This window comes from Citrobacter sp. wls619 (assembly GCF_005281345.1).
Classification (GTDB): Bacteria; Pseudomonadota; Gammaproteobacteria; order Enterobacterales; family Enterobacteriaceae; genus Citrobacter.
On sequence record NZ_SZXJ01000035.1, the window covers coordinates 230686 to 344274 of the forward strand.

The window sequence follows — 113589 nt, forward strand, 5'->3', positions numbered from 1 at the left end:
ACGACACAGTAAAGCAACTATCCACTGATCGGTGAGGTTGACCACTAAATCATAATGATTGCCACGTAGTACCTTGATCAGCGCTAAGAAATTTTTTGCCTTCTCAAAAGCAGAGCTCTTTTTATTTTTTATCCCATACAAAGCATGGATATCGGGGTTTTCAGATAAAATAGGAATGGTATCTTCGTAGAGTAAAACATCAATATCAGCATCAGGATAATTTTTTTTAAGCGTGCTGATGACCGGTGTGGTTAGCAACATATCGCCGTGAAAGCGCATTTTTATTACCAGGATCTTTTTCACACTCTACCCTTTCAGGTTATTGTTAATTTTCAAATCACGCTACCGCCCCAGGCTCAACAGCTACCTGTGCACTGCAGAACACATCATCTTATTTTATCGCTTATATTGTACCACTATTCACTTGACAATTCGATATCTATGAAAATTTTCTATGTGAATTAGAGAACAAATAAATATTTACAGTATATGAGACTATCTATCATGTTATGAATATTGAGCCTATATTCTCAACTACGTCACATAGGCTCATTTTAATCTTAATTCGTTACCCTGCCGACTCATTTTTATCATACAACATCAGGATAGCTATGCTGTATAATAAAAAGACATTTATGAACATCTTTTCAAATAAACAATATACCAGAATATAGCCAACAAGAGAGCACAGTAATGAAATGCTAAAAATATCTTTTTGGCTTCTGGCTCGGATATATATGTCTTTAAATGTAATGAAAAAAGCCGCAGTAAACAAGAAGAGACCAATTACCCCAACATTATAAAGAATTATAATAAAGAATGGTTCATCTATATTATAGCCATTGTTCCGTTCAGAATATACCCCGTCATTTTTCGGCGCATTATGGTCCTCTAAATACTGATTGTATGTAGAATTTCCATATCCAATACCAAAGACGGCATTGTTGATATTTTCCATTACTAACGGGAAACGGTCTAAGATAATTTCATCACGACTGGATGTGACGTTATTCATTTGCAGCGTTTGATCGACTTTCATTTTTACCTGACCCACTGTGTTGTAGGCCCCGATAAGCAAAACAACCATTATAACTAGCAAGCCAAAGGCAGCAGCCATAAATCTCTTGATGGTTTTACCCACCAGAAATGAAATCAGGAAAATCTCTACAACAACTGCTAAGATCCCTGCCCGACTCCCGGTGTATGATAAAAAGACAAATGCAAGTGCGGAAATAATATATAATACTGTTTTCAGGAAGTGATTATTGAATAAGATCGCCCCTGTTAATACAAAAGGAAATAGCATAACAACATAGAATGCGAAACCATAGCGAAGCTGTAGATACAATTCCTGCGGGTTATTTTTTATAATTCTTAAAATCGGCACCACTAAGATAATATAGGATAGAGTAAGTATCGCACCAATGACAAAGACCTGTCTCAGTGAGGTTGTATGCTTACTGAATGCGCCAAAAAACAACATCATCACTAACGGGTAACGCCAGTCTTTTATCAATATGATAAAAGCATCAAGAGACTTATCTTCGTAGGTGAAAAATACTATACAGAAAACACACCATAACGTGAAGAGTAACAATAATTTTCTCTTCTGCATGAGATCGAGCACAATGTTTTTAATATCTATTTTATTGGCTTTAATATAGTAAATAGATAAAACTACAGCGAGCACAGAGGTCATATTTAGCACCCCTTGATTATCTATCGTAAATAACCCAAAAATCATTAAAACCAATACAACTTTGCTTAAAATCAAGATATTACCGTTTTGACTGTATCTTACTTGATTCATAAAATTCAAATCTCACTTCTTCAAATTGCCTTGTTAATCAACGACAAACACTCGCTCGCACGATTTATGGGGCATATCTTATTATATAACATCGTAAAAATCCCCCATTAATTTTAGTCTCTTCCTCTCACCGTGTACCTTCATTCAAATCACAGAAAGATTCTCACATAACATAATGATTAATAAAGCAAATTTAGTCATAAAGTATCTCTTTCCTTCCTTTACAGTTTGTTCTATTCTATGCCGACAGGAGAGCCATTTTGTCTTACATAAACACACGTGCACTCTGAAAGAATCAAAAGGAAAAAGATGTGAAAGAAAATATAATAAAATATATTAAGAATGCACATATTGAAAATGACGATAAAAAAAGTACATGTGTCAATATTACCTATGGCGCTGACAGACCTTTTCTTTACGGTACGGGCGTTTCAATAACATCGGTACTTTTAAATAATCGTGATCTGAATTTCCATTTCCATATTTTCACTAATTATCTTGATGAACATCAACTTCATCTTTTTTCTGTCCTGGCAAGCCAATACAACACCCGTATTACGTTTTATGTACTGGATGATAATGAATTAAAAAATCTACCTACTGCATCTAAGGCATGGAATTATTCAATCTATTTTAGACTTATTGCAATCGATTATTTTGCCGATAAACTCAGCAGCATTATATATCTTGACTCTGATATTATATGTAAAGGAAGCCTTGCCTCGTTACTCACGAAAGAATTTAATGGCAATGTATTAATGGCTGTCCATGATAGCTTTGTCGATACATCTGCTGTTGCCGGCATAAATCCAGGCCTGTACTTCAACTCAGGCTTCATGTATTTTAATCTTCCAGAATTAAAAGATACTAATTTGACTCTACAGGTCATTTCAAAGGTCAATGAAAATCGTTTCTCACATCCCGACCAGGATGCGTTGAACGTCCTCTTTAATGATCGCGTAAAAATTCTGGATCATAAATTCAATTCATTCTTTAACATCGATACGTTAGCCAAGAAAGGGGGGGATGCCTTTAAAATCACATCACAAACGGTATTCATTCATTATGTCGGCGTCACTAAACCCTGGCATGACTGGGCGCAATATTATGCTGAAGTAGAATACTTCAAAATAGCCAGAGAGAATTCGCCGTGGAAAGATATTCCTTTATTGGCACCCACTACGTATAAACAGCTATCGCGAAAAAGCACACATTTAAAACACAATGGTCAACTCCTCGGTGCTTTTATTTTCTATGTTAAGTATTTAGTTAACAAGTACCAAACACAGAAAAAACGCTAATGCATTGATATTATTGTTTTTTCAGGAATGGTTATGTCTCCGGCATATTCCATAAAAAGATCGGTTTTTACGACCATAACCATTCCGTTTTTAGCCTTCCACTGCAGAGATTACCAAGCGGGACAACACAACTCAGGCCCCCTTTCTCGTGATCCGTACAGTTTCCTCAAAAAATCAGCAAAAATGATGGTAAAGCCATAGTTAAATACATAGAATCCCCAGCACATCCATAAGCCAGCTACTATTATGCTAGAATTGCTTTACACCGCTCTTTTCTACCTTATTCAGCCTTTGATCTGGATACGGCTTTGGGTGCGCGGACGTAAAGCTCCGGCGTACCGTAAACGCTGGGGTGAACGCTACGGTTTTTATCGCCGCCCACTGAAACCAGGTGGCATCATGCTCCATTCAGTTTCCGTGGGTGAAACGCTGGCAGCAATCCCATTAGTCCGCGCTCTGCGACATCGTTACCCGGATTTGCCGATCACGGTAACCACCATGACGCCAACCGGTTCTGAGCGCGTGCAATCTGCTTTTGGCACAGACGTTCAACATATCTATCTTCCCTATGATTTACCGGATGCGTTGAACCGTTTCCTGAATAAAGTTGACCCCAAACTGGTGTTAATTATGGAAACCGAGCTCTGGCCAAATCTGATCGCCGCTCTGCATAAGCGCCATATCCCGCTGGTCATCGCCAACGCACGCCTTTCCGCGCGTTCAGCCGCTGGCTACGCTAAATTAGGGAAATTTGTGAGCAGGCTATTACGCCGCATTACGCTGATTGCTGCACAAAACGAAGAAGATGGCGCTCGCTTCATTACATTGGGAGCCAGAAGCAATCAGGTCACCGTCACCGGTAGCCTGAAGTTTGATATTTCCGTCACCCCACAGCTGGCCGCTAAAGCAGTTACGTTACGACGCCAGTGGGCACCGCATCGCCCGGTATGGATTGCGACCAGCACGCATGACGGGGAAGAAAGCATCATCATCGCAGCTCATCAGGCGCTGTTACACCAGTTCCCGAATCTTTTATTGATTCTGGTTCCCAGACACCCTGAGCGCTTCCCGGATGCCATTAACCTCGTACGCCAGGCTGGTCTAAGCTTTACCACACGCTCTTCTGGCGAAGTTCCGTCCTCAAGTACCCAGGTGGTTATTGGCGACACGATGGGTGAGCTGATGCTGCTGTACGGCATTGCCGATCTTGCTTTTGTTGGCGGCTCTCTGGTTGAGCGTGGTGGACACAATCCACTGGAAGCAGCGGCACATGCTATTCCTGTATTGATGGGCCCGCATACCTTTAACTTCAAAGATATTTGCGCCCGACTGGAACAGGCAAGTGGGTTGATTACCGTCACCGACGTCACCACGCTGGTGAAAGAGGTTTCGTCCCTACTGACCGATGAAGATTATCGTAATTTTTATGGTCGCCATGCGGTTGAAGTACTGTATCAAAATCAGGGCGCGCTACAGCGTCTGCTGCAGCTGCTGGAACCTTACCTGCCACCCAAAACGCATTGAGGGCTGTCATGCAAAAACGGGCGATTTATCCAGGAACCTTCGATCCCATAACTAACGGCCATCTTGATATCGTGACACGCGCGACAAGCATGTTTGATCACGTGATCCTGGCAATTGCCGCAAGCCCCAGTAAAAAACCGATGTTCACGCTGGAAGAACGCGTTCAACTGGCCCAGCAGGCAACGGCGCATCTGGGTAATGTAGACGTCATGGGATTTAGCGATTTAATGGCAAACTTTGCCCGCGATAATCAGGCTAATATTCTGATTCGTGGCCTGCGTGCCGTGGCTGATTTTGAGTATGAAATGCAGTTGGCGCACATGAACCGCCACCTAATGCCGCAACTGGAAAGCGTCTTTTTGATGCCATCTAAAGAGTGGTCGTTTATTTCATCATCGCTGGTTAAAGAAGTCGCCCGCCACCAGGGTGACGTGACCCACTTCCTGCCGAAAAATGTTCATCAGGCGCTAATGGATAAGCTGAAGTAGCGCATTTAGCCGGGTAAGCCGACAAGGTTTATCCGGCCTGCAATGGATGTTATTTCTGACAGCGGCGGCAGTAGAACGTCGTTCGCTGAGCGTGCTTAGTCGCAACGATTGGCGCTCCGCATACGCGGCAAGGCTCACCTTCACGTCCATAAACCTGTAATTCCTGAGCAAAATAGCCTGGCTTACCGTCACTTTGCAGAAAATCTTTCAGCGTCGTTCCACCCTGCTCGATAGAGCGCAGCAATACAGCCTTAATAACGCGTACCAGCAGCTCACACTCATCTTTCGACAGCGATGATGCCAGGCGGTCAGGATGAATGCCAGCCGCAAAGAGAGACTCACTGGCGTAGATATTTCCCACCCCCACCACCAGCTTGTTATCCATCAGCCAGGGTTTTATCGCCGTTTTCTTCTTTGCGCATTTCTGCTGGAGATAAACGGCGTTGAAATCGTCGCTCAGCGGCTCTGGGCCAAGATGAGCGAAGACATTATGTCCATCCAGTTCTTTCGTCCACAGCCAGGCGCCAAAACGCCGAGGATCGGTATACCGCAGGACTTTGCCATTACTCATCACTAAGTCGACGTGATCATGCTTTTCTGCGGGAAGTTCTTCAGGAAGAATACGCAGACTACCCGACATCCCCAGATGAATGATAATCCAGCCATCCGTCAGTTCCAGCAGCAGGTATTTCGCGCGGCGCTGTACGCTGAGTACAGGTTTATCGCTCAGGCGATAGATTTCCTCAGATACCGGCCAGCGCAAACGACCATTACGCACAGTGGCGTGTAGAATCGTCGCCCCTACCAGATGCGGCTCAATACCACGGCGACTGGTTTCGACTTCAGGTAATTCAGGCATAGCATCTCCGGCGCTGTAACAGGTCTCATTAATATGGGGACGGCCAGAAAACAAAAAACCCCGCCGAGGCAGGGTTTTTCTTTACATCAAAACGAAAATTATTTGATTTTCGCTTCTTTGTATAAAACGTGCTGACGAACAACTGGATCGAATTTTTTCAGTTCCAGTTTTTCCGGCTTAGTACGTTTGTTCTTCGTAGTGGTATAGAAGTGACCAGTACCAGCAGAAGAAACCAGCTTGATTTTCTCACGAATACCTTTAGCCATGATTTATTTCCTCTTAGTACTTAGTACTTTTCGCCACGGGCACGCAGTTCGGACAGAACTGTTTCGATGCCTTTCTTATCAATTACACGCATACCTTTAGCAGATACACGCAGGGTGACAAAACGCTTCTCGCTCTCAACCCAAAAACGGTGAGAGTGCAGGTTAGGCAGGAAACGGCGTTTAGTCGCGTTCAGTGCGTGGGAACGGTTGTTACCGGTCACCGGACGCTTGCCAGTAACTTGGCAGACTCGGGACATGTCTATTCTCCAAAAATCAAATTAGCTCGAGCTTCGTATGGGGTATCGGCGCCTCGTCAGGCTTTACAGCCCGGTCATCGCGTAGTTCTAAGTGAACTCTCGATTGCCAGGCCCAAATGCCAAACCCGAGATTCTCAAAGGTGGCGTAGTATACGCTGACCCGGCGTTATGCTCAAGTCCCGAACAGACAAAGATCCCGATGGATCGCGTAAAGTGCGTTAAATCCAACCGCGTTCCGCAAAAGAAACGTACTCTCCGCGCCCAATGACCAGATGATCAAGCACCCGGATATCCATGAACTGACAGCATTTCACAACACGCTCGGTGATGAGTTTATCTGCTTTACTCGGCTCTGCACAACCCGAGGGGTGATTATGTGCAAGGATCACCGCTGACGCATTCATTTTTATCGCTTCACGCACAATTTCTCGCGGATGCACCTCAACATGGCTAAGCGTGCCGGAAAAAAGTTTGCTGTGTTTAATCACGCGATGTTGAGAATCCATAAAGATCACCAGAAAGATCTCGCGTTCCTCTTGCGCGAGCTGGCTTTGCAGAAATTCTCGCGCCATTTCCGGGCTAAGTAACGCGCGCTCCTCCATCATTCGCACGTTATGGTAGCGCCTTGCCAGTTCGGCAATCCCTTTAAGCTGTGCATACTTCGCAAGGCCAATGCCGTGAACGTGGCTAAACGCCATATAGTCTGCTGATAACAGGCCATGCAGCGAACCAAAATGCTGAATCAATTCTTTTGCCAGCGTCAGCACATCTTTACTCAGAATCCCGGTGCGTAAAAAAAGCGCCAGCAGCTCAACATCGCTAAGTGAACCAGCCCCCTGCGCCAACAGTTTTTCCCGGGGCATCATACGTCCTGTATTTTCCATGCTTCCCCCTCCTTTCGCGTCCGCATAGTGGCATAACGCCTGTCGCGAATCGACGCTCTGTTTTCACTTCTTCGTAGCGGCTCGCAAACTGAAGCGCGGGCAAAAGCACGACTCATTGCGGATTGTGATAAAATATCCGCCTTCTGGTGTAACCCAACAGGAAAGATCATGATGAGCCTGGCCGGTAAAAAAATCGTACTTGGCGTCAGTGGCGGCATTGCTGCGTACAAAACCCCTGAACTGGTGCGTCGTTTACGGGAACGCGGCGCTGACGTCCGCGTAGCAATGACTGAGGCGGCAAAAGCCTTTATTACTCCCCTGAGCTTACAGGCAGTTTCGGGCTATCCGGTATCTGACAGCCTGCTTGACCCCGCTGCAGAAGCCGCAATGGGTCATATTGAACTGGGTAAATGGGCCGATTTGGTTATTCTGGCTCCCGCCACGGCAGACCTGATTGCTCGCGTCGCAGCAGGTATGGCCAACGATCTGGTTTCAACAATCTGTCTGGCGACCCCTGCCCCTGTTGCAGTGCTGCCAGCCATGAACCAGCAAATGTACCGCGCCGCCGCAACCCAACACAATCTTGGCGTCCTCGCCTCCCGCGGTTTGCTTATCTGGGGACCCGACAGTGGTAGCCAGGCATGTGGCGATATCGGTCCTGGCCGTATGCTGGCTCCCTTAACAATTGTGGATATGGCGGCAGAACATTTTTCGTCTGTAAACGATCTGCAACATCTCAATATCATGATAACCGCGGGCCCAACGCGCGAACCGCTGGATCCCGTGCGTTATATTTCCAACCACAGCTCCGGGAAAATGGGATTTGCTATCGCCGCCGCCGCAGCCAAACGCGGGGCGAATGTCACACTGGTGTCGGGTCCGGTTTCGCTGCCCACTCCCGCTTTTGTAAAGCGCGTCGATGTCATGACGGCATTAGAAATGGAAGCCGCCGTGCAATCTTCAGTGCAGCAGCAGCATATTTTTATTGGCTGCGCCGCGGTTGCTGATTATCGCGCGGAGACCGTCGCCCACGAAAAAATCAAAAAGCAGGCGACGCAGGGCAATGAATTAACAGTAAAAATGGTCAAGAATCCGGATATTATTGCCGGCGTTGCCGCACTGGATGCTAACCGTCCTTTTGTCGTTGGGTTTGCCGCCGAAACAAATAATGTGGAAGAATATGCCCGGCAAAAACGCCTCCGCAAAAACCTTGATGTGATCTGTGCGAACGATGTTTCGCTTTCTACTCAAGGATTTAATAGCGATAGCAACGCATTACACCTTTTTTGGCAGGATGGAGATAAAGTCTTACCGCTTGAGCGCAAAGAACTCCTGGGCCAATTATTACTCGACGAGATCGTGACCCGTTATGATGAAAAAAATCGACGTTAAAATTCTTGACCCGCGCGTAGGGAAACAATTTCCGCTCCCGACGTACGCCACCTCTGGTTCTGCCGGACTTGACCTGCGTGCCTGTCTTGATGACGCCGTAGAATTAGCGCCTGGCGCAACGACGCTGGTGCCAACTGGGTTAGCCATCCATATCGCCGATCCCTCACTGGCCGCGGTGATGTTGCCACGCTCTGGTCTGGGTCATAAGCACGGTATCGTACTGGGTAACCTGGTCGGTTTGATTGATTCCGACTATCAGGGTCAGCTGATGGTGTCCATCTGGAACCGTGGCCAGGATAGCTTCACCATTGAACCTGGTGAACGTATTGCACAGATGGTCTTTGTACCGATTGTGCAGGCTGAATTTAATCTGGTGGAAGAGTTTGAAGCCACCGATCGTGGCGAAGGCGGCTTCGGCCATTCCGGGCGCAAGTAACCCGTAAAGAAGCATCCCGCAGCGTAATAACGCAATAACATACCGCAAACAGTCGTTTGCGGTCGCTGTGTGGATGCCTGCCTGGCAAGTGCTTATTTTCAGGGGTATTTTGTAACATGGTAGAAAAGCAAACTGCGAAAAGGAATCGTCGCGAAGAAATACTTCAGTCGCTGGCGCTGATGCTGGAATCCAGTGATGGAAGCCAGCGTATCACAACAGCAAAACTGGCAGCCTCTGTGGGCGTTTCCGAAGCGGCATTGTATCGCCATTTTCCCAGCAAGACCCGCATGTTCGATAGCCTGATTGAGTTTATCGAAGATAGTCTGATTACCCGTATCAATCTGATCTTAAAAGATGAAAAGGACACCAACGCACGTCTGCGCCTGATCGTTCTGCTGATTTTAGGGTTCGGTGAACGTAACCCCGGTCTGACGCGCATTCTGACCGGGCATGCGCTCATGTTTGAACAGGATCGTCTGCAAGGCCGTATTAACCAGCTTTTTGAACGCATTGAGGCACAGTTGCGCCAGGTTCTGCGAGAAAAAAGAATGCGTGAAGGCGAAGGTTACACCGTAGATGAAACGCTGCTGGCCAGCCAGTTGTTGGCTTTCTGCGAAGGTATGCTGTCCCGGTTTGTACGTAGCGAATTTAAATATCGTCCAACGGATGATTTCGACACCCGCTGGCCGTTGGTGGCTGCTCAGTTGCAGTAACGGATTCGTTTAGTCCGGCCTACGGGGTTACGTAGGCCGGATAAGCGCAGCGCCATCCGGCAGTTCTTAAACGCCGAACTCTTCGCGATATGCTCGCACGGCTGCCAGATGCTCTGCCATTTCAGGCTTCTCTTCCAGATAGGCAATCAGGTCTTTCAGGGTAACAATAGAAATCACCTTGCAACCATAGTCTCGTTCTACTTCCTGGATAGCTGAAATCTCGCCACGTCCACGTTCCTGACGATCGAGAGAAATCAATACGCCAGCAAGCCGTGCGCCATTCGCCTGGATAATCTCCATTGACTCACGAATCGCTGTCCCGGCGGTGATCACATCATCAACCAACATCACACGACCTTGTAGCGCGCTCCCTACCAGGTTACCGCCTTCGCCGTGGGTCTTAGCCTCTTTACGGTTAAAGCAGTACGGCAAATCTTTGTCGTGATGCTCCGCCAGTGCAACAGCTGTTGTGGTAGCGATAGGAATACCTTTGTACGCCGGGCCAAAAAGCAGATCAAAATCAATACCGGAATCCACCAGCGCCTCGGCATAAAAACGGCCTAGCAGTGCCAGATCGCGCCCGGTATTAAACAGCCCGGCGTTGAAGAAATAGGGGCTTTTGCGCCCGGATTTCAGCGTAAATTCGCCAAACTTTAGTACCTGCTTGCTAAGCGCAAACTCAATAAACTGGCGCTGATACGGTTTCATGGATTCGCTCCTCATCTCACTTTATTACAGACAAAAAAAAGGCGACTAATCAGTCGCCTTTAAAATCAATTTTCTAACGCCGCCTTCTGCGTCGCTACAATGGATTCGATTCCCCCTCGGGCCAATGCCAGTAGGGTGAGTAGCTCTTCGTGGCTGAATGGCTCGCCTTCTGCCGTACCTTGCACCTCAATAATGCGACCGTCCTCGGTCATCACTACGTTCATGTCGGTCTCTGCAGCAGAATCTTCAACGTATTCCAGGTCGCAGAGTGCTTCGCCATTCACAATACCTACGGAGACCGCCGCAACCATCCCTTTCATTGGGTTGGTTTTCAGCTTACCGCTTGCTACCAGTTTGTTCAGCGCGTCAGCCAAAGCGACACAAGCACCGGTAATGGATGCGGTACGCGTACCGCCATCAGCCTGGATAACATCGCAGTCCAGCGTAATGGTGAACTCGCCAAGGGTTTTCAGGTCAACTGCGGCACGCAGCGCACGCGCAATAAGACGCTGAATCTCCATGGTGCGGCCACCCTGCTTACCTTTCGCCGCTTCGCGCGCGTTACGGGTATGCGTGGCACGAGGCAGCATGCCATATTCGGCGGTGATCCATCCCTGGCCCTGGCCTTTCAGGAAACGCGGAACACCTTCATCAATAGACGCGGTACACAGCACTTTGGTATCACCAAATTCGACCAGCACGGAGCCTTCAGCGTGTTTTGTATAATTACGGGTCAGGGTGACGGGACGCACCTGATTGGCACTACGACCTGCTGGACGCATGATAAAATCTCCGGCTTGAAACGAATGTGGCTGCGCATTATACGGACTTCCGACGGTTATTCCTATCCTGACAAGACGTGGATGGCTATAATCCTCTCATCTCATCGTCAAAAACAGGAACGTCTATGATCCGCAGCATGACCGCCTACGCCCGGCGTGAAATCAAGGGTGAATGGGGTAGCGCTACCTGGGAAATGCGCTCGGTAAACCAGCGTTATCTGGAAACCTATTTTCGTCTGCCGGAGCAGTTCCGTAGTCTTGAACCTGTTGTGCGTGAGCGCATCCGCACACGTCTGACACGCGGTAAAATCGAATGCACGCTGCGTTTTGAACCTGATGCCAGCGCACAAGGCGAGCTTATTCTGAATGAAAAGCTCGCTAAACAGCTCGTTAGCGCTGCTAACTGGGTCAAGATGCAGAGCGATGAAGGCGAAATTAATCCGGTCGATATCCTGCGCTGGCCGGGTGTAATGGCCGCTCAGGAGCAAGACCTGGATGCTATTGCCGCTGAAATCCTCGCCACGCTTGACGGTACACTGGATGATTTCATTGTCGCACGTGAAACTGAAGGTCAGGCGCTGAAGGCGCTGATCGAGCAGCGTCTGCAAGGCGTCAGCGCTGAAGTGACGAAGGTACGTGCGCATATGCCGGAGATTCTGCAATGGCAGCGTGAACGTCTGGTGGCCAGACTGGAAGATGCTCAGGTGCAACTGGAAAATAACCGTCTTGAGCAAGAGCTGGTGCTGATGGCACAGCGTATCGATGTGGCAGAAGAGTTAGATCGTCTGGAAGCCCACGTCAAAGAAACCTACAACATTCTGAAGAAAAAAGAGGCGGTTGGTCGTCGTCTGGACTTCATGATGCAGGAATTCAACCGTGAGTCGAACACCCTGGCATCCAAGTCTATCAATGCCGAGGTGACGAATTCCGCGATTGAGCTGAAGGTATTGATCGAGCAAATGCGCGAGCAGATCCAGAACATCGAGTAATTTTGCATACCACGCCTATGCTATCGTAAATCACAAGATAGCCTGCTAAATGCGGGCTATCTGTACCGTCAATAAGTGCTAACTGATATAAAATTAGAGTAATTATTTCTCTGGCATATACTTGTCGTTATAAATACTCTTCAGAATATCAACCCGAACAGCGTTGCTGCTGTTCATCTTCACTACTGTCAGTACTTCATCAGATCCCCTGTGGCGCCAGCATTCTCCCTCTATATCGCATTTTTCCTGTTTTTCATAGCCCACCATTGAGAGATATTCACTAATTTTCCACGTATCCCTGGTATTATGGAACGTCACACTCCATACATCGGCCTTAGGGCCAGAAATGTTCGTATAATTAAAGTCATACACCTGGGATATTCTCGGCATTCTTTTTAAAACTTGGGGAGTGTAATAATCATATTTGGCTTTATCAAACTCTGTATATTGTGCGTTACCTGCAAGTCTCATTTTAATATTAGGCCAGAAATAAGAGCCGCATATAACTATTACCATCAGCACTATTATGGCTGCCTGTTTCATATGCTTCCCTTTTTTACCAGTTAACGACCGTTCCATCTCTGGAAACTATTTTAACGTTACCAGACCTAAAGTCGCTGTAAGGTATCACTGTTCTCATGAATGAGGGTAAAACACCTTTTACAGGATGAGCTAAAGCTGATTTCATCGGATCGGGAAATAAAATCGGTTGGAATGAGGTGTTTTTAAAAGAGCCGATTGGACCATAATAATCCCAACGTCTGAGGGCTTCCTCTTTGCTGACGGGCTGCAATAGCGGGAATGGGTTACTATATGAGACTACGCGGTAGAACCCCAGCAAATCGGATACTAAATCCTCACCACTGAAACCGCTGACGGTGTAAAGATAAAAGGGGAAATTTGACTGTAAACCTTCAAAACGATGAGCAAGCGCCATCATCATGGAAAGCGCTATACTATATCGCTCAAATAAGCTGCGCCCTTTTCTAATTCTCCATCTGATGAACTTCCCAATGGTGAGCCCTCCTCTTCCCATACTCTGAGTGTATTTTATATCGTAATAATCCTTTACTGAATGCTCGCCTTGGTGCATATCCGAGAGTAACTTTCTGACATCATCTCCTCGAGCATGTCCCATATCTATCCACCCCAAAACTTCGGTGTAGATTATCCCACTTCTTAAAATTCCAGCCTCTCTGCCATCCTGAATTTCTTCTCTTACGCTCATGTCTATCACTCCGACTGACTAAATGCTGAAGATTTTGCTGTAAATGCCCCTACACACATAGAAGCGATAGCTGAGGGGGGCTATTTTTCAGAATAGAGGCCGCTGAATATCAGAGTTTACTCATGATGACTTCCCTAATGGCTTCTGGCGTGTCAACTTGTCCTATGGTTGGGGAGTGATAGCTTGATGAAATATCATACGTAGCCCGCCAGTAAACGGCGGCGCTACGTGTTTTTACCGATGCGTTGGTACTTCCACATTCAATCCGAATTATATTTTCTCATCATTTATTATCACCACTCATAACTCAAAGCGCATACCATAACGCGTTTACAGCAAATTCGCATTAGCTGTAGTTATTAAAATCACTTCACCTTAGAAAATCTCAATCGTGACAATGCGCACAAATCGTTAACCTTAGCCCCCAGCAAATCAGGGGGAAGACATGCTGTTACACGTTTTATATTTAATTGGTATCACTGCTGAAGCCATGACGGGTGCGCTTGCGGCAGGTCGTCGTCGTATGGATACATTTGGCGTTATTATTATTGCCACCGCGACGGCCATTGGCGGTGGATCAGTGCGCGATATTCTTCTCGGCCATTATCCGCTCGGCTGGGTGAAACACCCTGAATACGTCATTATCGTAGCCACTGCCGCAGTACTGACAACGATTATTGCTCCCGTGATGCCCTACCTGCGTAAAATCTTCCTCGTACTGGATGCGCTGGGCCTGGTGGTCTTCTCTATTATTGGCGCACAGGTGGCGCTGGATATGGGACACGGGCCAATTATTGCCGTGGTTGCAGCGGTTACCACCGGCGTCTTTGGCGGTGTATTACGCGATATGTTCTGCAAACGTATTCCGCTCGTATTCCAGAAAGAACTTTATGCCGGCGTGTCATTTGCCGCTGCCGTGCTGTACATCGTGCTGCAACATTATGTCTCCAGCCACGATGTGGTGGTGATATCTACCCTACTGTTCGGCTTTACAGCACGTTTACTGGCACTGCGCCTGAAGTTGGGACTACCGGTGTTTTATTATCGCCATGAAGGCCACTAAGGCATAAAACCCGCGATACGCTGAGCAGCTAACCAGTTGCTCAGCGCAGTGATTTCTCGATCCTCCAGCCACTGAATAACCCGTCGTGTCCTCTGCCCCCCCATGGAAGGAAGCTGCCGCCAGCTTTGTTCATCGCGGTCCTGCAATTGTTGCCACGAATCATCCCGACTGGCATTCAGCGTTACCTGTGTTAACGGTATTCCCATGGCGATAACCCAGCGCGTGAACGGGAGATGGCGCGACAGGTTAAACTGATGCCATATCTTCTCCCCTTTGCTCACGCCTAATGTGGACTGGATCTGCTCCTGAGTTAATCCGAGCCATGAAAAGATATGCTCAAAACGATACGCCTGATGCAGTTCCCGCCACCCCGCTTCGCCAATACCTTCTAATTCCAGCACCTCTTTTGCGCCCAGCCAAACCAGTCTGGCAATAAACTGCTCGTAACACCCCGGCGTGGCATAAAAACAGGTCATTGAATTGAAGCGACCCTCAGGCGGCTTTGGCTTAGTGCGTTGAGTGCTACGCCAGACCACTTCGTCGATACGGGGGATCCCCTGACCTGCCAGACTTATCAGAATATGATCTCCAGGTGCGATATCCCATTCATTCCAGCGACGTACAGAGCCAATATTGACGCGTTGCACTCGTTTATCGTCCAGCATGACGGGCTCCAACATAGCAACAACGGCAATTTTCCCACTTTTACCAACTGAAAACTGAATATCTGTAACCTCTGATACCTGAGCCACCGGGGGATATTTCCACGCTGCCAGCCAGTCGCCCTGCCCGGGTACCCAGTATCGCGCCTGCGGTTCTTTCCCCGATCGCACCACGACACCATCCGTCACAAAAGGGAGCGCCGAAGTCCACCACCTGACGCGGGCATGCTCTACGTCATCCGCATTCTTCACAGCCTGAGTATAGCGCTGTGCAAAACTGAACCCGGCAGCGGTGAGTTGCTCCAGCCTTTCCGACATGACCGCCGGACCATCAGGCCAGGCCCAGATAAATATGTTCAGAGAGCGTAATAACTCCGGCGTGTGCTGCCGCATCATCATTCCGGCAACCTTAGAACGGGCATTTATACCGCCTTTCTTTTGCTGGATATGCCCATCCTGCTGCAAAAAAATCTCCCCCTGCAGCGTGCTGTTAGCAAGCAGTCCTCTGACGGTCCGCGGTATTGAAGGCATCTGGAGAACCTTTTGCGTCCAGTCCTCACCTTTGAGGCCGTTACCACGGCTAATCGCCTTAATCAGATTGCCATCCCGATAAACCAGCGTTACCGCAACACCGTCTACCTTTGGTTGCACCCAGAGATCGCTACGCGTCTGCATCCATTGCTGCACCGCTTGCTTATCCGCCAGCTTACGAACCCCCGTATGAGGAACAGGGTGCAATATTGAGCCGCTTATCGGTGGCGCAGACAGGTCTGTCTGTGAATCACCGCCGAAACAGCGCTGCCATTGGCGTAGTTGCGCATTCAACTGATCATAAATACCGTCATCTACGACACTCACACCCTGCTGCCAATAACTATCATCCCATTGCGTTATCTGCTGTTGTAGTCGCGACATTTCCTCGTTTGCCCGATCCGCAGACCAGGCGGGACACGCGGCCCCAGCCCGCAAATGGCAGAACAGTAACGCCAGCACAATGCTTTTCCATAACCCCATACCGCCTCCGCCTGAAAATGCGTTTCCCGGCAGGTATAGCGCAAAGCCTCATCGAAACAGAGCGGCAAAAATTCATCATGCGAACAGCTTTCCTGGCATTTTCACTTTTTGCAGCAAACCGCCAGTAAAACAGGAAACTGGTACGCAAAACGCAATAAACATGCGCAAAAAGTGTGACAAGGGCTACGTCACATAGCGGCTACGTGTATAATAAGCCCGTATGTAGGCTCTCTTTCGACAATCACATACATTAAGATACTCATGGCTCAAGGCACGCTTTATATTGTTTCTGCCCCCAGTGGCGCGGGTAAATCCAGCCTGATTCAGGCTTTATTAAAGACCCAACCGTTGTATGACACCCAGGTTTCTGTTTCACACACCACGCGCGCACCGCGCCCGGGGGAAGTGCATGGTGAACACTATTTCTTTGTGAACCATGACGAATTCAGAACCATGATTGGCAGAGATGCGTTCCTGGAACACGCTGAGGTATTCGGCAATTATTACGGCACTTCGCGTGAGACGATTGAGCAAGTATTAGCATCCGGTGTAGATGTCTTTTTAGATATCGACTGGCAAGGTGCACAGCAAATTCGTGAAAAAATGCCGCATGCACGTAGCATTTTTATTTTGCCACCTTCTAAGATTGAACTGGACCGCCGTCTCCGCGGCCGCGGGCAGGATAGCGAAGAAGTGATCGCAAAACGTATGGCGCAAGCTGTTGCAGAAATGAGCCATTACGCCGAATATGATTATCTTATTGTGAATGATGATTTCGATACTGCCCTGGGCGATTTGAAAACCATCATTCGCGCCGAACGTCTGCGCATGAGCCGCCAAAAGCAGCGTCATGACGCTTTAATCAGCAAACTGTTGGCAGACTGAACCCACATTCAGTATCATGCCCAGTCATTTCTTCACCTGTGGAGCATTTTAAGTATGGCACGCGTAACTGTTCAGGACGCTGTAGAGAAAATTGGTAACCGTTTTGACCTGGTACTGGTCGCCGCGCGTCGCGCTCGTCAGATGCAGGTAGGCGGAAAGGATCCGCTCGTACCGGAAGAAAACGATAAAACTACCGTAATCGCGCTGCGCGAAATCGAAGAAGGTCTGATCAACAACCAGATCCTCGACGTACGTGAGCGCCAGGAACAGCAAGAGCAGGAAGCCGCTGAATTACAAGCCGTTACCGCTATTGCTGAAGGTCGTCGTTAATCACAAAGCGGGTCGCCCTTGTATCTGTTTGAAAGCCTGAATCAACTGATTCAAAACTACCTGCCGGAAGACCAGATTAAGCGTCTTCGGCAGGCGTATCTCGTTGCACGTGACGCTCACGAGGGCCAAACACGTTCAAGCGGTGAACCCTATATCACGCACCCGGTAGCGGTAGCCTGCATTCTGGCCGAGATGAAACTCGACTATGAAACGCTAATGGCTGCACTGCTGCATGACGTGATTGAAGATACCCCTGCCACCTACCAGGATATGGAACAGCTTTTTGGTAAAAGCGTTGCTGAACTGGTAGAAGGGGTATCAAAGCTTGATAAGCTTAAGTTTCGCGATAAGAAAGAGGCGCAGGCCGAAAACTTCCGCAAGATGATTATGGCGATGGTGCAGGATATCCGCGTCATTCTCATCAAACTTGCCGACCGTACCCACAACATGCGCACACTGGGCTCATTACGCCCGGATAAACGTCGCCGCATCGCCCGTGAAACCCTCGAAATCTACAGTCCGCTGGCACACCGTTTAGGTATTCATCATATAAAAACCGAGCTGGAAGAGCTGGGGTTTGAAGCGCTGTACCCGAACCGCTATCGCGTGATTAAAGAAGTGGTTAAAGCCGCTCGCGGCAACCGCAAAGAGATGATCCAAAAAATCCTCTCAGAAATCGAAGGGCGTTTACAAGAGGCTGGCATTCCATGTCGTGTAAGCGGACGCGAAAAGCATCTGTACTCTATCTATTGCAAGATGGTACTCAAAGAGCAGCGTTTTCACTCGATCATGGATATTTACGCTTTCCGCGTTATTGTTCATGATTCCGACACCTGCTATCGCGTACTCGGCCAGATGCATAGCCTGTACAAACCTCGTCCTGGTCGCGTTAAAGACTATATCGCCATTCCGAAAGCGAACGGATATCAGTCTTTGCACACCTCAATGATCGGCCCACACGGCGTCCCGGTAGAAGTACAGATTCGTACTGAAGACATGGACCAGATGGCGGAGATGGGGGTCGCAGCGCACTGGGCGTATAAAGAGCACGGCGGTGAAAGCAGCACCACTGCACAAATCCGCGCTCAGCGCTGGATGCAAAGTCTGCTGGAACTGCAGCAGAGCGCCGGTAGCTCGTTTGAATTTATTGAAAGCGTCAAATCTGATCTCTTCCCGGATGAGATTTATGTTTTCACACCGGAAGGGCGAATTGTCGAATTGCCTGCCGGTGCAACACCTGTCGACTTCGCCTATGCTGTGCATACCGATATCGGTCACGCCTGCGTTGGTGCCCGCGTCGACAGGCAGCCTTACCCACTTTCGCAGCCGCTCTCCAGTGGCCAAACCGTTGAAATCATTACCGCGCCGGGCGCACGTCCGAATGCTGCATGGCTCAACTTCGTGGTCAGTTCGAAAGCGCGCGCCAAAATTCGCCAACTGCTGAAAAACCTTAAGCGCGATGATTCCGTCAGTCTGGGTCGTCGTCTGCTCAACCATGCCTTAGGCGGTAGCCGTAAACTGGCAGAGATCCCGCCAGAGAGCATCCAGCGTGAGCTTGAGCGCATGAAGCTCGCCACGCTTGACGATCTGTTAGCTGAAATCGGCCTGGGTAACGCCATGAGCGTGGTCGTTGCGAAAAACCTTCAGCAGGGTGAGGTGCCGGCAAATGCGCCAGCACAATCTGGTCATGGTCATCTGCCAATTAAAGGCGCAGACGGCGTGCTGATCACCTTCGCAAAATGCTGCCGTCCAATTCCTGGCGATCCAATCATTGCCCACGTCAGTCCGGGCAAAGGTCTGGTGATCCACCATGAGTCCTGCCGTAACATCCGTGGCTACCAGAAAGAGCCTGAGAAGTTTATGGCGGTTGAATGGGATAAGGAGACCGAGCAGGAATTCATCACTGAGATTAAGGTGGATATGTTTAACCACCAGGGTGCTCTGGCAAACCTGACGGCGGCAATCAACACGACCACCTCCAATATTCAAAGTCTGAATACTGAAGAGAAAGATGGCCGCGTCTACAGCGCCTTTATTCGCCTCACTGCCCGCGATCGCGTGCACCTGGCGAACATTATGCGCAAAATCCGCGTCATGCCGGACGTGATTAAAGTCACCCGTAACAGAAACTAGTCTTTTATGAATGAACAGCGTTATGCACGTATCCGCGAAATGCTCGCGCGGCGTCAGCCTGATCTGACTGTCTGCATGGAGCAGGTCCACAAACCTCATAACGTTTCTGCGATCATTCGTACCGCGGATGCCGTCGGCGTGCATGAAGTCCACGCCGTCTGGCCGGGTAGTCGTATGCGCACCATGGCTTCCTCTGCCGCGGGCAGCAACAGTTGGGTGCAGGTGAAAACTCACCGCACTATCGGCGATGCGGTCACGCAGTTAAAAAGTCAGGGCATGCAAATTCTGGCCACTCACCTCTCTGACAAAGCTGTCGACTTCCGCGAGATTGATTACACGCGACCAACCTGCATCCTGATGGGCCAGGAAAAAACCGGTATCACCCAGGAAGCATTAGATCTGGCAGATCAGGACATCATCATTCCGATGATTGGTATGGTGCAGTCGCTGAATGTCTCGGTCGCCTCAGCGCTGATTCTGTACGAAGCACAACGCCAGCGGCAAAACGCCGGGATGTACCAACGAGAAAACAGCATGCTGCCGGAAGACGAACAGCAACGTTTGCTGTTTGAAGGGGGATATCCAGTGCTGGCCAATGTGGCGAAGCGCAAAGGACTCCCCTATCCCCACGTGAATACGCAGGGCGAAATTGAAGCCGATGCAACGTGGTGGGCCACTATGCAGTCTGCGAGATAAACACGATGAAAGGCGGTTTACTGGATGCTATCCCACTCAACTCTCTGACGGGCGTTGGCGCAGCACAAAGCAGTAAACTGGCTAAAATTGGCCTGTACACCGTGCAGGATCTCCTGTTACACCTTCCTCTGCGCTACGAAGATCGTACTCATCTTTACCCAATTGGCGAACTCTTGCCTGGCGTCTACGCCACCGTTGAAGGCGAAGTGTTGAACTGCAATATCACCTTCGGTGGCCGCCGGATGATGACCTGCCAGATAAGCGATGGTTCGGGTATTCTGACGATGCGCTTCTTCAATTTCAGCGCCGCGATGAAAAATAGCCTCGCGACCGGAAGACGGGTGCTGGCCTATGGCGAAGCTAAACGTGGGAAATATGGCGCCGAGATGATCCATCCGGAATATCGCGTACAGGGCGATCTCAGTACGCCAGAACTCCAGGAAACGCTCACTCCGGTTTACCCGACAACCGAAGGCGTGAAGCAGGCAACGCTGCGTAAACTGACCGATCAGGCGCTGGATTTGCTTGATACCTGTGCCATTACCGAACTGCTACCACCGGAATTACTACAAGGGATGATGAGCCTGCCAGAAGCTCTGCGCACGCTGCACCGTCCACCACCGTCACTCCAGCTAAGCGATCTGGAAACCGGACAACATCCGGCACAGCGACGTTTGATTCTGGAAGAACTGCTGGCCCACAACCTCAGCATGTTGGCGTTACGCGCCGGAGCCCAGCGTTTTCACGCCCAGCCGCTGAGCGCGAACGATACGCTGAAAAATAAGCTACTGGCAGCCCTCCCCTTTAAGCCAACCGGCGCACAGGCGCGGGTAACCGCCGAGATTGAACGCGACATGGCGCTGGATGTCCCGATGATGCGACTGGTACAGGGTGATGTTGGTTCCGGAAAAACGCTGGTTGCGGCACTTGCTGCTCTACGGGCAATTGCACATGGCAAGCAAGTTGCGCTGATGGCCCCCACCGAACTGTTGGCTGAGCAGCATGCAAATAACTTCCGCAACTGGTTTGCACCGCTGGGAGTTGAAGTGGGCTGGCTGGCCGGCAAGCAAAAGGGTAAAGCACGTCAGGCACAGCAGGAAGCTATTGCCAGCGGCCAGGTACAGATGATTGTCGGCACTCACGCTATTTTCCAGGAACAGGTTCAGTTCAACGGTCTGGCATTGGTTATCATCGACGAACAGCACCGCTTCGGTGTGCATCAGCGTCTGGCGCTGTGGGAGAAAGGTCAGCAGCAGGGTTTCCACCCACACCAGCTAATCATGACCGCCACGCCAATCCCACGCACGCTGGCGATGACCGCCTATGCCGATCTCGACACATCAGTGATTGATGAACTGCCTCCGGGACGTACACCGGTCACCACCGTCGCGATTCCGGATACCCGCCGCAGCGACATTATTGACCGTGTGCGTAACGCCTGCACGCACGAAGGACGTCAGGCGTACTGGGTCTGCACGTTGATCGAAGAGTCTGATTTACTGGAGGCCCAGGCAGCAGAGGCCACGTGGGAAGAACTTAAACTCGCTCTGCCGGAGCTTAATATTGGTCTGGTGCACGGGCGCATGAAACCTGCAGAGAAGCTGTCTGTCATGGCTGCGTTTAAACAGGGCGAAATGCATCTGCTGGTCGCCACTACAGTGATTGAAGTTGGCGTAGACGTACCTAACGCCAGCCTGATGATTATTGAAAACCCGGAGCGTCTGGGTTTAGCGCAGTTACACCAGCTGCGCGGCCGCGTCGGTCGCGGTGCAGTCGCTTCTCACTGCGTCCTGCTGTACAAATCACCGCTGTCAAAAACAGCGCAAAAGCGTCTGCAGGTGCTGCGAGACAGCAACGACGGATTCGTTATTGCGCAAAAAGATCTGGAGATCCGCGGCCCCGGTGAGCTGCTGGGTACACGCCAGACCGGAACGGCGGAATTTAAGGTGGCGGATTTACTGCGCGATCAGGCAATTATTCCGGAAGTTCAGCGCATTGCCCGCCATATTCACGAACGTTATCCACAGCAGGCAGTGGCGCTGATAGAGCGCTGGATGCCGGAAACTGAACGCTACTCCAACGCATAACCCTCTTCATCGCGGCGGTTATCACACCGCCGCACGGCCTTTATTGCGCAAAAATCGGCAACAGCAGATACAGCTTAATTACCAGTGCATTGACGATATCGATAAAGAACGCCCCCACCATCGGCACCACCAGAAACGCCATATGTGATGGACCAAAACGTTCGGTAATCGCCTGCATGTTAGCAATCGCTGTCGGCGTTGCGCCAAGGCCAAAGCCACAGTGCCCGGCAGCCAGCACCGCCGCATCGTAGTTCTTACCCATCAGGCGCCAGGTGACAAAAATCGCATACAGCGCCATGAAAATGGTCTGTACGACAAGGATTGCCAGCATTGGCAGCGCCAGCGAGGCCAGTTCCCACAGCTTGAGGCTCATTAACGCCATTGCCAGGAACAGCGACAAACTGACGTTACCAAGCACCGAAACCGCACGCTCAAACACCCGATAAAAGCCCAGTAGCGCCAGACCATTACTCAGGATCACACCGACAAACAGTACGCAGACGAAAGTCGGCAGTTCCAGCACCGTTCCCACCAACATTTGCGCAACGATTTTGCCCACCGTCAGGCAGATAGCAATCAGCGCGATAGTTTCAATCAGCACCAGCGAGGTGATCATGCGCCCAACATCTGGCTTTTCAAACGCAGTCGGTACTGCCTGATCGTCCGGCATACCGTCCGGAGTCGTGGAGTGTTTTACCAGATAGCGCGCAACAGGCCCACCGATCAAGCCGCCCAGCACCAGGCCGAACGTTGCGCATGCCATTGCCACTTCAGTTGCATTAGCGAAACCATAGCGTTCAATAAACAGCTTGCTCCACGCCGCTCCAGTTCCGTGCCCACCAGAGAGCGTTATCGAACCGGCAATCAGGCCCATCAGCGGGTCGAGACCCAGCAGGCTTGCCATCCCGATACCGATAGCGTTCTGCATTAATAGCAGCCCAACAACCACAATCAGAAAGATGCCCACCACGCGGCCACCCGCGCGCAGGCTGGCAATATTGGCGTTCAGGCCGATAGTTGCGAAGAACGCCAGCATCAGCGGATCGCGCAACGTCATATCAAAATTGACCTCCCAGCCCATGCTTTTTTTCAGCACCAGCAACGCGATCGCCACCAGCAATCCACCTGCTACAGGTTCGGGAATCGTATATTTTTTCAGGAAAGAGACAGACTGGACGAGCTTACGCCCCAGCAGCAACACCAGGGTTGCAGCAACCAGTGTTGATAATGTATCGAGGTAAAACATATACAGCTCCATTAGTGCGCTTTGCAGTTCTGCTACGCACGATTCATTCCAGGTCGATTTTTAGCTCTTAATGAGTTATCGGGGTGGATTTTAAGCAGAAAATGATGAAAAGTTATATAAAAATGTTTGTTTATCCGTTTTAAATATTAAGAATAGTTACTCGCAAACGTTTGCTTTTCTGTCCTGGTCAGATAAAATCACCGCTTTTCCACCATGGGATTGCCTCTGATGTCCGTTAACGCCGTAGAGTCGACAAATGCGCAACCGGTTGCGCAGACTCACAACAGTGAACTGATTTACCGTCTTGAAGATCGCCCCCCGCTAGCCCAAACCCTGTTTGCCGCCTGTCAGCACCTGCTGGCCATGTTCGTCGCGGTGATCACGCCTGCTCTGTTAATCTGCCAGGCGCTCGGCTTGCCGGCTCAGGATACTCAACACATTATCAGTATGTCGCTGTTCGCTTCCGGCGTGGCTTCTATCATTCAGATCAAAGCCTGGGGACCGGTAGGTTCAGGGCTGTTATCCATTCAGGGCACCAGCTTTAACTTTGTTGCGCCGCTGATTATGGGCGGTACGGCGCTAAAAACCGGTGGCGCCGATATCCCAACCATGATGGCGGCGTTGTTTGGCACACTGATGCTGGCAAGCTGCACCGAGATGGTTATCTCGCGTGTACTACATCTGGCTCGTCGTATTATTACTCCGCTGGTCTCAGGGGTGGTAGTGATGATCATTGGTTTGTCACTGATTCAGGTGGGCCTGACATCGATTGGCGGCGGCTACGCGGCAATGAGCGACAACACCTTTGGCGCACCGAAGAATTTGATGCTAGCTGGTGTCGTGCTGGCGCTGATTATCATTCTTAATCGCCAGCGCAACCCATACCTGCGCGTTGCGTCACTGGTGATTGCCATGGCTGCAGGCTACCTGCTGGCCTGGTTTATGGGCATGTTGCCGCAAAATACCGCGCCGGTAAGTCAGGATCTGATCATGGTACCAACGCCGCTGTACTACGGTCTGGGTATCGACTGGAGCTTACTGCTACCGCTGATGCTGGTCTTTATGATCACCTCGCTGGAGACCATCGGTGATATTACGGCAACCTCCGATGTCTCCGAACAACCGGTCTCGGGTCCGCTGTACATGAAACGTCTGAAAGGCGGAGTACTGGCGAACGGCCTGAACTCGTTTGTTTCCGCCGTATTCAACACCTTCCCGAACTCCTGCTTCGGTCAGAATAATGGGGTCATCCAGTTAACCGGCGTTGCCAGCCGCTATGTTGGTTTTGTGGTGGCGCTGATGCTGATCGGGCTGGGTCTGTTCCCGGCAGTCAGTGGCTTTGTACAACATATCCCTGAACCTGTTCTGGGCGGGGCAACGCTGGTGATGTTCGGGACTATCGCCGCCTCCGGGGTACGCATCGTGTCACGTGAACCGCTGAACCGCCGCGCCATCCTGATTATCGCACTGTCGCTGGCTGTTGGTCTCGGCGTCTCCCAGCAACCGCTGATCCTGCAGTTTGCGCCTGACTGGGTAAAAAACCTGCTCTCTTCCGGCATTGCTGCTGGCGGTATTACCGCTATTGTTCTGAACCTGATTTTCCCGCCAGAGAAAGCGTAAGCGAAATGCGGCGTTGATTCTGAATCAACGCCGCTGTAACGCTCTTTCACCATTCCCGCCTTGAGGATTGCGCGTAAATCGTGCATAACTTGACTATGTGCACTTCGCGGGATGGAAGACCATGAAATTTATTGGAAAGCTGCTTATTTACGTGCTGATCGCCTGTGCAGTGGCGATCCTCGGCCTTTATTTTCTACTGCAAACCCGTTGGGGTGCGGAGCATGTCAGCGCCTGGGTATCAGAGAACAGCAGCTACCACCTGGCTTTTGATGCCATCGATCACCGATTTTCCTCCCCATCCCATATTCTGTTGAAAAATGTCACTTTTGGTCGTGATGGGCAACCTGCCACGCTGGTCGCAAAAACGGTTGATATTGGCCTGAGCAGTCGTCAGATCACCGACCCGTTGCACGTTGACACCATCTTGTTGCAAAACGGTACGCTCAATCTTTCTCAACACACTGCGCCGCTTCCGTTCCAGGCCGATCGCCTGCAGTTACAGGATATGGCACTAAACAGCCCCGGCAGTGAGTGGAACCTGAGCGCGCAACGCGTGAACGGCGGTGTTATTCCCTGGAACCCTGAGGCGGGTAAAATTCTCGGCAACAAAGCGCAAATTCAGCTCAGCGCCAGTTCATTAACGCTTAACGACGTTCCCACCACCAACGTGCTAATCGAAGGCAGCATCGACCATGACCGGGTGACGCTTAGCAATATTGGCGCAGACGTGGCGCGTGGGGCATTAACCGGCGTGGCGCAGCGCAATGCTGATGGCAGCTGGGTCGTGGAGAATCTGCGGTTAAATGATATCCGGCTACAAAGTGATAAATCACTGGTCGATTTTTTCGCACCGCTAACCACGATTCCGTCCCTGCAAATTGGTCGTCTTGAGGTGACTGATGCCCGTCTGCAAGGTCCTGACTGGGCAGTAACAGACCTCGATCTGAGTTTGCGCAATATGACCTTCAGCAAGGACGACTGGCAAACTCAGGAAGGGAAGCTGTCGATGAACGCCAGTGAGTTTATCTACGGTTCACTGCACTTTTTCGATCCCATTCTGAATGCCGAATTCTCACCGCAGGGCATTGCACTACGCCAGTTCACCACGCGCTGGGAAGGCGGTATGGTCAGAACATCCGGTAACTGGTTGCGTAGTAACAAGGCGCTAGTCCTCGACGATGTTGCCATTGCCGGGCTGGAATACACGCTGCCGGAAAACTGGAAGCAACGGTGGATGAAACCCCTGCCTTCCTGGCTAAACAGCCTGACGCTAAAAAAATTCAGCGCCAGCCGTAACCTGATTATCGATATCGATCCTCTGTTCCCATGGCAGCTCACCGCACTGGACGGTTATGGCGCCAACCTCGGGTTGGTACAAAATAATCAGTGGGGTATCTGGAGTGGTAGCGCCACGCTCAATGCCGCAGCTGCGACGTTTAACCGTACCGACGTGCGCCGACCTTCTCTGGCCCTCGCCGCGAACAGCAGCACGATCAATATCAGCGAGCTAAGTGCCTATACGGAAAAAGGGCTGCTGGAGGCGACCGCCAGCATTTCGCAACTGCCTCAGCGCCAGACGCAGGTCAGCCTGAACGGGCGCGGCGTGCCAATGACGATCCTGCAGCAGTGGGGCTGGCCCGCACTGCCGCTTTCCGGCGATGGCAACATCCAGCTTACCGCCAGCGGCAATATTCAGGCCGATGCGCCGCTCAAGCCAACGGTCAACGGTCAGTTGCATGCGGTAAACGTGGAGAAACAGCAGGTAACGCAAACCATGCAGGCGGGCGTGGTATTCGGTAGTGAAGTCACAGCGCCACCACTTGCGCAGTGATTATTGCCCGGTGGCGCTTCGCTTACCGGGCCTACTCCCGCTCATAAACGAATATATTCACTGCACAACAACCATTTCACCGGCTCGTCCTCTTCTATCGCCGGGAAGCGTCCCCCAGGCTCAAGAAAGTGGTTATCGTGCCGGTCGTCATTCACCATTGAGATTTCCCAGCCCAATACAAACGCTTTCTCAGCCCAGAAACGATGATACAGACGGGGTGGCAGACAGATGCCTTGCCCTGGTTTCAGCACCAGCGTTTCGCCGGGCTTAACGGTTCGCCGCTGACCATCCACACTAACCTCAATAATACGCTGCGCGTCATACTGCGCATCGGGCGTGGCCCATGCCAGCTGCATACATAAATCACCGCCGCCGCGATTGACAATATCTTCCATTTTATGGGTGTGAAAATGCCACGGCGTTTGTTGATCCTGCTGAATTTGCAGCATCTTTTCGGCATACGGTTTGGGGTAGTTTGCCGAACCCAACACGCCATTGCGCAACGTCAGCAGCGTGAGCCCGGTTTGCGCAAAATCACCACGACCAAAATCGGTGACATCCCAGCCCAGCTGGAGATCGCGCACTTCACGCCACAGAGTTTGATCCTGTTGCCGCCAGGCATCGACCGTAAAATACGCAAAATCAGGCAAACAGATCCGAAAAGTTTCGGCGATGGCATGCGCTTTATCGACGGCATAATTAATGTGTGAACGCTTCATTCCACTTTTCCTTGTTGCGAAAGAGGCGGGTTTCCCCGCCTGCATGCCGTTAGTAAAGTGATGCTTTGCCAGTAGATCCAAACAGCTTCATTTTATGGCGGATCACATCCCGTGCGGCGCTAATCGCTTCCGGGTAAATCACGTTCGGGTCCCACCAGGTTTCTTTCGCCAGAATTTCACGCACCTTCTGGAAGTAGGCATACTTCATATCGCTGGAAATATTGATTTTGCCCACGCCCAGCGTGACGGATTCGGCAATCTCCGCATCCGGGTTCGCCGAGCCGCCGTGCAGCACCAGCGGAATATCCAGCCGCCCGGCGATATCACGCAGAATGTTCATTTGCAGTTCTGGCTGCATTCCTTTCGGGTAGATCCCGTGGGCAGTACCAATCGCTACCGCCAGCGTGTCGGCGCCTGTACGGGCGATAAAGTCCTGCGCCTGAGCAGGATCGGTGTAGGTGACTTTTGATACGCCGCCTTCCACTGACGTTCCGGTCTGGCCAATCGTTCCCAGCTCCCCCTCAACCGAGACACCTACCGCATGCGCCAGTTTGACCACTTCGCGGGTCAGGGCCACGTTTTCCTCATAAGGCAGCAGCGAACCGTCGATCATCACCGAGGTAAACCCACACTGAATCGCCCGCAGGACATGTTCCACCGACGCCCCATGGTCCAGATGCAGAGTAAACGGTACAGGGCTGCGCATCGTGATATCGCGGACATAGCTAAAAAACGCATCGCCGACGAAATCATGCTCGCTGGGGTGAATCGAGATAATCGCCGGCGTATTGGTTGCTTCCGCCTCTTCGACCACTGCACGCACAAAGCAGCTATCCGCCACGTTGAAGGCGCCAATGGCAAAACCGTGCTGACGGGTAGGCTGCAGTAATTCTTTCATCGAAACTAACATGTTAACTCTCCAGTTTCAGGGTGTAGAAAGCCCTGCCAGTGCGTTATCGCAGAGGCATAGAAGGCGTTACAGAAAATGAATCAGGCTTTGCCGATAGCGCCGCAGGCCTGCAGGTACGGAATAATGGCTTCTTCGCAGGCCTGTTCCATCAGGGCCAGGGCATCAACAAGTTCACAGGATTTGTCGCGACACAAGGTATGGAGCAATGCTGCTTTTCCAGCTTCAAAAACCGCTGCGCCAACGTTAATTTTGGCGACACCAAACATCGGACAACGCTGTAGCTGGTCAAACGGCGTCCCGCTGCCGCCATGTAGCGCCAGTGGCACCGTCGATAAACGGGCAATCTCTTCAAGACGCTGGAAATCAATCGCCGGTGTCACACCCGGCGCGTACATGCCGTGTGCCGTACCGACCGACACCGCCAGCACGTCGATCCCGGTCTGCTGGATAAACGGCCCAACGTCAGCAGCCTGGGTCATCAAATCAACGTTCGTCGCGTGGTCGTAGCGTGGAGCATCGGCAAGATGGCCCAACTCACCTTCCACACACAGCGAGACGCTGGCAGCCAGATCCACAACCGCACGGGTCTGACGAATATTTTCTTCCAGCGCAAACGCCGAAGCGTCGATCATCAAGCCACTAAACCCGGCGCGAAAAGCCTGGCGGATGCGTACAGGATCTTTGCCGTGGTCCAGTGCCAGCACAACTGGCACCGAGGCTTCCTCCGCAAGCGTTTTGACGACCGCAGCGGCTATCGGGGCCGGAAAATGGTCCAGATGCCCCTGATACAGATTCAGAATAATGGGCGCACGGTGTTTCTCAGCCACCCGTACCGCCGCACGGGCGCTTTCCAGGTTCATACAGTTGATGGCCAGCAGCGCGTACTGCTCGCGCCAGGCTTTGGTCACCATGCTTTTCATATCGGCAAACATACGGCCTCCGGTTATTCCAGGGTGAAGGTGATTTCTTCGTCTTTCAGCTTCTGATCGCTGAGTTCGTCAAACTCCTCGTCACGCTCAGTCACCGGTTTCTTCCACAGTGAGAGCATCACACCGCAAATCACCGTACCGATCCCCAATGCCAGACAAAACAGTAGCGGGTGCGTGAAGAGTGGGACCACGAACATGCCGCCGTGCGGAACCGGACTTTCGACACCCCATACCATAATCAAGCCGCCCGCCACCGCTGATGCCACCACACAGGACCCGACCACGCGCAACAGGTCACGCGCCGCAATCGGTATAACGCCTTCGGTAATCATGCAGATCCCCATCGGGAATGCCGCCTTCAGCGCCTCGCGCTCCGCACGGGTGTACTTGTGGCGCGTCAGCAGGAAGGAGAGCGTAATGCCGAACGGTGGAATCATTGACCCGACAAACTTGACCGCTTCAGGACCATACACGCCGCTAACCAGCATGCCATCCGCAAACAGCGACATGGTTTTATTTACCGGTCCGCCGAAATCGAATGTCGCCATTGCGCCGATGATCGCCCCCATCAGAAAACGGGACCCACCCTGCATGGACTCCAACAGATGAATCAACGCATCCTGCAGCCAGGCAATCGGCTTGCCGATCAGCGTCATCATCAACAGGCCGCCAATCACGGTACTCAACACCGGTAGCACCATGATGGGCATCAGACCCTGCATTGACTGTGGTAAACGGATATAACGTTTCAACAGCAGAACGGTGTAGCCAACCAGAAACCCGCCAAGCATTCCGCCAATAAAACCGGTATGAATTTCGCCACAGACAAAACCGACAATCAGACCCGGCGCGAATCCGGGGCGATCGGCAATGGAGTAGGCAATCGCCGCGCTAATCAGCGGTACAATCAGCCCCATCCCCCAACCGCCTATCTGGTTGAGCATCCAGGGTATGGTCCCTGTTTTTTCACCCACGTTAGTGCCACCAAGTATTTGCCCGAGAGCAATACAAATCCCGGCGGCAACAATTAACGGGATCATCCACGAAATTCCCGTTAATAAATGTCTTTTTATTTCCTGAGATAGCGGAATTTTATTTTCACTCATGTGAAACCCCTCCAGAATGAGGATCGCTACTGGTTTGTGTTAACTAATGATTTTTCAACCTTTTCAAGAAACTGAATCGGTGATTTTATGACGATTTCGGTTTTCACTCGCACAATGCGTTTATTTGAAAATCGTTCCTCCCCTTTTATTTTTACATCGACAGCAAGAATCACGACATCAGCCGCAGAAATATCTTCTGTCAGCAGTTCGTTTTCTGTACCAATGGTGCCCTGGGTTTCAACTTTTATATTATGACCAAGCGCTTTGGCACCTTTAATTAACTTCTCACGGGCAATATAGGTGTGCGCAATACCCGCCGTACAGGCGGCAACACAAACAATATTCATAACATGCTCCACTTTTTATTTAGCAGACATTGGATTCAGCATATTGGCTAAATAGCTCAATAATTTTTTGTGGACTGCTTTCGACAAGTAATTGTTCAATAATATCTTCGTCAGCCAGTGCTCCGGCAACCTGCGAGAGCAGACGAATATGCGTGGTGTTCTGATCTTCAAGACGGACGGCAAACAAAATAATGCAGCGCACGTTGCTGCCGTCCAGGGTTTCCCAGGGAATATCCTGCCGGGTACGCCCAATAGCCAGCGTCGTATTGATCACCGCTGATGATTTTCCGTGCGGGATCGCAATATGGTTTTCGAAGCCGGTTGAGCCCTCAGATTCACGCTGCCAGACATCCTGAATAAACGTTTCCCGACAGCTGATAGCACCATCTTTTTGCAGAATATCTGTCAGTTCCTCAATCACCTCCGTTTTGTTTGTCGCTTTCATGTCCAAAATAACGCGATTCGTATTGAGTATTTTCGTTATATCCATCAATCATACCTCATGGAGTTCAGACATTAATTTTCAACGACCAGTGACGTCGCCCGATGTAATTTTTCAGTAATAACCGTTTCCGTTACCCGCTTAATATCCGCATCATTGAAGAAGGCGGTGACATACACGACAGGCATAGCAATAGCGGGTAAATTAATGGTCGACACCACCAATTCAATATCGTCCGTCAGCACTGAGGGCAAACTACCTGCCGACACCACGCCGACAATGGTCCAGTCCGGAAAGGCACGCAGAATGCGGCTCTTGAGTAGATGGGAGGTGCCAATACCGGTCGAACAGACCAACAGCACACGCTTACGCGCCATCTGGCGCTCCATTGCCGCCTGAAAGTGGACGGTAAGATATCCCACCTCATCTTCCGATACCGCCCGCTCGCCCCAACGGCTAAACACCCGATTCACCGCGCACTGGGTCAACCGCCAGACGTCCTGCAGCTCGCCTTTGATATCCTCCAGCAGCGGATTGCGGATACGGATCTGATAGTTAAGCCGGTTAATCAGCGGCTTAATATGAATCAGTAATCCGTCATATAGCGCACTATCCTGACTGAGATTGCTGTCGACCATCTCGGCGAAGGTGGCAATCAGTCGATGGGTAATCAACCGCGCTTCATCACTGGAGTGCATATGGCCAATCACACTTACATCGTTATGCTCTTCAATCACCACACCAGAAGAGATAATATATTGATAAATAAACCAAACTTCGTCTTCCGGCAGCGAATGGGCAATGCGTTTTTCGATATGTTGAATCATACGGCTGGCAATCGAGAATATGCTCTCATCACATGAAGTGATATTTTCATCTTTTCGCGGTAAGGCATTTCCGCGCGTGATGCGATACATCATGATCAGAATATGGGTAAAGATATTGACGTAATAAGGTTCGCCTAACGACCAGCACAGATCATTCTCCATTTCCTGCAACAGCGTCTGGACAAATAAAACGTCTTCCTCACCGAAGTAATGTACTAACGCTTTATAACTGCCCGGATCCAGGCGTGAATAAATCAGACTACCGGGTTCATTATGGTTAATCACACCGTTGATCAGTGACGCCATCGCCTGGCGCACGCCGCTCTCGCTACCTTCAATGTGCGTACCGCTCTGGCTGCGAATCAGCGACAGGCCCAGCGGGGTGATCCAGGACTCAATCACTTTCAGATCGTTAACAATCGATGCGCTACTAATGAAATAACGTTCGGATAATTTACTGATCGAGGTTTCATGCGGAGTTTCACTTAATAGTTGTGAGGCTATCTTGACGCGTCGTGAGTTATTCATCATGCCATCAGCGTCATCACCCTCCGTCCCTAATAACTGGTCTAAATATAAAAGATCGGTAATATTATCGGCACTTAATATCACACCTGCGCCAGCACGTTTATCAATGGCTATTTTCCATTCCGACAACCACTGTTCCAGCAAACGCAGATCGCGTTGTACTGTTTTCTCTGAAACAGCTAAATACTCGGCAATTTTCAGCAGCGTGACATATTCCTTCCGGGACAGAAGAAACCTTAATAATCTGTTTTGTCGCGAGGTAATCATTTGCATTATTTACCCTTATTACATACCAGATTAAATATCTATACCCGTCATACTTCAAGCTACATGTACGTTGGCTGTTGAGTTACTCGTCTCATCCATGAGACTCGCCCTTAAGGGCCGTCGCTCCGCGACGTTCAAATCTGTTCCCGACAGATTTGTCGCTCACCCCAGTCACGTACTTATGTACGTTCAGGGGATTCGTTGTGTCGCCGCCTTCCTGCAACTCGAATTATTTAGGTTATAAAGAAGCGTTTATGCTCCACGTGTAATTCGTGATGATAAATATAAGAGGGCTACGATGCGCCAACAATACTAAATCGTGTCCTGTAATCCGGACAGAAATAAGACAAAAAGAGGAAATAGTGAGATATTTACGGCGCAGATCACATTTTTCTCATGTATTAGAGTGACAGCGCTCGCAAATATGGATAGGTAAAAATTTAAGTCAGAATATTTTTTCTTTTCAGATCTGGAACGCTGTACGCATCGTAGGCCAGATAAGACGCAATGCGTCGCCATCCGGCACCACGTTCACATGCGCTTATAGGGTTATCGTCAGCCTATCCGCCTCCGGCGTGACAACCACTCCCCACTCACTGCCCACAGATGAGCCGCCCTTCACGCCGCTAACCTGCGCAATATTACGCAGGCACAGCGTCCAGTTACGCGCTTCGCCACGACCTTGCACGGTGAGAGTATTACCCGCGCGCGTCGCCTTCAGCGTGAAGATAACCGAACCGTCAGCCGCCGGAACTTCACAAATCGCCTCCCGATCCTCCTGCAGATGGAACAGCTGGAACGCCGTCCCTTCGTGCCAGGCGTAGTCCGGCTTCTGGTTATTGCTACCCAGCGCAAGCAGTGTGTTGTCGCGCACATAAACCGGCAGACTCAGGAAGTCATGCTGCTGCTTATGCCAGCGGCTGCCAACCACTTCATCATTACGCCACAGATGCGTCCAGCGTCCTTCCGGCAGGTAGAACTGCACATCGCCCGCCTCGCTAAACACCGGCGCAACCATCACGCTATCGCCCAGCATGTACTGGCGGTCGAGATAATCACATGCGGGATCGTCCGGGAACTCCAGCATCATTGCGCGCATCATCGGCGTGCCTTGCTCATTGGCGCGTGCCGCTTCGCGATACAGGTACGGCATCATGCGGCATTTCTGTTCGGTGAAGTAGCGCACCACATCGCAGGATTCGTCATCGTACGCCCATGGCACACGATAGGATTTACTGCCGTGCAGGCGGCTGTGGCTGGAGAGCAGCCCGAACGCACACCAGCGCTTGTAGACGTGCGCCGGGGCGGTATTCTCAAAGCCGCCAATATCGTGGCTCCAGAAGCCAAAGCCGGACAGGCCGATAGACAACCCGCCGCGCAGGCTTTCGGCCATCGATTCATAGTTGGCGTAGCAGTCACCGCCCCAGTGCACCGGAAACTGCTGTGCGCCCACGGAGGCCGAACGGGCGAACAGCACTGCCTCTTCTTCACCGACGGTCTCTTTCAGCACATTCCATACCAGTTCGTTGTAGATGTACGCATAATGGTTGTGTATTTTCTGCGGATCGGCACCGTCAAACCACTGCACGTCCGTGGGAATGCGTTCGCCAAAGTCAGTTTTGAAGCAGTCAACGCCGATGTCCACCAGCCCTTTCAGCTTGTTGGCATACCACTCGCAGGCTTGCGGATTGGTGAAGTCATAAATCGCCAGGCCCGGCTGCCATTTATCCCATTGCCATAGGGAACCGTCCGGACGTTTGAGCAGATACCCTTTCTCTTTCAGTTCATTGAACAGCGGGGATTTCTGACCGATATAGGGGTTTATCCAGACGCAGACCTTCAGCCCTTTCTCCTTCAGGCGACGGATCATGCCTTCCGGGTCCGGGAAGGTCACCGGGTCCCACTCAAAGTCGCACCACTGGAAAGCCTTCATCCAGAAGCAGTCGAAGTGGAAGACGTGCAGCGGCAGATTGCGCTCGGCCATCCCGTCGATAAAACTGTTCACCGTCGCTTCATCGTAATTGGTGGTGAACGATGTGGTCAGCCACAAACCGAACGACCAAGCTGGCGGCAGCGCCGGACGGCCGGTAAAGCGGGTATAGCGATCCAGCACCGCTTTCGGCGTAGGGCCATCGATGACGAAATATTCCAGATACTCACTTTCAACGCTGAACTGCACTTTCGACACTTTCTCAGAGCCGATTTCAAACGACACGCACTGCGGATGGTTCACCAGCACGCCGTAGCCGCGGTTGGTGAGATAAAACGGGATGTTCTTGTAAGACTGCTCGGTACTGGTGCCGCCATCGCGGTTCCAGGTTTCCACCGTCTGGCCGTTACGTACCAGCGCAGTAAAGCGCTCGCCCAGCCCGTACACCGTTTCACCGACGCCCAGATCCAGGCGTTCAAACATATAGTTTTTCCCGCTGTTGGTGTCCTGCACGTAGCCGTTATTTTTCAGCTGGCTGCCGGTAATACGTTCACCGTTACGCAGGAAATCCAGCGACCAGAACTCGCCTTTAGTGACCCGCACGCTCAAATTACCGCTCTTCAGTTCGGCAAATTCAGCGGCGTTTCGCATCTCGACGCTGACGTCCTGCCGCACGTTCAGCGGGTAATGCGGGCCGGTATCCAGCGCGCCCTGGAAGTGTTCCATACGCACCCCAACCACGCCTTCCTGCGGCGAGAAGAAGCGCAGGGTGAAGAGTGGAGTATCCAGTTGCCAGGTACGTTCACGCACATCGCGCGGCGCAACGTAGACAATCATCTCGTTACCCAGCTGTTCAACCTCGAACACCTGAATCGGGTGAGTTAAATTCAGGCCAGGCTGCGTCAGCCAGTTTCCGTCGCTAATTTTCATCGTTGGTTCCTTAGTTCTGTAATTCTTTCGTCGTAAAATCCTGTTGATTGCGGCGCGCGCCCTGAGCCAACTGACTCATAATTTCCGTCAGATACGGCGTTTTCAGGGTGTAGAAACGTTTGGCAATCACGGCACTCAGCAGGTAACAAATGGCCGGGACAATCGTGAACAATGCGATAATGATGCTAATGGTGGCGCTGTTTTGGGTTTTCGCTGCGGCATCGTAGCCGCCGCCCGCCAGCATCCAGCCGATCATCGCCCCACCGAGCGCCAGACCCAGCTTGAGCACGAACAGCGTGCCCGCAAAGCTGATCCCCGTCAGACGTTTTCCGTTGCACCACTCGCCGTAATCAACGGTGTCGGACATCATTACCCACTGGATGGGCGTCACGAGCTGATGCAGTACGCCAATCACGAAGATGAAAGCGAACATGGTGAGGTTGGCGTGCATCGGCACGAAGAACATTGCCAGACTGACGACCGCCAGCAGGGCGTTCGTCCACCAGAAGACGCTGACTTTGCATTGCCAGTCAGTCAGCGGTTTTGCCAGCGCAGAGCCGATCAGGTTGCCGACGCAATAGGTGGTGAGGAAGGCGACAAACACTTCCGGCTTGCCCAGAATCCAGGTGACGTAATACATCATCGCCCCGCCGCGAACGCAGACGGCAAGAATGTTGAGAATGGTCAGCAGGCCGACGATGCGCCATTGGTCGTTTTGCCAGATATCACGCAGGTCTTCACGCATTGAAGTGCTGCCCGGCGGCGCTTTCACACGTTCTTTGGTGGTGAAGAAGCAAAACGCCAGCATCAGGAACGCCACGACCGAGAGCACGGCAATCCCGCCCTGGAAGCCCAGCGCTTTATCTTCACCGCCAATCAGATTAACCAGCGGCATCATCAGCACGGTGGAGAGCATGCCGCCCGCCGTCGCCAGCACGAAGCGCCATGACTGTAGGGAGATGCGCTGCGTGGGGTCATTAGTGATCACGCCGCCCAGCGCACAATAGGGAATGTTCACCACGGTATAAAGCAGGGTCAGCAGCGTGTAGGTGATTGCGGCATAAATCATTTTGCCGTGCAGGCTGAGATCCGGCGTGCTGTAGGCGAGCACACAAACCAGACCAAACGGCAGCGCGCCAAACAGCACCCACGGGCGGAATTTCCCCCAGCGTGAACGGGTGCGGTCGGCGAGCAGTCCCATGCAAGGGTCTGAGATAGCATCCAGCGCGCGGGCCAGTAAGAACATGGTGCCGACAAATCCGGCCGGAATACCAAAAATATCGGTATAGAAGAACATCATATATAACATAACGTTATCGAAGATAATGTGGCTGGCGGCATCACCCATGCCGTAGCCAATCTTCTCTTTAACGGACAAAATCTCACTTTTCATTACGCATCCTTGTTAGCACTTTCACACGCACTGATACCGGTTACAGTTCTTGTAAACCATCCCTGTGAGCGCGGGTATTCCGATATCTCGTTATCAAATTACGATTCTTGTTTTCTGTGATCGGGGTAGCGTCGAAAAATGTGTCGAAGTGTAAGCGATGGATTTTGTAGAGATTTATTTGAAACTGGTCATGGTAAGGAGAAAGGGAAGTTAAAAAAGTGAGTGAGGGGGTGTGGAAACCGTAGGAAGTAGCTATAATGCGCCCCGCCTCCATGTAGCAATCGAGGCGCGGAAGATCGTCATCTCCGGTGAGGTGGCTGGACTTCAAATCCAGTTGGGGCCGCCAGCGGTCCCGGGCAGGTTCGACTCCTGTGATCTTCCGCCAAAATCCTTCCATAGCAGTCCATACCCGTCCATTTATAATTACAAAAACAACAAGTTAAAATAATTATCGTCCATATGTGACCATAGTCGGTTTCTGAAATCCGCTCAAAAAATGTATAGTAATCTGTATAGGATTTCGTGGCTAACACAGGGCTATACATATGGCACTCACAAATCTTGAGATAAAGCGGGCTCAGCCAAAAGAAAAAGCATATTCGCTAAGCGATGGTTTGGGCCTGGCGCTGCTGATTGAACCCAACGGGAGCAAGGGTTGGCGCTTTCGCTATCGTTTTGATAACAAAGCCCGCTTGATGTCCTTCGGCTCTTATCCACTAGTCTCCCTCTCCGAAGCCAGAGAAATGCGCGACAAATCGCGCAAACTTGTCATATCTGGTGTAGATCCAATGGCCGAACGTCGTACACAAAAAGCGCTGCGAGAGCAGGCTAAAGCCATGACTTTTGAGGTAGTCAGTAGGGAGTGGCATCGTAGCAAAGCCGATCGCTGGACTCTGGGCTACCGTGATGAAATCATCAAAACCTTCGAACAGGACGTGTTTCCTTTTATCGGCCAGCGCCCTATGGGGGACATTACGCCGCAAGAATTGCTACAGGTTCTCAAGCGCATCGAGCAACGTGGCGCACTGGAGAAAACGCGGAAAGTACGCCAGCGCTGTGGTGAAGTTTTTCGTTATGCCATCATCACAGGTCGTGCCAAATACAATCCAGCCCCGGATCTTGCAATGGCACTGGCTACACCGAAAAAACAAAACTATGCCTGGCTGCCCTCGAACGAGATGCCTTATTTTATCCGCGATTTGGAAGGGTACACCGGGAGCCTTATTACCAGAAACGCAGCAAAACTGGTCATGCTTACAGGTGTCAGAACCCAAGAGATGCGTTTCGCGACATGGGATGAAATTGATTTTGAGAATGCCCTCTGGGAGATCCCACCAGAGCGAATGAAAATGCGTCGTCCTCACCTTGTACCTCTCTCACATCAGGTGATTGAACTCCTCAAACAACTGGAACCGATCACCAAAAATTTCCCGTACATCTTTATTGGCCGCAATAGCCGTAAGAAGCCAATCAGCAAGGAAAGCGTAAATCAGGTTATCGAGCTACTGGGTTATAAGGGACGCGCTACAGGGTATGGTTTCCGGCATACCATGTCTACAATCTTGCATGAACATGACTTTGATAGCGCATGGATTGAAACACAGCTCGCACATATTGATAAGAATGCGATTCGCGGAACGTATAATCATGCGCAGTATCTGGAGAAGCGGCGAGAAATGATGCAATGGTATGCGGATTTCCTTGATGGCATAATTGCAACTAACTGACCATCTTTAAAAAAATAATCGCCCATAATATAGCATGGGCGATTAATGTGTGACATTTAAGCTGCCAGTTGACGTGACAAACGCAACTCTTCAATCCTGCATGCACGACAGTGAGACTGAGGTTTCTTCTGCCCTCGTAACATACGGAAGCCAAAAGCATATTCAATCGACAGAACACCTTGTGCTTCTTTATGACAACGAGGACAAACCGTAACTATTTCGTTAAACAATTTCTTACCCGCCGCGTAACTCAGGCTTTTTGTCTTTTACTGGGATCTTGAACATCCCCCCGTTTGGTCGAGTAATTCTTCTTCCCTTCACAGTAATGTAGGGCCTGAAGATAAACTCTTGTTCATCATCAACTTTACTCATTATCATTATCCTTTAGACCACAAGTGAGTTGATTTTCCAGTAAAAAGCTGTACTGTTGTCACCAACAAATCTTGTGGCTTGCTGCTTGTCATAAGCACTTAAGGTGAGAGTTAAGTGCCACTCATTTCTCGATTTGTACTAATGGGCTGAGAAGCCCATTAGGCTATTTTTCTTTCCTAACCCCTTTAAATGGCGTTCCATCCTGTTTGATATCCATAATGCGTCCCGTTTCGGCGTCCCTTTTTGCCCATAATCCAGAGGGAGTCTGAAACTGCGAGCGATTCTTTACGGCCCCAATGCGATGATTGTCACCATATGGTTTATTTGTTGCCATTAAACATCTCCTTTATTGTCTCTTTATGCTAAACTCATCATTATGATTACAGATCTTGAGTATCAGATCAAGCATTGAACAGCATAAAAACTAAGGGTATATAGCATGAACAAAAAACACATTAGAAATCAGAATGTTATTGATAGGCTTTGGTATATAGAGTGGCTTTTGATGTTCAAAGGATGGCTCTCACGAAGTGAGCTGACTGAAAAATTCGGCATCCAAGAGGCCGCAGCCACTAGAGATATTCGTCGTTATAGAGATCTAGCGGACCATAACTTACGTTTAAACCACAGCGTAAAGAGATATGAGATTAACCTTGATACGTTCGAGACTACATACCCATTACGTGTCGAGACAGCATTATCTCGTTTAAGAAGTCCTGAAACATCGCAAGCAATGGGGTATGAAACGACGGGTATCGAAACCATCCCTAGACTACATAACCCAAACATTGAGGTATTAGCAGCACTATCGAGAGCGATACTTAACAAAGAAAGTCTTTTTATCAATTATCAATCCGTAGAAAATGGAACTTCAACTAAAGAGATTGCGCCGCATACAATGTTTGATAGCGGTATAAAAACATACGTTAGGTGTTTCGATTTCGAAAAAGAAAAATTCATTGATCTAGCTATAAATAGGATTAGTAAAACATCGCAAGGAAAACTACTCCCTGATCATGCTTCTAAAAATAATGATGAAATGTGGAATAGAATTATTCAACTTGAACTTACAGTTCATCCAATGGTTGGGAAAATACGTAACAAAAAAACTATTGAGGATGATTTTCAGATGACTAATGGTGTAAGGAAAGTATCGGTAAGAGCAGCGCTGGCTCAATATTGGTTGCAAAGGTGGAATGTTGATTGCTCTAAAGATGCCAGTTTAAAAGATAAAATTTACCAAATTCATCTTAGAAACAATAATGTTTTAGATAGCGTTAATGGTTTTTTCCCCGGAAGAAGCTAGTAATCAAATGCGAAGCACAGATTATATGAATATAATCTGTGCCGCCCCGTAAGATCATATAGAATTCTTAAAATTCATGCTGAGTTAATAAAAATCTTTCTAATAAATTAAATTTATGGCCTATATGGAGCATTAAAATATACACCTAGTAGTAGCCACCAAGACAGTAATCCTCCCGAATATTCGCTACCAATGAGCCCAGAAGCTTCTGGTGTGTGAACGCTACTATCCCTATACCACCTTTTGCATCATCTTAGAAGCAACATAGCACAGCCTTAACTACATAATATTAATACAATTTAAGTAAAATAATGATGAAATGTCACCAATATCTGTAGCCTATAGAGAGGATACTCACAAAACGAAAAAAAAACAAATGTATCTGTATATTGAATTTGGCATGAGTATTATCATGTTATCTCATAGAATAAATTAACAGTGGTGAAAATGCCAATGACAGTGAATAAAACCTCTCTTGAATGGGCTATTGATTTTGTCAATCATCATTCTGATGGAGATCTTTTTCCTAAGAGTATAGAAATTGAATCTATTGTGAATAACAAGGATGACTTTACATCGATGATTGTCGACCATAATCTTAATGAATTTCCACCAGGTAGCTGCAGGCGATTCATCGTACCAAAAGATGAGGTATCATATAGGCAAGCGACTCAATTAGACCCGCAAGACTCAATAATTCTTTCTGCATTAGTTTATGAATATGGAAAAGATATTGAAAAGTTAAGATTATCAGATAATGTGGTATTTAGTTATAGATTTAATCCTAACATTAATGATGGCTTGTACAGCAACAAGACTGGCTGGAATGATTTTTGGATAAAAGCTGAAAAGTTAGCAAGAGGTTCAACTCATATTTTATATTGCGACATAGCCGATTTTTATAATCAAATATATCATCACACAGTCGAAAACCAATTAATTTCTGCGAATTGGCCAAATCAAGCGATCAAGTGGTTGATATCACTCTTAGAGTCAACAACTGCCGGAGTTTCTAGAGGCGTTCCTGTAGGTCCGCATCCAATACACCTTATAGCTGAAGCTACATTAATACCCGTTGATAATAGCTTAAAGAGTGCAGGTTATCAATTTATTAGATATGCAGATGATATATTGATTTTCTGTAAATCAGAAAAGAAAGCAAAGGTTGCCTTATCTAATTTAGCAACCATATTAGATCGCCAACAACGATTAACATTACAGAGACATAAAACAAAAATATTAACCCCAGTTGATTTTTTTCCGATCTGTAGAGAAATGATTGAAGATAGGCCGATAAATAATCATGAGGCAAGTTTACTAAGTATAATTAAAAAATATTCTGGTGGGAATCCATATAAAACTATCTCATACTCAGAAATTTCTACTGATGATTGGTCTTTAATTTCAAACATTGCCATAGAAAAAATAATCAATGAATATATTGATGCTATACCAGTAGATTACATCAGATTACGTTGGTTTTATCGTCGAATTGCTCAGATCGGGCACCCTGGCGCTATCAATGTATCTTTGGAAAATCTAGAGAAACTTGAGCCATGCTTTGCTAATATATGTTTTTATTTAGGATCAATACAAACGATAGCACCAAACGAATGGAAGAAGATTGGTACAAAACTATTAAAACTGTATAAAATACCAGAGGTGCAATCAAACGAATATTTTAGATTATTAATCCTTAGCATCTTCAGTAAGAATAAGCACATCAATCATTTTTCAAAATTACATGAACTCTACCAAAAATCAGATCCATTTATTAGGCGAGAGATTATTTTGGCAGCAAAAATAAATGAAGCTTATGATTGGGTTAGAGAATTAAAAGAACATTTCCCCTCTATGGATCCGTGGCAACAAAGAGCAATGATATATGCAGTTTCAGGGCTTGCTAAAGATGAGAAAAAATATTTCCTCCAACGAATTTCCGCAAAACGCCCCTTTGAAGTAGTATTATCTAGATGGTCTAAAAGCATTTAACCCCATATCACAACAGCTATGTGCTCATGGCTGTTGTGATAACTGATAAAAAAATTACAGACTCTAATTATCTATTTCAATCATTCCCATATCTCTAAAGCGTTCAAGCACAATTAAACTGTGTTTGAGCAATAATGCACTTCTTTTAGGGTCGAACCAAGTTCCATTAAATTTACCTCCATGAAATAAATTATTCCTTACTCGTCCTATATGACCAAATAATGCCTGAACATTAACCTCTTCATTATTGACACTTTTCCACACTATCATTTCATTTTCAACCACTTGCGATTTAGGAGGTTCCCTTAAAATATACTCAGCAGATATTTTATCTTCACCTAATAAATCCATAAAATTTTTCCCTACTATCTTATTGGCATAACAGTCCCAATCAACAATAATCTTTCCTCTGATAGATTGGAAAAAACCTTGTTTCTTTAAAAAATATTCGTATTGTGCAAATAGTTTAAAAAAATTAAACGCAAGATTGTCTATCTCAGTACTAGTAATTTCACTTTCTATTATTTCTTCCATCATAATCTCCAGATGAGAAAAGTTGTAACACATTATCAAAAACCTATAATTATTGGCTCTTAATCTGTCATATAGGTAATTAGCTATCATTACCTGTAGTTTTTAGATTGAGTTTTCTTTATAGTGCGAGTGTTGCGGCAAAACCGCAACCGGAATTGGCGTTCCGAATTATCACGAGTGTCGGTAGCGATGTTTGCAGTGCTACTGGCGCGGCCTGCGCTCGCCCCTTCAATGGTGGCTCAGGCAGGGGCTTCGAAAGAAGCGCCGGGTCGTGATAACCGGTACGCCAACCCTGTCTGGGTCACCACCAGTGAGCCTGGCGTCTCCGGTGGTGGCGTTAACCTGCTTATCACGAAGCGGAGCGCTGCGTATGTTTCCTGTCCTACTGTCACCCGTCGCCTCCGCCGGAGGTATCTATGAAAATTACGATAGAACAACCCTCAGCCCGAGAGCTGGTCGATCGCTCGCGAGTGCTAGTGCATGTGATGGTTGATAATCCTGATGATATCGGTCCGAACTATGTACTATTGCTCGTTCTGGCTGAACAGTTACAGCAGCTACGCGATATTTTTGAAGAGGATGAAGTCCGGCGACTCAGGGACGAAAAATTACCTCAATAGCAATTTACCTCTTACAGCATCAGGGAAGATGCTGTTATATTTCATCCCGACTTCCCCCGTTTGATCCCCCACTTTCTTTTCCCTGGCTGGCTCCCCCACTTTCTGTAAAACGAAAGAAAAAAACCTGCTGCGGCATATGGTTACATGAAATCCCCCACCTTTCACGGCTAAATACGAAAATAGTGGGGGACAACGTGACTTTCCGGCATATTTCCCCCACTGTTCAGGTATCCCCCCATTATTCCCCCACATCAGCCAGTCGGATCTCTTCACCATCGAGAACAATCAATTGTTCTCGCAGCAGCTTTTCAAGCCAGCGGGAAAATTTCTTATCCACGTTCATACCTCTGGCACGCAGGTCGTCGCGCAGCAGTGCCCGCGTACAGGACTGGTTCCGACTGATACGCTGATTTATACATTTCCAGAGAGCGGCATGGTTATGCGTCATATAGGGCACACCGGATGTGGCGGGACTGTCATTGTCGTCCGGTTGCCGGGGCACATCATTCAGCACCAGAGATGTCACTGGCTCACCATCATCATCAATACAGATTTCCGCTTCACTAAGGTCGTAGGCGGTAACTTCCGGCATTTCTGCGTCTTTCATTTTGGTACAGCTCAGGGTGATGGCGTTGCGGCGACCTTCACGACGAACATTGAACTCCGCGTCTAGTGCCGCCTGAAAGGCACTGGAGCCACGAGCACCACGGTCCTGATCCTTGCCGGAATGATGAACAATCAGCATGGTGGAATGCGTATGGTAACGAATAGCATCGCAGCCCTGAATAAACGCCCCCATATCCCGCGCGGTATTCTCGTCTGAACTGCCAAAACAACGGGCCAGTGTATCCAGGATAATCAGCCTGACCGGCATCCCTGTCAGTTGCAAAATATCCTGCGCCGCGAGGATGACTTGCTGAACGCTCCCGGGGGTGGCCGGAAATACCGGGCAGTCAACACGAAACAGATTATCGAGCGCCATCTCATCATTTACGCAAAGTTCCCAGGCGCGGATACGGCGTGACACGCCGGTTCCTCCTTCTCCGGCAATAAACAGCACTGCGCCCTGACTGACACGTCTGCCACTCCATGGTTTTCCGCTGGCAACATGACATGCCAGTGAAACAGCCAGAAAGGACTTAAACGAGCCACCTGGGCCATAAATGCTGCACAGCGCCCCGGCGGGGATCAGTCCTTTCACCAGATAGTCCTGACTGATGTTAAACCCTTCCGAGCCTCTGCGCAGCGGAAGGGAGGTGGTTAGTGCGTGGGTGAGTTCGGACATCACTATAGCCTTTAATTATTGAAGAGTTCCCGGGCGAAAGCATTACACGAAGCAGCTTTACCGTGGTGTCGGTAAAATTCATCCCAGTCGCTCATTTCATTACCGGGAGGCATCGCCAGCCTGCCATTTACGGCAATGGCCGCAGCCTGCGCATTCAATAGCCCGGTATTATTCTGGCTACGGAAATCATTATCGCCAGCCAGGATAAAGCAACAACCCGGCCACTGTGCCCGGCAGGCCACCGCAACATTTTTCAGGTTATTTGCTGACATTGCCGCGACAACAGGGAAAGGGTGAAGACAGGAGACAGCCAGTGCCGTGGCATACCCTTCCGTAATGATGAGACCTTCCGGCGGTGTGAGGTCCGGCTTCCAGGGCTCGGGAAAACCGTTATCGGTCGCCTGGTGAACCGGGCAAAAACATGCTTTCAGCAGGCTACCGGGCAGCAGGTATTTTTTCCCTCCCGGATGAATGAACTGGGCCCCCGTTAGCCGCATGCCAGTATCTCTGAGCGGCAGTACCAGCGTTCCGGCACCAAAGTGAAACCCGCCGATAGTCCGGCTGCTGTGTTCTGTCAGAAGCCACTGGCGGCGCTGCCAGCCACGTTTTGCCAGGTATGGCGCTTCGCCAGGCTGGCAGTGACGCAGCAGGGCTTTTACCCGGGCATCCATGTTTCCGGCCTGCCATTTTTCCCTGGCTGGCGGAACCAGAGGTTCCGGACTCAGCTCCCATATTTTGCGTGCCGCCCGGATCAGGTTACAACCGAAGACCCGGGCGACCAGATCCAGTCCGTCACCTGCGCCACACTGGTTACAGAACCATGTCCCGCGCCCGTCCAGGTCATCCATCCTGAAGCGATCCTTTCCCCCGCAACAGGGACAGGGGCCGTGACGATGGGCAGGTGGCACAACGATACCCAGTTGCTCATATATCATCGGCCACTGATGGCGGGCACTGGCGGTAATATCCGAAACGTAACGGCTCATTTTGCCCTCCTGTATTTTTTCCTGTCATGGACAGCCGCACGACTCTTTTCAGGCAGGCTGCTATTACTGACCTGCTGTTTGATCCATTCTTCAATGTCGCTTTCCAGCCAGGCGACATGGGTTGAGCCGATACGAATGGCAGCCGGAAATTTCTTCAGGCGCATCTGCTGATAAATCCAGGATTTTTTAAAGCCAGTTTTTTCTTTCACCTGGTGTAAACGTAAAAACCGTTGGCTGTTATTCATCATGTTTCTCCGGATAAGGCTGATGACACGATTTTGTCTTAACGCTTCATTCTGTCTGTTCTCCATATACCCGCTGGATATAGCGGCCACGGCCATCACCATGGCCGAGATCCATGGCGACCATCGCCCTGGCTTCTTTCATGCTGAGTCCCTGCTTCCGGTAGGCTGTCATCGCCTCCTGCGCCCAGGCATAGCGTAGGCTGTGAGGGGCATATGGCCCGGTTAACCCGGCACGGGAGGCGCTTGAGCGCCAGTAATTCATGGCGCTGCGCAGGTCTGGTTTATCTATAAGACGTCCGTGGCGCTGCTCTGCCAGCGGTATGGCCCGGCTCAGGATCTCCCGTAAGCGCTCTGGCTCCAGCGCCAGTGTCTTCCGGGGGCGTGAGCCTTTGGTGCCAAACACCACCTGTAGCCGTTCGTCACCACGATCAAGCGCAGCAGCCCAACTTTTCAGTGACTGACAGCACTGTACCGCTTCCTGTGAGCGCAGCCCCATCGCGCGGGCCAGCTCCAGAGTAACCGCCAGACCTTCATCCCTGCCGCGAAAATCAGCCAGTGCAGCCTGCCAGCGATCCGGCGTCAGCGCCCGGTGAGTTCCGGCCCGGCTGGCGTTACCCAGGCCAAGCGCTTTGTTGCTAATACGTTCTGAATGCGCGAATTTTTCACGCCCGGCCTGCGCAAGGATGGTGCGCAGCGCCGCCATTTCGTTCTGAAGCGTGCGCGACGTAATACCTGAATCCAGCCGCGCTTGGATATAACTCTCGATATGCGATGATTTAAGATGCTGGAGATCCTTAATCTGGATATTCAGCCTGTGCAGATGCTGGCTTAAACGTCCGGCAATGCGGATGCGGTCATGGATGGTTTTAAAACTGCCGCCAGCCAGCAGGGCGAGTTTTTCCATGCGTTGCGTAAGTCTCGGCATAGCATTTCTCCACTCAGTCCTCCGGCGCGCGGTCTGGTCACAGCGTGCTGTGTCGAAAGATACCGGTGCGCCGGAAGATGCGCGGATGAGGTATGACGGGGTACGGTGATGCACGAATGCAGCCGCCTGCCAGAGCAGGTAAATCCCCACAGGCACGATTGCCTGTCCTCCGGTATCGGTTCGGTAAAGCGGTTTTCTCCTCTGTTTTTGGGTTGAAATTCTGACAGCCGCTTTAGGTGTCAGTCGGATTGTTGCAGTGATTTTGCAGACAGGTATTGGGCTGAAGCGGTGTTGCGCACTGGCGTCACTTTCACCCGCTTACGCGTATTAAAGTGACGCCGCGTTTTACCTCTCCGGCAGGAATCTGGACGCAAAGCCTTCGGCAATGCCGTCCTGATTTCCTGCCTGCCCTCTGTCTGGTCGTTGTGCCTGCAACAGCTCAACGATAAAAGGATGTGGTCGCCTGTATCAAAGACAGACAGTCAGTTTCAGACCACGCTACTTCCGTATTGACCTGCGGGATTGATCGCCATCAGCGCTTCTTTCAGATCACCGCTCATCCTGGAACGGGAAGCTTTCGGGCGCAGCATCGCTGCTATGTGTTGCGAACAGGCTAGATCAGGAGAAAAGAAAAAGATGTAGGAAACTGTATTTGGGATTTGAAGAATTTATTTATTAATAAAATCAGTGAATAACAGAGGTATGATTATGACACCATTTCCATAATCGGCAGGAATGTTTGTTGATGCCTGGATATCACCAAAATAAGAAATCGACGGCTGGAGAAGGATGAAAAGACCTTCGGATCAAGCAACCATCAAGCAAATTTCAGAACGGCAAAGATTCTATCTTTTTGTTTTCAATAATGAAAATATAAATCACGCTTACAACCAGGGGCCAAAATCAAGCAACCATCAAGCAAATCCCCAACTACGCCCAGAATGGGATGTAGCGCATTGCCTTGGTTCCTACTGATGAATCGTATTGTTTGATACGACCTTCTTTCATTGCTTCCTTGATGATACGGCTAATCATTGCGCTGTTTTTTTCATCAACACCAAATCTTTCCCGCAGCGTGGTGTTGTTCATCGGAACCTTTTCAAGGTACTTCAATACACAATGAAGGTAAGTCGCTCTGACTTTTTCCTCATTATCCATATCCTTAAAATCGCGATGAGCAAACAAAGTGACTTTCGTATGCTCCTGATAAACTTCAAACTGAGGGGCTGGTAGCTGATAAATCTCAGTTTCAATAACAACCTTATCGATGCCACTTCCCCGCTCTTCACAGATCCCCATCCTGCGCATGAGAGAGGCTATTCTTTCATTACGGCTACGCGGGGGAGAATCAAGAAGGCGATCAATCGCCACTAAGGGTATGCCAGGATTCGAAATTTCCATGCGATCGGCGAACAACTCAAGCATTGGCCCCGTCCCGCCAATGTTGAAATCCTGGTGAATCAGCGAGTTGGCAACCACTTCTCGTATAGACAGCTCCGGATACATTCTTACTTCGCTGCGAAAAGCCTTCCCAATCACCTCATTTGATGGCAAAAGGTTATTAATATAATCAATCAAGCCTTCAAAACCGACGGCATAACCTTTATGGCCTTGTAATTCCTTTACCGTTTTAAAACGATTATTTGCATCGTACTGGATTAAACGAATGGCTTTGCGGGACAAATTTTTAAAGGCATCTAATTCTCGTGCAAAAAGTATTGCACCAAGATTGGTAATATCCCAGGACCCCGCATCATTTCTCTCAACAACAAAATCCTTTGCAAGGTAATCCATTATCGAATCTTTGTTTTCTGGTAACGGTTGAGATAAGAGCGAGAAGAACGATGGGTAGTCGATTAACTGCAACACCTCATCAATAGAGCACTTGTCCCGTGCTACGCGGTATTCCCAGGGTTTCCGATCAAAGACACGCCAGAGGGCACGCTCTTTTTCTGGATGTTTACCCAGTGGTTTTTTATAAGAGCCAATACGAATAAATTCTGTTCCCGAAAAACGCACAGGAGTATGGCAATTTGCATTTATCTCCAGAATGACAACAGCATCGTTCTCAGGTGACGAAAATTCATGAAATGTAAAATCAATCTTTGGTTCCAGGCCCTGCAACAGCCAGCTTTCCAGCTCCTGCTGTTTGTGCTTAGCGAGAGAGGGGGTGAAATCCGTACCGATTATAGAATGAGTCTCATCATCAACACCCCACACCATATAGGCTGTTGGTTTTCCAAGCAAAGCAGCCGAATTTGCCAGTGCCGAGATATACTCTCCGAGTTCTTCTGGTTTTATCGCATTATGCTTAAATTCTGCCCACTCAGTCTCTTTCGGCAATGAAACCAGCTCTTTCAGCAAAGAACGCAAACCGACTTCCTCTTTAGAAACAGACATTTAAGCACCGGATAATAGTTATACCAAGTTACAAGGATATGGCTTTAGACTGCCCATGGCAATGTTCCGCATCACATCGCCTGATTCTGAGGACAGCCAGTGAAAAGTAATCTCAATGAACGTCCTAGCCCCACTGCTGGCATAGCCTGACATTCAAGGGGTCCGTTGATATTGCGGCCAGAGGTAGTTCGTATAAGAACTGTAGACCTTACATTGACCGCCATCATCCAATAACACATAAGAATATGATTTTAAATAAAAAAACAAAGAAAACATAGTAAATATATAAACGGAAAAAGAATTTATCTACGTCCTGTTGGTGCATTACTGCATAAACAGCAAAACGTGCGTTAACCTCATGAACTTCTTCTTGAATCATCTTGCTAAATGTGAGAGCGTTATAAAGCCAGACCTAGCAATTTATGGGTTAATAGCCCATCGGGCCATGAGTCATGGTTCCGCCTAGTATTTTAGCAATGCCCGTCGTTCAGTTCGCTGAGCGGCGGCTGGGGGCCACCGATCAGCGAACTGAACGACGTGCTCAAGTAGGTTTGGTTTTTTCTTCATCCTCAAATATTAAGATGGATAAGGACCTTTCAATGTTAACCCAGCTAAAAAAAATTGGTACAGAAGTGCATAGAGCTACCAATTTATTTTCATTTTACTTTGATAAAAACAAAGTGAAGTGCCCTGGGGATGTAAAAAAATTCATATTTCTTTGTGGAGCCAATAAGGAAAGTGGTGGACCTTCCGCTAGGCGTTTAGAATTAATAAATTTTTCTGATAAATATTTAAAGAACTGCCACTTTTTTCTTGCGGAATTAGTTTTTAAAGAACTAAGTAAGGACGAAGAAGAGTCATCTTCTGATAATTTATTAGATATAGAGGCTGACCTTTCTAAACTCGCTGATCACATCATTATTGTACTTGAAAGTTATTCTTCTTTTACTGAACTAGGTGCCTTTGCATATAGTAAGCATTTGCGAAAAAAATTAATCGTAGTAAATAATACCAAATATATTAATGAGAAATCATTCATTAATATGGGCCCCATTAAGGCTGTCACTCAACAATCTATACAATCTGGATATTTTTTGCATTATAAAATGGCTGAAGATGGTGAAAGTATAGAGCGCTCAGACGGAATTGGAGAAATCTTTCCAGCTCTTTATGATATTCTTTCGAAAAATAATAGGTCAATTGCTCGTACGTTAAAAAAAGAAGATTTAGATCCCTCACGAAATTTTAACAAAGATTCCGTACGATTCATTCATGATATAATTTTTGCATGTGGCCCATTATTACAGAATGAACTAATAGAAATAATTTCAAACTTATTTGGACCGGATAGCCATTACAAGAAAGACCTACTGAAACATTTAGGGATACTGATGGCTATAAATATAATAGCCTGTAAAGAAAACCTATATTACTCTCTATATGGTGAATATTATTTTAAATATGACTTTGACATAGATAATATATCATCAATGTTTAAAATATTCTTCCTTAAGAACAGACCTGAAAGGATGAGAATTAATGGAAATATATAGCATTATTGATTTTGAAACATTGATGAGATCAGGCTTTACTAGTGAGGTAATGCGTTCACCCGAGCCACCAAAAAAATGGGATATCCCCAAGAAAAATGGCGGTGTTCGCACAATATATCATCCTGCATCAAAGGTGAAATTAATACAGTACTGGCTAATAAATAGTGTACTAATTAATTTACCTATACATGAAGCTGCTTATGCTTTCATAAAAAACCGTTCAATTAAAAAAAACGCTCTACGTCATGCTTCAGAGCGTAACAAATATTATGTGAAAATTGATCTTAAAGATTTTTTCCCCTCGATTCATTATGATGATTTCGAATATGCCTTTAAGAAATATCGGGATCACATTGATTATCCAGAGAAATTAGATTCTGAACTTCTGCCTTTAATAAAAGGGGTATGCTTTATTTCTGACCTAACTTTACCAATTGGGTTCCCTACATCTCCATTTATTGCAAATTTTGTTGCTAGAGAATTTGATGAAAAGTTAACAAAAAACCTTAACTCTATTGATAGATTAAACGCAACTTATACGCGTTATGCAGATGATATTATCATTTCAACTAATAAAAAAGGAGCAAGTAAGCAAATAATCAACTCAGTGAAAAGTACATTACGAAACATAAAGCCAGATTTTAAAATAAATCCTAAAAAAATTAAAATATGTAGTGCTTCAGGTGGAAGTATAATTGTTACTGGTCTGAAAGTATGTGATGATTTTCATATCACATTACATAAAAAGACTAAAGATAACGTTCGCCTATTACTATCTCTGTTATCTAAAGGTAACTTAAAAAAAGACGATTACAATAAACTTTCTGGCTATATTTCATATACAAAAAGTATTGACCCACATTTTTATACCAAACTAAATAGACGATTTTTCAAAGAAATTAAATTCCTTGAGAATTACCATAACAAAACAAATTAAGAACCCCACCAATTAATCTTAGATTATATGGGGGAAACGAAAGGTTGTTACATTCTCAAAAAATGGAAAACTGATTATGTATAGAAATATGTATATATTGATTCCGACTTATTAAATAAACCCTATAAATTCAGTACATTACACTCAGAAATTGACTCCTGTGATCTTCCGCCATTTGCCATATCTTCTCCATTCACGAATTCCTATATGATTCTCAGCTCAAAATTCTAAATACATCTATTTACTATGAGTAATCTTATATGAGCACAGCGCTTACTATTATAGCCATTACAGCTACTGTAATTAGTCCATTATTAGCGGTTCAAACTCAGAAATTCATTGAAAAACATTCACAAAAAAAATCATTGAAAATTGACATATTCAAACAACTCATGGCGACACGCTCTCAGAATGCCAGATTATCCAATGAGCATGTTCACGCGCTAAATATGATAGACTTAGCATTTTATGGTAAATTAAAAAAAGGAAAGACAAAGAGGAGCGATTCTGAGGGTAGAGTATTATCTTCATGGAAGCTTTATTTTGCACACTTGAATACTTCATACCCTGGTAACGATAATGCCCAGGGCGCTATATGGAATCAAACAAGTAATAATTTGTTTCTGGATTTATTATCAGATATTGCAAAAGATATTGGCTATGATTTTGAGCGAGTCCAATTACAAACAGCCACATATTCTCCGGTTGCCCATGGAGCAATCGAGAGCGATCAGATAAAAATAAGAAAAGGTTTAGCTGCAATATTTTCAGGAGAAGATGCTTTAAAAATGGAAATTATAAATATTCCAGCAAGACAGGACAGTTAATCGAGTCACTACTTATCTTGAGGCTCAATACCTAACCTCTTAAGTTCCTTTCTCCCCAAGGTTTTGAGCCAATTCCCCAAACTCATCCCTTCTGCTTTTGCCGCAGCCTCAAACTGCGCCTTTAACTCGGGTGTGATACGAATCTGGAAAGTTGGTGCTTTCCCAGATTTAGACTGATTTGGGTCGCGTTTAGCTGTTGACATGTACGTACCTTTGTATCTGGCGACCTGACTTATAAACGCCCTCGCCTGGTATTCGCAGTACCCGACGAGAACTAACCTCACCAACTATCAAGGAGTTGATTATGGCTGATTCGCATTCTACCCCAGACACCGACCAATCCGGAACCGAACGTTCGGTAATTGTGGGATATCGCCCGAATGTTTTCGACAAATCCACACCCAAAATTATTCTTTCCGGCAAGTGGCTACGCGAAGCGGGGTTTGATACCGGCCAACAGATTACCGTAAAAGTGATGAACGGTTGTATCGTCCTGATGGTCTATGGCGAGCAGGAACAACGGTTGCAGGATGAACTGAAAGAGGCCAGTCAGAAGCTGAACAGAATCGAGAGCACGCTGGCGACTCTCCAGTGAAGTGCGGCTGAACCTGCAAGCGGTACTCACAGGTTCACTTGGTGCCGGATGGCGCTTACGCTTATCCGGCCTACTTTCACAATACCCTCTGTCTGACCCTCCTCCTCATAGTGACCCCCAGAAAGATATCGACTATAATGAACGAATCGAACGATTCATGCGAAATGGTGACAATATGCATACTCTTACGGCAAATGAAGCCAAAACCCAGTTTGGCGATATGCTACTTAAAGCGCAGCGAGAACCTGTGCAAATTAACCGTAACGGTAAACCTGTTGCAGTCGTCGTTTCCATTGAGGACTATGAACAAATGGAAGCCATGAAGCACCAGTTACTGAAGGCTAAAATTCAGCGTGCTCAAAACGATATTCATTTGGGCAATACTGTTGATGGTGATGCTTTTTTTGATGAGTTGATGGATCAATACAAAGGATAAAAAGTGAGTTACAAACTTACTGGAGAAGCACAGCACGATATTATTGAAATCCGTGATTACACATCAAGAAATTGGGGCGCTAAACAGTCCAGGGATTATCTTAGAAAATTACAGGTCGTTCTCTCCCAGTTAGCTGAAATGCCAGGCATGGGTCATCATCGAATTGATGATTTTGGTGAAGATATTTACAGCTTTCCTTATGTTAGCCATATGATTTACTACAGTACACAAGACACAAATATTGTTGTACTGGCAGTCTTACACCAAAGACGAGTACCAAAAAAACATCTGGGACAACATTTGTAGCCCGCCACCTTATTTGCCGGATGGCACTTGCGCTTCTCTGGCCTACTTTCAAAATGAATTAATCCTCCATAACCAATCACCCTACTTATATATAGATATTTTAAATTGAGCCGTGGAATAATTTATTTATTTTTCTCTATTATTAATACCTTCACTATTGCAAACCAATCGTAAAAACCCTCATATATTATTTTCTCAACAAAATGGATTATTAAAATGGCAATTCCTGCTTATCTCTGGCTCAAAGACGATGGTGGCTTACTTATAAAGGGATCTGTTGATGTAACCAATCGCGAACACTCAATCGAGGTGACATCGTTTAGCCATAACCTTTACATCCCAACGGATGGCAATACAGGAAAGCTTACTGGCACACGTGTGCACGGCGCACTGATTTTTGAGAAGGAATTCGATAGCGCTTCACCTTATCTTTTTAAAGCCGTTGCCACAGGGCAAAGCTTGCAATCGGCAGAATTTAGGTGGTACGAGATCAATAATGCAGGTCAGGAAGCAGAGTACTACAACATGCTCCTCGAAGGGGTTAAAGTTGTATCCGTAACACCGATGATGCATGACACTAAAACTGTCATCAATGTTGGTCATAGAGAACAAGTACAGCTGCGTTACGATAAAATTACTTGGCATTATCTCGATGGTAACATCCAATATTCGGATGCCTGGAATGAACGCATAACCGAATAAGTGAAATCATATGGACACTATCGAAGAGCTTAACGGTACATATTTTTACAGAGGGTTTGCTAATCTTTCAGCAGGAGAACTTCTTTTCTGGATTTTCCTGGATGAAACAAGTGAACAATTTGGCGTAAATGATTACATGACCTTGGGTCTAATTTTACTTGGTCAACCTACGATCGCAACCAGAGGTAAGCCGATAGGGGCAACAGCAGGCACATCACCACTGAGCTCTCAGCTACGACACTGGTTAAATATAGAAACCAGACGTTTACCCCCCCTAACTACAGGAAGTATAAGACGATTAAAATTTGCATATGTAACAAATCTGGGCGCTTTTGTTGGAAGATGGATTCCAATATTGGGAATTGTCATAATGGCTTATGACGTGACTGCGATTTCATACAAAGCCACAATTAAATACAACACTATAGCCATAGGTAAAGATAAGCTATGGTAAGTGATAATGATGTCATCGCCTGGTACGATGAAACATTTAATAAACCCAGCTTATTCTTTAAAAAGCGTTGGCCAGTCACCCTCGATACCAGTCTTTCAACGGGAGATTATGTGTGGGCCAGTGAAACGGGCGCAGACATCATGGATGCCTACTTTGCAGCTTTCAATGTTGATTGCGCCAATTTCGATTTCTATAAATATTGGCCTATTGAGACATTCATACTTTATGCAATTTTTACCTGTAGCAGAGATGACGATGAGCCACAGCCATTAACACTCCGCATGCTGGCAGAGTCTGCAAAAGCAGGTAAATGGCTTTATGACTGAGGCTTATTGATGGATGCCATTTATCCGACCTACCGCTTCCAAAAAATAAAGCCGCCGATCGGTTAATCAGCGGCTTTTACATTACTGCATTACATCAGAAGTTATATTTCACGCCCAACATACCGCGGGTATCGCTGTAGCCTTTGTCACCAACCTGTTGAGCCACGTTGCTCCACACATTGAGGCGCGGAGTGATTTGACCTTCAACGCCGACTTTCAGCTCGCCGATATTTTTGGTGCCGCGCATGTCGTTGCTCACATCGTCCATCTTCACGCTGGTCGTCTGCGTGTTGTGGATCCAGTTGGCTTCCACGAACGGCTGAAACTCGCGAGATTTACCGTCATCGATGGCGTTATGACCGTTGATATAAGCCTTCACACCCAGACGGGTCATCAGGTTGCCATCAGTGTTGTCCTTCACGCGGGTACCGTTCGCTTCGCGGTGGTTGTCGGCCTGCACGTCCATCCACACCACCTGCGCTTTTGGTTGCAGCCAGTAGCTGTTGCGCTCACTTTCACCCAGCTTGAAGCTATAACCGGCTTCGACCGAAGCGGTTATTCCGCTGGATTTATATTTCTCCGTCGCCTGCTCCTGGCCCATCACTTTGTTATCAAACCAGTTGTACAGCGCCCAGGTATCCACATAGGTACCTGACTTGTCAGCCTCATTGGCATACCAGGTACCGTACAGCCCCACACTGTAGCCAGTAATCTGACCACGCGAATAGTAGCCGGTCAGGCTGGACTGCGTGCGGCTCTGGCTGTTGGCATAACCGGCCATCGCGCCAATGTGCCAGCGATCAAGACCATCACTACTCCACTGCGCCAGATCGCCGCCTAACTGCATCACATAGCTGTTGCTTTGGGTGTTTAGTTGCCCGCTACTCTCTTTGAAACGGGTATGCGCCCCAACGTTACGCAGCCACAAACTGGTGACTTTTTTCTCGCCAGTCAGCATGTCGGTGTACTGTGTTTCACCCAGACGGTCGTGCAGTCGGGTCATAAACAGCGTGTTAGCAGCATAGTTGTTCGCCAGATAGCTACCCGCTTCCGGGCGGTACTGCTGCTCGGTAACCGGAGGCACATCGGGTTCTTCCGGTTCAGGAATAATCGGGTCCACAGGATCGACCGGGTCTGGACTAACCGGATCAGGGTCATGCGGATCGACGGGGTCCGGGTCTTCCGGCTGAATAAAACTGGTCAGATACCAGTTGTTACCCTTCTGCACCACGTTATAGTCGTACGCCCCGGCAACAATACGGCCCGCTTTCTCAAAAGTACCGTCAGAATTACCAGCCACTTCGATAATCTCAATACCTTCAATGGTCTGCGCCCCGGCCCCGCCAATGTTATTTACCGCCACAAACGCATTACCCGCGGTGTTGCCGAGCACTTTCAGCTTGTCGGTTTCGGAGGTATCGTCATTCAGGACGGTATTGAAAACCAGTTTGCCGCCGTTCCCGGTGAAATCTTCATTGATGGTAAGCGTCTGCCACGGTTCACCGTCAGCATGGCCAAAGTTCACGACTGCTCCACCGTTCAGCGTCAGGTCAGTCAGCGTTGAGCTGTTGGTCATGTTCCAGGTTGCATCGCTCATTTTAAGCGAGATAACGCCCGTCCCGGCAGTAGCGCTGGTGATATATGACGCGCCTTCCCACAGCGAGTTATCGGTCATATTGAGCGTAATGGTGCTATTTTGCTGTGGCAGGCTGCTCGTTGCGGCAGTCGCACTGGCGGCGTGAAGATCGCCGTTGATGAGGAAGCGCCCGCCAGCAGAACCATCCACAATGCCACCCGTTTCGGTGCTGATGGCATAGCTTTCATTGCTGTGATTGCCCGCCATGGTAATGGCGGCACCGCCTGCGAGGTTTATCGCACCGCGTGAAGCTGCATACAGGCCGCGCGGGGCTTTGCTGTATGATGCCGCTTTCGCCGAACTGTTGACGTTGATTGTTGCATTTTCGCCAAGATTCACGGTCGCGTTGGTGGAATATACCGCATGTGCGCTGACGCCGTTGACCGTAATCGTCGCGTTGTTACCCAGTTCCGTTTTCGATGATGAGGCAGCATAAATCCCCGTGGAGGAAGCACCCGACGTCTCAATGGTCGCGTCATTGCCAAGCAGGATCGAGGAACCGCTCTGCCCGGTGCGAAGACCTTCTGAACTGTCACCTGTCGTCACAATGTGTGCCCGGTCGCCGACGACAATAGTATTTTTGGCCTGCGTGGCGTCTTTCATCGCGTTTGCTGTGATACCACGGCCCTGGGAACCGGTGGTTTGAATATACAGATCGTCGCCGACGTAAATGCTGGCCGAGCCTTTCCACCCCTGGCTATAGGAGTTGTAACCGGCGTTAATACCGTCACCATCCTGACCGTCGACATAAATGCTGGTACGATCCCCGGTGATGATAAAGACCGGGTTATCCGGCGTATTGGCCCCGTGTGTGCGGATACCGTCAACTTCTTTACCATTATTGGCGGCATTCTTCGACTGCGTGCGAATCGTCAGGTCGTCACCGAAAATAACGCCCGGACTACCCGTGGGGCTGTTCTGAATAACGGTAACAGAGTGCTCAAAAGCTTCAGCACCCGGTCCATTAATCGTTAATCCATTACCATAAACGGGAATAGTGCCCGCACTCCATTGGTAAACATAATTTGGCATGGCGCTGGTTTTTGCGAAATTCGCATTTGCCTGAGCTGGGATTATAGCCTGCAATTCCGGGGGCAGACTGCTCACCAGCCCGCTGGAAGGAAGACTATCAACGTCAACCCAGGCGGCATGGGTTGAAAATATCATTGAGGCCAACGCGGCTGATACCGATATAGCAATACGTGAGTAATTCCTGGGGTTTGGCATAATAGCCTCCTGCTTTTGGGCGTAGAGCGTCCGTCACATCGCCATGATGTGAAAATAATAAAATGAAAATAGATTTATAAAATATTAGAGAGAATTTTATGAATACTTAGACCCAGCTTATCTTCAAGCCGAAGTTTATATACATATATTCTTTTAATATCTATATTGTCTATCTTGGTTATTTGCTGAATACTAATTCCTGAAACAAATCGCTTCAGTAATATCATTTCCGTGTAGTTTAATGAGCGTCCGCGTTTGCTATTGGCGAGATGGCCAGTAAACAGTCGGCGGATTTTCTGATGTTGGATATCCTCATCATCGTCAGAATAAATAATACCTTGTATTTTATTACTTTTTGCAAGCCAGTAATTGGCTAGCGGCGTCAGGATCCTGTCAGATATCAGAACGATATGCATACCACTTTGCGTCAGGCGATCCACCCAGTGCGGATCGGCAAACAGGCGTAAATTTGGGAATGAAAAGTCAATAAAAATAAACCCATGAGATAAATAGTTCTGATTATTAAGCAGGAGTTTTTCGATAATTCCTGTTTTCAGAAAACGATTTCCCTCTGGCCAGATTGCAAAAGCGGCACGGTGACAGTACTGTGCTCGTACCGCAGCATCCGGAAATAATTGACAGGATAATTCACAGCTTATGCAACGAACACTCTGTAGCGGTTTTATCTTCATCAACGATGACCCCTGCTATTTTTCCCTAAATATTTCATTGGTAAATAAATGTGTCAATCCAACACATTGTGAGTTCCATGTCAGTTAATAACAGAGAGTCATTAGAAATGTTATAAACTCCTGGGGAGTAAATTAACATTGGCTATAAATAACATGATGCAGCGTAGTATCCCGACGTTTTATATCGGATTATTCGCCAGTTCATTAGGATTTTTATGCATAAACCCGGGCTATAGGATAAATCTGAATATAGCACTATTTGCTAAAACACAACCTTAATGAACGATACTTATTAATAACACAATTCTGATAACTCAATCACCCTTGTGATGCTGAGGATAAATATAATTGTCATTCAGATAAAACTGTAATGAATTCTTATTATTTCACCTTAGCTAATTCTCACCTAAGAAATAACAAGGATAACTTATTGTATTTAAAGACATTTTCAGGAAAACAAAAATTTCTTATCTTCGAACATGTACAAAGATAGAGGCGCGCTATCAATTTGCATGTAGTATTAAAAGGTGCACTACAGCACTCCGTGGTGCGTTACGTTACAGAGGGTCGGGTAATTGTACCTTATCAATCAGTTGGTCGAATTCAATCCTGATAACAAAAGCCTGGTCAACCGGCAGACCGGGCGATCAATTCAACTGCAACTTCCTGCCTCACTGTGTTTTCTCTATTTAATTACTCACGCGAGTGACATTGTTTCTCAGAACACGCTGATAAAAGTAGGCTGGGGAGAGAGAAATAATGTCACGACGACCAATACTCTCTACCAGGCTATTCTGACGCTGCGTAATGCACTGGCGGATGTCGGGCTGCCCCGAGATACGGTGAAAACTATTTCCCGCCGCGGACTTACATTGAATGAAAATACGCAGGTAGAGACAATTACGCTTTCTCCTGGTGATGTTTCTTTGTCAGCCAGTATTCCAGGAAATGACGCTTCTGAGGTAATACTCCCCCCGGCACAGACAACGCAGCTCGCGTGGGGGAACCTTTTATTTACCGCCAGCGCGGTTATCGTCATCCTGATTATCTGGCTGGTGTGGTATCAGACGCGCCCGACCATGCCGTTTAACAATTTTGTGTCCATCTCTATGCAGATTCCATCGCGTCAGAGCTGCAAGATTTATTATTCACCGAATGAGCAAGATCACGAGGGCTATTTCAGCCTGATGCAGTTACATCCCGAGCTCTGTGAAAAAAACAAACATGTGTTTCTTACCGGTTACCGTAAAGCAGAAAGAGTAGTGGCATTTGTATGCGATAAAGATGCGCGGGTTGATGCTCGCGCATTTTGTACCACCCATTATTACTGGATGCGCGAGACGAGAAATGAAAAAAACACGTAATCAGACCCTGCTCGTAGCCGTGCTGGTCGTGATGTTCGGTTCAGGTGCCTGGTTATGGCACTCGCGGTATGCAGACCAGCCACTGAATTGTGTGGGAAACGTTGAATGGAATATTGGCAACAAGCGTTTTACCGGCACAGTATCGTTTCGCATGCGCAATGATGAAGGGCTGGCGACCATCACCGGAAAGTTATATGGGCATAACACCACGGATATCAGCAGAAACATTTATTTTAGCTATACCCGGCAGCACGATGCGCGATTATTGCAGGCGATGCAGGTCGTAAAAACCTTTGCTGACACAGCAGATGAGGCCGATATCAACACGACTCTGCCAGGGTTTTATCGCCAGACCGGACGGAGTCTGAGCCTGGTGATGGAGGAGTATAAAGGCGCATGGATTTTTGCGAGTTCAAGTGTTCCCTCACTGTACTGCCGTAAAAAGTAACATCAGATTCAGATACAAAAAATACCGTTCTTCCGTGGAGATGCATATTTGTCATCATTGACTTACGAGACATGTGTCACTGAATACACCAATAACCCATTGCTATTCTTTCCCCCGAATCAGGAAACCTCCTGAATACCTTGATATTCATTGCGTAATAATTAAGCGAAATGGACGCGTTATTTCGTCCCGAAGACTTCAACAGACCAATGGATATTTGGAGAAAACGTGGGCAGGGACGTTTATCTCTCCGGCGAGCAATGTCTGACCAGTCAGACGTTTTCGCATTTCAGGAAACAATGTGTTTCCGATGTATTTATGGCGTACTTATCGAGGGATATTTAATGTTTACGTTTAAAAAGTGCCTGATTGCACTTTCTATTAACCTGGCCGTCGTTTCATCGGGTTTTGCCTGTACAACCCTGCTGGTTGGCAATGAAGCATCAGCGGACGGATCGATGTTGGTTGCCCGTAGTGCCGACAGCGATGCCCTGAAAGCTCAACATTTTGTCATTCATCCGGCAAAACAGAATCAGACCGGTGTTTACAGCACCAAAGCGCATAATGGCGCAAATGATTTTACCTGGCCCCTGCCGAAAAACTCCCTGCGTTATACCACCGTTCCTAACTGGAAAACCCAACTGCACGGCGCAACCGGGTTTAACGAAGTGGGTGTTGGCGTAAGCGGTACAGAATCTATTTTTGCCTCGCCAAAAGCACTGGCAGTCGATCCGTACGTTGAGGATAAAGGGATCACCGAAGACGATATCCCGGACATTCTGCTGTCACAGAGTAAAACCGCGCGGGAAGCCGTAGCACTGCTCGGCCATATCGTTGAAACCGCCGGTGCAGGTGAAGGCTTTGGGGTCGCCGTCGTGGATGATAACGAAATCTGGTATCTGGAGACCGGTAGCGGCCACCAGTGGATGGCGCAGAGATTGCCCAACAATCAGTACTTTGCCACCGGCAATCAGGGGCGTTTACAGGATTACGATCCTAAAAACCCGGACATGATGGCATCGAAAAACCTGGTTGAGTTCGCCACTGAAAAAGGTCTTTACGATCAGGCAAAAGATGGCAAATTCAACTTCTCCAAAGTCTATACCCGTGATGATGAACGCGACCGTAGCTATAACGATCCCCGTGTCTGGACCATCCAGAAAGAGTTCAATCCTTCTGTAAAACAGGATATGGCTAACGGTCGTGAATTCCCGGTCTTCATGACGCCAGAGAAGAAAATGACGCTGGATGATGTGAAGGCGGTACTACGCAATCACTATGAAGGCACCAGCCATGATCCCTATACCAACGGTCTGAACGGTAAAGAGCCGTGGCGTCCTGTCAGTGTGTTCCGTACCTACGAGGCACACGTCATGCAGGTCCGTCCGTGGTTGCCAAAAGAGATTGGTGAAACGACTTATATCGGTTTGGGTATGGCCGATCTCACCGCTTTCGTTCCGTACTACAGCGGTCTGAAAGCCTATCCGGCCAACTATACGATGGGTACAGATAAGGCGGACGATCAGTCTATCTACTGGAAATATCGTAAATTGCAGACGCTGACGATGACCGATTATCCGAAGCTCGCGCCAATCGTTAAAAAAGCCTACAAAGCGTGGGAAGATAAAGTGGCGAAGGAGCAAAAAGAGGTCGAAGCAGAATATTTGAAGATGGCGAAAACTGATAAGCCCGCCGCGGATAAGATGCTGAATGACTTCAACCTGCGCATCATGGCCGACGCCGAGAAGCTAACGGAAGACCTGACCAATCAGCTGTTCACCCTCCGCACCAAAGACATTCAGTCTGATATCTTCTTTGCTAACGCCGCGAAGAAAGACTGAGTAACGACGCGAAAATGTTCTGGCGTAAAGCGCGTATTAGCTTTGCGCCAGCATTTCACACCGCGCCTTCACCGCCTCGTGCAACAGGCGTACCGCCGTTGAAAGCTGCTTCCGATGCGGGCAAATCATATTCAGCGGGACTTTCTCTCCCTGATAATCCGTCATCAGCAGTTGTAATCGACCGTCACGCACATCTTCACTGACATCCAGCCACGACTTGTACGCTATCCCCTCACCGGCAATCGCCAGTCGGCGGATCACTTCAGCATCGTCGCTCATAATGGTGCCGGTTACCTGCACACTGCTGACCTCGCCGTTACGCGTAAACGTCCAGCGATCGTGCAGGCGCCCACGTAATACAAAGGTCATGGTATTCAGCTGTGCTAAATCATCCGGACATTGTGGCTCACCGTTTTGCAAAACCCACTCCGGAGAAGCCACCAGCACACGTCGGTTACCCGATGCAACGGGCAGCGCGATGTAAGACGCGTCTTCTGTATTGCCATAGCGAAACGCGACATCGACGGGGTCTTTAAAGACATCCGTGACCTGATCGGAGAAGAAGATCCGCAGACGCAGCGCAGGATAGCGGCGTCGAAACGACTGAAAAACCGGCAGCAACAAATTCCGCCCGAGATCGGAAGGAACGGCAATTTGCAGTGTGCCTGAAATTTCATCTTCCGGCGTCTGGATTTTTTGTAACCCGGCATGCATCACATCCAGCATCTGGCGGGCATAGGGCAACCAAACCTCGCCTTCCGGCGTCAGCCGCAGACTGCGTGTGGAACGGGCAAACAAGCGGATGGTCAACGTGGATTCCAGACGCTTGATGGCAGAACTGACCTGAGCGGGCTGGACACCAGCTTCGCGTGCGGCATCGCTAAAACTATTCAGCGCCGCGGCGCGGACAAACAACGTGAGATCTTCAAGCCGGAACATTTTCACTCCCCGAGTATAAGTCCTGTCGCCGTAGGGCTATTTTTCCCGTTCTGCTGCCGGTTTACCATCGAATTATTCAACTGATTCCTGTAACCGGAGAGACCATGAAAGCCATCGCCATTACCCGCGCCGCAACCCACGGCAACAACATTGAATTTTTACACGAGATAGATCTGCCTGTTCCGGTTGCCACTGGACATGACCTGCTGGTTGAAGTGAAAGCCATTTCCGTCAATCCTGTCGATACCAAAGTTCGCGAAGGTTTCAATGCAGACGTGCCTCGCGTGCTGGGCTGGGATGCTGTGGGTGTCGTGAAATCCGTCGGTGAAGCGGTGACATTGTTCTCACCAGGTGATGAAGTCTGGTATGCCGGTGCGCTGGGTCGAGCCGGGAGTAACAGCGAATTTCAACTGGTTGATGAGCGCATTACCGCGCTGAAGCCGCAATCACTGGATAACGCATCTGCCGCAGCCCTGCCGCTGACCGCGATTACCGCATGGGAAATGTTGTTCGATCGCCTCGGCGTAGAGGAAGACGGCAACGAAAATGATATTTTATTGATTGTTGGCGCGGCTGGCGGCGTCGGCTCTATTCTGACGCAACTGGCCAGTAAATTGACGAAAATGACCGTGATCGGCACAGCATCACGCGCAGAAAGCCAGAAATGGGTCCGTGAAGCGGGTGCGCACCATGTGATTGATCACAGCAAACCGTTAACGGATGAGCTGGCGCGGATAGGAATCAAGGACGTAACACACGTTGCCAGCCTGAATAACACCGAGCAGCACTACCAACAAATCATTGCAGCACTGGCTCCGCAGGGAAAACTGGCGTTGATCGATGATCCGCAAACGCTGGATGCACGTCCGCTAAAAGCCAAAAGTATTTCGCTGCACTGGGAATTTATGTTCACCCGTTCGATGTTTACCACCCATGACATCATTGCGCAGCACCAGTTATTAACGCGTGTAGCGCAGCTTATCGACAGTAACGTGATCCGCACGACACTGGGCAAACATTTTGGCGCGATCACCGCGGCGAATCTGCAAAAAGCCCACACGCAAATTGAAACCGGTCGCTCGGTCGGCAAGATTGTGCTGGAGGGGTTTTAACATGTCTGATTCAGAAGTAATTTCAATTATTGCGGTACTGAAAGCCAGACCGGGGAAAATCGACGCACTGAAACAGGCGCTGCAGGCCCTGCTACTGCCCACACGTCGGGAACCAGGAAATATTGAGTATGACCTGTTCCAGTTGCGCGACACGCCAGATGTATTCTACGTGCGCGAATCCTGGCGCGGTCAGGCCGGCCTGGACGAGCATATCGCTCTGCCACATTTCCAGGCCTTTATTCTGCAAATGAACGAACTGCTAGCCGAACCGCTACGGCTGGATTATCTGACGCCGATTGCACCTTGATATTATCGCCAGCCCCCTGCCGAGCGGGGGGCATTGCCAGCCATGCCCCCCTCGCTTCGCTATCTCTGCTATGATGCCTGCACACAAATAAGACAAAACAACATGTAGAGGAAAAGATGAGTTCCACCAGAAGAGGGATGATGAACGTCCTGATTGCCGCCGTATTGTGGGGAAGTTCAGGCGTTTGTGCACAGTACATTATGGAGCAGAGCCAGATGTCGTCACAGTTTCTGACCATGACGCGCCTGATTTTCGCCGGACTCATTCTGCTGATGCTCTCTTTTGTGCACGGCGACAAAGTCTTCTCCATTATCAAAAACCGCAAAGATGCCATCAGCCTGCTGATTTTCTCGGTGGTTGGCGCACTCACTGTCCAGCTAACCTTCCTGCTGACCATTGAAAAATCCAACGCCGCGACCGCGACAGTACTGCAGTTTTTGTCACCAACCATTATCGTGGCGTGGTTCTCCGTGGTGCGCAAAGCGCGACCGGGGATTCTAGTGCTGACCGCGATCTTCACCTCGCTTATCGGCACCTTCTTGCTGGTCACCCACGGTAACCCGACGTCGCTGTCCATTTCACCTGCCGCACTGTTCTGGGGTATCGCTTCTGCATTCGCCGCGGCTTTTTATACCACCTATCCTTCCACACTAATTGCACGGTACGGTACGCTGCCGGTCGTCGGCTGGAGCATGTTAATCGGCGGTCTGATCCTGCTCCCGTTCTATGCCGGGCAAGGAACAAACTTTGTGGTGAATGGCAGTTTGATTCTGGCGTTTTTCTATCTGGTGGTTATCGGCACGTCGCTGACGTTCAGTCTGTACCTGAAAGGTGCGCAGATGATTGGCGGACCGAAAGCGAGCATTTTGAGCTGCGCGGAACCGCTGAGTAGCGCGTTGCTGTCTCTGTTGTTGCTGGGCATTACATTCACCCTACCTGACTGGCTGGGCACACTGCTGATCCTCTCTTCCGTGGTGCTGATCTCAATGGACTCCCGCCGCCGCGCCAAAGCGGTTTAATACCCACCGGCGCGGCAACGGGCTACGATTACCAGCCCGGAACCGCGCCGCCGTTAAAGATAGTTTCTGCCGCCTTCGCCACTTCCGGTGACTGATAAGATTGCAGGAATTCTTTTACATTCTCGGCATCTTTATTGTCTTCTCTAGCCACCAGGATATTCACGTACGGTGAATTTTTGTCTTCTATAAACACGCTGTCATGCACCGGAGAAAGTCCGGTTTGCTGAATATAAGTGGTACTGATAATCGCCACATCCACTTTCTGATCGTCCAGCACACGCGGTAACTGCGCACCTTCCAGCTCCATAATATTCAGATGCCGTGGATTATCGGTGATATCCAGCGCCGTTGGCAGCAGGCCAGTATCCGCTTTCAGAGTGATTAATTTCTCTTTTTGCAGCAGTAACAGCGCCCGTCCGAGGTTAGTCGGATCGTTAGGAATGGCAATCGTCGCACCGTCTTTCAGCTCAGCAAGGGTTTTGATTTTTTTCGAATAGCCGGCCATTGGGAAAACAAAGGTATTACCCACCGCCACCAGCTTATAACCGTGCGCTTTATTATCTTGTTCAAGGAACGGACGATGCTGGAAGACATTGGCATCCAGTTCACCGTGATTGGTGGCATCGTTGGGCAGCAGTGAACCACTAAATCCAACCAGTTCGACATCCAGGCCGTACTTCTCTTTAGCCACTTTCTTCGCAACTTCCGCGACATCCTGCTCTGCGCCGTTAATTACGCCGACTTTGATATGTTTCGCATCGCTGCTTTGCTGATCGCAACCAGCCAGCAGTAATCCCGCCAGCAATACTGCCGCCCCGGCCCCGAAATGAGGTATCTTCAGTTTCACGTTTTATCCTTTTGCAATAACCGCCTGATGGGTAATGAAATGACTATAGCGGGAAGGCCGCTGCGGTTTAAAAAACGAAAAAGCATCAGCAAGAAGAAAAAAGCATAACGGGAAAAAGATAAGTTAGTCGGAAGATGCCGTTAGTTCATCACTTGAAAGCCCGGTGATAATTAGCACCAGTTCACGATCGATTCCCTTCTCAAGCATGGCATGGGCTATCCGCAACGCTTCGTCCTTTTTACCTTCGCGTTTGCCTTCGAGTTTGCCTTCTAGCCCCCCTGTCCTTCGCCCCGACTCACGTAAGCATTCTGCAATTGTCATTAATCTCTCCTTATGTTGGGGAACGCGCAGGGCAACTTCTCGAATAAACGCCTCAAAACGCGGTGCGCTGCCAGACTGCACCAGGTAATTAAATAGCGTTTCTACCTGACTGTCATTAGCGTGTCCCTTAATCAGCAGAGCAACCAGTTTATCGACCAGCACCATCAAATCGCGCTCACGTATATGCTTCTGGACAAGTTCCAGTAGCGCACACAACATCAGGGAATAGCGTTCGCAAAAATGCCCGGAAAGCGTGAGCACCTCCGGGCATTTTTTATGCGCCATCCGGCGATAGCGACATCACACCAGGGCTTTGACTATCTCCATCAACCTGACGACATCTTCAGGTCGGGTATTGCCGGTCTGTGGGTCGATAATCGAGCTGTAAACATGCGGCATGACGCGGGGTACTCCCGCCTGCAGACAGGTTTGCAGGATAATGCCGAAGTTATCAAGATCGATTCCACCGGTCGGTTCAATCAATGTCATGCCGTTTCGCGCCGCGGTCGTCGCCAGTGCGTACAGCTCAGGCAGAGACTGCTCACCGCCCATCGGGAAGAACTTCGCCGCGTGAGCCCCTGAATCGAGCATCATACGTACTGCTGCATCGCAGGAAACGCGGGCTGGTGTGCCCTGGCTGCTACTGACACCGGTCGAGATCAACACTTCCCCCGGCGTGCCCGTCGGGCTGACCAATGCGTTGATATGGGTCTGTTCACCGCCCGTTGCCGCCAGGGCGCCTGCCGCAAACCCACAGCCGGTAAAGGTCTGGTTGACGTGTGCCGGATGGACCTGTGAGGCAATCATCGCCGCTTTATAATACTGCGCCGGGTCGCCCGCCCCCAGCCCTACAGAGATTGACGGCACATCTTCCATCCAGCGTTTAACTTCGCGGACCCCTTCCTCCACCGAAGCAAATTGGGCGGAAAGTATGCCGATCACCGCATGGCCTTCAGCAGCCTCATAGATCTCCCGCGCATTGGCGATATCCTTCGCCAGTACGTTAATGGCCACTTTATTACGATAAAAATTAATCTGCTGCATGCTCTGCAATCTCCTTTAATCGTGCCACGATCAACGCCATTTCCCCTTCGGCGACCGTACGCGGGTCAAGGCTAAAAACCCCCTGATGAAGGTTGTAACGGCGAGCGTAAATCGCGATTTCACCCTCTCGCAGTTGCGCTTCTACGGCGTAAGCATCCAGCCCCAGCACCCGCGCATTCACCCGAATACGAATCCGCCAGATGGCGCGTCCAGCCTCATCCTGCTCGATATCCGCATCCAGTCCACGGATCTCTGAAATCGCCTGCACCACGGGGCGGAGCTCTTCGGCGGTGACCACGGTTTGTCCCTGATGGTAGTTTTCCAGGGCATACACCAGCCCAACCATATTCTCTTTGCCGATTTTCATCGCCCGGGCAATTCCGTGATGCTGAGCCTTACAGGCCGCAATCCACTGTTTCTTCCCGGTGATAAATCCGGAGGTCGGCGCGTTAAAGGCTTTTGCCCCGCTGTAGACCACCATATCCGCCCCGCTTGCTACCCAGGCGTGTAAATCTTCCTCGGCGGCGGCATCGACAATCAGCGGCAGGTTGTGAATCTGCGCAACCTGCACAAAATCGGCAATACCCAACATGCCTTTCTGCACGCAGTGGTGCGATTTCACGTACAGCAGCGCGGCGGTGTTGTCGGTAATCGCGCTCTCCAGCTGCCAGCGGGCCGCCAGATTACTTGAGCCAACCTCCACCACCCGCCCGCCGCCCAAACGGATGGCGCTGGTGATGGGCGCACCGTAGTCCACGTTGTGCCCGCGCAATATAACCACTTCATTAGCCATACCCGCGCTGTCCGGCATCATCGTGACTCTTGCCTGGTCACCGCGGGTAATGGCCGCGGCAACAGCGATGGCAATACCCGCCGACGCACAGGAGGTGACATAGCTGTCTTCCGCGCCGGTATAGCGGGAAACCAGCTCGCCGGTACGGTCCACCAGCCGATCAATTTCAACAAAGGCTGAGGCCGCTCGTGCGGTGGCCTGCATCACTTCCGGGGCCACGCTGGAAACACCCAAAATGGTCATCTTGCCGCAGGCGTTAATGACCTGTTTTAGCCCCAACTGTTGATAGATATTTTGCGTCATGGCTTACAGCACTCCCAGCAGCGAACAGACCACGCTGAGCGCGACAATCGACAGCAAAATCGTGGTATAACGCGGCCCTTTCTTCACCAGGTAGAAGTAAATGGCGAACACCGCCGCCAGCGGTAACAGACCGGGGGCAATAGAGTCGAGGATTTGCTGAACCACCACTTCAGAACCTTTCAGGGCACTGAGTTTTAACGGCGTGGTGATCTTGACGTAGCTAGCAGAAAGCGCCCCCATCATGATCAAGCCCAGCACGTTCGCGCCGTAGATAAGCTCCTTTATTCGCCCTCCCTGCAGCAGGCCAATAATCGAGTCACGCCCCAGCGTATAGCCTTTGTGAACCATGCCATAGCTGATTGCCAGCGTAATAGCAGGATAGAGAATTAACGGCACAATTCCGCCCATCGCGCTGCCATTGGCGGCGAACGGGATGAATATAGCAATTAACAACGGCATCACGGCGGCCCAGATGATGGAGTCCCCCATCCCGGCCAGCGGTCCCATCAGTCCGGTTTTAATCCCGGTGATGGAGGCATCGCTGATCGGCTCGCCGCGGGTTTTCTGTTCCTCCATCGCAATGGAGATCCCCTGAATCACCGCCCCGAACGTCTGCTCCGAGTTGAAGAAGTTCAAATGGCGTTTCAGCGCTTCAACCTGCTCCTCTTTTTGCGGGTAGAGTTTTTTGATGATCGGCGTCATTGAGGCGCAGAAAATCAGGCTCTGCAATCGCTCATAGGAGCTGGAAACTTCCGCGCCCAGCCAGTAGATAAACCAGGCTTTGGTGATGTCGGCTTTGGTCAGCGTGCCGCTTTCACGCGCACGCTCCACCAGTTCATGCTGCATTACGTCGCTGCTCATCATGCTGCTCCTTCATTTTTCGCCAGACCTTTAATCAGGAAGGCCACGCAGGTACCAAAGATTGCCATCGCCATGATGTCCACCTTCAGGTACAGCACCGCAAAGAAACCACCGATAAACCATGGCAGCAGGCTCTTTTTACCGATCACCATAATGGTGATGGCGAAGCCCAGCGCCGGCAGAATGCCGCCCATAATTTCAAAGGAGTGCGTCAGCCAGTGCGGCATCAGCTTCAGGAAGCTTTCCACTACGTCCTGACCAAAATAGTTAGCGGCGAAGACTACCGGAAAACGCAGCACCAGCCCGAGCAACGCCGGGTAGAGGAATGCACAGCGCATAATGCCCGCCATGTTTGCCGTTTCCGCATGCTTGTCGGCCATATGTACCCACGCGGCGTTTAACGTGCGACGCAGCTGGTCGAGGAACACGCCGATAACACCGAACGGAATAGCCAGTGCGATAGCCAGGTTCGGGTCCATGCCAGCCTTCACGGCGATAGGAATTGAAATACAGGCAGCCAGCGCTGGATCAGAGGGCACGTTGCCGCCCGGTGTAGACGTCACGCCGAGGTAGACCAGCTGCATACCTGCGCCAATAATCATCGCCGTTTCCATGTTGCCCAACAGCAGGCCAACAAATACGGCAATCACCACTGGCTGTAGCAGCATGGCGGAGAAGGTGTAGCCAAGACGTAATCGGGCAAACCAGTAATACAACCCCATCAGGCTTGCAAAGACTAAAGTATCCATAATTATTTACCCTGTTATCAGAGGATTAGAATTTTTTCAGGATATCGTCCAGAGACTGCGGCTTATCTTCCGGGATAGTCTGGAAGAACACCTGAATCCCACGATTTTTCAGGTCGCTCAGAATGCCGACGTCTTTTTCATCCAGCGTAATGTTCTGGAATACCGCTTTGCGGTTTGGCCCACCGCCCAGCCCACCGACCTGAATGGTGGTGACGTCAAAGCCCAACTGGACCGCTTCCTGAACCGCCGCCAGGGAGGGGAACAGCACCAGCACCTTGCCGTCACCCAGCTGATTCTCTTTCCAGGCTGCAGCAAAACTTTGGTTACCGAAGCAATCCACTTTGATGTTCGGCGGCGCGGCCATCAGGTAGATATTTTTCATAAACGGATCGGCATCCAGCTCATCGCTGACCACCGCAATCCGGTTTGCCTGAGATTGCCCAACCCATTTGGTGACCACTTGTCCATGAATCAGACGGCTATCGATACGACATAAGACGATGTTTGCCATGGTGTTTATTCCTTATTGTGATTGTTGTAATTGACGTACGTGGGCCACAACGTCCAGGCAGCTGCTACGCCCGGCCTCGACCAGATCGGCCACGCAGGTGGTCAGTTGGCCATGCTCGCGTTTGTCGAGCGCCTCCAGCAACAACGAGGCATTGAGCCCGGAAATCACTGCCACCGGGTAATCGGCGCTCAGCCGTGCCGCCACGTTAGACGTGGTGCCGCCAATAAAATCGGTCAGGATCAGTGAGCCTTCCGGCATAGCTTTCACTACGGCTTCGACGCGCTGATAAAATTCGCCGAGCGTATCAACGGGCATCAGCGCAATTTCCGTCACGCCTTTGATTTCGCCCATCACCATGCGCAGGCTGTTGCAAAGCTGTTGCCCCCAGCCGCCATGAGTCAGCAGCAGGATCTGGGGCAAGGATTCAGTGGTAGTCAAAATGGCCTCCTGGCTCGATTACATAGACATAGGTAAACAGAGCAAAGGTTGTGCCAGAATTTGTGTCACGTGGGGGAGTCGTGGGTGCCGACGGGGCGCAAAGCCCCGCAAGTCTTGGGATTAGCTATACAGCAGTTCGTAAATATAAAAATATTCCGCGTCCGATAAGCGAATGGCATAGGCCTCTTCGATCGGCAGGAAAGCAGATTTAATGACACTAAACGCACGAACATCCAGATCTGGCTTGTTCTCCAGCGCCATCTGTAATGGTTTGCGGTTAATCACGATACGCTCGACCATACAACAGCAGTGGATCAGGAAGCGCAGTGTCACCTGACGGCTCGGTTTGAGCGAAAGCGTGGTGGTCAGGTGATTCAGCACGCCTTCCATCTCTTTCAGAATCCGCTGCGGGTTGAGCACCGAAATATGGTTAATGATGCTCTCCATGGTCAACGCGCTAATAAAGCGCATCGCGCTGCGCTCCATCTGCAGACGGCGTTCGCTGCTGGAGAGATCCGGCGTCAGCAGGCTGAGCACCAGTTCAGGGCCTTGCTCAGAGAACAGCTCCTCGAGCGAAATAAACGGAATATCCGGCAGTCCCGGCTGGAATGTCCCCACGATGCCCGCCAGACGTTCACTGGCGTTAATCGCCTGTTGCACGCGCTCCAGGCTGCGAACTTCGTTGTAATCGAGGATCACCATCCGCGTATCCTGCGACATCAGCTCGCCGAAGCTCTCTTCCAGCACCTTTTTGATTTTTTCTGCCGTTCCCATCCCGGTGATGCAGGAGATAACCAGCACTTTACCGTTATTTTCCTGCTGCGGCGTACAGAGCTGACAGGGAATATTTTTGCTCTGCATCAACGCCGCCAGCTGCGGCAAGTCACTGGTTTCGTAGCTCAAATCCAGCCCTATCTCCAGCAGACTGGTGAGCGTGATATTGGGCATCAGCAGAACGTCTATCTGGAATAATTTGCTGATCGTACTGCCAAAATGGACCAGTGAGCCAATATCCACCATCAGGATCAATCGGCGATATTGCCGGGTCTGGATCATCTGCGTCAGGGCTTCCAGCGTGTCATGCACCGACTGCTCGAAAGGCATATCAATAGCGCTGAACACCTCGCGCTCCAGCACGCGATTCACGTACTGCGCCTGGCTTGTGGCGGTCGTCGCGCCGTGGGCAATCAAAATCACCCCGCAGTCCGGACTGGCGTCAATCCGTTGGCGGTAATGACGGCACTCTTTGAGGAACAGGCACAGCCAGACCACTTCCGTCGCCGGACACTGAATATGCAGCAGTTCATTGATTTTTCGGCATAACAGCGTGGCGTTTTCATATTCATCTTTGCAGCGATCGAGGATCAGGCTGGAAGAATAAAGTTGCGGAATAAGGCCGCGCTGCACGTAGCCAATCAGCGCCAGGAAGTGTTTGCGCAGCGGGTTAACCAGATTTTCCGGCAGCGTAAAACCAAGCACCTGCTCAACGCAGCCAATCAGCAGCGTGACCCGCTCTTCAATCTGATCGCCATAGCGCGGGGGATGCGCCACGCTGTCGCGGCTGTAGAGACCATATTCAAAAATCGAGCTGAGTTTGTTTTTGAGGATTGCCAGCGTTTCGGCTGGCGGTACGTTGCTGTTACGCAGGTTGATATATTCCCGGGTCAGGAAGCTGTAAAAGAGATCGCTCTCCTCAATTTCGGCTCCGGTGGCCAGCGAATTTTTCAGTGCGGGCAGCGTGCGGGCATCGATGCTCAGGTGCTCTTTGCCTTCGAACAGCGCCCCAACCAGCAGACGTTGTTCCGGCGTGGCGTTAAACGGGATTTCTGCCAGACGTTTATCCAGTTGTAGCGTATCGCTGTGCTCCGTCATTCCCGAGGCCCAGGCCTGGGCGCAGAGAAACTGAATGTCGCTCTTGAGCTGACCAATATTACCTTCCAGCGGCTTGTTCAGCAGCCAGAGCAGCAGGGTACGGTCGATGCTTATCGTGCGCTCGATTTTACGACTCTCACGCTGTAAGAAGCCGACAATCAATTCAACCTGCTCTTCTACCGAACGCTGGCGGATGCCGGGGAGATCGATACATACCTGAATACGCCGCTGGAAGGTGCGCAGCAATGCCGAACTGACAGGTTCGGTGGTCGCACAAATCAGACGAACCGAAATAGAACGCGCCATGGCGCTTGAACCCAACGGTCGATACTCGCCTTTGTCGAGAATAGAGAACAGCTTTTCCTGGCCTTCATACGGCAGACGATGCACTTCATCAAGCAGCAGATAACCGCCGTCGGCCTGCTCGACCAGACCGGGTTTATTCTCGTTTGCGCCGGTAAACGCCCCCTGTCGATGACCAAACAGATGTGAAGAGAGCAGCTCCGGGTTATGGGCGTATTCCGCGCAGTTGAAATAAACCAGCGGCGGGGGCGTACCCGTGGCGCGTTCACAGGCGAAACGGTGCATCAGCTCGGCAAAAAAAGTTTTGCCGACACCAGAAGGACCGGTCAAAAGAACGTGGAGTCCGTGGGGATAAAGCACCGCCGCGCGGCCTTTTTCCACCGCATCGCGCAAACTGCGATCGTAACCAATCAGGCCCAAAAAGGGATCGTCTGCAGCCTGATTTTCCTGGGCAGGCAACAGATCGGCAACGGTTTGTACTTCACGCTCGGACTCATCCAGTTTGCGCCCCAGCAGCGTTTCAATCGCCTGACGATGCAGAAAGAACACCGGGCGCCCGCGGCTTTTAATCGCCAGGCCGTCGTTCCAGAGCTGATTGAGATCTTTACTGACCGAGTTGCGCGCCAGCCCGAGGTTAAAGCCGATGGCCTCCGCCGTAAACGCTGTTTCCTGCGCCAGATGGGCAAGATTCAGTCCTCGCGTCAGCCGTTCCAGCTCTCCCAGTATTATCTCAATCCGTCTCATCTCTTTACCGCTTAAGAAATAAATGATTGTTCAGAACATACACTATTCTGCTGCGCAAGAAAGTGAGGCGGCGTCCAGACCTTCCGGTCATCAAAACGTTTTTGACAAATAATGGCGCGCGGAACCGGTTTCCGGGAAGTTATCGAGGGTCATTTGCAGCTGATAGCCGTTTTTCTGATAAAACGGCAGCGCCTGGAAGCTCATGGTATCCACCAGCGCATGCAGGCATCCTCTCTCACGCGCCGTCTGTTCTGCAGCCTGCATCAATTTTGTGCCGTAACCGCCTTTACGCAGCGAGTCATGCATCCACAGGAAATCAATGCACAACCATTCACCTTTGATTTTGCCGATCAGCCCACCCACAATTTCATTGCGCTCATCGCGCCAGTACACTGCCAGGTCGCCAAAATTGGTCGTTTTCAGAAACTGGCGATTGTAAGCGCGTAGTCCGGCAAGCAGGGCATTTTGATCGTCTTCGGTAATCGTATCGGTAATCTGTATTTGCATCCTATCCTCCTGAAATACTACAACTTCTGGCTGATTTATTTTTAAACGTTAACACAGGCTGATGAGTGAGCCGTATGCCGTCTACACTTACTCTTGAGATGATGCGCATCAACAACAAGGATTATTATCATGAAACGAGTCATTTTTCCGATTATTGCCGTCCTTTTCACGCTACCAGGCCTGGCGCAGGCTGACTCAGCTTACGGCGGGTTACAGTCGGTTCACGAAAAGAACACCGTACTCAAGGATTTGCGCAAACTTTGCACCCCACAGGGGTCACCATCGGATGAAGTGTGGGAAAAAACAATTATGTCTGATACGCGCAATCAGCAGCACATCCGTGAAGCTATTGTGGCGATAGAAAGAAACAATCAGAACAACTACTGGGAAGCGCTTGGCAAAGTTGAGTGCCCGGATTTATAGCCATTATGTTGGAAAATGAGCACTGTAACCGGTTTCTGTATCGCAAAAACACGTATTGTTGCCACAACGAATAAAGAGTAAGGGAGCAACAATAATGCGATACCGTTTTCCTGCGAACTTCTGGTGGGGCAGTGCCTGCTCCGCGCTGCAAACGGAAGGTGATAGCCTCAACGGCGGCAAAAGCCAGACCACATGGGATGTGTGGTTCGACCGCCAACCGGGTCGGTTCCATCAGGGAATTGGTCCGGCGAACACATCCACGTTTTATCAGCATTGGAAACAGGACATCGCCCTACTCAACCAGCTGAAACATAACAGCTTTCGTACATCGCTGAGCTGGTCACGCCTGATCCCAAACGGCACGGGTGAGGTGAATCCAGAGGCCGTTGATTTTTATAACAACGTCATCGACGAGCTGCTGGCACAAGGTATTACACCCTTTATCACCCTGTTCCATTTTGACATGCCGATGGTGATGCAGGAGAAAGGCGGCTGGGAAAACCGTGAAGTGGTCGAGGCATTTGGCCACTATGCACAGACCTGCTTTAACTTGTTCGGCAATCGGGTGAAGCACTGGTTCACCTTTAACGAACCGATTGTCCCGGTAGAAGGCGGTTATCTGTATGATTTCCACTACCCTAACGTGGTGGATTTCAAACGCGCCGCGACGGTGGCGTACCACACCATTCTGGCACATTCGATGGCGGTTCGGGCGTATCGTGACGCAAACCATGACGGTGAAATCGGCGTGGTGCTGAATTTAACGCCTTCCTACCCGCGCTCGCAAAACCCGGCCGATGTGAAAGCCGCACACTATGCAGACCTGCTCTTTAACCGTAGTTTCCTCGACCCGGTGCTGAAGGGTGAATACCCGGCAGATCTGGTGGCATTGCTGAAAGAATACGATCAGCTTCCGACCTGCCAGCCCGACGACGCGCAGTTGATCGCCGACGGCAAAATCGACCTGCTGGGGATTAACTATTACCAACCGCGTCGCGTGAAATGTCGTGATAGCGCAGTCAATCCGAACGCACCGTTTATGCCGGAATGGTTATTTGATTACTACGAAATGCCGGGACGTAAAATGAACCCTTACCGTGGCTGGGAAATCTATGAGCCGGGTATTTACGATATTATTACCAACCTGCGTGAGAATTACGGCAATCCGCGCTGTTTTATTTCTGAAAACGGTATGGGTGTCGAAAATGAGCAGCGTTTCATCGAGCAGGACCAGATAAACGACAGCTATCGTATTGAATTTGTATCTGAACATCTGAAATGGCTACACAAAGGCATTAGCGAAGGCTGCAATTGTCTTGGCTACCATATGTGGACCTTTATTGATAACTGGTCATGGCTGAACGGATACAAAAACCGCTACGGTTTTGTCCAGCTCGATCTGGAAACGCAAAAACGCACGGTGAAAAAGAGTGGCGAATGGTTTGCTCATACCGCCGAAAACAATGGTTTTGATTAAAACCAACCTGGATGCCGGATAGCGATCCGGCATACCGAGCTTTAGTTTATTGCATACCTTTTATGCGAACTTTCGCCGCCACCAGAAGCGCCGTTAGCAGCATCAGGCTGCCGGAGAGCATCAGGGGCGACAGCAAACCAAGGTTATCGAGCGCATAGCCTCCCACCGCTGCCCCGCAGGTATTGGCAAGCTGGATCACGGCGACCTGAACGGACCCGGCTTTCTCTGCCTGATCGGCCAAAGAACGGGTGATCCACGTCGACCAACCGACCGGTACCAACGCAAACGCCAGCCCCCAGATAATCGCAATTGCGGCCGCCACCACTTTGTCACTGCCCCATAGAATCAGCACCAGCGCGCTGAGCGCCAGCACCAGCGGCGCACCGGCTAAGGCCAGTTTTACCGAGCGCTTCAGAATTACCGAGGAGAGCGACGTCCCGACAAAGCTGGCAATGCCAAAACTCAGCAGCACCAGCGTCAGGCCATCAACGCCAAAGCCCGCCAGATTCATGTAGATCGGGCGAATATAGGTAAAGAAGGCGAACTGCCCGGCAAAGGACATGAAGATGGCAATCATCCCGGCCATCACCCCTGGACGCTGCAACAGGCTGAACATGTTTTGTTTCTGATGCGAAGGTTCGCCAGGCAGCGAAGGCAACGCTCTCACCACCCAAATAGTGCACAGCACGCCCATCACCGCCGCGGCATTAAAGACGTTGCGCCAGCCAATGATGCCACCTAAGAAACTCCCCAGCGGGGCGGCAATGACCAGTGCGATAGAGACTGCGCCAAAAATCACCGACAGCGCTTTCGGCACCGTACGTGCAGGGACCAGACGCATGGTCAGCGACGCCGACATCGCCCAAAAGCCGCCAAGAGCCAGACCGAGGCAGGCGCGGCCAACGAGCAGCAGCGAAAAAGAATTGGCAAAGGAAACCAGCAGACAGGAAAGCGTCAGCAGCACCGAAAAGAGGATCACCACATAACGACGATCGGTCGCCTGAATAATTTGCGTCACAAACAGGCTGGCAAACATAGCGACAAATGCCGTCACGGTCACCGATTGCCCCGCCACACCTTCAGAAGTCCCCAGATCCTGCGCCATCGGCGTCAGCAGGCTAACAGGGAGAAATTCAACGGTTATCAGGCAGGCAACGCAGAACGCCACGGCGAATACCGCCGACCAGTTCGGTCGGGCATTTGCCTCAGCGCGGGATTTTTGTTCAACAGCGTCACTCATTTTGTTACCTGCGTGGGGTTATTGTAGAAAAGTTACGCAGTGTAACATTAAATTTGTGACGCATTTAACGTTTCAGCAACTGTTTTTCATTTACTGCAAACGCCAGGCTATCGGATTCCTAAAGATGGAACGCGACTCTTTTACCTGTTGGCAGCTTAACATCAATGCTCAACTCACCACCCAGCGCAGCGACATAACGCTTTAGAGTTGACAGGCGTGGATCGTTATCAGCCTGTTCCATTTTTGCAATTGTTGGCTGCTTGACGCCCATTGCTGAGGCAAGTTCAGCCTGAGAGAGATTCAGTTCTTCCCTTAACATATTTAACGCAACTGCCTGACGTAGCACTTCTACTTTTTCAGCAATGCGCTCCTGGCTTTCGGGGCTTTGTTTAGCCATCAATTCTTTAAGGGTAGCCATAATTTTTCCTTACTTATTAAGGTGCTTTCGGTACTCAATATCTGCAAACTTGATCATATCTTTATAGAATTTCTTCTCGTTTATCCCTGTTTTATCCCCGGCACATAACACGATGCCATGACGGGAAGGATCAAACGCAAAGAACGCCCGAATGGGATTGCCCTGATGTTGTACCCGTAACTCTTTCATATTTGAAAAAGCAGAATCATTCACCGTATCTGCAAACGGCCTGCCTAACTGGGGTCCATATTCGGACAAAATCATCATCGCTGCGAGCATATCCTCCTTGAGCGCTTCGGTTTGTACATCAAACCACTTGTCGAAAGCATCCGTTGTTTCCACATCCCACATCAGCGATCCCTCATAGCTAATAAGCCATAGGTAAATTATAGCCTATTAGCTATTAAATCAATGCTTATCACGCACTCATTATTCGCTAATCGACGCAGCCCTTGCCAGCCCGGTTATCCACTCCTGGTGACCGTTAATCATCGGATTGGGTAGCGTACGTGCCAGCTCCTGTGCCGGAACACCACGCTGCGACTCCTGGGTCAGAATACGTACGCGCCCGCCGGGTAAATCCTCAAAGAGCCAGGCGTGGATCACATCCAGGCGTGTAGTGGCATCCCCTTCCGCCCAGCCGTGCCAGGCAATACGTGCAGCCTGACCATCGACCGGTGGCGCATATTCGATGATTTGCGCTTCAATCGGGAAGCCAAAGGTTGTGAAACGGAAACGAGCGTTCATGCTCAGTAACGGTCCGGAGCCATCGTGAAACCGGATATCCGCCACGTTGCTGTAATACGTCGGCCAGCGCGTTGTGTCGTTGAGCTGCGCCCAAACGGCGCGGGTGCTCAGTCCGGCAACAATGATTTCATTGGAGGCAAAGTTATCAGTCGTCCCTGGCAAATACGCTTGCGGCCAGATAATCGCACTTTGTTGAGTCGCTTGTTTCATGGTGAACCTCGTCGTGTAAGTTAACGAGGTTCATCATGCGCGGGAGAGAGATATAAATATAATGACGATTAAAAATATCCGTCATCACATATTTTGATATCAGTGCAACCAGTGCACCCCATCCTCAGGTTGAAAAAAGGCGTTATAGCGCATCTGAAACGCATTTATCTCCTGCATATCCGGCTCCATTTCGCGCAGAAAACCGAGCGCCAGGCGTACCTGTGCGTCGGTAATCGGCGCGGCCAGCCGGGCTTTTTGCAACACCCGGTGCCACTGCAGCAGATTCTGTTCATTACCGTCAACAATGACGATTTGCCAGATTAGCAGCACCTGGGCGGCATTTTGCAGATGCGATTCGTCAGGTCGATGGAGGTACTGTAAAAACGCCTCTCCCTGCACTTTCCCCATCTGATCGATCATCGATTCTACCGGCACGACATCAATACTCAGACGTTCGCTCAGACGGCGAATCGCGCGCCGTGACCCGGACGTCAGTACCCGAAAACCCACAACAAAAACAACGACCAGCGTGGCCAGCATTATCCAAATCATGCGCACATCCATTACCCGACAGGACGCCCATCATAGCGGCAAATTCACCAGTGTCGACGACTGAACGTGTCATAATGTGACTTATCGAACCCATGAGCAGACATCATGAAATCTGATATCAGAACCCTCGATCTTAATCTGTTGAAAACGCTGGATGCCCTGCTGGATGAACGCAACGTCACCCGGGCGGCGCAGCGGCTGTCGCTCACCCAACCAGCGGTCAGCGGCATGCTAAACCGTCTGCGTGATTATTTTGACGATCCGCTGTTTGTCCGCACGCCGCACGGTATTGTCCCGACGCTCCGGGCTCGCGAAATGGCGGCGCCCATCAAACAGATCCTCAGCGACATTGATATCCTGCTTAAGCCCGCGCAGTTCGACCCACTCACCGAAACGCTCACCTTTACCGTCGCCGCTACCGATTACGCCCTTAAAGCGGTGATCGTGCCGTTTATCGCCGCGCTTCGCGCACGTGCGCCAGGTATTCGTGTGCGGGTCGTTCCCGTTGAGCCAGAGCAGCTAACAACACAGTTTGAGCAGGGTAAAATTGACCTGGCGCTGCTGACGCCGGATTCAACACCGGATAATCTGCACAACCGCTCGTTATATAACGAAGAGTATGTCTGTCTCATGCGTCATGATCATCCCGATGCCCACCAGGTGCTAACACTCGATCGCTTCTGCGCGCTGGAGCATGTGCTGGTTTCTTATAAGGGAGAAAGTTTCTGGGGGGTCACCGATGATGCGCTGGCAGAGGTTGGACGAAAACGACAGATTGGTTTGTCAGTCAGCAGTTTTCTGGTTCTGCCGGATATCCTCGCGATTAGCGAGATGATTGCCGTCGTCCCTGCCCGGCTGGCCTATACCGATCCCCGGATGCACGTTGTGTCGCCGCCGCTGCCCATTACTGGTTTTACTAAAAGTATGGCCTGGCACGAACGCACGCACCGCGATGCGGCGCATCAGTGGCTACGCAATCTGATGCATGAAACCAGTCAGTCTAAACCATAAAAAAACCCGCCATAAAGGCGGGGAAAAGTTACCACTACACACTTAAGCGACTTTCAATTGCTGGATCTTTTTCTCGCGGCGAATTTTACGTTCTTCAAACACGGCCACGATAGCCATCAGGCAGATACAACCGATAGCGGCAGCATCCAGCGCGGCGAAGGTACCTGCCCAGCCAGTCAGACCGAATACCGGTGTACCATCAGCAATCATCCCCAGACCCAGCTTGGCGAAGCTGTCACCAATCAGATAGGCAAATGTCCCTTTAATCCCATCGGCAGCGCCGATCGCTTTTTTCGGTACGAAACCAACGGCTGCGACACCGATTAACAGCTGCGGACCAAACACCAGGAAGCCGAGGGCAAACAGCGAAGCCAGATAGACATACTGGTTGCTGGCATGCTGGTAAACACCCAGTGTCGCAATGATTAATGCCAGTGCCACACAGGCCACCAGCGCCCGGCGACCGTTTGCCAGGTCAGAGAGCCAGCCCCACAGCAACGTACCGACCAGCGCCCCCACTTCAAACAGGGTAAAGCCCTGAATCGCCACTTCTTTGGAGAGCTTCAGTTCCTGGAACGCGTACACGGTAGACCACTGGTCGATACCAATACGCACCACGTACAGGAAGATGTTGGAGAAACACAGCAGCCAGATCACTTTGTTTTTCAGCACATACTCAACAAAGATCTGCCACTTGGTCATGTCATTTTCTTCGGTCTCTTTGTCTTCTTCGCTGATCTCTTCACCGAACAGCTCTTCAGCTTTCCCCAGACCATAAGATTCCGGGGAGTCGCTGCCATAGCGCAGGCCGATAAAGCCAACAATCAGGGCGATAATCGACGGGAAGATAAACATACCAATGACGTGACCGTCGAACAGGTAGTTGGCACCAAACAACGCCACGCCCGCCGCACCGGCACCACCGAGGTTGTGGGAAATGTTCCACATACCGAGGTAAGAACCCCGCTTGCGACGCGGCGTCCATTTGGTGATGGTGGAATAACTACACGAACCGCCGGTACTCTGGAAAAAACCGCTCAGCGCGTAGAAGGTAATCATCAGGAACAGGCTGGTTGAGCCTGCGCCCATGCTGGCGCTGAAGCCGAGCATACAGATAGCCGAGAGGATCAGCATAAATGGCAGGAACTGTTTGGTGTTTTTGCCGTCCGCGTAGTAGGAAACCAGGGTTTTACCCACGCCGTAGGTGATAGAGAAGCCCAAGCCAATCATCCCCAGTTGCGTCATGCTCAGCCCGTAGGTGGAGATCATGTCGTTCTGCGCGATATTGAAGTTTTTGCGGATCAGGTACATGGTCAGATAGCCGATAAAGACCACCAGATAGGACTGCATGAACGGTTTGAACCACATTTTGCGCCGCACATCGAGCGGCAGATCCAGGGTCGGCTTGCGCACCTGGTTGAGAAAGGCCAGCATTTGACACTCCCGAGCTAATTTTTATACCTGCGAATGGCAGGCATTGTAAAAATCAGCCCGGGATCACGCCTGAGACAGCGTCCAGGTGAAACCGGGAAAATTTCTTAGTTTTACCCCACTCGGGGCAAAAAGGTGAGGTACATCACGCTTCACCAGGCTCACGCGGTGCCTGGGCATTCAAAAATGGCAGCAGCAGCAGTGCGGAAATCCCCGCCGCAATGGCGATCACCACAAAAAATCCGGTCCAGTGCCAGACCTCCATCACCTTCGCCAGCGGCCAGCCGGAGAGTGAAGCGCCCAGATAAGCAAATAGCCCGACAAACCCGGTTGCCGCACCCGCCGCCTCTTTGTGCGAGCACTCCGCCGCCGCCATACCAATCAGCATTTGCGGGCCAAAAACGAAGAATCCGGTGGTGAAAAAGCACGCCGCTTGCATCACGTAGCTGGCGAACGGCATCAGCCACAACGAACCGACGGAAAGCAAAATCCCGGCGGCAAAAATCAGGTTCATTGGCCCACGATTGCCGTTAAACAGCTTGTCCGAGCCCCAACCCGCCACCAGCGCGCCGACAAATCCGCCCAGCTCAAACATGGTCACCGCGGTATTGGCGGTCACCAGATCGACCCCCAGCGTTTCTGACATGTACAGATTACCCCAGTCGTTGATCGCCGCACGTACTACGTACACCAGCACATAACACAACGACAGCAGCCAGATGTAGGGATTCAGCAACACATAGCGGGTGAGAATTTCTTTGCGGGTTAAGCCTGCGCCCTCCTGCTGCTGGGCTATTTCTAACTCATCGTGTCGCCAGTCGCCAACCGGGGGTAAGCCAATCGCCTGCGGCCTGTCGCGCAACCGCCAGCACAGGAAGAATCCCACCACAATCGCCAGTATTCCGGCAATCATCATTCCTGCACGCCAGCCATAATGCAGCGCCGTCGCCGCCATCACCATCGGGATCAGCGCCCCGCCGACGTTATGCGCGGTGTTCCATAGCGCCCACCAGCCACCGCGCTCGGTACGCGAATACCAGGCAGTCAGCAAACGGGCGCATACCGGCGATCCCCAGCCCTGGAAGAACGCATTCAATGCCCACAGTAACGCAAAGGCCCAAAGCGAGGTCGAGAAACCGAACAGGATGTTTACCACGCCGGTTGCAATCAAACCAATGCCCATAAAATAGCGGGCGTTGGAGCGATCGCTGACAATACCAGAGACAAACTTCGACAGGCCGTAGGTGATGTAAAACAACGTCGCCAACAGGCCAATATCGCTGCGGGTCAGTACACCGCTGGTCAGGATATCCGGCACCGCCGCGTTGAAGCTTTTGCGCGTGAAATAAAACAGCGCGTAGCCAAGCCAGATGGTGGTCAGAATATGCCGCCGCCAGTAGCGATAACGGGCATCTACCTCACTTTTATTGGTAATGAGTGGCGCATTCGCCGGGGCTTTTAGAAACTGAAACATTGCCATTCCTTACACATAACGCTGAGGCAAAGAGACGCTGACCCGCGTACCGTGCGTACAGGATATCGAAAGCTTACCGCCGAGGGCCGTAATGCGCTCGCGCATCCCGGTGAGGCCAAATCCTTGCTGATTCGAACCCGGCGGCAGGCCGCTGCCATCGTCCTCAATCACCAGCATCAACCGCTCATTCTGTAGCCAGCCCTGCAACGTCACCGCACTGGCATTGGCATGCTTAACAATATTGTTCAGTCCTTCCTGGCAGACGCGAAACAGCGTCACCCGCTGGCTTTCGCTGAGTGCAGATTCATCAATATGCCAGTCGAGATGGCTGACGATACCGCGACTTTCCAGCTCCATTTCCCGCATCAACGAACGGATAGCCTGCTCCAGCGTTAAATCATCTAACTGGCGCGGGCGTAAACGCCCCAACAGGCGGCGTACCGAATCGTATACCCCGAGTGAAAGCTGCTCGATATGCGCCCCACTGCGCTTCACGCCTGCGTTTTCCGGCGCCAGTCGCTGAACGATACCGGCCTGAGTACGAATCGCGGTAATGGTCTGCCCGATATCGTCGTGCAGTTCACGCGCCACGTCGCGGCGCACGCTTTCTTCGGTTTCCAACAAACGTTCCGCCAAACGATGATTACGCGCCAGCTCGTTTTGCAACGACTGGTTGAGTTCACGCAGGCGCTGAATACCCGCGCCGAGCAGCAGCCCGGTCAGGCTCTGCGCCAGCAAGGAGAGCAGCAAGTCGACGGGATGGTCGTGCCAGGTCTGGCTGGCAATCAGCGCGATGGCATTCATTAGCGTAGCGATCAGCGCCCCCTGCCAGCCATAGTGCCAGGCAAGTGCAATGATCGGCAGCGCCAGGCAAAACGGCGTAAAACGTGACAGCTCATTCGGCAGACCCAACTGCAACCACAGGCTGACACTGAACAACAGCAGATACCAGACCAGATGTCGTCCGCGCCAGTTCACGGGTTGAGAAACCACCGCAGGTCCCAGCGGCAGCCAGGTGGTGCTGGTCAGATAGTGCCAGAATACCAGGCAGATCGGCGCCAGCGTTAACCCGCCGGTGAGCGTCAGCAGCAGCACGGTCCACGCCGCTTCACCTTGCCCAATCCAGGGCAACGATTGCAGCAGTGCCGCCGCGGTCAGTGCCGCGCCCTGCAACAGCAACGTGCGCCAGTCGCGCTGATGGCGGTATCGCGAAATCAGCATCACCGGGAGTAGCGTGAGGGCACTTCCGATTATCAAAAGTGGCAAATGGGCCAGCGCCACTTCCTGCGCCAGCCAGAAAAGAAGCAGCCATTCCGCGCCCAACAGCACCGGCCAGTAGCCACGCGGACATTGCAGCATCAAGCCCAGGCGCAGGCCAAACGGAAACAGCAATACCGCCAGTTCCGGGCGCTCAACCAGATGCAGGCTGATGCTCCACAGGCAGAACCACGCGGCAGAGAAGATAAAGAAGCAGGCAACAACGGTGATTAACCGGGAAAAGAACGTGTTCATTGCCAGCCGTCAAACATCCGGCGGGCCAGTTCGACGTCGTTGCTAACGCCCAGCTTTTCCATCAGGTTGGCGCGGTGCACGTGTACCGTTTTTGGTGACAAGCCCAGTTCAGCCGCAATCTCTTTGACTGCCATGCCTTGCGCCAGTTTTTCTGCCACCTGACGTTCGCGTTTGGTGAGCGGGTCCTGACGTCCGGCCGCCAGTTTGACGGCGATGTCCGGCGTTAAATAGCAGCCGCCGGTCGCCACGGTACGCACCGCGGCAATCAGCTCATCGGGGCTACAGCGTTTTGAGAGGAAGCCTCGCGCCCCTGCGTTCAACGCCTGCTCCACCAGCGCCGGGCTGTCGTGGACGGAGAGCATGATAATCGCCATGCCTTTTGGCAACTGGCTTAACAGTTCGAGGCCGGAAATGTCAGGCATGGAGATATCGCAGATACAGACCTGCACGCCGCGCCCCGGCAATCCTGCCAGCGCCTCGCTACCTGAGCCAAACTCAGCCACCACCTGCAAATCAGGTTCCAGCCCCAGCAGTTGGGCAAAGCCGGAGCGGACGATAGTGTGGTCGTCGATAAGGGCGATGGTGATCATGGGTTTGTCCTGGTGGATAAAAAAACGCGCTTACCTTAACGATAAGCGCGTGGCTGTTCAAGCCTTGAGCGAATCACTCAAAGAACACAGTGATTTTGTTAAACATCGACGGATCAGACTGGTTGCGCGCCACTTTCACCACATCTTCCAGTTTGTCGATCTGGCTTATCATCTGCTCCAGACGCTGGTCGTCATTCACCAATAGCCAGATACGGCTCTTATCACTGTCCTGAATCGGTAGACAGAGGATACCTTCCACGTTGAACGCACGGCGGGCAAACAGTCCACAAACGTGGGTCATTACACCCGGGTGGTTGCGTACGGTGAGTTCCAGGATTACGTTGTCATGAGTCTGCTGTTGCATGGCTTATTCCCCCACCATTTCAGTGTTTGCCGCACCCGGCGGTACCATCGGGTACACTTTTTCTTCTGCATCAATACGTACGTGGATCAGCGCAGGTCCTGGACGATTAATTATCTCCTGCAGCGCCGCCTGTGGATCCGCTTCATGATTTAAATCGCAGGTTTCGAGACCAAAACCGGCGGCAATCTGCATAAAGTTAATCATCCCCGGATAGGTCGCAGCAAATACGCCTTGTTTATAGAACAGGCTCTGCTGCTGATACACCAGACCCAGCGCTTCGTTATTCATCAGGATGATTTTAATATCCAGCTGATTTTCACTGGCAGTCGCCATTTCCTGAATATTCATCATCAGACTGCCGTCGCCGGAGAAGCACAGCACTTTCTTGTCCGGGTTCGCCAGCGCCGCGCCAATCGCTGCAGGCAGACCGAAGCCCATGGTCCCCAGACCACCAGAAGTCAGCCACTGACGTGGGCGATTCAGCGGGTAGGCCTGCGCCGCCCACATCTGATGCTGACCCACGTCGGTAGTGATGATGGCGCTATCGTCTACGCAAGCCGCAACGGCGTTAATCAGCCCATAATGGCTGAGCGGATCGCTTTCCTGTGGAATGGTACACGGGAATTCACGCTGCAAATCCGCCACCATGTGATGCCATGCGTCGCGCGACTGCACCTCAATCAATGGGATCAGCTGTTCCAGCACCTCATTCACATCCGCCTGAATGGCCACGTGCGGCTGTTTGATTTTACCCAGCTCGGCACGATCGATATCCACATGAATAATCTTTGCATTCGGGCAGAACTGCTCGGTTTTACCAATCGCCCGGTCATCAAAACGTGCGCCCAGAACAATTAATAAATCAGCCTCTTGCAGTATAAAGTTGGTGCTGCGTGCGCCGTGCATGCCCAGCATACCTAACGACAGCGGATGCGCTTTTGGCAACATACCCAGCGCCATTAAGGTCATGGTGGTGGGCAGCATCGCTTTTTCCGCCAGCTCACGTACGCGCTCAGGTGCGTTAATCACGCCGCCGCCGAGATATAACACCGGACGTTGTGCCGCATTAATCATAGCGGCAGCATCGCGAACGCTGTCCGCGCTAAAGGTTGGCGCAGGGGCTTTTTCTGCTGGCTCCGGCATCTCTTCAATGTCAAATACGGCTGTTTGAATGTCCTTAGGTATGTCTATCCACACCGGGCCAGGGCGTCCTGACTGCGCAATGCGGAAGGCATCGCTCATGACCTGCGGTAATTCATTGATATGGCGAACCAGATAATTGTGTTTGGTGATGGGGATAGAGATGCCGTAGGTGTCAACTTCCTGGAAGGCGTCGGTGCCGATCATAGAGGCCGGAACCTGCCCGGTGATACACACCAACGGAATAGAGTCCAGGCGCGCATCGGCGATAGCAGTAACCAGGTTAGTTGCCCCCGGCCCGCTACAGGCCATACACACCGCCGGTTTACCCTCGGTTCGCGCCATCCCCTGGGCGATAAACCCCGCACCCTGCTCGTGGCGCGCCAGGATATGACGGATTTGCGTGCTTTGGCTTAAGGCGTCGTAGACGGGGAGAATTGAGCCGCCAGGAATACCGGTGACCACTTTAATTCCCTGACGTTCCAGGAAATGAACGATGAATTCAGCGCCCGTAAAGCGCGTACGCTTGGATGTGATGCCCGAACTTGCCATGCTCCAGTCCTTTTATTCTGGGCCTTTGCTCCGGGCAGGTCTCTTATACGAAAAACCCCGCCCGGTTTGCGCCGGCGGGGTTTTGGAATCGTGTGTTGTTCCGGACCCTACGGCGCATTGCCGACGACCACCACCACACGCACGACGACCGCTGCGCGAGATGGCGCAGTTTTTAGTAGGGTCGCAGTCAGCATGGAAGGGTTCATTAGGGACCTTGTCTGTTTGTTGGTTAACAGGATTTATACAAACACAGGTTTTTCAGCGTGACAATGGAAAATTTTTCATCTGCGCAAAAATGCGTCAAAGATCACGTTTAGCTGTACGCAATGTAAAAACAAAAAACCCCGCCGGGGCGAGGTTTTTTTCAGGGTTTACGGCTGGTAACCGCAGAACACACTGTGTTACGTCAACGCAAGAAGTATACGCGATCGGCAACGAACGCGCAATTTAAGGCACGGATTTTGACGTTTCTGAGTATGGATCGCTTTGCGGATATTGTCCATAAAATACTGTTCATACATACAGTATTTATCTATAATGTGAATGTTCGCAGTGCGCGAGGGGGCCGCTGTTTTACCGGCGCATCAAAGTCCTGGCTGAAACGGGTGGTGCCGTCAGCGCCTTAACCCCCGAAGTGAGCACACTGTGTTACGTCAACAAAGGTGCTGGCAACAGGCAGCGGCGAGGTACGCCAGCACCGTGCTCCTTGTACCAAAAGGAGAGCGTATGAGCCTCGTGGATATCGCTATTCTTATCCTCAAACTCATCGTTGCAGCACTGCAACTGCTTGATGCTGTTCTGAAGTATATAAAATAGTTCAGATTCAAGTCGCACTTAAGGGGAGCGGGTTATCACCTGCTCCCCTTTCACCGTTGCCCTGGTGCGCATACCGCGCCAATATGTTACGTTTTTATGACATACTCAGGGACGAAGACCGCTATGACGCTTTCTGTTTTCTGCATTTTGCTGTTCGCCGCGCTGCTCCATGCCAGCTGGAACGCCATTGTTAAAGCAGGAAATGACAAGTTGTATTCCGCCATCAGCGTCAGCGGATCGGCTGCCGTCATGGCGTTGATTTGTCTGCCTTTTGCACCTCATCCTTCTGCCGCCAGCCTGCCGTACTTAGCGGTCTCAACCGCATTACAGGTGGTGTACACCGTACTGGTTGCCAAAACCTACCAGGTTTCGGACATGAGCCAGACCTATCCCATCATGCGCGGCACCGCCCCATTGTTGGTCGCTATCATCAGCGTCCTGTTTCTCGGCGATAGTCTGTCAATGCTGGCCTGGGTGGGAATTGCCACAATCTGCCTGGCGATCCTCGGCATGGCATTTAATGGTCGCAGTAGTTCGCAACGAGGGATCGTTCTGGCGCTCATTAATGCCTGTTTTATCGCCGGCTATACGCTGGTTGATGGCACCGGTGTCCGGCTTTCAGAAACTGCACTGGGCTACACGCTGTGGACCTTCTTTCTGAACGGCTCCTGCTTGTTGAGCTGGGCGATGATTGCCAGACGCCGCGAAGCCTCCCGCTATCTGGCGCACCAGTGGAAGAAAGGTATTCTTGGCGGGATTGGCACCATGGGTTCTTACGGGCTGGCACTGTGGGCGATGACTCAGGCCCCGCTGGCGGTGGTAGCCGCACTGCGTGAAACATCCATTCTGTTTGGCGCACTGCTTGCGTGGCTGCTGCTGAAAGAAAAGGTTGCCGGAATACGTCTTGTCGCGGCCGCAGGCATTGCCGCTGGCGCAGTATTACTACGCTTGTCGTGATCGCACGGTAAACCCGACGCAATCCGGCAACATTTGTTGCCGCTATTTGTTTACATTTCCTGCCGTTCATCGTTTAAACATTCCAGCCCACTATCTGGCCTTCTTTTTCTGTTGTGGTAGATTCCACGCGCATTTATGGGAAAGTGCAGCACCTTATTCTTATTTTTTCTTCATTTGAAAAGTAATCAGCGAAATGAAAAGGCATAGAAGCGTCAATTTGTTGTTGATGTTGGTATTACTGGTGGCGGTGGGTCAGATGGCGCAAACCATTTATATCCCCGCGATTGCTGATATGGCGCGTGAACTGAACGTTCGCGAAGGCGCGGTGCAAAGCGTAATGGCTGCCTACCTGCTGACCTACGGCGTGTCACAACTGTTTTACGGCCCGCTTTCCGACCGCGTAGGTCGTCGCCCGGTGATCCTCGCCGGGATGTCTATTTTTATGCTGGCTACGCTGGTCGCCATTACTACCCATAGTCTGACGGTATTGATTATCGCCAGTGCCATCCAGGGGATGGGGACAGGCGTCGGCGGTGTGATGGCGCGAACCCTACCGCGAGACCTGTATGAGGGTACTCAGCTGCGCCACGCGAATAGTTTGTTAAACATGGGTATCCTGGTCAGTCCGCTGCTGGCACCGCTGATTGGCGGTATGCTGGATACGCTGTGGAACTGGCGCGCCTGCTATATTTTTCTGCTGATTCTGTGCGCGGGTGTCACGTTTAGCATGGCGCGCTGGATGCCGGAAACACGGCCTGCTGGCGCGCCACGTCCACGGCTGATTGCCAGCTACAAAACCCTGTTTGGCAACGGCGCATTTACCTGTTACGTGCTGATGTTGATCGGCGGCCTGGCAGGCGTTGCGGTCTTCGAAGCCTGCTCCGGGGTATTGTTGGGCGCACGGCTCGGTTTAAGCAGCATGGTGGTCAGTATCCTGTTTATTCTGCCCATCCCGGCGGCGTTTTTCGGCGCCTGGTTCGCCGGTCGCCCGAACAAGCGTTTCTCGACTCTCATGTGGCAGTCGGTTACCTGCTGCCTGGTTGCCGGGTTGATGATGTGGATCCCAGGTTTGTTTGATGTGATGAACGTCTGGACACTGCTGGTTCCTGCCGCGTTGTTCTTCTTCGGTGCGGGGATGTTGTTCCCACTGGCAACCAGCGGCGCAATGGAGCCTTTCCCGTTCCTGGCAGGTACTGCCGGCGCGCTGGTTGGTGGCTTACAGAACATTGGCTCTGGCGTGCTGGCGTGGCTCTCCGCGATGTTACCGCAGACCGGACAAGCCAGCCTCGGGCTGCTGATGACCCTTATGGGGCTGCTGATTTTTGTGTGTTGGCTGCCGCTGGCGTCACGTATGTCGCATCAGGGACAGGCGGTTTAAGCGCATGATGGCCCGGCTTATCGCCGGGCTTTTCACATTCAGGCGCAATCATCGTATTAATCAACGGCTCCAGTGCCGGACGCCAGGCGCCTTCTTCACCATCATAAAACTGCGTATCAGCATTGATTGCATAGGGGATTTTAGCCTTGCGCAGTTCACATGCCATAAACCGTGCAAACGCTGTTTGCGCGGCAGAAGGCGTGTTTTTGATGGTTTCTCCCGGTGACCAGCCCCCTACCCAACTGACGTGCCCCGTTTTCTGTTGCCAGTGAATGGCCGTATTAATACGGGCGCGAATGGCGGCTTTTTCTGCCGCAGTCCCCGACGTCCAGGGGTACTTACCGTTATTTTTTAGCGGCCCCCACGGGAAGATATGCCATTCGGCCAGCACGGTATTCTGGCTTTGCGGCGGTAATTTCAGATTAGGCAAATCTTCCGGTGCAGCCCGCAGTCGCGGCGCAATGAAAATCATCCGCTGCGGGTCGATGGCATGGATGGTACGAATGGTTTTGTCATACACCCGATTGAGCGAAGTCTGATTGTGATTAAGCTTCTCGGCAGGCTCATAAATCAGGTCAAAACCCAGCAACGGCGAGCTTTGACCAAAGTAATGCGCCACTGCGACCCACCAGTTAACCACCTCTTTTTCGTTGCCGCTATTGGGGTCTTTTTTATATTCATCGGCCTGATAAGCAATAATCGGGATCACGCCGTATTGCTCGCAAGCCTCTACCAGCTTGCGCAAATGGATAAGCCTGGCTTCTGTTGGCTCACCCGCCACACGAATACGCACATGAGAGATCCCCTTCGCCTTGAAATCCCGTACCACCAGCGGATCGAACTCGCGGATACCGCGATCGGTGCGAGCCCAGTCTACGTCCATTCCAACCCCAAGCTGCTGCGCATACAGCGCCGCCGTCAGCGCAGGGGGTGCGGCATACACGGTGGCACTGGCTAACAGTAAGAGGGAAACAATCGGCTTTAACACGGTCGTCCTTACGCAAATCATCAGGTGTGATATCACGTATTTAGCATGATTTTTGATACCTGGTGTAGAGAGAAAGCGTAAAAAATATTCACGGCCCGCTTATTTAACCTGCTCCTGCAGCCAGCCAATAAATGCCTCGATTTTTGGCCACTGCCTGCCGGGTAACGTGGTGATGTAATAGTGTTGATGGCATTTCAGCGCCATATCACCGAAAGGCGCGACCAGTTCCCCGCTGTCGAGGCGCTTTTGTACCAGTCTCTTTCGTCCCATCGCTACGCCGATATGGTTCATTGCCGCAATCACCGCTAAATCTGAACGATCGAAGCCAATACCCGACGATGTCGGCAAATTCACTTCATAATGTTGCGCCCAACTGTGCCATTCATCGGTCCCGGAGTCGTTGCTCCATGCCTGTCTATCGTGCAGCAACGTGCAGTGCGGCAGATTCACTAACGACCCCGTAAGATCATAACGACGGGCATAGTCCGGGCTGCATACCGGCAGGATCTCTTCATCCATCAGGAAATGGTGGGTGAGCTGTGCAGAGGGGGCATCGTCAAAATAAATGGCCAGATCAACCCCGGCACGTTGCAAATTGACGTTGTCATTCCCGGTCAGCATGGTCAGCGAAATCGACGGATAGCGACGGGTAAAGTCACCAAGCGCCGGAACCAGCCAGCACTGGGCGATGGAGGGGCGTGAGTACACAGTGAGCGTCCCGGACAGCTCCTGGTTTTTGATATCGAGGATTTCCTGATTCAGCGTATCCAGCGACGATTTCAACGCCCAGAACACCCGTTTGCCTTCGTGGGTAAGCTCCACTTTGCGGTGCGAGCGCACAAACAGCTGAATGCCCAGCTCCTCTTCCAGCTGGTTAATGCGGTGGCTGACGGCGCTGGGACTTAACGACAGTTCGTCTGCTGCCAGCGCAAACGACTGATGCCTGGCCGCCACTTCAAAGGTATACAGCTTCGACAGCTGCCAGCCGTTAAGCAGCCGATTTCTGACTTCGCGAAGGGGGTCCATATTCACCTCTTTCATCCTGACTCTTTCGCCGAAGTGTAAAAAAATCCGCTGTAAAAATCAGCGTAAAGATGAATCAGAGTGAACCATATCGCATTACCAGGCCATTATTTGAGGTGAATCACTCTTTTGATTCAATCTGGCTCACGTGAAAGGGGATTTTTATCGTTTGTCAGACCCTGCCCTATTTTTGTCCAATAACCCCAGGTTAATCACAGGGCAAGGTGAGTTATGCACTCTCAAATCTGGGTTGTGAGTACGCTGCTGATAAGCATCGTATTAATCGTTTTGACCATCGTGAAGTTCAAATTCCACCCGTTTCTGGCACTGCTGTTAGCCAGCTTCTTCGTGGGGACGATGATGGGCATGGGGCCGCTGGATATGGTCAATGCCATCGAGAGCGGTATCGGCGGCACGCTCGGCTTCCTCGCAGCGGTTATCGGTCTTGGCACCATTCTCGGCAAAATGATGGAAGTGTCAGGCGCGGCTGAACGCATTGGCCTGACGCTGCAGCGTTGTCGCTGGCTTTCTGCCGACGTCATTATGGTACTTGTCGGGCTGATTTGCGGCATCACGCTGTTCGTTGAAGTGGGCGTGGTGTTATTGATTCCGCTGGCATTCTCTATCGCTAAAAAAACCAATACCTCACTGCTGAAGCTGGCGATCCCGCTGTGTACAGCGCTGATGGCGGTGCACTGCGTCGTCCCACCGCATCCGGCGGCCCTGTTCGTGGCCAACAAGCTGGGTGCCGATATTGGTACAGTGATCGTTTACGGTTTACTGGTTGGCTTGATGGCCTCGCTAATCGGCGGACCGCTGTACCTGAAATTCCTCGGCAACCGTCTGCCGTTTAAACCGGTTCCGGCTGAGTTTTCCGACCTGAAGGTTCGCGACGAGAGTACACTGCCCTCGCTCGGTGCAACGCTGTTTACCGTGCTGCTGCCGATTGGCCTGATGCTGATGAAGACCGTCGCTGAGCTGAATATGGCGAAAGGCAGCGCGGTTTATACGCTGCTGGAGTTTATTGGTAACCCAATCACCGCGATGTTTATCGCCGTTTTCGTGGCCTATTACATCCTCGGTTTGCGTCAGCATATCGGTATGGGCGCGCTACTGACGCATACCGAAAATGGTTTTGGCTCCATTGCCAATATTCTGTTGATTATCGGCGCAGGCGGCGCATTCAACGCTATCCTGAAAAGCAGTGGGCTGGCGGATACTCTCGCGCAGATCCTCTCGAACATGCATATGCACCCGATACTGCTGGCCTGGCTGGTGGCGTTAATCCTGCACGCCGCTGTCGGTTCCGCTACGGTGGCAATGATGGGCGCGACGGCAATCGTGGCACCAATGCTGCCGCTCTACCCGAACGTCAGCCCGGAGATCATCGCTATTGCCATCGGTTCTGGCGCCATTGGCTGCACAATCGTCACCGATTCCCTCTTCTGGCTGGTGAAGCAATACTGCGGCGCTACCCTGAATGAGACGTTTAAATACTATACGACCGCGACATTTATCGCGTCGGTGATTGCACTGGCGTGCACATTCCTGCTTTCCTTTATCATCTAAGCGCAAAGAGACGTCCTATGGAAAACATGCAAAAACTTATCGCCCAGTATCCGTTAGTGGAGGATCTGGTCGCACTGAAAGAAACGACCTGGTTTAACCCTGGCACCACCTCTCTTGCGGAAGGTTTACCTTATGTTGGCCTGACTGAACACGACGTTCAGGATGCTCACGCCCGTCTGGCGCGCTTTGCGCCGTACCTGGCGAAAGCCTTCCCGGAAACGGCGGCGACCGGCGGCATTATCGAGTCTGAGCTGGCCGCCATTCCCGCCATGCAGAAGCGGCTGGAAAAAGAGTACGGACAGCCTGTCAACGGCGAAATTCTGCTGAAGAAAGACAGCCACCTGCCGATTTCCGGCTCGATTAAAGCCCGTGGCGGTATTTATGAAGTGCTGACCCACGCCGAAAAACTGGCGCTGGAAGCGGGTCTGCTGACCACGGAAGATGATTACAGCGTACTGCTTTCACCTGAATTCAAACAGTTCTTCAGCCAGTACAGCATCGCCGTCGGCTCCACCGGTAACCTGGGGATGTCGATAGGTATCATGAGCGCCCGCATCGGCTTTAAGGTGACGGTACACATGTCTGCGGACGCCCGCGCATGGAAAAAGGCTAAGCTGCGCAGCCATGGCGTGACGGTTGTCGAGTATGAAGAAGATTACGGTGTGGCAGTTGAACAAGGACGTAAGGCGGCAGAGTCCGATCCGAACTGTTTCTTTATCGATGATGAAAACTCCCGCACGCTGTTCTTAGGCTATGCGGTGGCCGGACAGCGCCTGAAGGCGCAGTTTGCCCAGCAGGGGCGCGTGGTGGATGCCGATCATCCGCTGTTTGTTTACCTGCCTTGCGGCGTCGGCGGCGGCCCTGGCGGGGTGGCGTTTGGCCTGAAGCTGGCGTTTGGCGATAACGTTCACTGCTTCTTCGCAGAACCGACTCATTCACCGTGCATGCTGTTGGGAATTTACACCGGACTGCACGATACCATTTCCGTGCAGGATATCGGCATCGACAACCTGACGGCGGCAGATGGGCTGGCAGTCGGTCGCGCATCGGGCTTTGTAGGCCGGGCGATGGAACGTCTGCTCGACGGTCTGTACACGCTGGAAGACCAGACCATGTATGACATGCTGGGCTGGCTGGCGCAGGAGGAAGGTATTCGTCTTGAGCCGTCAGCACTGGCTGGCATGGCTGGCCCGCAGCACGTTTGTGCCTCCGCTGATTACCAGCAGATGCATGGATTCAGCGCAGAACAGCTCAAGAACGCCACTCATCTGGTATGGGCGACCGGCGGTGGTATGGTGCCGGAGACCGAAATGGCGCAATACCTGGCAAAAGGACGCTAACCCCCGCTGATCTCAACGCAGCATCGCCATCAGCTCCATCGGTGAGCGATGCTGTTTAATCAGATCGCGCATGACGCGCATATGGGGTGATGAGTGTTCAAAGAAGGCCTGATATCCCGCACACAGCACATTTTCCCCGTGAGTATCCCCATGCACCGGACAATCACCACGGTAAAATTGCGATAAGGAACATGACCGGCAACGCGCGCTCTGCGGTGAGGTCGATTGCCGTTCAATTTGCACCGTCAGACCGCACCATCGACGCAGCGTTTTATCAAAAAGCTGAATAGATACCCGATTAATATCTTCACGAACCCAGATATCAAATATCGTATTTAAAAACTGTCCCCACCCTTCTGGTGTGACAGATTCAGCCGTCAGGTTGCCTGCTTCATCGCGCTTAATCAGGGGGATAAACTGGACGAGACGAACATCTCCTTGTCGTAAATCACGGTACAATTCAATAGGTTGTAAACTCTTCTGGTGATCAATCACCACCTTTAAAATACCCTCACTAACATCCATGTCCTCACATACTGTCATGCAAAATTCCCGATATATACGATAAGTTGGCGAACGTGTGTTACAGCAAACAGTATTGCAAGGGATAACACCGCGAGGGAGATCATAAATTTGTCACGCACCGCACGAGATTCAGAAAAATCGCTATGCGTAACATCCATCAGGTTACGGCTGCGGGTATAGCGCCAGAGAATAATCGCCACAATTGCCAGCACTGCTATCGAAACCCAGAATAACGCTCCCGCCTGATGCCAGTTATGCTTAATCGCCAGCGCCATCAATGCGCCATAGCCTAGCAACGTACGAAACCAGGCCAGCGATGTCCGTTCCGGTTGTAGACCAGGGTCGGACTGGCGACGAGCCTTACGACTATCCGGCATACAGCACCAGCGCCATAACAATCACCGCCACAAGCGTCAACATAACGCTGATAATCAGCAGGCTGTTGGTGTACGGCATGTCCTCTTTCAGACGCATCGCCTTTTCATTTCGCAACCAGCGCAGATAACCGTAGATCGCCAGACCGCCCGCAAACAGACACAGCAACAAAGCAAGCGCCTCACGGATGACCGGCGTAGCAAAGTCCGGGGCCAGTTGATCAAGACCAACGCCCGCCGCCAGAAAACCCAGCGCAGTGCGGATCCACGCCAGAAACGTACGCTCATTTGCCAGCGAGAAGCGGTAATCCGGCGCTTCCCCAAGGCGGGAAATCTTCATGACGACTCCTTCAATATTGTCGTCTGGTCGTTATACCGGAACAGTGAAGAAGTATGAACCTGATTCGCCAACGAAAAGGAGCGTAATGTGATGAGGCAATGGAAAAGAGAGATGTGCTTGGTAATGGCGACTGGCGTCTTATCCGGCCTACAGTGAACGATGTAGGTCGGATAAGCGCAGCGCATCAGGCACTCCTGGATATGCTGGCTGGACAGGTCAGTTTTAACCTAATCCCCAGAAGAGCACCGCCAGCAGTTGCGGGGTAATAATGCGCAGGAACATCACCAACGGATAAACGGTGGCGTAGGAGAGCGCTGCTGCGCCACTGGTGGCATGCAGGTTGTTAGCAAATGCCAGCGCAGGAGGGTCCGTCATCGACCCTGCCAGCATGCCGCACAGCGTCAGATAATTCATTTTGGCAAAGATACGTGCCAGCAAACCGACAGTAATCAGCGGAATGGCGGTAATGAAAATACCGTAGCCCACCCAGCTCAAACCATCGCCCTGCGTCAGCGTATTCACAAAATCGCCGCCGGATTTCAGACCAACCACCGCGAGAAAGAGCACAATACCTAGCTCACGCAACGCCAGGTTCGCGCTGGGAGGCATAAACCAGTACAGCTTACCGATACTGCCAATACGCCCCAAAATCAGCGCCATAATCAGTGGTCCACCGGCCAACCCCAGTTTTAATGCCACCGGGAAACCGGGGATAAACAGCGGGATTGAACCCAACAACACCCCCAGCCCGATCCCGATAAACACCGGCAACATCTGCACCTGCTGCAGTTTTTGCTGTGCGTTACCCACAACATTGGCAACGGCATCAATCGACGAAGGTCGCCCCACCAGATTCAGGATATCGCCAAATTGCAGACTGGCATCGCTGCTGGCGACCAGCTCAACGCCCGCGCGGTTCAGACGGGAAATCACCACGTCGTAACGTTCTTTAAAGTGCAGGTCACGGATCCGCTTGCCAAGCACCTGTTCGTTGGTCACAACGACACGTTCAACGCGCAAATCCGTACCCCGCGTTGACAGTGAAGTGTCCACTTCCTGCCCAATAACCACCTTCGCATTATGCAGATCGCCAGGCTGTCCGACCAGGTGGAGCAGATCGCCCATCTGGATAATCGTCCCCGGCGACGGCACCATTAACGTTTCATCTCGCTTCAGGCGCGAACAGATGATTTTGTCGCTGTTCAGAATGGGGACATCCTGAATCGCCATATTGTTGAGGTTCGGGTTTTCCACACGAATGTTCATCGTCTGAATCAGCGTATGACCGTTGGTCAGCGTTGATTCATGCTGCTGAGCTTCGGACTCAACGTTCACGCGGAAAATGAGGCGCATCAGCCACATCGTGAGCAAAATACCGCAAATACCGAAAGGATAAGCCATGGCATAGCTCATCCCCATCTGATCGACCACATCCCCCGGCGTACCCAGATCGCGCAGAATTTGCTGCCCGGCACCCAGTGCGGGCGTATTGGTGACCGCGCCGGAGAAGATCCCCAGCACCACGGGCAGCGGAATCGCGAAGATCTTATGCAGAAGCGCGGTAACCAGCCCCCCGATAATCACGATCAGCACTGCAAACAGGTTCAGACGCAGTCCCGAAACACGTAGTGAGGCAAAGAAACCCGGCCCGACCTGGATACCGATGGTATAGACGAAGAGTATCAGGCCAAACTCCTGAATAAAATGCAGCATATCGCCGCTCAGGGTCATCCCTGCCTGATCGACAAAGTGTCCGACGATGATACCGCCGAACAGCACGCCTCCGATGCCAAAACCAACGCCCCGTACTTTAATGTTGCCGATCCATAACCCGACAACCGCCACCAATGCCAGAACGCTGACCGTCAATGCTATATCACTCATTCTTCTGTTCCCTGTGAATAACATCATTAAGTAAATGGATTCTCGCAGAGTACAGGCGCAATGTATGGGTGGTAAAGCACAAAAAAGCCCCGTCATTTCTGGCGGGGCAAAGGCTTGGAGCTATTTAGCTATTTAATGCGGGACGTTCGCTGATGACGATACGTTGTGGAGCGATGGTTTCAGGCTCATTTCGGGTCAAATCAATATGCAGCAAGCCATTGGTGAAGCTTGCGCCGGAGACTTCCATATTTTCAGCCAGCGTAAAGCTCAGGCTGAATGATTGAGTGACCAGCCCCTGATGCAACCATTTGATCTCTTTTTCCGGCTGCTGCGGCGTACCTTTTACGGTCAAACGCGTGCCTTCCAGTTGAATATCCAAATCTTCCTGGCGGAAACCGGCTAACGCAAGGGTAATGCGGTAGTGGTTATCATCGCTCTTTTCGATGTTATAGGGTGGGAAGCTTTGGCTTTCACCGGCGTTTTGTAATGCATTGGCCAGTTTGTCAAAACCGATCCATTGACGCAGCAGTGGGGATAAATCGTAGTTACGCATAATATTCTCCTTCTAAGAAGCGAGTAAGTACCTTTCGGCTCCCTGACGGCAAGCCTGTGTTTAGCAGGGCCGCGCAAGCGGCCCGACAGATAAATTAGTTGATTTCGATGCGGCGCGGTTTGTTCGCTTCAGGGATCACGCGCTCAAGCTCGATATACAGCAGACCGTTTACCAGGTTTGCGCCGCGAACGTGGATGTTCTCCGCTAACTGGAACTTGCGTTCGAAGTTGCGTTCGGCAATCCCCTGGTACAGGTAAGTACGTTCTTTTTGCTCGTCCGCATGCGCGCCTTTCACCACCAGCAAATTATCCTGCGCGGTAATTTCCAGCTCGCTTTCAGCAAAGCCCGCAACGGCAATTGCAATGCGGTAGTGGTTTTCGTCTACCAGCTCAACGTTGTACGGAGGGTAGCCACCATTGCTTTGGCCCTGGTTGTTTTCCAACAGGTTAAACAGACGATCAAATCCAATAGCAGAACGGTATAGCGGGGATAAATCAAAGTTACGCATAATCAATAGCTCCTGAAATCAGCGAGAATGTTGGACCTTCCATCTTGGACAGGTCAGGTAGCCAGGACACCCATCAGGCATGCCCTTCATTTGTCTACACCCTAAAAATGGGTCTTAATACAAACTTTTCAAGCGTACTCCTCTGACTTTTTTTGCAGTTTGTTGTCTATTGCATACACTGGGGGGAGCAGTCGTTATCGTTAAATCGCGATTGCCGCCACAGTGCGACAAGATGGTGATGTTATTTTCGCAACGGATCGCTTTAACTCACCATGCAAACACGATGATTAGCAGATGAAATAATGATGATAAAAAAAATGGTGTTAACACTGATGATGTGCAGCGGGATGGTTTTTATCAGCGGCTGCTCCAGCGTGATGTCACATACCGGAGGGAAAGAAGGGACCTATCCAGGCACCCGTGCCAGCGCCACCATGATTGGCGATAGCGATACGAACTGGGGAACAAAGTCGTTGGCTATTCTGGATATGCCTTTTACTGCGGTTCTGGATACGGTACTACTCCCGTGGGATCTCTTTCGCAAAGATAACTCGGTCCGATCTCGCGTAGAAAAGAGCGAGGAGAAAACGCAAGCCACCAACGCCGTTATCCCCCCAGCTCAAATGCCTGCGCCTTAAGTTAACGTCCGGTTTCTGTCACCCATAGCTGGCGGAAACCGTCGACGTCTTCCATCCATGCAACCTGTCGGCCATCAGGAGAGAAGACAATCGCATCTGCTGAAGGTGGGTTGCCATGGCTGGTCGTTAAAAATTCAATCTCTCCCGTCTGCGCATCGCAGCAGGCAATTCGGTTTTCCAGCACAAATCCCAGCCATCGCCCCGACGGATGCCAGTTGAATGCCGACTGAATATCCGTGGCGCTCCGGGTGAGTTGACGCGGCTCCCCCCCTTGCACGGCAATGAGCCATAACTGCACGATACCGTTGTCATCACGCATCAGAAACGCAATTTCGGCTGCCTGTGGATTGCTGCGTACCCAGTGGCGTGGTTGATTCACCAGCCCCGGGAAGGCGCGATCGTGAGTAAACGTCAGGCGGCGCTGAACGATGCTGGCTGGTGGCGCAGGCATTGTTGCTTCCGTTCCCTCCAGAGGCGCCTCACCAGGCTGTTTCCAGCCGCTTTCATGGCGTGGCAAATCAACGATAAACAGTTCCGGTACTTTTTCACCACTGACAGACAACGTATCGCCGATAAAGGCCAGCGTATGATTTCCTACCCAACCCTCTTCATAAGCACGGTTAATCTCATCGCTGCCCGGTTTGGGTTCCGGCGTAGTCTGACTGACCAGCACACACCAGTGGCTACCGCTGTACTCACGCGGGTGATCGGCTGACACAGTCACCGGGCCATAGGGAACCGCCACGCCAACGTTACGTAAATCCAGTGCCGGAGAACGCTCATGCAACACATGGTCGTTGTAGGTGAAGCTCACACACTCACCGTTCGGACTAAAGACATGCACATGACTACCGCCACGCAGCGCGCCTGGAGTATACGGCGCGGTAATATCCATCGCATCCAGATTCGCCACTGCGGTCTGGGTCGCAATCACACCACGGCGATGATGAAAATCGTAATGCCATGTTTCATCTGGGTTTTCTGGCCCATGAATAAAGACATACTGCTCAGACTTAGGATGAACGGTCACCACGCCGACATGTGCGCCTTGCGTAGCACGGTAAATGACCTCAACCTCGCCGTCCTGCACATTCACTCGCTCAATAGTTTCACCCGTAAATGACGCACCGGAAGGGCGCACGTCATAGACCAGCCACTGGCTGTCCGGTGTCCAGGTGTTGATATTGGTAATCTGATGATTACGCGCTGCAAAGGTGATTTGTTTCATGGCGGTGTCCCGGACAAAAAATACCGCTCCTTTTTACCACGCACAGCGCGTATCCCATAAGCCTTTAGCGGGCAGCAAGCGCATCAGCTTGCTGAGCGTTCACCGCCAAAGCGGGGAAGTCCTCGAACGTATAGTAACGAATGGGCGGCGGTAACCGCTCCATTGCTGTACCCGTCCACAGTTGCAGCTCTCCGACAGCATTGAGATCAACGCCCTGCCAGTGGTGCGGCAGCGCCAGTCGTTGCAGAACAGCCTGCTCGCCGGGCACGCGTGTCGGCAAACGATTATCCCCCATCTGATAGTTACGCCGCAGCACCAGATACTTTTCCGGCACCCGACGCCGACTGTTCCACCAGCGGCCGTCCAGCATATCGAAATGGAAACGGGTGAGTTCCGGCGACTGAGCGCCAAGATGGACCAGTGCCTGGCGAAGTGCCGTTCCCATCGCCACCTCGTATACCCCCTGAGAAACCGTTTGCCCCGCCAGAATCAGCGACACCGCCAGGCGGGCACCAAGCAGGTTGGAGTAAAGATCTTCTGGCGAAAAAGCAGAAACACCTTCAGAAAATCCGGGAACAGACTCAAAACCGTACCATTGCGCAATTTCATGCCACTCCGCGACCTGAAACGCCAGATGAGCGGCCAGCCAGGCTGCCAGCGTGTAACGTGCGACAGGATCGGTTGGTGGTCTAAAGGCATTAAACACTAACCGACGCTGAGCCAGTTCGCTATCCAGATCGAGCGTAAACGCCTGCCCCAGTTTCGGCAGGATCTGACTAAAGATATAGACCGTCATATCAGCGGTATCACGCACGTGGGCGGTATCAATAAAGCCACCGTGAGCGGTGTAGAGAATGCCGTTATTTTCACGGCTTAAGCCGGTCAGGTTTTCCAGCCCGGCCAGCATGCTATCGTTGTACTGATGCAATCCAAGGTGGTCCGCCGGGACCACGTTATCCAGCTGATAAAACGGTACCGGCATGCCCAGCAATTGTGCATGCAAGTTGTAGCCAAATGCACAGCAAGGACGTAACCCTTTAGGCAGTGGCTGTGGCGGCATAGCAGGCCACGCGGTGGTCGCCCTCGCTGTTGCCTGCGAAGCCAGATCTAATGCCACCGGTAGTGCCGCCCCAGCGCTGCCTGCGAGAAGTAATGCCAGTAACGACATGGTTTTCAGCAACCTGCTCAAAATGCCTCTCCGACCTGAAAATAGAAACCGCTACTGCCTTTACCGATGCCGTAATCCAGGCGTACGTTGACGCGTGGCTTGAATTCAAAGCGATAACCGACTCCTGCCGAGGGCAGCCAGCGTCCGTCGTCCAACGCACTAAATGATGGCCCCATGGTACCCGCGCCCAGCCAACCGACCACGCCGTGCCGCCAATCGAGCTTGCGGCGATACTCAAGTTGTCCGCTGACGACATTCTTATCCCGATAGCGCCCTTCGTAATAACCACGCATGCGTTGATTGCTACCGAGCAGCGGCATCATGTTCCACGGCACGTCACCCTGAGTAAAGGCACCGTCCATCTCCCATGCCAGTACGTCCTGGTCGTCCAGGGAGTGGTAACGACTGTAGTGCAACTGGTACTCATCAAACCGGGTATCGCTTCCCACATCGGGCGTATAACGGGTATAGCGTACGTCGGCATACTGCCCTTTACGCGGATTAGGGACGAAATCACGATCGTCCCAGCTCAGTTCCACGCTACTCCCGGAACTGAGAACCGATGCCCCCTGCGGCGTATTTTCAATTTTCGGTGGATCGTTGTCGTCCATTTGCGCAGCATGCTGCGCATTCAGCGACCAGCCGACGCCCAGATAGACATTAGGCGCAATCCGACGATACAACGTGGGGTGTAGATCCAGCACCTGAGCCGTATATTGCTGTTTTTGGCTGTCTTTATCTCCGGCACTAAATCCCTGCCCCCAGTACCAGGTTGGCGTATCGGTTAATGCGCCATTGAGAAAGAAACGCCAGCGATCGTCGGCGAAAAAAGCATAATTCTGCATCGTGATGCCAAAGGCCCCCGTTGAGCTAAAGTAGCCGCTCAGCGTCAGCGTCGAGTTTTGACTCACCGTATCGTTCGGATCGGGTCGATACATCCCCACCACTGCCGTCCCGATCCCCAGCCCCAGTTCCGGGGTATAAAACGGCCCCGGCATTACGCCCCAGTCGATACCTTTACTGGCGTTAAAGTTATCGCTGGCGCCCAGTGTATTCAGCCAGCCGTCAACCTCGTTGCGGGTCGGTAGCGCCGACTGAACGCATCCGGCAAACAGGCAGAAAAACAGAAGCAGGCCGATGCGCGTCAAAAACGGTACTCTCCCGCCATGAAAAAGCTATTACGGTCGGCGAAGCCAATTTCGGTGGTGATATTAACGTTGCGGGTCAACTCATATTGCGCGCCTACCAGCACGTTCCAGGGGGATTGCAGGTGCTGTTTAACATCGAAGCGACCATTGCCATCCTTGTTCGCAATATCCACCATTTTTTGCAATGCGGCAGAAGGCATTGTGAGATCGTTCAGGCTGCCGCTAAATTCTTGCTGCACATCCTGATACATGCTGCCCACCCACAGATTTAACTTGCCGGATGGCATGTGCAGGGCCTCCACGCCGGGAGTGGTAAAGCGATAACCTACACGTGGAGAGACGGTAAAGGCATTAATACTGCCATCAAGGATATCGAACTGTGTTTGCGTGTAGTTGGCATCAAAAGCCGTAAACCAGTTACCCACTCCGCCAACCAGAGTCGTCCCTACACCGTAGGTTGTGCCTTTAAAGTCGAGCTGAAATGCCAGATTCTGCAAATTGGCTGGTGTGCGGTATTTACGTGGTCCTTTGATTCCTACACCTATCTGCGAAACAGAGTGCCCGTCGGTATAGCCAATCAGACCATAGACGTTCATAAAGGGCAGCAGCCAGGCATCCAGTTTTAAGGTTTCGGTTTTACTTCTCTCCCGGGTGTTGCCGACGTTGATTTTAAACGCGTTATCCAACGAGTGACCGCGCAGGGAAAGACCGTTGAAATTGATGCTGTCTACATTAATGTTTTGCCTGATATTCATGTAGTTAATATTCACACCAAACGGCTCAGGCAGCTCATAGCCACGTTTACGTGCCTCCTCACCTAAAAACGGCAAAACAGAGTGGCTTGCGGTTGGTTTAGCCACGGGTTTTGTCGGCAAAGAAGTAGCCTGACCATCGTCCTGATAGTCATACAGCGGTGTCAATGTTGAGCCAGAATCCGTCGCAGCCCAGGCGTGAAAAGCCAAACAGGAAGACGTCATCAACACCAGGCGGATGCGTGTGTTAGTCATAAGGAAACATGGTTGCAGGCAGAAATCGCCCGAATATAAAAGAAGGGGGGAGAGTATAGAAGTTACGTGCTAAGTGGGGGGATTAATGTGCGATTTCACATCTGATAATACAAACATGATTTTTATAACATTCTTAATGTTTTATGCCTGGCCGAAGCCAGGCATAACGTGTATCAGGAGAGAACGTATTTCTCAATCGCCCAGGCTACACCATCTTCAAGATTGGATTTCGTCACGAAGTTAGCCACTTCTTTCACCGACGAAATAGCATTATCCATTGCAACGCCTACGCCTGCGTATTCGATCATCGCGATATCATTTTCCTGATCGCCAATCGCCATAATCTCTTCCGCTTTAATGCCCAACGCATCAGCCAGCGATTTTACGCCCGTTCCTTTATTGACGCGTTTATCCAGAATTTCGAGGAAATACGGCGCACTTTTCAGCACGGTGTACTTCTCTTTTACCTCTGCTGGAATACGCGAGATGGCTTTATCGAGGATCTCTGGTTCATCAATCATCATCACTTTCAGAAACTGGGTCGCCGGGTCCATGTTCTCTGCTTCACAGAACACCAGTGGGATGGTCGCGACAAAAGACTCATGCACCGTGTAGTAACTGATATCACGGTTGGCGGTATACAGCGTATTGCGATCGAGTGCGTGGAAATGCGAGCCGACCTCCCTGGAGAGTTGCTCCAGGAAACGGTAATCATCATAGCTCAGCGCGGTTTGCGCGACGGTACTCCCGTCTCCGGCTTTCTGCACCAGTGCACCGTTGTAGGTAATGCAGTAATCACCGGGTTGTTCCATATGCAGTTCTTTCAGATAGCTGTGAACGCCAGCATACGGGCGCCCCGTGGTCAGTACCACATTCACACCTCGCGCGCGTGCCGCGGCAATCGCCGTTTTAACCGCAGGTGAAATGGTGTGATCGGGCAGCAGAAGTGTGCCATCCATGTCGATAGCAATAAGTTTGATAGCCATGAGTTCCCCGGATTAAATGAGTCCGTCCTCATGCTAACGCGATTCCGCTCAAAAAACAGCTACGAAAAGGGGGATAGAAAGGGGAATCGGGATTCCCCTTTTGTAGATTGGTTGTCGTTTGTAGGCCTGATAAGCAACGCGCCATCAGGCACAATACAACGTCTTGCCGGATGGCGGCATAAACCGCCTTATCCGGCCTACAGATTGGCTTAAATATCGATATTCGCCGCTTTCAGGGCGTTTTCTTCGATAAATGCACGACGCGGTTCAACAGCATCACCCATCAGGGTGGTGAAAAGCTGGTCAGCGGCAATCGCATCCTTCACCGTAACGCGCAGCATACGGCGGCTTTCCGGATCCATCGTGGTTTCCCACAGCTGTTCCGGGTTCATCTCGCCCAGACCTTTATAGCGCTGAATCGCGAGGCCGCGACGGGACTCTTTCACCAGCCAGTCCAGCGCCTGCTCGAAGCTGGCAACCGGTTGACGACGCTCGCCACGTTCGATAAACGCATCGTCTTCGATCAGGCCACGTAGTTTCTCACCCAGCGTGCAGATACGACGGTATTCGCCGCCGGTCACAAACTCGTGGTCCAGCGGATAGTCGGTATCAACGCCGTGCGTACGCACGCGGATCACCGGTTCGAACAGGTTCAGTTCAGCGTCTTTACGCACAAAGCTGTTCCAGGTGCTGCCGTGTATTTCGTTTTCATTCAGCACGTTAACCAACTGGGAAACCCAGGCCGTCACTTTCGCTTCATCAGCAAGATCGGCTTCAGCCAGCGTCGGCTGGTAAACCAGTTCCTTCAGCAGTGAGCGCGGGAAGCGGCGCTCCATACGACCAATCATCTTCTGCGTGGCGTTGTACTCAGAAACCAGTTTTTCCAGCGCCTCACCCGCCAGCGCCGGCGCGTGGGCGTTGGTGTGCAGCGTGGCACCATCAAGGGCGATAGAAATCTGGTACTGATCCATCGCTTCATCATCTTTGATGTACTGTTCCTGCTTGCCTTTCTTCACTTTGTACAGCGGCGGCTGCGCAATGTAGACGTGACCGCGTTCCACGATTTCCGGCATCTGACGATAGAAGAAGGTCAACAGCAGCGTACGGATGTGCGAGCCGTCGACGTCCGCATCGGTCATGATGATGATGCTGTGATAGCGCAGTTTATCCGGGTTGTATTCGTCGCGGCCGATGCCGCAGCCCAGTGCGGTGATCAGCGTCGCCACTTCCTGAGAAGAGAGCATCTTGTCGAAGCGCGCTTTCTCAACGTTAAGGATCTTACCCTTCAGCGGCAGAATGGCCTGGTTCTTACGGTTACGTCCTTGCTTTGCAGAGCCGCCCGCAGAGTCCCCTTCCACCAGGTACAGTTCAGAGTGGGCCGGGTCGCGTTCCTGACAGTCTGCCAGTTTGCCCGGCAGGCCCGCTAAGTCCAGCGCGCCTTTACGGCGGGTCATTTCACGCGCACGGCGTGCCGCTTCACGGGCACGTGCCGCATCAATAATTTTACCGACGACGATTTTCGCGTCAGACGGGTTCTCAAGCAGGTATTCGCTCAGCAGCTCGTTCATCTGCTGTTCTACCGCCGATTTCACCTCTGAAGAAACCAGTTTGTCTTTGGTCTGAGAGGAGAATTTCGGATCCGGTACTTTTACCGATACGACAGCAATCAGGCCTTCACGGGCATCGTCACCGGTGGCGCTAACTTTCGCTTTTTTGCTGTAGCCTTCTTTGTCCATGTAGGCGTTCAGGGTACGGGTCATCGCCGCACGGAAGCCTGCAAGGTGAGTACCGCCGTCACGCTGCGGAATGTTGTTGGTGAAGCAGTAGATATTTTCCTGGAAGCCGTCGTTCCACTGCAGCGCGACTTCCACACCGATACCGTCTTTTTCGGTGGAGAAATAGAAGATATTTGGGTGAATTGGCGTTTTGTTCTTGTTGAGGTATTCAACAAACGCCTTGATGCCGCCTTCGTAGTGGAAATGGTCTTCTTTACCGTCGCGCTTGTCGCGCAGACGAATAGAGACGCCGGAGTTCAGGAAGGACAGCTCGCGCAGACGCTTCGCCAGAATGTCGTATTCAAACTCAACCACATTGGTGAAGGTTTCGTGGCTTGGCCAGAAACGGACCTGGGTACCGGTCAATTCTGTTTCGCCTGTTACCGCCAGCGGTGCCTGCGGCACACCGTGCACGTAAGTTTGCTGATGCACTTTGCCTTCGCGGCGAATCACCAGCTCCAGCTTCTGCGACAGGGCGTTAACCACGGAGACACCTACGCCGTGCAGACCGCCGGACACTTTATAAGAGTTATCATCGAATTTACCGCCTGCGTGCAGCACGGTCATGATAACTTCCGCTGCCGAAACGCCCTCTTCCGGGTGGATACCGGTTGGGATACCACGGCCATCATCGGTAACGGACACGGAGTTGTCAGCGTGAATCGTTACCACGATATCTTTACAGTGACCCGCGAGCGCTTCGTCGATAGCGTTATCTACCACCTCGAATACCATGTGGTGCAGACCGGTGCCGTCATCCGTGTCGCCGATATACATACCCGGGCGCTTACGCACCGCATCCAGTCCTTTCAGGACTTTGATACTGGAGGAGTCATAAGAATTCGACATCAACGTTTCTCGCTCATTTTATCTTGGGTTAATCCGTTATTTTACCCTTTTCCACGGTAAACATCTTCGAATTTTCATCGGACATGTCTATAACGTGTTCAGCGCTGATTGCGCTGACAAAGACCTGAGATTGCGTGGCTTTTAAGCGGCTGGCCAGCAGTCCGCGACGCGCATCATCCAGTTCAGAGGCAAAATCATCTATCAGGTACAGGCAGCGCCGACCGCTTTCACGGGTCAGGTACTCCCCTTGCGCCAGACGTAAGGCGCACATCAGCAGCTTTAGCTGCCCACGCGACAACGTGTCTTCCACCGGCGCACCATCGGCGCGTATACGGAAATCCGCCTTATGCGGGCCGTGCGCAGTGTAGGTCAACATGCGATCGCGTTCAAAACTACGTTCCAGCACTTCAGCGTAGTCGCTCTCTTTCTCCCAGCCGCGCTGGAAAGAGAAAGAAAGGGAAAACTCAGGAAGAAACTGCTGACAGGTATCCGCCATATCCTGTGCGATACCGGCGCTGTACTCCGCGCGCCAGGTGCTGATCTGTTCCGCCAGCGGGATCAGTTCTTTATCCCACGGACGCAGTTGCTCATAACGACTCACCTGGCGCAGCGCCGCGTTGCGTTGCTTGAGCAGACGCTTCAGGTTGCTCCAGGCGGTGAAAAATCCAGCTTCATTGTGAAAGCATCCCCAGTCAAGGAACGCTCTTCTGTATTTGGGGCCGCCGTTGAGTAAAGTAAACCCTTCAGGCGTTATCAGTTGCATCGGCATCAGGTGCGCCAGTTCCGCGACCTTATGCCCGTCAGTGCCATCAATGCGTACTTTACTGTCGCCCTGTTTGTCTTTCGTCAGGCCAATCGAGGTCTCACGTTCTTCCCCCTGTAAACGCCCGTGGAGGACAAACGATTCCTGCTCGTGGCGAATCACGCGGCCAATTTGCAAACTACGAAACGCGCGGCCATGGCCAAGCGTGTAAATTGCCTCCAGCACGCTGGTTTTGCCACTGCCGTTAGCGCCAACCAGAAAGTTAAAGCCGGGAGATAAAGCGAGATCCGCATTTTCAATATTGCGGAAATCTTTAATCAGGAGTCGGGATAGCGACATATCAACTCATAACCAGGGCGTTATCGTCGCAGTTAGTCTGGTTACGGCCAGCGCACAGCAACCGGAGCGTACTGAAGTACGTGAGGATTGCGAGCACTGCCCGGAGCCAGAATAACAAGTAAGATAGCCCGATATTCTTTACAGGCGCATAGGCATGACGACATAGGCTGCAGATTGTGACGCTGCATCTTCAATCTGTACGCTCGATACGGAGTCGGTCAGCATAATGCGCACATTTTCACACTTCAGCGCATTAAGTACGTCCAGCACGTAGCTGACGTTAAAACCGATTTCCAGTTCAGTGCCCGGATAGGTGACGTCGAGGATCTCTTCCGCCTCTTCCTGTTCCGGGTTGTTAGCCGTGATTTTGAGCTGATTTTCACTGACATACAGACGCACGCCGCGGAATTTCTCGTTAGAGAGGATTGCCGCACGAGCAAACGCCTGTTTAAGGATATCGCAACCGGCTTCCAGATGTTTGTCCGGATTCTTCGGCAATACGCGGCGATAATCCGGGAAACGACCGTCAACCAGCTTGGAAGTGAAGATAAAGTCGCCCACATGTGCGCGAATGTTGTTGCTACCAATCTGCACGCGCAGCGGATTGTCACCGCCGTCGAGCATACGCATCAGTTCAATAACACCTTTACGCGGTACGATCACCGAATGGTTAGGCAGGGACTGACCAACCGGCATAGAACAAACGGCCAGACGGTGACCATCGGTCGCCACGGTACGCAGCTCTTCGCCTTCGGTTTCAAACAGCATACCGTTTAAGTAGTAACGCACGTCCTGATGCGCCATCGAAAACTGCGTGGCTTCAATCAGGCGCTTCATCGTAGCCTGCGGCAGGGTGAATTCGACTTCGCTCTGCCAGTCATCCAGATTCGGAAAGTCAGCAGCAGGTAATGTGGACAGCGAGAAACGGCTGCGACCAGAACGCACCAACATACGGTCGCCTTCCAGTTGAACGGCAATTTCCGCACCTTCCGGCAACCCACGACAGATGTCGAAGAATTTACGCGCCGGAACGGTGGTTGCACCAGGCTCATGCGCCTGGATCAGCGCCACGCGTGCCACCATCTCCATTTCGAGATCGGTACCGGTCAGAGAAAGCGTTCCATCCGCAACCTGTAGCAACAGGTTTCCGAGGATCGGCAGTGTAGGACGACCACCCAGCGGGCCGCTGACCTGCTGAAGCGGTTTTAATAAATGTTCACGTTCAACGGTAAATTTCATAGCGTCACGAAGATAATGTTCTGATTAAATTGGAGAAATCTTCTTTAATATCATGGCTTTCTTCACGCAACTGCTCAATCTTGCGACAGGCATGAAGCACGGTAGTATGGTCACGCCCACCAAACGCATCGCCAATTTCCGGCAGACTGTGGTTAGTGAGCTCTTTTGCCAGCGCCATCGCCATCTGGCGCGGACGAGCTACCGAGCGAGATCGACGCTTAGAAAGCAGATCCGCAATTTTGATTTTGTAATACTCCGCCACCGTCTTTTGAATATTGTCGATGGTGACCAGCTTTTCCTGCAAAGCCAGCAGATCGCGCAGCGCTTCACGCACAAAATCGATAGTAATCGCCCGGCCAGTAAAGTTAGCGTTGGCGATCACGCGGTTCAGTGCGCCTTCCAGTTCACGCACGTTAGAGCGTAGGCGCTTGGCAATAAAGAACGCCACCTCACCCGGCAGACGAATGTCATTTTCGTCGGCTTTTTTCATCAGGATCGCGACGCGGGTTTCCAGTTCAGGTGGTTCGATCGCGACGGTCAGCCCCCAGCCGAAGCGGGATTTCAGACGATCTTCAACGCCATTGATCTCCTTCGGATAGCGATCCGATGTCAGGATGATCTGCTGATTACCTTCCAGCAGGGCATTAAAGGTGTGGAAAAATTCTTCCTGCGATCGTTCTTTATTGGCAAAGAATTGAATATCGTCAATCAGCAACGCATCAACGGAACGGTAATAGCGTTTAAACTCTTCGATCGCATTGTTTTGCAGGGCTTTAACCATGTCCTGCACAAAACGCTCGGAGTGCATATACACCACCTTTGCGTTCGGCTTACGCGCCATAATGCCGTTACCTACCGCGTGCAGCAGGTGGGTTTTACCCAGACCTGTACCGCCATAAAGGAATAACGGATTGTAGGCGCCACCAGGATTGTCCGCCACCTGACGTGCCGCCGCGCGCGCCAGTTGGTTAGATTTACCTTCAACGAAGTTATCAAACGTATGTTTGACGTTGACGTTAGAGCGATAGGTAGGCTCTGCCGGGGCCGGCACGTTATCCCAGCCGGGGCGCGCCGCCGGAGCGGCTCGTTGCGGTTGCACTTGTTGAGCCACATGC

Annotated in this window: 114 protein-coding genes, 1 tRNA gene, 2 pseudogenes and 1 other annotated feature (2 of these 118 cut by a window edge); of the genes and pseudogenes, 45 read left to right on the plus strand and 72 right to left on the minus strand. The window is 50.8% G+C overall.

What is annotated here, in order from left to right:
- Both rfaQ and FDX19_RS06665 read right to left on the minus strand, forming a co-directional pair.
- Positions 1-303, minus strand: partial view of a lipopolysaccharide core heptosyltransferase RfaQ gene (rfaQ, locus tag FDX19_RS06660; protein ID WP_137382104.1) — the 5' end (the start) only. Its footprint begins 726 nt before the window's first position; only the first 303 of its 1029 coding nucleotides appear in the window; it begins with the start codon at positions 301-303; its stop codon lies beyond the left edge, outside the window.
- 265 nt (positions 304-568) lie between these two features.
- Positions 569-1810, minus strand: coding sequence for an O-antigen ligase (locus FDX19_RS06665; RefSeq protein WP_137382105.1), 1242 nt, complete (start codon positions 1808-1810; stop codon positions 569-571).
- 311 nt (positions 1811-2121) lie between these two features.
- On the opposite strand from FDX19_RS06665, the gene FDX19_RS06670 reads away from it, so the two are divergent.
- From FDX19_RS06670 to coaD, 3 genes are all read left to right on the plus strand, one after another.
- Positions 2122-3111: a glycosyltransferase gene (locus tag FDX19_RS06670; protein ID WP_137382106.1), complete on the plus strand. Its 990-nt coding sequence runs from the start codon at positions 2122-2124 to the stop codon at positions 3109-3111.
- A gap of 246 nt (positions 3112-3357) precedes the next feature.
- On the plus strand, positions 3358-4635 hold the full coding sequence (gene waaA, locus FDX19_RS06675; protein ID WP_137382107.1) for a lipid IV(A) 3-deoxy-D-manno-octulosonic acid transferase: 1278 nt from the start codon (positions 3358-3360) through the stop codon (positions 4633-4635).
- Between the two features lie 8 nt (positions 4636-4643).
- The gene (gene coaD / locus FDX19_RS06680; RefSeq protein ID WP_005122615.1) at positions 4644-5123 is read left to right on the plus strand and encodes a pantetheine-phosphate adenylyltransferase; all 480 of its coding nucleotides are present in this window, start codon (positions 4644-4646) and stop codon (positions 5121-5123) included.
- Positions 5124-5172: 49 nt separating this feature from the next.
- On the opposite strand, the gene mutM is transcribed toward coaD, so the two are convergent.
- The 4 genes from mutM to radC all read right to left on the minus strand — a co-directional run bounded on the left by mutM (position 5173) and on the right by radC (position 7389).
- Positions 5173-5982, minus strand: coding sequence for a bifunctional DNA-formamidopyrimidine glycosylase/DNA-(apurinic or apyrimidinic site) lyase (gene mutM, locus FDX19_RS06685; RefSeq protein ID WP_137382108.1), 810 nt, complete (start codon positions 5980-5982; stop codon positions 5173-5175).
- Positions 5983-6080: 98 nt separating this feature from the next.
- Positions 6081-6248: a 50S ribosomal protein L33 gene (gene rpmG / locus FDX19_RS06690; RefSeq protein ID WP_003024094.1), complete on the minus strand. Its 168-nt coding sequence runs from the start codon at positions 6246-6248 to the stop codon at positions 6081-6083.
- A gap of 20 nt (positions 6249-6268) precedes the next feature.
- Complete coding sequence (gene rpmB / locus FDX19_RS06695; protein WP_003024071.1) at positions 6269-6505, minus strand: 50S ribosomal protein L28; 237 nt, start codon at positions 6503-6505, stop codon at positions 6269-6271.
- A 218-nt stretch (positions 6506-6723) separates the two neighbouring features.
- Positions 6724-7389 carry a DNA repair protein RadC gene (gene radC / locus FDX19_RS06700; protein ID WP_137382109.1) on the minus strand — a complete coding sequence of 222 codons (666 nt, stop codon included), beginning with the start codon at positions 7387-7389 and terminating at the stop codon, positions 6724-6726.
- A gap of 171 nt (positions 7390-7560) precedes the next feature.
- On the opposite strand from radC, the gene coaBC reads away from it, so the two are divergent.
- The 3 genes from coaBC (at position 7561) to slmA (ending at position 9930) form a co-directional block, all read left to right on the plus strand.
- Complete coding sequence (gene coaBC / locus FDX19_RS06705; RefSeq protein ID WP_137382202.1) at positions 7561-8781, plus strand: bifunctional phosphopantothenoylcysteine decarboxylase/phosphopantothenate--cysteine ligase CoaBC; 1221 nt, start codon at positions 7561-7563, stop codon at positions 8779-8781.
- On the plus strand, positions 8759-9217 hold the full coding sequence (dut, locus tag FDX19_RS06710) for a dUTP diphosphatase (RefSeq protein ID WP_170974356.1): 459 nt from the start codon (positions 8759-8761) through the stop codon (positions 9215-9217). Before coaBC ends, dut begins: the two co-directional genes overlap by 23 nt.
- A 116-nt stretch (positions 9218-9333) precedes the next feature.
- On the plus strand, positions 9334-9930 hold the full coding sequence (slmA, locus tag FDX19_RS06715; protein ID WP_003827257.1) for a nucleoid occlusion factor SlmA: 597 nt from the start codon (positions 9334-9336) through the stop codon (positions 9928-9930).
- 66 nt (positions 9931-9996) lie between these two features.
- Here the strand turns inward: slmA and pyrE are convergent, their stop codons facing one another.
- Both pyrE and rph read right to left on the minus strand, forming a co-directional pair.
- A complete protein-coding gene (gene pyrE / locus FDX19_RS06720) occupies positions 9997-10638 on the minus strand; it encodes an orotate phosphoribosyltransferase (RefSeq protein WP_137382110.1) in 642 nt (213 codons plus the stop codon).
- 65 nt (positions 10639-10703) lie between these two features.
- On the minus strand, positions 10704-11420 hold the full coding sequence (rph, locus tag FDX19_RS06725) for a ribonuclease PH (protein WP_003024054.1): 717 nt from the start codon (positions 11418-11420) through the stop codon (positions 10704-10706).
- A 125-nt stretch (positions 11421-11545) separates the two neighbouring features.
- Here rph and FDX19_RS06730 point away from each other — a divergent pair, with 125 nt between their 5' ends.
- The gene (locus FDX19_RS06730) at positions 11546-12409 is read left to right on the plus strand and encodes a YicC/YloC family endoribonuclease (RefSeq protein ID WP_137382111.1); all 864 of its coding nucleotides are present in this window, start codon (positions 11546-11548) and stop codon (positions 12407-12409) included.
- A gap of 102 nt (positions 12410-12511) precedes the next feature.
- Here FDX19_RS06730 and FDX19_RS06735 read toward each other — a convergent pair whose 3' ends face one another.
- Entirely contained in the window at positions 12512-12952 is a 441-nt protein-coding gene (locus FDX19_RS06735) for a hypothetical protein (RefSeq protein ID WP_137382112.1), read from the minus strand.
- A 13-nt stretch (positions 12953-12965) separates the two neighbouring features.
- A complete protein-coding gene (locus FDX19_RS06740) occupies positions 12966-13637 on the minus strand; it encodes a hypothetical protein (protein WP_137382113.1) in 672 nt (223 codons plus the stop codon).
- Between the two features lie 445 nt (positions 13638-14082).
- Here FDX19_RS06740 and FDX19_RS06745 point away from each other — a divergent pair, with 445 nt between their 5' ends.
- Positions 14083-14700: a trimeric intracellular cation channel family protein gene (locus FDX19_RS06745; RefSeq protein ID WP_003024049.1), complete on the plus strand. Its 618-nt coding sequence runs from the start codon at positions 14083-14085 to the stop codon at positions 14698-14700.
- Here the strand turns inward: FDX19_RS06745 and ligB are convergent.
- Entirely contained in the window at positions 14697-16376 is a 1680-nt protein-coding gene (gene ligB, locus FDX19_RS06750; protein WP_137382114.1) for an NAD-dependent DNA ligase LigB, read from the minus strand. The two genes, FDX19_RS06745 and ligB, sit on opposite strands and share 4 nt — an antisense overlap.
- 261 nt (positions 16377-16637) lie before the next feature.
- Here ligB and gmk point away from each other — a divergent pair, with 261 nt between their 5' ends.
- From gmk to recG, 5 genes are read left to right on the plus strand one after another with little or no spacing between them, the layout of a single operon-like run.
- Positions 16638-17261, plus strand: a complete 624-nt coding sequence (gmk, locus tag FDX19_RS06755; protein ID WP_137382115.1) for a guanylate kinase — start codon at positions 16638-16640, stop codon at positions 17259-17261.
- A gap of 54 nt (positions 17262-17315) precedes the next feature.
- Positions 17316-17591, plus strand: a complete 276-nt coding sequence (gene rpoZ / locus FDX19_RS06760; RefSeq protein ID WP_000135058.1) for a DNA-directed RNA polymerase subunit omega — start codon at positions 17316-17318, stop codon at positions 17589-17591.
- Positions 17592-17609: 18 nt separating this feature from the next.
- A complete protein-coding gene (spoT, locus tag FDX19_RS06765) occupies positions 17610-19724 on the plus strand; it encodes a bifunctional GTP diphosphokinase/guanosine-3',5'-bis pyrophosphate 3'-pyrophosphohydrolase (RefSeq protein WP_137382116.1) in 2115 nt (704 codons plus the stop codon).
- 6 nt (positions 19725-19730) lie between these two features.
- Positions 19731-20420, plus strand: coding sequence for a tRNA (guanosine(18)-2'-O)-methyltransferase TrmH (trmH, locus tag FDX19_RS06770; RefSeq protein WP_137382117.1), 690 nt, complete (start codon positions 19731-19733; stop codon positions 20418-20420).
- A 5-nt stretch (positions 20421-20425) separates the two neighbouring features.
- Entirely contained in the window at positions 20426-22507 is a 2082-nt protein-coding gene (gene recG / locus FDX19_RS06775; protein ID WP_137382118.1) for an ATP-dependent DNA helicase RecG, read from the plus strand.
- Between the two features lie 40 nt (positions 22508-22547).
- Here the strand turns inward: recG and gltS are convergent, their stop codons facing one another.
- A complete protein-coding gene (gltS, locus tag FDX19_RS06780; protein WP_137382119.1) occupies positions 22548-23753 on the minus strand; it encodes a sodium/glutamate symporter in 1206 nt (401 codons plus the stop codon).
- A 228-nt stretch (positions 23754-23981) separates the two neighbouring features.
- Here gltS and xanP point away from each other — a divergent pair, with 228 nt between their 5' ends.
- Both xanP and FDX19_RS06790 read left to right on the plus strand, forming a co-directional pair.
- Positions 23982-25373, plus strand: a complete 1392-nt coding sequence (gene xanP, locus FDX19_RS06785) for a xanthine/proton symporter XanP (protein ID WP_137382120.1) — start codon at positions 23982-23984, stop codon at positions 25371-25373.
- Between the two features lie 121 nt (positions 25374-25494).
- Positions 25495-27204: an AsmA family protein gene (locus FDX19_RS06790; RefSeq protein WP_137382121.1), complete on the plus strand. Its 1710-nt coding sequence runs from the start codon at positions 25495-25497 to the stop codon at positions 27202-27204.
- Positions 27205-27245: 41 nt separating this feature from the next.
- Here FDX19_RS06790 and FDX19_RS06795 read toward each other — a convergent pair whose 3' ends face one another.
- The 9 genes from FDX19_RS06795 to FDX19_RS06835 form a co-directional block, all read right to left on the minus strand.
- Positions 27246-27923, minus strand: coding sequence for a D-lyxose/D-mannose family sugar isomerase (locus FDX19_RS06795; RefSeq protein WP_137382122.1), 678 nt, complete (start codon positions 27921-27923; stop codon positions 27246-27248).
- Positions 27924-27972: 49 nt separating this feature from the next.
- A complete protein-coding gene (locus tag FDX19_RS06800; protein WP_137382123.1) occupies positions 27973-28833 on the minus strand; it encodes a ketose-bisphosphate aldolase in 861 nt (286 codons plus the stop codon).
- Between the two features lie 80 nt (positions 28834-28913).
- Positions 28914-29765 carry a class II fructose-bisphosphate aldolase gene (locus FDX19_RS06805; protein ID WP_137382124.1) on the minus strand — a complete coding sequence of 284 codons (852 nt, stop codon included), beginning with the start codon at positions 29763-29765 and terminating at the stop codon, positions 28914-28916.
- Between the two features lie 11 nt (positions 29766-29776).
- Positions 29777-30868: a PTS fructose transporter subunit IIC gene (locus FDX19_RS06810; RefSeq protein WP_137382125.1), complete on the minus strand. Its 1092-nt coding sequence runs from the start codon at positions 30866-30868 to the stop codon at positions 29777-29779.
- A 26-nt stretch (positions 30869-30894) separates the two neighbouring features.
- Positions 30895-31215 carry a PTS fructose transporter subunit IIB gene (locus FDX19_RS06815; protein WP_137382126.1) on the minus strand — a complete coding sequence of 107 codons (321 nt, stop codon included), beginning with the start codon at positions 31213-31215 and terminating at the stop codon, positions 30895-30897.
- A 19-nt stretch (positions 31216-31234) separates the two neighbouring features.
- Positions 31235-31705 (minus strand): PTS sugar transporter subunit IIA, encoded by a 471-nt coding sequence (locus tag FDX19_RS06820; protein WP_137382127.1) that lies wholly within the window; start codon positions 31703-31705, stop codon positions 31235-31237.
- A gap of 26 nt (positions 31706-31731) precedes the next feature.
- The gene (locus tag FDX19_RS06825) at positions 31732-33285 is read right to left on the minus strand and encodes a transcription antiterminator (RefSeq protein WP_137382128.1); all 1554 of its coding nucleotides are present in this window, start codon (positions 33283-33285) and stop codon (positions 31732-31734) included.
- 535 nt (positions 33286-33820) lie between these two features.
- On the minus strand, positions 33821-36139 hold the full coding sequence (yicI, locus tag FDX19_RS06830) for an alpha-xylosidase (protein ID WP_137382129.1): 2319 nt from the start codon (positions 36137-36139) through the stop codon (positions 33821-33823).
- A gap of 10 nt (positions 36140-36149) precedes the next feature.
- A complete protein-coding gene (locus tag FDX19_RS06835; protein WP_137382130.1) occupies positions 36150-37532 on the minus strand; it encodes a glycoside-pentoside-hexuronide family transporter in 1383 nt (460 codons plus the stop codon).
- 290 nt (positions 37533-37822) lie between these two features.
- Here FDX19_RS06835 and FDX19_RS06840 point away from each other — a divergent pair.
- Positions 37823-37917, plus strand: a tRNA-Sec gene (locus tag FDX19_RS06840).
- Between the two features lie 160 nt (positions 37918-38077).
- A complete protein-coding gene (locus FDX19_RS06845; protein ID WP_137382131.1) occupies positions 38078-39259 on the plus strand; it encodes an integrase arm-type DNA-binding domain-containing protein in 1182 nt (393 codons plus the stop codon).
- Positions 39260-39493: 234 nt separating this feature from the next.
- Here the strand turns inward: FDX19_RS06845 and FDX19_RS25065 are convergent, their stop codons facing one another.
- Entirely contained in the window at positions 39494-39631 is a 138-nt protein-coding gene (locus FDX19_RS25065; protein ID WP_170938785.1) for a hypothetical protein, read from the minus strand.
- A gap of 163 nt (positions 39632-39794) precedes the next feature.
- Positions 39795-39965 (minus strand): hypothetical protein, encoded by a 171-nt coding sequence (locus FDX19_RS25070; RefSeq protein WP_170938784.1) that lies wholly within the window; start codon positions 39963-39965, stop codon positions 39795-39797.
- A 105-nt stretch (positions 39966-40070) separates the two neighbouring features.
- On the opposite strand from FDX19_RS25070, the gene FDX19_RS06850 reads away from it, so the two are divergent.
- Together FDX19_RS06850 and FDX19_RS06855 are read left to right on the plus strand one after the other, a co-directional pair.
- Positions 40071-40937, plus strand: coding sequence for a WYL domain-containing protein (locus FDX19_RS06850; protein ID WP_032256884.1), 867 nt, complete (start codon positions 40071-40073; stop codon positions 40935-40937).
- 453 nt (positions 40938-41390) lie between these two features.
- Positions 41391-42929: an RNA-directed DNA polymerase gene (locus FDX19_RS06855; protein ID WP_137382132.1), complete on the plus strand. Its 1539-nt coding sequence runs from the start codon at positions 41391-41393 to the stop codon at positions 42927-42929.
- Between the two features lie 63 nt (positions 42930-42992).
- Here FDX19_RS06855 and FDX19_RS06860 read toward each other — a convergent pair whose 3' ends face one another.
- Positions 42993-43466, minus strand: a complete 474-nt coding sequence (locus FDX19_RS06860) for a hypothetical protein (RefSeq protein ID WP_137382133.1) — start codon at positions 43464-43466, stop codon at positions 42993-42995.
- Between the two features lie 225 nt (positions 43467-43691).
- Between FDX19_RS06860 and FDX19_RS25660 the strand changes: the two are divergent.
- Together FDX19_RS25660 and FDX19_RS06870 are read left to right on the plus strand one after the other, a co-directional pair.
- Positions 43692-43802: pseudogene (locus tag FDX19_RS25660) on the plus strand (ash family protein); the annotation flags it as partial.
- Between the two features lie 77 nt (positions 43803-43879).
- Complete coding sequence (locus FDX19_RS06870) at positions 43880-44083, plus strand: hypothetical protein (RefSeq protein WP_137382135.1); 204 nt, start codon at positions 43880-43882, stop codon at positions 44081-44083.
- Between the two features lie 238 nt (positions 44084-44321).
- On the opposite strand, the gene FDX19_RS06875 is transcribed toward FDX19_RS06870, so the two are convergent.
- The 5 genes from FDX19_RS06875 to FDX19_RS06895 all read right to left on the minus strand — a co-directional run bounded on the left by FDX19_RS06875 (position 44322) and on the right by FDX19_RS06895 (position 49924).
- Entirely contained in the window at positions 44322-45368 is a 1047-nt protein-coding gene (locus FDX19_RS06875) for a helicase RepA family protein (protein WP_137382136.1), read from the minus strand.
- An 11-nt stretch (positions 45369-45379) separates the two neighbouring features.
- A complete protein-coding gene (locus tag FDX19_RS06880) occupies positions 45380-46354 on the minus strand; it encodes a primase-helicase zinc-binding domain-containing protein (RefSeq protein WP_137382137.1) in 975 nt (324 codons plus the stop codon).
- Positions 46351-46602, minus strand: coding sequence for an AlpA family transcriptional regulator (locus FDX19_RS06885; protein WP_050765021.1), 252 nt, complete (start codon positions 46600-46602; stop codon positions 46351-46353). Before FDX19_RS06885 ends, FDX19_RS06880 begins: the two co-directional genes overlap by 4 nt.
- Positions 46603-46645: 43 nt before the next feature.
- Positions 46646-47524: an integrase domain-containing protein gene (locus tag FDX19_RS06890; protein ID WP_137382138.1), complete on the minus strand. Its 879-nt coding sequence runs from the start codon at positions 47522-47524 to the stop codon at positions 46646-46648.
- Positions 47525-48454: 930 nt separating this feature from the next.
- A complete protein-coding gene (locus tag FDX19_RS06895) occupies positions 48455-49924 on the minus strand; it encodes an ATP-binding protein (protein ID WP_137382139.1) in 1470 nt (489 codons plus the stop codon).
- A 599-nt stretch (positions 49925-50523) separates the two neighbouring features.
- Between FDX19_RS06895 and FDX19_RS06900 the strand changes: the two genes are divergently transcribed.
- From FDX19_RS06900 to FDX19_RS06910, 3 genes are all read left to right on the plus strand, one after another.
- Positions 50524-51477, plus strand: a complete 954-nt coding sequence (locus tag FDX19_RS06900) for a retron St85 family effector protein (RefSeq protein WP_137382140.1) — start codon at positions 50524-50526, stop codon at positions 51475-51477.
- On the plus strand, positions 51464-52414 hold the full coding sequence (locus tag FDX19_RS06905) for a retron St85 family RNA-directed DNA polymerase (protein ID WP_137382141.1): 951 nt from the start codon (positions 51464-51466) through the stop codon (positions 52412-52414). The genes FDX19_RS06900 and FDX19_RS06905 overlap by 14 nt, the downstream gene beginning before the upstream one ends.
- 260 nt (positions 52415-52674) lie before the next feature.
- On the plus strand, positions 52675-53241 hold the full coding sequence (locus tag FDX19_RS06910; RefSeq protein WP_137382142.1) for a DUF6680 family protein: 567 nt from the start codon (positions 52675-52677) through the stop codon (positions 53239-53241).
- Positions 53242-53249: 8 nt separating this feature from the next.
- Here the strand turns inward: FDX19_RS06910 and FDX19_RS06915 are convergent, their stop codons facing one another.
- Positions 53250-53444: a toxin-antitoxin system HicB family antitoxin gene (locus tag FDX19_RS06915; RefSeq protein ID WP_137382143.1), complete on the minus strand. Its 195-nt coding sequence runs from the start codon at positions 53442-53444 to the stop codon at positions 53250-53252.
- A 101-nt stretch (positions 53445-53545) separates the two neighbouring features.
- On the opposite strand from FDX19_RS06915, the gene FDX19_RS06920 reads away from it, so the two are divergent.
- From FDX19_RS06920 to FDX19_RS06945, 6 genes are all read left to right on the plus strand, one after another.
- On the plus strand, positions 53546-53836 hold the full coding sequence (locus tag FDX19_RS06920) for a SymE family type I addiction module toxin (RefSeq protein ID WP_137382144.1): 291 nt from the start codon (positions 53546-53548) through the stop codon (positions 53834-53836).
- Between the two features lie 175 nt (positions 53837-54011).
- Positions 54012-54272: a type II toxin-antitoxin system Phd/YefM family antitoxin gene (locus FDX19_RS06925; protein WP_137382145.1), complete on the plus strand. Its 261-nt coding sequence runs from the start codon at positions 54012-54014 to the stop codon at positions 54270-54272.
- 3 nt (positions 54273-54275) lie between these two features.
- Positions 54276-54578, plus strand: coding sequence for a type II toxin-antitoxin system RelE/ParE family toxin (locus FDX19_RS06930; protein WP_137382146.1), 303 nt, complete (start codon positions 54276-54278; stop codon positions 54576-54578).
- 216 nt (positions 54579-54794) lie between these two features.
- Positions 54795-55280, plus strand: a complete 486-nt coding sequence (locus tag FDX19_RS06935; protein ID WP_079934361.1) for a type VI secretion system tube protein TssD — start codon at positions 54795-54797, stop codon at positions 55278-55280.
- Positions 55281-55290: 10 nt separating this feature from the next.
- A complete protein-coding gene (locus FDX19_RS06940) occupies positions 55291-55734 on the plus strand; it encodes an STM2901 family protein (RefSeq protein WP_137382147.1) in 444 nt (147 codons plus the stop codon).
- A complete protein-coding gene (locus FDX19_RS06945) occupies positions 55728-56060 on the plus strand; it encodes a DUF1493 family protein (RefSeq protein WP_137382148.1) in 333 nt (110 codons plus the stop codon). Before FDX19_RS06940 ends, FDX19_RS06945 begins: the two co-directional genes overlap by 7 nt.
- 94 nt (positions 56061-56154) lie before the next feature.
- Here FDX19_RS06945 and FDX19_RS06950 read toward each other — a convergent pair whose 3' ends face one another.
- Together FDX19_RS06950 and FDX19_RS06955 are read right to left on the minus strand one after the other, a co-directional pair.
- Positions 56155-58923 carry an autotransporter outer membrane beta-barrel domain-containing protein gene (locus FDX19_RS06950; protein WP_137382149.1) on the minus strand — a complete coding sequence of 923 codons (2769 nt, stop codon included), beginning with the start codon at positions 58921-58923 and terminating at the stop codon, positions 56155-56157.
- Between the two features lie 74 nt (positions 58924-58997).
- Complete coding sequence (locus tag FDX19_RS06955) at positions 58998-59615, minus strand: helix-turn-helix transcriptional regulator (RefSeq protein ID WP_137382150.1); 618 nt, start codon at positions 59613-59615, stop codon at positions 58998-59000.
- 575 nt (positions 59616-60190) lie between these two features.
- Between FDX19_RS06955 and FDX19_RS06960 the strand changes: the two genes are divergently transcribed.
- The 3 genes from FDX19_RS06960 (at position 60191) to FDX19_RS06970 (ending at position 63268) form a co-directional block, all read left to right on the plus strand.
- Positions 60191-60979, plus strand: coding sequence for a winged helix-turn-helix domain-containing protein (locus FDX19_RS06960; RefSeq protein ID WP_137382151.1), 789 nt, complete (start codon positions 60191-60193; stop codon positions 60977-60979).
- Positions 60963-61427, plus strand: a complete 465-nt coding sequence (locus FDX19_RS06965; protein WP_137382152.1) for a hypothetical protein — start codon at positions 60963-60965, stop codon at positions 61425-61427. The genes FDX19_RS06960 and FDX19_RS06965 overlap by 17 nt, the downstream gene beginning before the upstream one ends.
- Before the next feature lie 344 nt (positions 61428-61771).
- A complete protein-coding gene (locus tag FDX19_RS06970; protein WP_137382153.1) occupies positions 61772-63268 on the plus strand; it encodes a C69 family dipeptidase in 1497 nt (498 codons plus the stop codon).
- Positions 63269-63304: 36 nt separating this feature from the next.
- Here FDX19_RS06970 and FDX19_RS06975 read toward each other — a convergent pair whose 3' ends face one another.
- Positions 63305-64207 carry a LysR family transcriptional regulator gene (locus tag FDX19_RS06975; RefSeq protein ID WP_137382154.1) on the minus strand — a complete coding sequence of 301 codons (903 nt, stop codon included), beginning with the start codon at positions 64205-64207 and terminating at the stop codon, positions 63305-63307.
- A gap of 104 nt (positions 64208-64311) precedes the next feature.
- Here FDX19_RS06975 and FDX19_RS06980 point away from each other — a divergent pair, with 104 nt between their 5' ends.
- The 3 genes from FDX19_RS06980 to FDX19_RS06990 all read left to right on the plus strand — a co-directional run bounded on the left by FDX19_RS06980 (position 64312) and on the right by FDX19_RS06990 (position 66645).
- On the plus strand, positions 64312-65319 hold the full coding sequence (locus FDX19_RS06980; protein ID WP_137382155.1) for a zinc-binding alcohol dehydrogenase family protein: 1008 nt from the start codon (positions 64312-64314) through the stop codon (positions 65317-65319).
- Between the two features lies 1 nt (position 65320).
- Entirely contained in the window at positions 65321-65626 is a 306-nt protein-coding gene (locus FDX19_RS06985; RefSeq protein WP_137382156.1) for a putative quinol monooxygenase, read from the plus strand.
- A gap of 116 nt (positions 65627-65742) precedes the next feature.
- The gene (locus FDX19_RS06990) at positions 65743-66645 is read left to right on the plus strand and encodes a carboxylate/amino acid/amine transporter (protein ID WP_137382157.1); all 903 of its coding nucleotides are present in this window, start codon (positions 65743-65745) and stop codon (positions 66643-66645) included.
- A 28-nt stretch (positions 66646-66673) separates the two neighbouring features.
- On the opposite strand, the gene nlpA is transcribed toward FDX19_RS06990, so the two are convergent.
- The 10 genes and pseudogenes from nlpA to FDX19_RS07040 form a co-directional block, all read right to left on the minus strand.
- Positions 66674-67492, minus strand: a complete 819-nt coding sequence (gene nlpA / locus FDX19_RS06995) for a lipoprotein NlpA (protein WP_137382158.1) — start codon at positions 67490-67492, stop codon at positions 66674-66676.
- Positions 67493-67615: 123 nt separating this feature from the next.
- Positions 67616-68023: pseudogene (locus FDX19_RS07000) on the minus strand (Rpn family recombination-promoting nuclease/putative transposase); the annotation flags it as partial.
- A 90-nt stretch (positions 68024-68113) separates the two neighbouring features.
- Positions 68114-68857, minus strand: a complete 744-nt coding sequence (locus FDX19_RS07005) for a 2-dehydro-3-deoxy-phosphogluconate aldolase (RefSeq protein WP_137382159.1) — start codon at positions 68855-68857, stop codon at positions 68114-68116.
- The gene (dgaE, locus tag FDX19_RS07010) at positions 68844-69953 is read right to left on the minus strand and encodes a D-glucosaminate-6-phosphate ammonia lyase (protein ID WP_137382160.1); all 1110 of its coding nucleotides are present in this window, start codon (positions 69951-69953) and stop codon (positions 68844-68846) included. Before dgaE ends, FDX19_RS07005 begins: the two co-directional genes overlap by 14 nt.
- A 3-nt stretch (positions 69954-69956) precedes the next feature.
- Positions 69957-70817: a PTS system mannose/fructose/sorbose family transporter subunit IID gene (locus FDX19_RS07015; protein WP_005121522.1), complete on the minus strand. Its 861-nt coding sequence runs from the start codon at positions 70815-70817 to the stop codon at positions 69957-69959.
- Entirely contained in the window at positions 70814-71563 is a 750-nt protein-coding gene (locus FDX19_RS07020; protein WP_003023960.1) for a PTS sugar transporter subunit IIC, read from the minus strand. The genes FDX19_RS07015 and FDX19_RS07020 overlap by 4 nt, the downstream gene beginning before the upstream one ends.
- 25 nt (positions 71564-71588) lie before the next feature.
- Positions 71589-72074, minus strand: coding sequence for a PTS system mannose/fructose/N-acetylgalactosamine-transporter subunit IIB (locus FDX19_RS07025; RefSeq protein WP_003023959.1), 486 nt, complete (start codon positions 72072-72074; stop codon positions 71589-71591).
- A 12-nt stretch (positions 72075-72086) separates the two neighbouring features.
- Complete coding sequence (locus FDX19_RS07030) at positions 72087-72512, minus strand: PTS sugar transporter subunit IIA (RefSeq protein WP_043018771.1); 426 nt, start codon at positions 72510-72512, stop codon at positions 72087-72089.
- A 120-nt stretch (positions 72513-72632) separates the two neighbouring features.
- A complete protein-coding gene (dagR, locus tag FDX19_RS07035; protein ID WP_137382161.1) occupies positions 72633-75431 on the minus strand; it encodes a transcriptional regulator DagR in 2799 nt (932 codons plus the stop codon).
- A gap of 90 nt (positions 75432-75521) precedes the next feature.
- Positions 75522-75938 carry a GNAT family N-acetyltransferase gene (locus FDX19_RS07040; RefSeq protein ID WP_137382162.1) on the minus strand — a complete coding sequence of 139 codons (417 nt, stop codon included), beginning with the start codon at positions 75936-75938 and terminating at the stop codon, positions 75522-75524.
- A gap of 129 nt (positions 75939-76067) precedes the next feature.
- Between FDX19_RS07040 and FDX19_RS07045 the strand changes: the two genes are divergently transcribed.
- Positions 76068-76361: a YicS family protein gene (locus FDX19_RS07045; RefSeq protein WP_137382163.1), complete on the plus strand. Its 294-nt coding sequence runs from the start codon at positions 76068-76070 to the stop codon at positions 76359-76361.
- A gap of 94 nt (positions 76362-76455) precedes the next feature.
- On the plus strand, positions 76456-77838 hold the full coding sequence (locus tag FDX19_RS07050; protein WP_137382164.1) for a glycoside hydrolase family 1 protein: 1383 nt from the start codon (positions 76456-76458) through the stop codon (positions 77836-77838).
- 46 nt (positions 77839-77884) lie between these two features.
- Here FDX19_RS07050 and nepI read toward each other — a convergent pair whose 3' ends face one another.
- From nepI to FDX19_RS07075, 5 genes are all read right to left on the minus strand, one after another.
- Complete coding sequence (nepI, locus tag FDX19_RS07055) at positions 77885-79078, minus strand: purine ribonucleoside efflux pump NepI (RefSeq protein WP_137382165.1); 1194 nt, start codon at positions 79076-79078, stop codon at positions 77885-77887.
- Between the two features lie 118 nt (positions 79079-79196).
- A complete protein-coding gene (locus tag FDX19_RS07060; RefSeq protein WP_006687695.1) occupies positions 79197-79496 on the minus strand; it encodes a helix-turn-helix domain-containing protein in 300 nt (99 codons plus the stop codon).
- A 9-nt stretch (positions 79497-79505) separates the two neighbouring features.
- Positions 79506-79847, minus strand: coding sequence for a type II toxin-antitoxin system RelE/ParE family toxin (locus FDX19_RS07065; RefSeq protein WP_137382166.1), 342 nt, complete (start codon positions 79845-79847; stop codon positions 79506-79508).
- A 78-nt stretch (positions 79848-79925) separates the two neighbouring features.
- Positions 79926-80453 (minus strand): SRPBCC domain-containing protein, encoded by a 528-nt coding sequence (locus FDX19_RS07070; RefSeq protein WP_137382167.1) that lies wholly within the window; start codon positions 80451-80453, stop codon positions 79926-79928.
- Positions 80454-80552: 99 nt separating this feature from the next.
- Complete coding sequence (locus FDX19_RS07075; RefSeq protein ID WP_137382168.1) at positions 80553-81005, minus strand: DUF1198 family protein; 453 nt, start codon at positions 81003-81005, stop codon at positions 80553-80555.
- Positions 81006-81110: 105 nt separating this feature from the next.
- Between FDX19_RS07075 and FDX19_RS07080 the strand changes: the two genes are divergently transcribed.
- Positions 81111-82016 (plus strand): LysR family transcriptional regulator, encoded by a 906-nt coding sequence (locus tag FDX19_RS07080; protein ID WP_137382169.1) that lies wholly within the window; start codon positions 81111-81113, stop codon positions 82014-82016.
- Between the two features lie 42 nt (positions 82017-82058).
- Here FDX19_RS07080 and uhpT read toward each other — a convergent pair whose 3' ends face one another.
- The 7 genes from uhpT to ivbL form a co-directional block, all read right to left on the minus strand.
- Positions 82059-83450: a hexose-6-phosphate:phosphate antiporter gene (gene uhpT / locus FDX19_RS07085; protein WP_137382170.1), complete on the minus strand. Its 1392-nt coding sequence runs from the start codon at positions 83448-83450 to the stop codon at positions 82059-82061.
- 142 nt (positions 83451-83592) lie between these two features.
- Positions 83593-84921: an MFS transporter gene (locus FDX19_RS07090; RefSeq protein ID WP_137382171.1), complete on the minus strand. Its 1329-nt coding sequence runs from the start codon at positions 84919-84921 to the stop codon at positions 83593-83595.
- Positions 84922-84930: 9 nt separating this feature from the next.
- On the minus strand, positions 84931-86433 hold the full coding sequence (gene uhpB, locus FDX19_RS07095) for a signal transduction histidine-protein kinase/phosphatase UhpB (RefSeq protein ID WP_137382172.1): 1503 nt from the start codon (positions 86431-86433) through the stop codon (positions 84931-84933).
- Positions 86430-87023 carry a transcriptional regulator UhpA gene (uhpA, locus tag FDX19_RS07100; RefSeq protein ID WP_137382173.1) on the minus strand — a complete coding sequence of 198 codons (594 nt, stop codon included), beginning with the start codon at positions 87021-87023 and terminating at the stop codon, positions 86430-86432. The genes uhpB and uhpA overlap by 4 nt, the downstream gene beginning before the upstream one ends.
- A gap of 73 nt (positions 87024-87096) precedes the next feature.
- A complete protein-coding gene (gene ilvN, locus FDX19_RS07105) occupies positions 87097-87387 on the minus strand; it encodes an acetolactate synthase small subunit (protein ID WP_003023914.1) in 291 nt (96 codons plus the stop codon).
- A 3-nt stretch (positions 87388-87390) separates the two neighbouring features.
- The gene (gene ilvB, locus FDX19_RS07110; protein WP_137382174.1) at positions 87391-89079 is read right to left on the minus strand and encodes an acetolactate synthase large subunit; all 1689 of its coding nucleotides are present in this window, start codon (positions 89077-89079) and stop codon (positions 87391-87393) included.
- A gap of 107 nt (positions 89080-89186) precedes the next feature.
- Positions 89187-89285, minus strand: coding sequence for an ilvB operon leader peptide IvbL (gene ivbL, locus FDX19_RS07115; RefSeq protein WP_003827118.1), 99 nt, complete (start codon positions 89283-89285; stop codon positions 89187-89189).
- A 520-nt stretch (positions 89286-89805) separates the two neighbouring features.
- On the opposite strand from ivbL, the gene tisB reads away from it, so the two are divergent.
- The 3 genes from tisB to emrD all read left to right on the plus strand — a co-directional run bounded on the left by tisB (position 89806) and on the right by emrD (position 92230).
- On the plus strand, positions 89806-89895 hold the full coding sequence (gene tisB / locus FDX19_RS07125; RefSeq protein WP_003840643.1) for a type I toxin-antitoxin system toxin TisB: 90 nt from the start codon (positions 89806-89808) through the stop codon (positions 89893-89895).
- A 96-nt stretch (positions 89896-89991) separates the two neighbouring features.
- Positions 89992-90852 (plus strand): DMT family transporter, encoded by an 861-nt coding sequence (locus FDX19_RS07130; protein ID WP_137382176.1) that lies wholly within the window; start codon positions 89992-89994, stop codon positions 90850-90852.
- Between the two features lie 193 nt (positions 90853-91045).
- Complete coding sequence (gene emrD / locus FDX19_RS07135; RefSeq protein WP_137382177.1) at positions 91046-92230, plus strand: multidrug efflux MFS transporter EmrD; 1185 nt, start codon at positions 91046-91048, stop codon at positions 92228-92230.
- On the opposite strand, the gene FDX19_RS07140 is transcribed toward emrD, so the two are convergent.
- Positions 92157-93239: a cellulase family glycosylhydrolase gene (locus FDX19_RS07140; RefSeq protein WP_137382178.1), complete on the minus strand. Its 1083-nt coding sequence runs from the start codon at positions 93237-93239 to the stop codon at positions 92157-92159. The two genes, emrD and FDX19_RS07140, sit on opposite strands and share 74 nt — an antisense overlap.
- A 78-nt stretch (positions 93240-93317) precedes the next feature.
- Complete coding sequence (gene dsdC, locus FDX19_RS07145) at positions 93318-94244, minus strand: DNA-binding transcriptional regulator DsdC (protein ID WP_137382204.1); 927 nt, start codon at positions 94242-94244, stop codon at positions 93318-93320.
- 228 nt (positions 94245-94472) lie between these two features.
- Between dsdC and dsdX the strand changes: the two genes are divergently transcribed.
- On the plus strand, positions 94473-95810 hold the full coding sequence (gene dsdX / locus FDX19_RS07150) for a D-serine transporter DsdX (protein WP_137382179.1): 1338 nt from the start codon (positions 94473-94475) through the stop codon (positions 95808-95810).
- A gap of 17 nt (positions 95811-95827) precedes the next feature.
- Positions 95828-97150 (plus strand): D-serine ammonia-lyase, encoded by a 1323-nt coding sequence (dsdA, locus tag FDX19_RS07155; RefSeq protein ID WP_137382180.1) that lies wholly within the window; start codon positions 95828-95830, stop codon positions 97148-97150.
- A 12-nt stretch (positions 97151-97162) separates the two neighbouring features.
- Here dsdA and FDX19_RS07160 read toward each other — a convergent pair whose 3' ends face one another.
- The 6 genes from FDX19_RS07160 to ibpA form a co-directional block, all read right to left on the minus strand.
- A complete protein-coding gene (locus tag FDX19_RS07160; RefSeq protein WP_170974357.1) occupies positions 97163-97693 on the minus strand; it encodes a radical SAM protein in 531 nt (176 codons plus the stop codon).
- The gene (locus FDX19_RS07165; RefSeq protein WP_137382181.1) at positions 97690-98052 is read right to left on the minus strand and encodes a DUF202 domain-containing protein; all 363 of its coding nucleotides are present in this window, start codon (positions 98050-98052) and stop codon (positions 97690-97692) included. The genes FDX19_RS07160 and FDX19_RS07165 overlap by 4 nt, the downstream gene beginning before the upstream one ends.
- On the minus strand, positions 98042-98389 hold the full coding sequence (locus FDX19_RS07170; RefSeq protein ID WP_005121491.1) for a YidH family protein: 348 nt from the start codon (positions 98387-98389) through the stop codon (positions 98042-98044). Before FDX19_RS07170 ends, FDX19_RS07165 begins: the two co-directional genes overlap by 11 nt.
- Positions 98390-98611: 222 nt before the next feature.
- A complete protein-coding gene (locus FDX19_RS07175) occupies positions 98612-100273 on the minus strand; it encodes a putative transporter (protein ID WP_137382182.1) in 1662 nt (553 codons plus the stop codon).
- A gap of 124 nt (positions 100274-100397) precedes the next feature.
- Positions 100398-100826 carry a small heat shock chaperone IbpB gene (ibpB, locus tag FDX19_RS07180; protein ID WP_137382183.1) on the minus strand — a complete coding sequence of 143 codons (429 nt, stop codon included), beginning with the start codon at positions 100824-100826 and terminating at the stop codon, positions 100398-100400.
- Between the two features lie 94 nt (positions 100827-100920).
- On the minus strand, positions 100921-101334 hold the full coding sequence (gene ibpA, locus FDX19_RS07185; RefSeq protein WP_040231504.1) for a small heat shock chaperone IbpA: 414 nt from the start codon (positions 101332-101334) through the stop codon (positions 100921-100923).
- Positions 101328-101400: a sequence feature (ROSE (Repression Of Heat Shock gene Expression) occurs in the 5'-region of heat shock genes and acts as an RNA thermometer to modulate expression.), on the minus strand. (Overlaps the previous gene by 7 nt.)
- 239 nt (positions 101401-101639) lie before the next feature.
- Here ibpA and FDX19_RS07190 point away from each other — a divergent pair.
- Positions 101640-101972, plus strand: a complete 333-nt coding sequence (locus FDX19_RS07190; RefSeq protein WP_170974358.1) for a YceK/YidQ family lipoprotein — start codon at positions 101640-101642, stop codon at positions 101970-101972.
- A gap of 1 nt (position 101973) precedes the next feature.
- Here the strand turns inward: FDX19_RS07190 and FDX19_RS07195 are convergent, their stop codons facing one another.
- The 9 genes from FDX19_RS07195 to dnaA all read right to left on the minus strand — a co-directional run.
- Complete coding sequence (locus FDX19_RS07195) at positions 101974-103200, minus strand: DUF3748 domain-containing protein (protein WP_137382185.1); 1227 nt, start codon at positions 103198-103200, stop codon at positions 101974-101976.
- Between the two features lie 64 nt (positions 103201-103264).
- Positions 103265-104389, minus strand: a complete 1125-nt coding sequence (locus FDX19_RS07200) for a DUF4056 domain-containing protein (protein WP_137382186.1) — start codon at positions 104387-104389, stop codon at positions 103265-103267.
- Positions 104386-105507 carry a BamA/TamA family outer membrane protein gene (locus FDX19_RS07205; RefSeq protein WP_249357535.1) on the minus strand — a complete coding sequence of 374 codons (1122 nt, stop codon included), beginning with the start codon at positions 105505-105507 and terminating at the stop codon, positions 104386-104388. Before FDX19_RS07205 ends, FDX19_RS07200 begins: the two co-directional genes overlap by 4 nt.
- Before the next feature lie 5 nt (positions 105508-105512).
- Positions 105513-106523 (minus strand): hypothetical protein, encoded by a 1011-nt coding sequence (locus FDX19_RS07210; protein WP_137382188.1) that lies wholly within the window; start codon positions 106521-106523, stop codon positions 105513-105515.
- Between the two features lie 173 nt (positions 106524-106696).
- On the minus strand, positions 106697-107509 hold the full coding sequence (gene yidA / locus FDX19_RS07215) for a sugar-phosphatase (RefSeq protein WP_137382189.1): 813 nt from the start codon (positions 107507-107509) through the stop codon (positions 106697-106699).
- 209 nt (positions 107510-107718) lie between these two features.
- The gene (gene gyrB, locus FDX19_RS07220) at positions 107719-110133 is read right to left on the minus strand and encodes a DNA topoisomerase (ATP-hydrolyzing) subunit B (RefSeq protein ID WP_137382190.1); all 2415 of its coding nucleotides are present in this window, start codon (positions 110131-110133) and stop codon (positions 107719-107721) included.
- 28 nt (positions 110134-110161) lie between these two features.
- The gene (gene recF / locus FDX19_RS07225) at positions 110162-111235 is read right to left on the minus strand and encodes a DNA replication/repair protein RecF (protein WP_137382191.1); all 1074 of its coding nucleotides are present in this window, start codon (positions 111233-111235) and stop codon (positions 110162-110164) included.
- 138 nt (positions 111236-111373) lie between these two features.
- The gene (gene dnaN / locus FDX19_RS07230) at positions 111374-112474 is read right to left on the minus strand and encodes a DNA polymerase III subunit beta (RefSeq protein WP_137382192.1); all 1101 of its coding nucleotides are present in this window, start codon (positions 112472-112474) and stop codon (positions 111374-111376) included.
- A gap of 4 nt (positions 112475-112478) precedes the next feature.
- Positions 112479-113589, minus strand: partial view of a chromosomal replication initiator protein DnaA gene (dnaA, locus tag FDX19_RS07235; protein WP_137382193.1) — the 3' portion only. The gene runs 293 nt beyond the window's last position; the window shows 1111 of its 1404 coding nt (coding positions 294-1404); its start codon lies off the right edge, out of view; its stop codon occupies positions 112479-112481.

Coding starts and splice junctions, on each gene's coding strand:
- nepI (WP_137382165.1), bottom strand. CDS start 79,078: ATGAGTGACGCTGTTGAACAAAAATCCCGCGCTGAGGCAAATGCCCGA.
- uhpT (WP_137382170.1), bottom strand. CDS start 83,450: ATGCTGGCCTTTCTCAACCAGGTGCGCAAGCCGACCCTGGATCTGCCG.
- dagR (WP_137382161.1), bottom strand. CDS start 75,431: ATGAGACGGATTGAGATAATACTGGGAGAGCTGGAACGGCTGACGCGA.
- FDX19_RS06950 (WP_137382149.1), bottom strand. CDS start 58,923: ATGCCAAACCCCAGGAATTACTCACGTATTGCTATATCGGTATCAGCC.
- FDX19_RS06825 (WP_137382128.1), bottom strand. CDS start 33,285: ATGCAAATGATTACCTCGCGACAAAACAGATTATTAAGGTTTCTTCTG.
- FDX19_RS06810 (WP_137382125.1), bottom strand. CDS start 30,868: ATGAGTGAAAATAAAATTCCGCTATCTCAGGAAATAAAAAGACATTTA.
- ivbL (WP_003827118.1), bottom strand. CDS start 89,285: ATGAACCCTTCCATGCTGACTGCGACCCTACTAAAAACTGCGCCATCT.
- FDX19_RS07160 (WP_170974357.1), bottom strand. CDS start 97,693: ATGACAGTATGTGAGGACATGGATGTTAGTGAGGGTATTTTAAAGGTG.
- FDX19_RS06895 (WP_137382139.1), bottom strand. CDS start 49,924: ATGTCTGTTTCTAAAGAGGAAGTCGGTTTGCGTTCTTTGCTGAAAGAG.
- dnaN (WP_137382192.1), bottom strand. CDS start 112,474: ATGAAATTTACCGTTGAACGTGAACATTTATTAAAACCGCTTCAGCAG.
- FDX19_RS06800 (WP_137382123.1), bottom strand. CDS start 28,833: ATGTTAGTTTCGATGAAAGAATTACTGCAGCCTACCCGTCAGCACGGT.
- FDX19_RS06975 (WP_137382154.1), bottom strand. CDS start 64,207: ATGTTCCGGCTTGAAGATCTCACGTTGTTTGTCCGCGCCGCGGCGCTG.
- ligB (WP_137382114.1), bottom strand. CDS start 16,376: ATGGGGTTATGGAAAAGCATTGTGCTGGCGTTACTGTTCTGCCATTTG.
- FDX19_RS06910 (WP_137382142.1), top strand. CDS start 52,675: ATGAGCACAGCGCTTACTATTATAGCCATTACAGCTACTGTAATTAGT.
- FDX19_RS06860 (WP_137382133.1), bottom strand. CDS start 43,466: ATGATGGAAGAAATAATAGAAAGTGAAATTACTAGTACTGAGATAGAC.
- FDX19_RS07210 (WP_137382188.1), bottom strand. CDS start 106,523: ATGACTAACACACGCATCCGCCTGGTGTTGATGACGTCTTCCTGTTTG.
- FDX19_RS06850 (WP_032256884.1), top strand. CDS start 40,071: ATGAACAAAAAACACATTAGAAATCAGAATGTTATTGATAGGCTTTGG.
- FDX19_RS07050 (WP_137382164.1), top strand. CDS start 76,456: ATGCGATACCGTTTTCCTGCGAACTTCTGGTGGGGCAGTGCCTGCTCC.
- dsdC (WP_137382204.1), bottom strand. CDS start 94,244: ATGGACCCCCTTCGCGAAGTCAGAAATCGGCTGCTTAACGGCTGGCAG.
- radC (WP_137382109.1), bottom strand. CDS start 7,389: ATGGAAAATACAGGACGTATGATGCCCCGGGAAAAACTGTTGGCGCAG.
- trmH (WP_137382117.1), top strand. CDS start 19,731: ATGAATGAACAGCGTTATGCACGTATCCGCGAAATGCTCGCGCGGCGT.
- FDX19_RS06790 (WP_137382121.1), top strand. CDS start 25,495: ATGAAATTTATTGGAAAGCTGCTTATTTACGTGCTGATCGCCTGTGCA.
- slmA (WP_003827257.1), top strand. CDS start 9,334: ATGGTAGAAAAGCAAACTGCGAAAAGGAATCGTCGCGAAGAAATACTT.
- rpoZ (WP_000135058.1), top strand. CDS start 17,316: ATGGCACGCGTAACTGTTCAGGACGCTGTAGAGAAAATTGGTAACCGT.
- FDX19_RS07065 (WP_137382166.1), bottom strand. CDS start 79,847: ATGTGGGATGTGGAAACAACGGATGCTTTCGACAAGTGGTTTGATGTA.
- FDX19_RS06835 (WP_137382130.1), bottom strand. CDS start 37,532: ATGAAAAGTGAGATTTTGTCCGTTAAAGAGAAGATTGGCTACGGCATG.
- FDX19_RS07090 (WP_137382171.1), bottom strand. CDS start 84,921: ATGTTTCAGTTTCTAAAAGCCCCGGCGAATGCGCCACTCATTACCAAT.
- FDX19_RS06795 (WP_137382122.1), bottom strand. CDS start 27,923: ATGAAGCGTTCACACATTAATTATGCCGTCGATAAAGCGCATGCCATC.
- FDX19_RS07140 (WP_137382178.1), bottom strand. CDS start 93,239: ATGATTTGCGTAAGGACGACCGTGTTAAAGCCGATTGTTTCCCTCTTA.
- FDX19_RS06985 (WP_137382156.1), top strand. CDS start 65,321: ATGTCTGATTCAGAAGTAATTTCAATTATTGCGGTACTGAAAGCCAGA.
- FDX19_RS06925 (WP_137382145.1), top strand. CDS start 54,012: ATGCATACTCTTACGGCAAATGAAGCCAAAACCCAGTTTGGCGATATG.
- ilvN (WP_003023914.1), bottom strand. CDS start 87,387: ATGCAACAGCAGACTCATGACAACGTAATCCTGGAACTCACCGTACGC.
- FDX19_RS06905 (WP_137382141.1), top strand. CDS start 51,464: ATGGAAATATATAGCATTATTGATTTTGAAACATTGATGAGATCAGGC.
- FDX19_RS07075 (WP_137382168.1), bottom strand. CDS start 81,005: ATGATTTGGATAATGCTGGCCACGCTGGTCGTTGTTTTTGTTGTGGGT.
- FDX19_RS06920 (WP_137382144.1), top strand. CDS start 53,546: ATGGCTGATTCGCATTCTACCCCAGACACCGACCAATCCGGAACCGAA.
- ibpA (WP_040231504.1), bottom strand. CDS start 101,334: ATGCGTAACTTTGATTTATCCCCGCTATACCGTTCTGCTATTGGATTT.
- mutM (WP_137382108.1), bottom strand. CDS start 5,982: ATGCCTGAATTACCTGAAGTCGAAACCAGTCGCCGTGGTATTGAGCCG.
- FDX19_RS07165 (WP_137382181.1), bottom strand. CDS start 98,052: ATGCCGGATAGTCGTAAGGCTCGTCGCCAGTCCGACCCTGGTCTACAA.
- dut (WP_170974356.1), top strand. CDS start 8,759: ATGATGAAAAAAATCGACGTTAAAATTCTTGACCCGCGCGTAGGGAAA.
- pyrE (WP_137382110.1), bottom strand. CDS start 10,638: ATGAAACCGTATCAGCGCCAGTTTATTGAGTTTGCGCTTAGCAAGCAG.
- FDX19_RS07060 (WP_006687695.1), bottom strand. CDS start 79,496: ATGGCTACCCTTAAAGAATTGATGGCTAAACAAAGCCCCGAAAGCCAG.
- FDX19_RS07175 (WP_137382182.1), bottom strand. CDS start 100,273: ATGAGTGATATAGCATTGACGGTCAGCGTTCTGGCATTGGTGGCGGTT.
- rpmG (WP_003024094.1), bottom strand. CDS start 6,248: ATGGCTAAAGGTATTCGTGAGAAAATCAAGCTGGTTTCTTCTGCTGGT.
- FDX19_RS06945 (WP_137382148.1), top strand. CDS start 55,728: ATGGTAAGTGATAATGATGTCATCGCCTGGTACGATGAAACATTTAAT.
- coaD (WP_005122615.1), top strand. CDS start 4,644: ATGCAAAAACGGGCGATTTATCCAGGAACCTTCGATCCCATAACTAAC.
- FDX19_RS07130 (WP_137382176.1), top strand. CDS start 89,992: ATGACATACTCAGGGACGAAGACCGCTATGACGCTTTCTGTTTTCTGC.
- FDX19_RS25065 (WP_170938785.1), bottom strand. CDS start 39,631: ATGAGTAAAGTTGATGATGAACAAGAGTTTATCTTCAGGCCCTACATT.
- FDX19_RS07190 (WP_170974358.1), top strand. CDS start 101,640: ATGATAAAAAAAATGGTGTTAACACTGATGATGTGCAGCGGGATGGTT.
- FDX19_RS06970 (WP_137382153.1), top strand. CDS start 61,772: ATGTTTACGTTTAAAAAGTGCCTGATTGCACTTTCTATTAACCTGGCC.
- dgaE (WP_137382160.1), bottom strand. CDS start 69,953: ATGACGCAAAATATCTATCAACAGTTGGGGCTAAAACAGGTCATTAAC.
- ilvB (WP_137382174.1), bottom strand. CDS start 89,079: ATGGCAAGTTCGGGCATCACATCCAAGCGTACGCGCTTTACGGGCGCT.
- dsdX (WP_137382179.1), top strand. CDS start 94,473: ATGCACTCTCAAATCTGGGTTGTGAGTACGCTGCTGATAAGCATCGTA.
- FDX19_RS07045 (WP_137382163.1), top strand. CDS start 76,068: ATGAAACGAGTCATTTTTCCGATTATTGCCGTCCTTTTCACGCTACCA.
- yidA (WP_137382189.1), bottom strand. CDS start 107,509: ATGGCTATCAAACTTATTGCTATCGACATGGATGGCACACTTCTGCTG.
- FDX19_RS06820 (WP_137382127.1), bottom strand. CDS start 31,705: ATGGATATAACGAAAATACTCAATACGAATCGCGTTATTTTGGACATG.
- gmk (WP_137382115.1), top strand. CDS start 16,638: ATGGCTCAAGGCACGCTTTATATTGTTTCTGCCCCCAGTGGCGCGGGT.
- FDX19_RS06900 (WP_137382140.1), top strand. CDS start 50,524: ATGTTAACCCAGCTAAAAAAAATTGGTACAGAAGTGCATAGAGCTACC.
- dsdA (WP_137382180.1), top strand. CDS start 95,828: ATGGAAAACATGCAAAAACTTATCGCCCAGTATCCGTTAGTGGAGGAT.
- FDX19_RS06870 (WP_137382135.1), top strand. CDS start 43,880: ATGAAAATTACGATAGAACAACCCTCAGCCCGAGAGCTGGTCGATCGC.
- FDX19_RS06805 (WP_137382124.1), bottom strand. CDS start 29,765: ATGTTTGCCGATATGAAAAGCATGGTGACCAAAGCCTGGCGCGAGCAG.
- emrD (WP_137382177.1), top strand. CDS start 91,046: ATGAAAAGGCATAGAAGCGTCAATTTGTTGTTGATGTTGGTATTACTG.
- recG (WP_137382118.1), top strand. CDS start 20,426: ATGAAAGGCGGTTTACTGGATGCTATCCCACTCAACTCTCTGACGGGC.
- uhpA (WP_137382173.1), bottom strand. CDS start 87,023: ATGATCACCATCGCCCTTATCGACGACCACACTATCGTCCGCTCCGGC.
- waaA (WP_137382107.1), top strand. CDS start 3,358: ATGCTAGAATTGCTTTACACCGCTCTTTTCTACCTTATTCAGCCTTTG.
- FDX19_RS06965 (WP_137382152.1), top strand. CDS start 60,963: ATGAAAAAAACACGTAATCAGACCCTGCTCGTAGCCGTGCTGGTCGTG.
- gltS (WP_137382119.1), bottom strand. CDS start 23,753: ATGTTTTACCTCGATACATTATCAACACTGGTTGCTGCAACCCTGGTG.
- rpmB (WP_003024071.1), bottom strand. CDS start 6,505: ATGTCCCGAGTCTGCCAAGTTACTGGCAAGCGTCCGGTGACCGGTAAC.
- FDX19_RS06880 (WP_137382137.1), bottom strand. CDS start 46,354: ATGAGCCGTTACGTTTCGGATATTACCGCCAGTGCCCGCCATCAGTGG.
- tisB (WP_003840643.1), top strand. CDS start 89,806: ATGAGCCTCGTGGATATCGCTATTCTTATCCTCAAACTCATCGTTGCA.
- FDX19_RS07015 (WP_005121522.1), bottom strand. CDS start 70,817: ATGATGAGCAGCGACGTAATGCAGCATGAACTGGTGGAGCGTGCGCGT.
- FDX19_RS06745 (WP_003024049.1), top strand. CDS start 14,083: ATGCTGTTACACGTTTTATATTTAATTGGTATCACTGCTGAAGCCATG.
- FDX19_RS07070 (WP_137382167.1), bottom strand. CDS start 80,453: ATGAAACAAGCGACTCAACAAAGTGCGATTATCTGGCCGCAAGCGTAT.
- FDX19_RS07080 (WP_137382169.1), top strand. CDS start 81,111: ATGAAATCTGATATCAGAACCCTCGATCTTAATCTGTTGAAAACGCTG.
- FDX19_RS06935 (WP_079934361.1), top strand. CDS start 54,795: ATGGCAATTCCTGCTTATCTCTGGCTCAAAGACGATGGTGGCTTACTT.
- FDX19_RS07040 (WP_137382162.1), bottom strand. CDS start 75,938: ATGCAAATACAGATTACCGATACGATTACCGAAGACGATCAAAATGCC.
- FDX19_RS06885 (WP_050765021.1), bottom strand. CDS start 46,602: ATGATGAATAACAGCCAACGGTTTTTACGTTTACACCAGGTGAAAGAA.
- FDX19_RS06915 (WP_137382143.1), bottom strand. CDS start 53,444: ATGTCAACAGCTAAACGCGACCCAAATCAGTCTAAATCTGGGAAAGCA.
- uhpB (WP_137382172.1), bottom strand. CDS start 86,433: ATGAACACGTTCTTTTCCCGGTTAATCACCGTTGTTGCCTGCTTCTTT.
- FDX19_RS07005 (WP_137382159.1), bottom strand. CDS start 68,857: ATGCAGCAGATTAATTTTTATCGTAATAAAGTGGCCATTAACGTACTG.
- FDX19_RS06940 (WP_137382147.1), top strand. CDS start 55,291: ATGGACACTATCGAAGAGCTTAACGGTACATATTTTTACAGAGGGTTT.
- FDX19_RS06815 (WP_137382126.1), bottom strand. CDS start 31,215: ATGAATATTGTTTGTGTTGCCGCCTGTACGGCGGGTATTGCGCACACC.
- recF (WP_137382191.1), bottom strand. CDS start 111,235: ATGTCGCTATCCCGACTCCTGATTAAAGATTTCCGCAATATTGAAAAT.
- ibpB (WP_137382183.1), bottom strand. CDS start 100,826: ATGCGTAACTACGATTTATCCCCACTGCTGCGTCAATGGATCGGTTTT.
- FDX19_RS06980 (WP_137382155.1), top strand. CDS start 64,312: ATGAAAGCCATCGCCATTACCCGCGCCGCAACCCACGGCAACAACATT.
- rph (WP_003024054.1), bottom strand. CDS start 11,420: ATGCGTCCAGCAGGTCGTAGTGCCAATCAGGTGCGTCCCGTCACCCTG.
- FDX19_RS07020 (WP_003023960.1), bottom strand. CDS start 71,563: ATGGATACTTTAGTCTTTGCAAGCCTGATGGGGTTGTATTACTGGTTT.
- xanP (WP_137382120.1), top strand. CDS start 23,982: ATGTCCGTTAACGCCGTAGAGTCGACAAATGCGCAACCGGTTGCGCAG.
- FDX19_RS06845 (WP_137382131.1), top strand. CDS start 38,078: ATGGCACTCACAAATCTTGAGATAAAGCGGGCTCAGCCAAAAGAAAAA.
- FDX19_RS06890 (WP_137382138.1), bottom strand. CDS start 47,524: ATGCCGAGACTTACGCAACGCATGGAAAAACTCGCCCTGCTGGCTGGC.
- yicI (WP_137382129.1), bottom strand. CDS start 36,139: ATGAAAATTAGCGACGGAAACTGGCTGACGCAGCCTGGCCTGAATTTA.
- FDX19_RS06735 (WP_137382112.1), bottom strand. CDS start 12,952: ATGAAACAGGCAGCCATAATAGTGCTGATGGTAATAGTTATATGCGGC.
- FDX19_RS25070 (WP_170938784.1), bottom strand. CDS start 39,965: ATGGCAACAAATAAACCATATGGTGACAATCATCGCATTGGGGCCGTA.
- FDX19_RS06740 (WP_137382113.1), bottom strand. CDS start 13,637: ATGAGCGTAAGAGAAGAAATTCAGGATGGCAGAGAGGCTGGAATTTTA.
- FDX19_RS06855 (WP_137382132.1), top strand. CDS start 41,391: ATGACAGTGAATAAAACCTCTCTTGAATGGGCTATTGATTTTGTCAAT.
- FDX19_RS06955 (WP_137382150.1), bottom strand. CDS start 59,615: ATGAAGATAAAACCGCTACAGAGTGTTCGTTGCATAAGCTGTGAATTA.
- FDX19_RS07195 (WP_137382185.1), bottom strand. CDS start 103,200: ATGAAACAAATCACCTTTGCAGCGCGTAATCATCAGATTACCAATATC.
- FDX19_RS07025 (WP_003023959.1), bottom strand. CDS start 72,074: ATGGCAAACATCGTCTTATGTCGTATCGATAGCCGTCTGATTCATGGA.
- FDX19_RS06990 (WP_137382157.1), top strand. CDS start 65,743: ATGAGTTCCACCAGAAGAGGGATGATGAACGTCCTGATTGCCGCCGTA.
- FDX19_RS06730 (WP_137382111.1), top strand. CDS start 11,546: ATGATCCGCAGCATGACCGCCTACGCCCGGCGTGAAATCAAGGGTGAA.
- FDX19_RS07170 (WP_005121491.1), bottom strand. CDS start 98,389: ATGAAGATTTCCCGCCTTGGGGAAGCGCCGGATTACCGCTTCTCGCTG.
- gyrB (WP_137382190.1), bottom strand. CDS start 110,133: ATGTCGAATTCTTATGACTCCTCCAGTATCAAAGTCCTGAAAGGACTG.
- FDX19_RS06875 (WP_137382136.1), bottom strand. CDS start 45,368: ATGTCCGAACTCACCCACGCACTAACCACCTCCCTTCCGCTGCGCAGA.
- coaBC (WP_137382202.1), top strand. CDS start 7,561: ATGAGCCTGGCCGGTAAAAAAATCGTACTTGGCGTCAGTGGCGGCATT.
- FDX19_RS06665 (WP_137382105.1), bottom strand. CDS start 1,810: ATGAATCAAGTAAGATACAGTCAAAACGGTAATATCTTGATTTTAAGC.